Consider the following 115,343-nt stretch of genomic DNA (forward strand, 5'->3'; position numbering starts at 1 on the left):
CCCATGTAGTCACCTCTGAAACAGGGTCAAGCTAAATGCCCTTCTTTTCCTTACAAATAGGTAACCCAGATACGTCAAAGGCCCATTCTATCAACGAAAAAATCGCTTATAACTTATAAAGATAAATCAACACTATCCACCAAATCCCCCAACGTCACCATCAGCATCATCGGGTCAATTGGTGAAGACTCAAACCCTACACGCAGGTAAAATTCCCGCGCTTCATCATGTAAGCACACCCGTTTTAGTTCCACGCACTTTTTGAGATTTCCGGGTTTTCAGCCATCAGACGGTACTCTTCCGGCGTCAGGTTATTCAGGGATTCATGGGGCCGCTCACCGTTATATTCAGCCAGCCAGCGCTCTGTAATTTCCCGTGCTTCATTCAGTGTTCTGAACAGATAAAAATCCAGTATTTCGGTCCGGTACGTCCGGTTAAAGCGTTCGATAAATGCGTTTTGCGTCGGTTTACCCGGCTTGATAAAGTCCAGCATCACGCCATGCTCTTCGGCCCATTGAGCCAGCGCCAGCGATATAAGTTCTGGCCCATTATCCATCCTCATCTTCAGCGGATATCCACGGTTTGCCACGATCCTATCCAGTACCCGGACAACACGCTGGGCCGGGATATTCAGGTCAATTTCAATGGCCAGGGCTTCCCGGTTAAAATCATCCACCACATTGAAGGTTCTGAAGCGTCTGCCGCAGACCAGCGCGTCGTGCATAAAATCGATGGACCAGCTCTGGTTCAGCGCCTCTGGGGTCGCCAGTGGAGCCGGATTACGCACCGGCAGACGTTGCTTTCCTTTGCGACGAAAATTCAGTTTCAGAAGACAGTAAATTCGGTGAACACGCTTGTGATTCCAGGTATTCCCCTGCCTGCGCAATACCTGAAAAAGCTTCTTAAATCCGTATCGTGGATAGCGTTCAGCCATCACTAGCAGCCCCTGGATCACCGATTCATCACGCCGGGTATCTGGCTGGTATAAAAACACCGTCCTGCTCAACGATAACGTCCTGCATGCCTGACGTATGCTCATCGCAAACTGCGAGGTCAGATAACTGACGAGCTCACGTTTTATCGCTGGTTTTAAAGCTTTTTTTCAATAACATCTTTTAGCGCCCGGCATTCCAGACTGAGGTCGGCAAACATCTGTTTGAGCCGCCGGTTCTCGTCTTCCAGATCTTTGATCTTTTTAATATCAGCCGCTTCCATCCCGCCGTATTTTGCTTTCCAGTTGTAATAGCTGGCTTCGGATATAGCGGCTTCGCGGCAGACATCTTTGACGGTTCGTCCGGCTTCGACGGACTTCAGAACGGCGATGATCTGGTGTTCAGTGAATCGGATCTTGCGCATAGCGATCTCCTCAGGGGACATAGTTAGTATGTCGGAAGATCTCTAAAAGTGAATGGTCCGCTTTACAGGGATACTTACAATCAGACAGCGCATGAACCAACATCCCGCGAATGCCGATAGTATCCGCTACCTGAATCACCCGCAGCCCTGCATCACGCACCAGTGCCCGACCGACACCCTGACCATGCCATGATTTATCTACTGCCAGACGCCCCAGCACTACCACCGGAATCGGATCGGGCATATTGCGACGAAAGCGTCCGGGGGCGGCATTCGTTGCTACAGCACTGGAAGCCAATGAGTAATACGCCAACACTTTTGAGCCATCGCAACTGACGAAAGTTCGTGATGCTCCAGTGACCTGATTTTTCATCGCCCGCAGTTTTAGCCAGTTATCCATAGACTCCACACCGCAACAGAATGAGGAAAGTGCATGTTCGGCGTGGAGTGGCTCAGGAGCAGAGATCATTTTTTCTGTTCCCACGGTGCAGGTGTTTGCATGGTTTTACGTAGCGCGGCATTCGGGGAAGGAGCCTGATCCAAGCGAGCAAGGAATTCCTGATAAGCATCGGGATCTGCCATGATGATGCGCTGATCGATCAACGCTTCCTCTGCGGCGGCTCGCGCAGCTTCAAGGACAAAATCGGTGCGATTTTTTCCTCTGGCCTTCGCTGCACGATCAATCAGATCCCGTTCTGCGGGTTTGATGCGTAAATTTAGTGTTTCGCGTTTAACAGAAACGCTGTTCTCCGCAGGCATGATGTTATCCTCCGTCATACTCTCTGGATATTAATCATACAGCAAACGTAACGCTGATGTCATTACGATTTATTAGTACCATGGGGAATCGAACCAAAGGAACGAACCGGGCGTGTCTTTATCGCATGTGGCCCATCATTCTGATCTATCTATAAAAATACGGGTCAACCTACGGGTCTTGACAACAGCCTAGGTTAAAAATTATGCTGTATTTCAACTTAATAGAAAGCTGAATGATCCCGAGTCCGGCACCACTAATTCTTAACCCTCGCCTTTGGCGGGGGTTTTTCGTTTCTGGCGTGTGGACTCTCCATCAAACACAGTTCGATTATTCGCCACAAGCGACTCACCCTTTCAGGGTCAGCGCGACAAGCGCGCTGTTCAACGCCTACGGCGTTTGTGCAAGTCCGAGCACCACTAATTCAAAGAAACCAGCCTAGCTACTGAGCCTACATTTAACGGTATTTACACAGAAAATCGCTGCGCCCTCGTCTTAAATCTCAGCTTCTAAAAACGCAATAAATGCCCTTACCTTTGAATTCAGTGCCGAACGTTCATTGACACAGGCATAAATATTCATCGGTAAAGACTCGACGTGGTTACCGCTATTGCGGTCTGAGCAGAACAAAGGCGTGAGTTGGCCACTGTCTATCAACGGCTGGGCAACAAAGCTTGCCAGACGGGTAACGCCGCCTCCGTTTGCTGCTATTTTTGCAATAATATCAATATCATCACTGATGAATTTGGGGTTGAGCTTCACGTTAACAGGTTGCCCATTGACCATAAAAGTCCAGGGAAGAAAACGTCCATCTGTGGGATAGCGGAAAACCAGACAGGCGTGCTGGCTGAGTTCTTCGGGAGTCTGAGGGGTACCCGCGCGATCCAGATAGGCCTGGGCCGCGCAGAAGATAAATGGTAGCGATGCGATTTTTCTGGCAATCAGCTGATCGTTTAGCTGTGCCTCGATGCGGATACTGACGTCAACGCCTTCCAACCGATGGTTGACGTTACGATCGGTACTAATCAGTTCGATATCAATATCGGGGAAAGATTCTTTGAAAGCAGGCATCAGTGGAGCGATAACGTACCGACCAAACGCGGCAGTCGTCGCGATGCAAAGCGGACCTTGCAGTTTGGTCTCACTCGCCGCAGCCTGCGAGGCGAGCTCAATGTCATGTGGAATATGGCGTACTTTCTCGAAATAACGTTTACCGTTTTCGGTTAATGTCATGCTACGAGTGGTGCGCGATAACAGGCGCACGCCCAAATGTGTCTCAAGCCGTGAAAGGCTCTGGCTTACCGCCGCCGGACTCATACCTTTAGCTCGTGCCGCCGCGGCGATACTGCCGTTCTCCACCACGCGGATAAAATTGCTAATCAGCCCTAACACATCCATATTATCCCCAACGCTTGATTCGTTACTTTTATTTAATAATGATTAAAGCATAGCTGCTCTACTACCATTCTGGTTAGCTTGGTAGGTTAGCAACCGTTTCACTAACCGTTGCTAACCAGGATAACTTGATGACTAATGCTGTTGCTAAAAATACCCCGCGATTCCGCCTCCCGAAGCACACTTTACCCTACGTATTTGCTCTTTATATGGCGACCATCATGGCATTTCTGATGTGTCTGGTCATCATTCTGGCAGAATTTGGAATGGGGCCACATTACATGGAAAATGTGATGAATGCCTATCAGGTTGCCATGCCAGCCGCTTTTGTTTGCATACTGATTGTCCGTCCTATTGTTACCCGGTTGGTAGGGTTGACTGTTCACGGTCACTGAGTCATTCAATACGCCATTTCTTTCTCCCACATTAAGGCTTGCGAGTCCGCCTTTCGCTCCTCACCGACTATCAGGCTGAGTCATGCTCTAACATAGAACACTGCCATCATTATTGATGGCACATCTATGTTACCTGTTCGCCTTAAAACCGCTCGTCTACCCTACCTACAACCCCAACACCAGCCCGTCATACGCGGCATGAACGTTCTCAGGCAGCAGCGTTTGCGTTTGGAGCCAGCGATCCAGTTCGTGGCCGATGTGGGTCAGGTATAGCTGTTTGGGGTTTAACTGAGTGAAGATCTCCAGCGCGCGGGGGACGTCATTGTGGTTACGTGGGGGCGTTGTCTGGGGAGGGTGGCTGCAATCGACAACCGCATAATCGAGCGTGTGTGCTGAGAGAAACTGAGCAGTTTCAGGCGGTAGACCGATGGTGTCGGTCAAGTAGGCCAGCGTGTGCGTCGGCGTCTGGATGAGGTAGCCGTAGGTTAATTTGGAATGGATTAAGGGAACTGGCGTGATCGTTATGCCGTCCAGGTTGAAGGGCTGGAAAGGTATCAGCGGCGGTTGGAAATGCAGAATCCCTGGGTGCTTAAAAAGATCGTCGCAGCCCGCATCATCCGGGGGGCCAAAGACCGGTATGGGATCGCCGTAACCCCAGCGTAGGGGAAATAATCCCTGAACGTGATCCATATGATAGTGGGTCAGCAGAATATGCCGACGCGAATAAGGGAGCAGATACGGCGCGAGTTCGGGTAATCCGGCATCAATCAGGATGACCCGGTCTTGGGTTGTGATTGCCGCGCAGCAGGCGCGCCGCCGTTTCCTTTCATCTTGCAGTGCCTGCTGACAGACCTCGCATTCGCAGCCAAACGCGGGAACCTGCTGCGCGCTGCCGGTTCCCAAAAAGTGAAAAACGATCCGGTCACTGTTTGCTGCCCTATTTGCTGCCATCGGTTTTCTCCCGCTCTCTGGTTCGCTTGCCGCTCGGCCTATCTCTCGCTGCGCGCCGCACAAACGCTGTCGAACGGTAGCAGCGACTGAAAGGTGGATAACGTGCGTTGCAGGTCGCCATCGTTATTCAATAACACACAGTCGCTTTGTAAGCGGCTCTGTTCCTCTTCCGCCCGCTGCAATCGCGTGGCGATTTGCTGTTCGCTTTCCCGCCCTCTGGCGCATAGCCGCTCTCGCAGTGTCGATGTAGAAACGGTCAGGCATATCGGAAACAGCGTATTGCCGTAGCGCTCACGCGCCTGACTCAGGTAAGCCCGTGAGCCATTCACAATGACGTAGCTTCCTCGCTGGAGCCAACCATCAATCTCTATCCCGACGCCATAGTCGCATTGATGCGCCTGCCAGTTGAGCGCGAAAAGGCCAAGCCGCTGGCGGATAGCAAACTCCTCCGGCGTCAGCGCAATGTGGTTCTCTCCTTGTATTTCAGCGGGACGGGTAATGTACCGATGCGCCACCAGCAGTCGGGGCAGCGCCAGTTGGCGAATCGCACGCAGCAAGCTGTCTTTGCCTGCGCCGGAAGGCCCAATGAGGTAGATGAGTTTCGGCATGATCAGAATACCCGGACACCCTGACGCCACACGCGTATCAGTTTCATTTGCGGCGCGTGCCGCTTGACGAGCAGCAGGTCAGCTCGCCGTCCTTCTTCAATGCAGCCGCGATCGTCAAATTGCAGCGCCTGAGCGGGATTGTTGCTGACCAGCGCGATGGCGCGCGGCAAGTCGTAATCATTGCGTTCATCCTCTGCAATCATGAACGCCGCCTCCAGCAGGCTGGCCGGATAGTAGTCCGAAGACAAGATGTGAAGTACGCCCAGCGTCGCCAGATGATGTGCTGACACATTGCCCGAGTGCGAGCCGCCGCAGATGACATTCGGTGCCCCCATCAATACATTCATTCCGACGCCATGTGCCTGCTGCGCTGCGATCGCGGTAGTGGGAAATTCGGCAATGCTCACAAGATGCTGGTGGGCTTCGCTGATATGTTCCGGCGTCGCATCATCATGGCTGGCTAGCGTGATGCCTCTATCGTGACAGAGGCGGACAATCGCCTCGCGATTAGGCTGCGACCAGCGGCGTGAACCGGCCAGTTGCTCTTCCTCAAACGCGGCCATTTGCTCGTCATTCAGGTGATATTTGCCTTTGTAATACTGATGATATTTCTCCTGAGAGGAAAATTGCCGCTGCCCCGGAGAGTGATCCATTAATGACGCGAGCGCGACCAGTGGAATATCCGCCAACTGCTCAAAGAGGGGAAACGTATCTTGATGTGGCAGCTCACAGCGCAGGTGCAAATGATGATCCGCCCGATTGGCGCCGTGCTGCTGGCTGTACAGTACGGCATCCGTCATGCGTCGCAGATTCTCAAGCCGATGCCCCCCATCGCGCACATCTCCTACCGCGACAGCATCCAGAACGGTGGTGATTCCGCAGGAGATAATCAACGCATCGTGATTGCGCATCGCCGCTTCAGAAGGCCAATTAACGCCGGGGCGCGGGGTGAAGCACTTATCGAGATTATCCGTATGAAGTTCGACAAGCCCCGGCAGGAGCCAGGCCTGTTCACCATCCAGCGCACCGGGATGACGGCTGGGTCGATCGCTGATGTGGTGAATCACACCGTTGCGCACTTCCAGTGAGCCATGAATGATTTCCTGTGCGAGTACCATATTGACGTTATTAATGATCATTTGCGGTCTCCTGAGCGTTGGAAATTACCGGCATCGTGTGCAGCGACATCGTATACAGGCGATCGGCAACCTCCTGACGCACTTCGTCATCGTGAAAGATACCGACGATGGCACACCCTTTGTCTTTCGCATTGTTGATGAGCTGTGTGACAGCCAGTCGGTTTTTGGCATCCAGCGACGCCGTCGGTTCGTCTAACAGCAGAATCGGGTAATCGCCAATAAACCCACGGGCAATATTGATGCGCTGTTGCTCACCGCCGGAAAACGTGGCGGGCGCGAGTGACCACAGCCGCTCGGGGACGTTCAGATGCGTCAGCAATTCACCGGCAAGAATCTCGCTTTCCTGACGAGACATACCGCGTTCCAGTAACGGCTGGATGACCACGTTCAATGTACTAATACGCGGGATAACGCGCAGAAACTGGCTCACCCAGCCCACGGTTTCACGGCGGATTTCCAGCACATGGCGGGCATCCGCGTTGACGATATCGACCCAGCGCTCACGATGGCGCACCCAGATATGGCCGCCATCGGGCTGATAGTTACCGTACAGAGAACGCAGCAAGGTGGATTTTCCACTCCCGGAATGCCCATGCAGCGCCACGCATTCGCCGCCTTTCACGGACAGGCTGACATCGTGGAACACCGGCAATCGTGCGCCCTGCTGGTTATATAACACGAACGTTTTATCAACGTTCTCGATGCGTAATTGCGTATCCATCAAGCGTCCTTTTGTCTGGATTTACAGAATGGAAGAAACGAGCAACTGGGTGTAAGGATGGCTCGGATCGTCGAGCACCCTATCCGTTAATCCCTGTTCGACGACCCGCCCTCGCTGCATCACCAGCAGGCGATGCGACAGCAGACGGGCAACGCCGAGATCGTGGGTCACGATGACGACGGAAAGCTGCATCTCCACGACCAGCGTCCTGAGCAGATCGAGCAATCGCGCCTGTACCGATACGTCTAACCCGCCGGTGGGTTCATCCATAAAGATCAGCCGCGGTGCCGTCACCAGATTGCGCGCGATCTGGAGGCGCTGCTGCATCCCGCCGGAAAACGTAGTCGGCAGATCGTCCAGCCGGTTTTCAGGTAACTCGACGTTTGCCATCCACTGCGCGGCCTTGCTGCGGATATCGCCGTAGTGCCGGTTGCCGATAGCCATGAGCCGTTCGCCGATGTTGCCGCCCGCAGACACGGTCGGGCGTAACCCGGCCAGCGGGTGCTGCCAGACAATTCCCCACTCGGTGCGCACCAGCGCGCGCCGCTGCCGTTCGCTGATGTCATAGATTGAGAGCACCTGCTGTTCGGCGTTACGATAGATCACCTCGCCGTCCTGCGGTGCCAGCCGTGCGGAGATCGCATTCAGCAGCGTCGTCTTCCCTGAACCCGATTCGCCGACAATCCCTAAAACCTCCCCCGGCCACAGCTGAAACGACACGTCACGGAAGCCTTTTTCCGGCGCATACAGGTGCGTGAGGTGTCGCACATCCAACAGCGGGGTATCGGATACATGATGTTCCGTCGTCATGACGTTTCTCCTCCCTGGCTCTGGCGCTGTTGACAATAGTCGGTGTCGGAACAGACGAACATGCGTGTACCGTCATCATCCATCACCACTTCATCCAGAAAGCTGTCGCGTGCGCCACACAGCTCACACGGCTTGTCCCACTGCTGTATCGTGAAAGGGTGATCGTCGAAATCGAGGCTTTCCACCACGGTATACGGCGGAACGGCATAGACCCGCTTTTCACGCCCTGCGCCAAAGAGTTGCAGCGCGGGCATCATGTCCATCTTCGGGTTGTCGAATTTCGGGATGGGCGACGGATCCATGACATAGCGATGATTCACCTTCACCGGATAAGCGTAGGTCGTGGCGATGTGCCCGAAGCGGGCGATGTCTTCATAGAGCTTCACCTGCATCACACCATATTCTTCCAACGCATGCATTTTGCACGTCTCGGTTTCGCGCGGTTCAATAAAGCGCAGCGGCTCAGGAATCGGCACCTGAAAAACCAGAATCTGATCTTCCTTAAGCGGCGTTTCAGGAATGCGGTGCCGCGTTTGAATCAGCGTCGCGTCGCTGGTTTTTTCCGTAGTGGGTACGTTGGCCACCTTGCGGAAAAAGGTGCGGATCGATACCGCGTTGGTCGTATCGTCGGAGCCCTGATCGATCACTTTGAGCGTATCATCCGGCCCGATAATACTGGCGGTGATTTGAATGCCGCCGGTGCCCCAGCCGTAGGGCATCGGCATTTCCCGGCTGCCGAACGGCACCTGATGCCCAGGGATAGCGATCGCTTTCAGGATCGCGCGCCGTATCATGCCCTTCGTGCTTTCATCCAGATAAGCATAGTTATATTCCGTGTCGGAATCATCGTATGCCGTTTCTGGTCGGCTGCCTGTCTGGCGGGAGATCGTTGTCTGGCCCATCACGCGTTACTCCTTGGCACAGACGCGAGGTATTCCTCACGTAGTCGTTTTAATAGCTCCAGCTCTGACTGGAAATCGACGTAATGCGGGAGCTTCAGATGCGAAACAAACCCCGCCGCTTCCACATTGTCAGCATGAGAAAGCACAAACTCCTCATCCTGAGCCGGGCCGCGAATTTTCTCTTGATAATCGGCGGCCTGAAGCGCGCGATCGGCTAATGCCACCGTGATCGCCTTACGTTCCGAACGGCCAAATGCCAGCCCGTAACCACGGGTAAAATGCGGCGCGTCGTTGCTGGGTTTAACAAAGCCGTTCACGGTTTCACATTCGGTCAGTAAGATTTCACCGATATCAATGGCAAAACCCACCTCTTCGGCGACGATGCTGACAGTGATATATCCCGTACGGATCTCGCCGACAAAGGGGTGGTTGCGGCCATAGCCGCGCTGAGTGGAATACCCGAGCGAAAGAAGGAACCCCTCGTCGCCGCGAAACAACTGCTGGAGACGCGCCGCACGTGTACCGGGGTAACTCGGGGGGACCATCGTAATGTCTGGCGGATCGCTGTCGTCGCGGATATCCCGTTCAGGGACAAAGTGTTGTTGAGCAAGAAACTGAAACGCGTGAGCAACGTGCTCATCGGCTTCTTCATTCGCATCAGCAGCGTCAGGCCGCGGGGCGACCGGATCCTCGCCTGCGGCCAGCAGGGAGAAATCCAGCAAGCGATGGGTATAGTCATAGGTCGGGCCCAGTAGCTGCCCGCCCGGTAAATCTTTGAAAATGGCCGAAACACGGCGTTCAAGACGCATATCAGACGTATTAAGCGGCTGACTGATTCCCCAGCGTGGCAGCGTAGAACGGTAGGCTCGTAAGAGAAAGATACTCTCCACCAGATCGCCACTGGCCTGTTTGATAGCCAGCGCGGCGAGTTGGCGGTCGTAAATATTGCCTTCGGTCATGACGCGATCGACGGCTAAATTCAGCTGCTGTTCTATCTGTGAACAGTCTAATTCTGGAATATCCGTGCACCCGCGGCGGCGACAGGATTGTAGCTGGTGAGCGGCTTCAATGGCCTTTTCCCCACCTTTGACGGCAACGTACATTAGCATTCCTCCACGTGGGTACTTCTGGGGATCGCAAAGAGCTTTTTCCCAGAGGTAAAGAGAAAATCCAATCCTGTAGGGAAAGCATGAGGGCGGTTGCACAGGTAGTTCATGACACTACCGGGCAAGCGGGGAGAGATAATGCGATGTGTCTTGATACCCGGCCCGGTCAGTTTTAAACAAGGCCCGTCATGCATTCCGTCCACCTCGACAATAACGGTGGTTGATTTTTCTGGTTCGGCTTCGCTGCCACAGGAGAGCGCCATCAGATCGTAAGAAAAAGGGTTGCCGCTCAGCAGCACAAGGTAGGCCTCTTCCAGCGTCGTGGCGATCGGCACGTTCGTATGCAGGCAAAGCGTACGCAGCAGCAGCGGGTTACCAATGCGGGGATCGATAAACAGCGGCGTAGTGTGGCTGGTCAGCGTAAGCAGCGTAGCCGCCGTGGCAGACGATATCGATTCCAGACCGGAGACATTCGGCACCGTCACCAGAGAGCCCGGCTCGCTCATTGCCTTCACGATTTTGCGAAAGCAAAGCTGAGTGCCAAATACAGGGTGGGCGAAGCCCGTCATCGTTGTCATGACAAATCACTCCCCCCTGACCAAAGTAAAGAAATTTACCCGGCTGGCAGCCACTTCATGCTGTTGCTGCTCCCGATATGCACGCTGCTGGTCTGCTAATGGCGTGATGATGCGCTCCCAGATTTCATGGAAATAGGATCGGGTTTGCAGTAACGTATCGATCCAGGCGCAAAGCTCAGCATGCGGTTTATTTCTGCCCGCGATATAGCTGTAACCGCACGTTCCATCTTCCAACTGTACCGCCGCGCGGGTCACGGTCATATCGCCCACAATAAAGCGCGGGCCATCAACCTCCATTCTTCCCTGTAGCTGGATTAAACCAATCTGCGTCGGACGTAAGAGCTGGTAACCCGTAGGGAAATTCAACGCTCCCCAGTGTTCTTCCAGCTCGACAGGATCGCTGTGAGCAAGAATGGACATCCAGCGCTGTCGCTGTGTTAACTCTGACATCTACTCCCTCCCCGCTGGCAAGGTACGTGAGAGATAAGCAAAGCAGGCGGTTTGATCCTGAGGCACAGCCGAAAGATCCGCCGTGTTTTGATAGCACTGACGCGCCGTATCGAAGAATTCGCTTTGGATCTCGGCGCGTTGGAAAAGCGTATGGGCCAGATCGAGATCTTTCAGGCGTATGGATAAAGGGACAGACACGGTTTCACGCGGATTCAGATAGCGATCCAGCATAACTTCCATATAGGTCGAACGACCACGTCCCAGCGTTAATGCGTTTGCCAGCACATCGGGAGCGATGCCGTGGCCTTCCGCCACCAACAGCGCTTCTGCCGCCACCAGCAGATGCACAGCCTCACAATAGTTATTAATCACCTTCATGGTTTGTGCACTGTGGTTGTTCGCCATTAGCACATAGCGATCCGACAGGCTGGTCACGATATCGTTAACCGTGCGGGCAAAATCATCCACACACGGTCCCACCCAGGCGGCAAGCTTGCCCTGCCTCGCGCCTTCCGGCCCGCCAGACACCGGGCATTCCACATAATGCGCGCCGTGCTGATGAAAGAAAGACGCCATCCAGCGGCTCTCTTCTGGCCCTATCGTACTGATATTGAGAAATAAAGGACGATAGCGGGTCAGTTTTTGTGTGACCTCCTTCGACTGAAAAACGTCACGTATCGCCTCCGCATCCTTCAGGCAGATCAGCACAACTTGTTTTTCCTGCGTGAACAACTGGTGCAGTTCAGGGACGGATTGAGCGCCCTCGGCGGCAACCTCGCTCGCTTTACTGTGAGTCCGGTTGAACACACTGAGCGAAAACTGACGCTGCAATAGTCTGAGCGAAATCGCTTTTCCTAATACACCAACACCAACTAAAGAAACAGAATGGGTCATATCGGCATTCCTTGTCGCTAAGGGGATGGGCAATACTCCGGGTATTTCCGCTCATCAAGAGGCCTGAGGAGGTGTATTAAGAAACTGCATAAATGCATCGCGGTTTTGAGCGGGGGACGTCGCAGGCCGCCCCAGATCGCTGCGATGGCCGACACGGCATTTCACCTCAATGAACTGGCTGCTGTGTGCCCGCAGCGCCTGTTGCAACGCCGCCTGCAAGGCGTCTTCTGTCTCGGCGTAATACGTGTCGCCATAGCCGCTGGCAGCGGCTATGGGTGCCAGCGGTAAGCGGGACGCTGCCGTGGGCTGTCCCCCCACGGAGTCATGGGCGCCGTTGTTGATGACAATGTGTATCAGGTTGTTTGCCTGGGCAGTGTTCGTCAGCCCGCCCATGTGCATCAGCAGCGCTCCGTCCCCATCCAGACACACGACTTTCCGCTGCGGCTGCGCATCACATAGGCCCAGCGCGATCTGGCTGGCAAGGCCCATGCCGCCGACAGTGAGAAAATCTCGCTGATGCCCTTCGCTCCGCTGCTCACGTAGCTCATAGAGTTCGCGGGACAACATGCCCGTGGTACTCACGATAGGAAGATGAGAGGGCAGCACATTCAGGCAGGCGGCGACGATAGCTTCTCGCTGCATCAGCACCGGTTCCACCGTGGAATTGGCGGGTGCGGTTGACGAGGAAAAAGTATTTTTTCTCACCACCAGCGCCACGGGACGATGTTCATCATGCGCGCGTTGGAGCAGAGCCTGAATATCATCCCACCGAGGTGCACTATGGCTATCCAGAACGATATGCGGAATATCAAGGACATCGAGCTGAGCCAACGTGACTCGCCCCTGCATCACATGCTGTGGCTCATCGTGTTGTTGCTTGCCGCCGTCATCGACTTCGCCGCGCCAGCCAATAATGAGTAATAGCGGAATACCATAAACATCCGGCGTAGCCAGAGAACAGAGGGGGTTGATCGCATTGCCCAACCCCGAGTTTTGCATATAGGCCACGGGCAGCGTTCGCGTCGACAGATAATGGCCAATTGCCATCCCTATCGCACAACCTTCATTACTCGCGATACGGTGCGCAAGCCCACTATGATTACTTTCAACCGCCAGACAAAATGCTTTTAATAATGAATCAGGGACGCCGCTGAAAAAATGCACGCCGCGTTGAGCAAGAAATTCGATGAGCTTATTAGGGTCAATCACAATAAACCTCCCCTGCGTATCCCACTGTATTTAACAGCGATGATGACGTTTTGATTTTTAACTATGTGATAAAAACAATAAGGGGTAATATAATTATTTAACCAAAAACAGCCATTTACTTAAAAAGATAACTCAACTCATCAAATCGGCTTATTATAAAATAATAACAGCAAGCCTCTCTCGCCTAATAATCGCGTTATAAAATAATTATACTGACACCCCAAGATATTTCGCTACCGCGTACCGGGTATAAGATCCAGAATATCTTTTATCGACATGCATTTATCCTCAACTTCCAGTGTTCGGCCATGCTTGAGGATTTCCGGCAAAATTGACTTCATTGCAGGATAAGCCGCACGTAACATATGGTTTGCATAAATCACGATATTAAATCCGCCATCAATCAGCTGATCGAACGTAATATCGTTAAAACTGGTGGGCACGCAAACCAGAGGTAAATGTGGGTAATGCTCGCGGAATTGCCTGGCGAAAGCTAAAATTTCGGAAGGGTTCTTATGCCGACTGTGGATCATAATCCCGTCAGCACCCGCATCAGCATAACGCAGGGCACGGTTGATCGCATCTTCCATGCCGGCGTCCAGAATCAGGCTCTCAATACGGGCGATCAGCATGAACTCAGGCGTCAGTTGTGCTTTTTTGGCGGTCGTAATTTTTTCGCAAAAATCCTCTACGGAAGCCTGCGTTTGCTTTACATCATTACCAAATAAAGAGTTCTTCTTCAGACCCGTTTTATCTTCGATAATCATGGCGGAAATACCCAGATTTTCGGCAGCCCGAATACGGTGAGCCAAATGCTCCGCTTGCCCGCCAGTATCGCCGTCAAAAATTAATGGGCGAGTGGTAACATCAAATATTTCCGTAATCGCATGGAAACGGTGGCTGATATCGACCAACTCCGTATCGGGTTTTCCCCGTAAAGTAGAATCGGTGAGTGAACTAGACCAAAATGCATCAAATTGATAATGAATATCGCCATCTTCATAAGCGGCTTGTTCAATTAATAAAGCAGAAAGCGGACTGTGAGCCTCCATCACACGAATGCCTTTTTGCTGCTGTAATAATTCACGGAGTGCACTGCGGCGTGAACCCGGCGTGCACCCTTTATAGGAATCCGTCGGGGTATGATTAGATAAAATAACAGACATGGTTATCTCCTATGTACCATAGAGTTGGGGGTATACTTTCCCTAGTAAACCAAGCGCAAAAACAGCAAGACCACGCAACGTTATATTTATTTAAATTAAATATACCAACAGGGTGATTCTATTCTTTGGAAACAACACTTCAATAGGGGTAAAAATTTTTTGTTTATTTTTTAACTTCACCTACCATTATTGAAATGGAATCGATTTGAACGAAAATAAATTAATAAAGCAGGATATTAATTAGCACACATGAGTTTATTCATATTAAAAAACTAAAAAAACAGTCATTTTTAGTTTTTTGCTTCAACACAGGGTTTTATGAATGAGGTAGAGAGCGGAAATACTATTCTTATGAGTATTCACCGTTTAGTATATTATTCGCGGGTAAATAATGAGCATGAAAAGGCTGGGGAATACTTATAAATTCTCATACTTTGATGACAATTTGATTTCTGTTTCACGATAGCGGTAATGAAACGCTGTCGCCAGCGCAGTACCAGCGCGCACGCGAACTGATGTTCGGCGTACTGCATCGCCCCAATGTGGGGAGAACCGTGTGGACGCGTGCAGCAAGGGAATTGAGCACGCTGCTGCTGTTTAGCAACATTCCTGAAGATCAGGCACGCTGTGTGGATGTCGTCCTGCCCGAATTATGGAGCGACGAGGATGATGATAACCGCGACTATGCAGCAGGTTACTACGCGTATGCGTTCCGTAATGGCGCAGGCGTCACCCAGAATAGCTATCTGGCCAAAGTATGGATCGACCGGGCGCTGGAAATCAGCCCCGATAGCCAGTACAACCACGATCGTGCGAACGAAATCTATCAGCGGGGCGGTATGTTAGGCGGCGTTCGCGCGAAGATGGGTTTCAACCGCGATAAAGCGAAAATAGATGCGCGTGGACGTGCGATCACATTTGGTGATGACGCTCATCAGGAACACCAGTAAGCGATAACTCCACACACGTTTCTTCTTCTCCACGTGGTGGGGAATCACAGCATCGTATGATTGGGGCGGCAGCGCTGCCCCTGTTATTTTCAGGTGTGAATATCCCTCAGGCCTCACATCGCACAAACATGCGCTAAGCGACAAACTAAGGCCAGAACGGCACGCTATTGCAGTTGTCAATTCAGCGCATTTTGTACCATTATATTCCCCAAAATAAGCACCGCTAATAAGTGAAAATTCAGAAAGTCTCTTTCTCTTTTCTGACGTGGCACACACCTCAACAAACAAGGCAGGTCAGTGTGGATAGTTTCAGTAACGTAATATCTCGCCGCACTTTCCAATTGCTGGCACTTTGCTTATTCGCGTTTACGGCTCATGCGCAAACGAGCGACCCTCTCCTGGCAATCCCCGCTCATGACACGCCGTCTCTCACGCCGACGGACAATCAGGCTCGCGGCATTCTGATAGCGGTGGAACAAGCCACACTATCCAGCGAACTGGCTGGACGAATTGTGGAAATACCGTTTAGAGAAGGGGAATCCTTCAAGAAAGGCGATCTGTTGGTGCGGTTTGACTGTTCTATTTACCAGGCTCAATTAGCTGCGGCTTCTGCCGCCACACGCGCCGCAGAAGCAGAACTGAGCCAAAATCAGCAATTGGCACAGATGAAATCAGTGGGGAGACACGCGGTATCGTTATCAGCCGCGCACTTTGCACAAGCTCAGGCAGAAAGCCAGGTTTACCAAATTCAGGTCAATCGTTGTCGCATCACAGCCCCCTTCGACGGTCAGGTGGTGAAACGCCGTGCGCAGGCATTTGAGAGCGTGGCGCAAGGTGCCCCCCTGCTGGACGTGGTGAATAACCGCAATCTAGAGATCAACCTGCTAGTCCCATCACGACTTCTGTCGGTGCTCAAACCGGGATTAGCCTTTACCTTCACGCCGGATGAAACCGGAAAACCGTTACAAGCCAAAGTCACACGGCTTGGTGCACGTATTGATGAGAGCAGCCAAACTCTGGGACTCACCGGTACACTGGCTCACGCGGACAATACCTTAATGGCAGGTATGAGCGGAACGGCACAGTTTTCGGAGGCGCAGTGAGCACCACGCCAACCTCTGCCAGTACCGCCGCGTTTGCCCGCTTTCTTGACGTTGAACGACAAGCACGGGCGGCAAAGAGCACCGAAGAGCTGGCCTACTGCATCGTCAACGACAGCCAACCGCTGTTTGGTTTTCGCCATGCTGCACTGATCATCAATGGCCGGGTACGCGCGGTGACTGGCGTCACCCAACCCGCCCCCCATGCCCCTTTTGTTGCGTTTATCGAACGTGCCTGCACCCAGTTGTCGTCAGTCGATGAGAAGGCGTTAGCTAAATGCGCGGTGATTGAAGCCTCACAGCTTGATGAACAAAGCCGTAAAGATTGGCAGGCGCTCTCCGCTCCTGAAGTGCTATGGTCCCCCCTCAACGATCGTCAGGGGAAACCCTTCGGTGCTATTTGGTATGCACGAGAACAGCTATGGCAAAGTACCGATCAGGTGCTGGCAGAGCAACTCAGCGGGGCTTTTAGCCATGCCTGGCTGGCTCTTGAGCCACAAACGACCCGCTGGCGTCGCCGACAGACTCGGTGGAAAATCGCCGTCCCTGCGCTGCTACTGCTCGCTTGCCTGTTCATTCCGGTGCGCCAATCGGTGTTAGCACCCGCCGAGGTGATTCCTCATCAAGGCCGTGTCGTCGCCGCCCCGCTGGACGGCGTGATCCAATTCTTTACCGTGTTACCGAACCAGAGTGTACGTAAAGGGGAGGTGCTGGTTCGTTTTGACAGTACCACCCTGAAAGCTCAGGCAGATGTGGCCGAACGTGCATTGAACGTTGCCGAAGCGGAGCATCGTGCAAGTTCCCAACGTGCGTTTCAGGATGCGGACTCCAAAGCCCGGCTCGACTTTCTCGCCGCTCAGGTGGCACAAAAACGCGCGGAACGCGATTACGCCAATGCCTTGCTGAGCCGCGCAGAAATCCGCGCCGAACGGGATGGCATTGCGGTATTTGCCGACGCAACGCGCTGGATGGGGAAACCGGTACGCACCGGCGAACGTTTGATGGAGTTAGCGGACCCCGCCCTCACCGCGTTACGCATTGAGTTGGACGTGGGCGACGCCATCCGGCTGCCGCAAGAGGCGCCCATTACCCTGTTTCTGGACAGCGATCCACTGACGCCGCACGCTGCATTGTTAGAACGTATCGCCTATGAGTCGGAACAGACTCCAGCCGGCAATCTGGCCTACCGTCTTGATGCGCGGTTCACTGACACACCGCCACGTATCGGCCTGCGCGGCACGGCAAAAATTTCCGGCGACTATGTTCCCCTTGCTGTTTACTTGTTCCGTCGACCGCTGGCAGTGATCCGTCAGGCGATTGGGATATGAATCCGCATCTGCCACCCCTGCGTGCCGATCTGCAATTGGTAGAATCGGCTCCTGGCATCAACGGAGCCCCGCAGTGGGTGCTGTCCGATCCGATAACCGGACGTTATTTTACCCTAACCCCCTCAGCTATCCGCCTGTTGCGTCATTGGCCATTGCGCCAGCCGCAACAAATATTGGCCGCCGCCAACAGCGAGCCCGGACTGCCGCTGAGAGTGAAAGAGTTGGAGCAACTACTGCAGTTCCTGCGCCAGCACGATTTAATCGCGGCAAGTGATGTGGAGCAACGTCAGCGCTATCTGGGCAAAGCTCAGGCGATGCGCACCAGCTTATGGAAAAGCGTGCTGCACCAGTATCTGTTTTTCCGTATTCCTTTGTGGCGACCCGATCCGGTACTTAACCGCTGTTGGCCGTGGCTACAGCACTATGGCGCGCCCTTTCTGATGTGGGTATTTCCATGCATCCTGCTGCTGGGTTTATTTTTGGTCAGCCGAGACTGGGTACGTTACACCCATTCGTTTCCACACCTCTTCAGTCTGTCCGGCATGGCCGTGTTCGGTATTTCTCTGGTGTTCGCCAAATTTATCCATGAGCTAGGCCATGCCTTCATGGCGAAACGGGCGGGTTGCCGTGTGCAAAGCATGGGCGTTGCCTTTATCGTGTTATTTCCCTTGTTTTATACTGATACTACCGATGCCTGGAAACTGAAGGATCGTCAGGCACGCTTGCTGATCGGCGCGGGCGGTATTCTGGCCGAACTGATGTTGGCGGTTATTGCGCTCTTGGCCTGGGCATTACTGCCAGATGGCGCGGCACGAACGGCCGCCTTTATGCTTTCCAGCGCGACGTGGCTGACCACGTTGGTCGTAAACCTTAACCCTTTGATGCGCTTCGATGGCTACTTTTTACTGAGCGATTTCTGGCGCGTAGAAAACCTGCAAGAACGCGCCTATGCGCTCTGCCGCTGGCGGTTGCGGGAAAGTCTGTTCGGCCACGGTCACCCAGCACCGGAAAACCTCTCCCCATCCCTGCAACGCAAACTGCTGGTGTGGGGCTATGCCTCCTGGATATGGCGCTTTTTCCTGTTCTTTGGCATCGCGCTGGTGGTTTACCACTTTTTTATCAAGGTGATCGGCATTGGTTTAATGCTGGTTGAGATCGTCTGGTTTATCGCGCTACCGATAGCCAAAGAAACCTATGCCTGGTGGTCAATGCGCAAATCAATACATCCTATCGCTTTTTTGCGCAGCGCCCTGCTGTGCTCGGCCCTCTTGTTTATCTTGCTCTATCCATGGGGGGGCAGTATCCACATTCCTGCCGTCTTGGAAGCCGAGAAGGTCAGTACTCTTTACAGTCCAGTACCGGCGCAGGTTAACCAGCTACACGTTACAGATGGTCAGCGGGTGGATGCCGGAGACATTCTGCTGGAACTGACGTCAGTCGACTTGGATTATCGTCTCGATATTGAGCGTCAGCGTATCACCCAGTTACAACAGCAGCGACAGCGTGGAGCGGCACGACAGGAAACCGCGAGTGAAATTCAGGTCATGGATCGGCAGTTAGCTGAGGCGCTGGCACGCTATCGAGGGTTGGCAGCACAGCGTCAACGCTTAACGATCCGAGCACCGCAGGCAGGTGTGGTTCGCGATCTGGCGCGTGATATGACAGCAGGACGCTGGCTAACGGCGGATACGCCATTACTACGTGTGGTGGAACCCACGCAGGGACGGGTGGTTGGCTACATACCCGAAGAATCACTCATGCGTACTCAAGGAAGCATGCAGGGCGTTTTCCTTGCCGACGATCCCGCTTTCCCACGTCTTGACGTCACGCTTCATGACATCGCCCCCACGGGCAGCGCTTACCTGCAACAAGAAATGCTCGCGTCCGATCGCCACGGCCCGATTGCCGTGCGACGCGACCGCGACCACAATCCTCAACCAGTGCAGGCGCAGTACCGCGTTCATTTCATGGTACAGGAAGAGCCATTCCTGCCGCTGCAACAGCCTCTACGGGGCAGCGTCATTCTGGAAGGAGAAAAGGAATCTATTCTTGGCACGGTGTGGCGTCGGGTAGCAGCATTGGGTATCCGGGAAAGTGGTTTTTAGTGGGTTGGTTATCCTCAACATATACGCCTAGCTTAGCTGGTATCTGGAGCAGGAGATGCTCCAGATTCTGTAGAAAAGCGTTACACCTTTTCTGATTTCATCAGTTAATAAGATTACTTAACGTTTTCACGTGCGTATTGCGTCGAACATACACTACATCTTATTAACAAATAAATTTCTCTCTGGTTTTTTTATTACGCTGATAACATACACATATCGCAGCAATTTCAGCACATCCCTCCTTTGATAAGCCAAATCAAATCCAATAAATATTAAATAAAATCAAATACTTAAAAAAACAAATCTTTTTCTTATCGGCCTACGTAAAAGCCTATTGCTAGTTTCACTTTTTATATGTAATTTTGTTTTTATTGTTTACATAAAATTACATGTTACTTAGCAAGTGAAGTTAGGCATCACAAGACCAAGCATCAAAATCATCAGATATATTTCACCCAGCGTGGAACTGCCCCTATTCCAAGGAGAGATGTTTATGAAATGCATTCAGCGTCTGTTTGCCAAATCTGCGATCGCAACTGTGTTAGCTGTAGGCCTATCGCAACCAGCTACCGCATCTGCATGCAGTACTGAGCCTTATATTGGCTCTATTTGTTATATGGTCACCAGCTATTGCCCACAGGGCTATCTGCCTGCAAATGGACAAACGGTGACTATCAATCAATATCAGGCGCTTTATGCCTTGATCGGAAATATTTGGGGAGGCTCCCCACAGCAGGGTAACTTTGTGCTCCCCGACATGCGTGGGCGCGTACCGGTAGGGGCTGGGCAAGGGACAGGATTAGCGAATGTCACTCGTGGACAAGTATTTGGGGTAGAGAATGTCGCATTGACGACAAGCAACGTTGCCCCACACATACATCCAGCCACCGTTGCCTCTTCTGGAGGCGTTAGCGGTACAGCTTCTATCGCTATTCCTGTGGTAAACGGTGCGGCAACAACTAACGTACCAGACAACACGACATCATTGGCGACAACGTCTCCTTCGTTTGATTTAAGTTCCGTTGGTGGGGTTGACTCACCAGCTAAAATTTATAGTAATGCCGCGCCTACAACAACGCTGAAGCCGTTTTCCGCCCCGTTTAGTGTGACGAGCCTAACAGGTATAACCATTTCCCCTAATATTGGCGGCACACCTTTTAGTGTTCGTAACCCCAGTGTGGGTCTCACTGCGTGCATCGCTGCTATAGGCATTTATCCTACAAACCCAAACTAATATAACCACGCGCTCCCCTCATTTCCAGGGGAGCGTAATATCTGTAAGATATTGAAATTAAAAACGTAATATGTAATCTAATGATGGGCATAGGAGTGGTCTGTTGGTACTCACGATGGCAAGCGTACCGATAGTCCGTATTGAGTCATGACTTCCCGATATTAGCTTTAGAAAAATCATACGTACTAACACCACTCTGGAGTATGTCTTATGCTGTGGCGCCAATTATTCAGTAAGAAAAGTGACCATCCAACTGACCACATTGAGCAGGCTTATTCCGCTCCTCTTGGTTTTGTCCTTGAATCTCGCGTCTTATTTGACGGCGCAATAGCCGCAACGGCCACTCAGGCCGAAACCAGTAATTCAAGTGATGCCACGGCTTCTTCTAATCCTGCACAGACTGCCAATCATTCTGCTGAAGCCACATCGGAGAACAACACATCATCCGATCAGAATAGTGCTACGCATGACATCACGACTGACGTCGTTGTACAGGCTGTCGCAGGCGAAACAATACGTAAAGAAGCGGTATTTATTGATACGGCGCTGACGGATTACCAAACACTGGTCAACAGTGTCCCCGCTGGGGTTGATGTGTTTTTATTGGATAGCAGTAAAGACGGACTGACGCAGATGGCGGTATGGGCTGAAACCCATACGGGTTACGATGCGATCCATATATTGAGCCATGGCAACGAAGGGCAAGTTCGCCTTGGTAATCTGACGCTTGATAGCGCTACGGCGGAGGCACGTTCGGCCGACCTGGCTAAACTCGGCACAGCGTTAACACAGGATGGCGATCTGCTGCTCTATGGCTGTGATATTGCACAGGACACCGGAAAAAGCTTTGTCTCTTTACTATCACAGCTCACTCAGGCAGATATTGCAGCCTCGGATGATTTAACTGGCGCCATAGCCAAAGGTGGCAACTGGCAACTGGAAACAACGGTTGGCAGCATAGAAACGAACAATGCCGCATTGGGTGAAATAACCACAAATTACAATAATTTACTCGCGTCCCCAACTCTCGGCACTAACACATTCTCGCAATTTTCAGGCACGAATACATTTGTCAGCAGCCAGTCTGGTGTCCAATCTTATGATGATATCAACAACGGCTTTACCTACGTTGCTTACAGTACTGACAGAGTAACACTTCAAACTGTTGCTATAAGCGGTAACCAGGTCCTGAATACGATTGTTGCTCCTGGGGGAAATCTTAACTATTTTGCAATTAAATCGACGGATGGCAGCGAATTCAACCTATCGAATATTGATCTTAGAGGGCTGGGCAATTACGCATCAACGTTCACCATCACTGGGTATAAAGACGGTAGCGCGGTGGCGGGTGCAACGCAAACCATCACCCTCACGACCGCATTCCAGACGGCGACACTCTCCAGTGCCTTTCAAAATATTGACGAGGTGAGATTAACAACAGCGACACTCGGTAATGGTACTGTCCAATGGGATAATATCGTCACCGCACCTGTCGTCGCTTCCACCGATAACGTTCCCAGCATAGCGGGCTTAGCGACAAACCCTACCTATACAGAAAACGGCACCGACGTCGGCTTATTTACCAACGTAATCGCTAACACCAACGACAGTGGACAAACCTTTACTGGCGCCACCTTTACCGTAACCAACGTAGCAGACAGTACCGAATACCTGAATATTAACGGTGTCAAGGTGTCCTTGATCAATGGCAATAGCGTCACACTCGGCAGCGGTTACGGGTCGGCCAGTGTTTCCCTCAGCGCAGGCACAGCCACCATCAGCCTAAGCGGAGCAACGCTGAGCAATGCCGATATGGGCACCTTGCTATCTGGCATGACCTACGGCAACAGCAGTGAAAATCCCCATACCACCGCACGGGTCGTGACCCTGACTCAGGTCACCGATTCTGGTGCCAGCAACAACAGCTACAGCCCCGGCAATATCGCCAGCACCGTCACCGTGGTTGCCGTCAACGATGCGCCAACGGATCTGGCTCTCTCCAACACGACATTCGGTCAGTCTCTGGGCAGCAACGGTATCGTTGGGACGCTGTCGGCAACCGACGTAGACTCCACCACGTTTACCTACAGTCTGGTGAGTGGCGTCGGCAGTACTGATAATGCACTCTTTACCCTCAGCGGCAGCACGCTGAGAGCGGTTAATGCCGCCACCATGGCAGCCGGAACCTATTCCGTGCGTATCCAGGTCTCCGACGGACAAGCGACCTATGAGAAGGTCGTCACCCTGATGGTGGCCGACGATATCGCCCCCACCTTTGACGCCACTCCAACGATCACCGCACCGACCACCAGCGGTTTTACCCTTAACACTGATCTGAGCGAAGCCGGTACCGTCTATTACGTGGTGGTGTCGGATGGCGCCAGCGCACCGAGCGTCACTCAGGTCATTAGCGGGCAGAACGCCGCAGGTAGCGCGGCATTGGCTTCCGGCAGTCAGGTATCCAGCAGCGCGCCCTACAGTCAGGCCCTGACGCTGACCGGCCTGGCGGCAGCAACCGCCTATGACGTGTATGTGGTGGCCAGAGACGGCGCCGGGAATGCCACCGTCAGCGTGGTCAAACTCGATGTCACCACCGCCGCGAGCAGCACCGCGCCAACGCTGTCCGCCACAGGCAGCAATCCGGTATTTATTGGTGGGATGGCGGGATCTATCGATCTGTTCAGCGGCGTCAGCGCGGACACGCGGGACAGCGGGCAAACCTTTAACTCACTGACCCTGACCGTGTCCAACGTCAGCGACAGTGGTGAATTTATTAGCGTGGCAGGCAACACCATCAGTCTGGCGAGCAATGGCAGCGGCACGCTGACCGGCATCGGCAGTTATACGGTAACGCGCGTCGGCAACACCGTGACGCTACAACTGAGCGGGATGAGCGCCAGCAACACGCAATTTGCCGGTCTGGTAGATGGCTTACGCTACGGCAATAGCAACAGCAGCGTCACAGCGGCCACACGAGATGTGTCCTTAACCACCGTCAGAGATAGCGGTACCAACAACAACACCACAGCGTTAAGCCTAACGTCATCAGTGAATGTATTAGCCAGCAACAGCGCGCTGTATGTTACCTCTGGAGACGATACCGGCGACGATGCGTCTTTCGGCAATAGCTTACAAGACGATCTCAATGATGGCGGCGGGCTCAGTCTGCGCGAAGCATTGCATTGGGCCAACCTGACCCCCGGTATCGACCGTATTGTGTTCCAGACCAACGTCACGCTGGCTGAAGGCCTGCTGGTCCCGACCAGTTCCATGTTGATCGACGGGCAAAGTTTTACCCTGAACGGCGGCGGTTATTCCGGCTTTCAAATCAACACGTCGTCAATCACCCTCGCCATTCAGAACCTGACATTGACGAATTTCACCACCAGCACTAATCAGGTTACCGGTGGCGTATTGGGGATCCATTACGGCGCGACGGACATCAATTTCAGGCTGTATAACGTCGATATCTCCGGCAATACTGACGACACCTGGGGTACCGGTATGATTGACCTGTTTAATATTGCCCCAGGCAGGTATATCGTCGATTTGGATCAGGTCAATATTCATAATAACGTGCTGTTTGGCGGCTTGAATGAAGAAGGCGTTGTCCGACTGTTCGTAGCCGGTACTCAGCACACCGTCTCGCTGTCGATCACTAATTCCGCCATCTACAACAACGGCAGTTTCAACCCAACCAGTGGGAATATTGGCGTGGCCGGCATTTACGTAACGGCGAGCTTGAGCAACGCCACCAGCACGCACATCAGCTTGATGAACACCACCATCACCGGTCAGGATGCGGGCATGGTGTTTGGGTTCACCGGTGGCTCGACAAACTGGGTCGCCAACATACGCAACTCGATTATTTCCGGTAACACGGTCGATGTCACCACCTTCTATTCTGGTGGTACTGGTGGGACTTATACCCTGCTCGGCAACAACAACCTGATCGGCGGTACTGTCAACCTGATTTCGACGGCAGATCCGCGTCTGTCTGTGACTGCCACCAATGCGATTAATCAGGGCGATCGCTTCTCTGTCACCGGTGACGCAGATGCACGTGGTTTGGATCGTGTGCGGCAAGGGGCTGTCGATATCGGTGCTTACGAATCGCAGTTTGCCTCGGGTGTAAGTCCACAGGTGGACCTGAACGGCGCAAGCTCAGGCAATGACTATAGCGCCACCGTCTCCAGCGGCTTGAGCACGGGCGTGCCTATAACCGATATGCTGGCAACACTCTCGCAAACCGACGGCGACACACGCCTGTGGACGCTGACGCTCTCGCTGGCGGGCAACGCCAATGGCAGCAGCGAATATTTGACGTTATCGCAACAGGCATTACTGGCCGCCCATGCCGCGGGCATCAACGTGTCAGGAGATGGCAGCCAAACGGTGACCCTCACCGGTGGTGCCTCGCTGGACGCCTTCCAGACAGCGTTACGCGCCATCGTTTATGTTAATGTCGCCACCACGCCCACCGCAGGCAACCGAACCATTTCAGTTACCGCCAATGACGATGCCAGCAGCAGTGCGACCTCAACGTTGACGGTCGTGGTTGGCAACCCTCCCGTGGTCGCAACGCCTATACCCGCACAGAGCGTGGCGCAGGATGGAAGCCTGAGCTTCACCGTACCAGCAGGTACCTTCACGGATCCGGATGGCGATACGCTGACACTGAGCGCCACATTGGCCAACGGTTCACCGCTGCCGAGCTGGCTCACCTTTAATCCGGTCACCGGCACCTTCACTGGCACGCCGGGCAATGCAGATGTCGGCATCCTGAGCATCAAAGTTACCGCCACAGATACCACCAATGCCTCGGTCAGCACCACCTTTAGCCTGACCGTCACCAACGTCAACGACGCGCCAATCGTCGCAACGCCAATACCGGCACAGAGCGTGGCACAGGATGGCAGTCTGAGCTTCACCGTACCCGCAGGCACCTTCACGGATCCAGATGGCGATACTCTCTCTCTGAGTGCCACGCTGGCCAACGGTTCAGCGCTGCCAGGTTGGCTCACCTTTAATTCGGCCACCGGCACCTTCTCCGGCACGCCGGGCAATGCGGATGTCGGCACCCTAAGCATTAAAGTCATCGCCAACGATGGCAATGCCTCCGTCAGCACCACCTTTAGTCTGACTATCACCAATGTTAACGATGCACCGATGGTCTCCGCCACTATTCCGGCGCAAAGTGTGGCGCAGGATGGTAGCCTGAACTTCACCGTTCCGGCAGGTACCTTCACGGATCCGGATGGCGATACGCTGACACTAAGCGCCACATTGGCCAACGGTTCACCGATGCCGGGCTGGCTCACCTTTAATCCGGCCACTGGTACCTTCTCCGGCACGCCGGGCAATGCGGATGTCGGCAGCCTGTCAATCCGCGTCACTGCCACCGACAGCAGCAACGCCTCGGTACACACTGATTTCAGCCTGACCGTCACCAACGTTAACGACGCTCCGGTGGTCGCGACGCCGATACCGGCACAGAGCGTGGTACAAGATGGCAGCCTTAACTTCACCGTACCGGCAGGCACCTTCACGGACCCGGATGGCGATACCCTGACGTTGAGCGCCACGCTGGCCAACGGCTCACCGCTACCGAGCTGGATCACCTTTAATCCGGCCACTGGCACTTTCTCCGGTACGCCAGGCAATGGTGATATCGGCAATCTGAGCATTAAGGTCACCGCCAACGATGGCGATGCCTCGATCAGTACCACTTTCAGCCTGACAGTCACGCCATCGAACCAGGCTCCCGTGATATCCACGCCAATTCCGCCGCAAAGCGTGGCGCAGGACGGCGGCTTCAACTTTACCGTGCCTGCGGGCACCTTCAGCGATCCGGATGGTGATGCGCTGACGCTCAGCGCCACCCTCGCCGACGGCTCGCCGCTGCCGAGCTGGCTGCGCTTCGATCCTGCTATCGGCACCTTCTCCGGTACACCGGGCAATGGCGATGTGGGCACGCTGGTGATCCGGGTAACGGCCACCGACGGCAGCAATACCTCCGTCAGCACCAGCTTTGGCCTAACGGTGACCAACGTTAACGATGCGCCCGTGGTTGCCACGCCAATCCCGCCGCAAAGTGTGGCGCAGGACGGCGGCTTCAACTTTACCGTGCCTGCGGGCACCTTCAGCGATCCCGATGGCGATACCCTGACGCTCAGCGCCACCCTCGCCGACGGCTCACCACTGCCAGGCTGGCTGCGCTTCGATCCTGCTATCGGCACCTTCTCCGGTACGCCGGGCAATGGCGATGTCGGCACGCTGGTGATCCGGGTAACGGCCACCGACGGCAGCAATACCTCCGTCAGCACCAGCTTTGGCCTGACGGTGGCCAACGTTAACGATGCGCCCGTGGTTGCTACCCCGATCCCAGCACAAAGTGTGGCGCAGGATGGCGGCTTCAACTTTACCGTGCCTGCGGGCACATTTGTCGATCCCGATGGCGATACCCTGACGCTCAGCGCGACTCTCGCCGACGGCTCGCCGCTGCCGAGCTGGCTGCGTTTCGATCCTGCTATCGGCACTTTCTCCGGTACGCCGAGCAATGGCGATGTGGGCACGGTGGTGATCCGGGTAACCGCCACCGACGGCAGCAATACCTCCGTCAGCACCAGCTTCGGCCTAACGGTGACCAACGTTAACGATGCGCCTGTGGTTGCTACCCCTATCCCAGCGCAAAGTGTGGCACAGGATGGCGGCTTCAACTTTACCGTGCCTGCGGGCACCTTCAGCGACCCGGATGGCGATACCCTGACGCTCAGCGCCACCCTCGCCGACGGCTCGCCGCTGCCGAGCTGGCTGCGCTTCGATCCTGCTATCGGCACCTTCTCCGGTACGCCGGGCAATGGCGATGTGGGCACGGTGGTGATCCGGGTAACGGCCACCGACGGCAGCAATACCTCCGTCAGCACCAGCTTTGGCCTGACGGTGACCAATGTTAACGATGCGCCGGTGGTTGCTACCCCGATCCCAGCGCAAAGTGTGGCGCAGGATGGCAGCTTCAACTTTACCGTGCCTGCGGGCACATTTGTCGATCCCGATGGCGATACGCTGACGCTCAGCGCGACTCTCGCCGACGGCTCACCGCTGCCAGGCTGGCTGCGCTTCGATCCTGCTATCGGCACCTTCTCCGGTACGCCGGGCAATGGCAATGTGGGCACGCTGGTGATCCGAGTAACGGCCACCGACGGCAGCAATACCTCAATTAGCACCAGCTTTGGCTTGACGGTGACACGCAGCATTGTGGGCGGCGATCCCCAATTTAAAGCCAACGACGGTCTTGGCCGGACACCATCATTCAGCGATACGCGCCAGCAATCTACACAGGATATCGCGGCAGCAGAGCAGACGTTAGGTAGACTGATTGCCAATCCGTCACTCGGCAGCCTTACCCTGGGTAACGACGGTGCCCCGAGATCAGTGATGTCTGCCATCTTCGCCACCGGACGTCAGAACACAGAGACAAGCACCCTCCCAGTCAGTCAGGTGGCAGGTGCTTTCGGACATGGCGTAGCCAGCGGCATTGGCGTTAATTTCGACAGCACGTTAGGTTCCTTCCCGAGCTTTAGCAAAGATTCTGCACTCGGCGGTACCTCATCGCTGGCCAGTACGTTCTCGGGGATCTATCTGCCTTCGCTAACACCAATGGAGGTCTTCTCCGGCGGCAGTTGGAAAGACATTCCACTAGATGGGGCGAGTAACGCAATGAATAGCACGGATGACAACACTGGTCGCTCCGTGGCATTTACGCCCTCGCTCCACCGGCAATTACAACAGATAGGTGACTCGGAACTGCAACGCCTGGCCGCTATTGAGCAAGCGTTGCAGGAAAGTGGTCAGCAGCAAGGATAACCCTGCACAACAGTGCAGCAATCAGCGATATGCAAGGCGATCGCAATCACAGCCAGAACCATCACAAAAACAAAATTGGTAATAATGACAATGACGAGGAGCGGAATCGTGTTAAAGGGTCGGAAACTATTTAGCCTTAGCGCCATCGTGCTAGCCGCCAGCGGCTGTGCCGTGACCACCCAGCCGATCAGCAAGGTCGAAAGCGGGCAACGCAGCCAGCAGGACCGAGTCGCCATGTTCAGCCAGCAGGAGCCCGTCACGGCACCGATCACGCTGTATGATGCGATGGCACGCGCACTGAAATACAACCTCGAATCACGCTTAAAAGTGATGGAATATGCGCTGAGTCAGCAGCAACTGGAACTGGCACGTTACGATATGCTGCCCAAGATCGCGGCATCGGCAGGCTATGTGGGGCGTAATAATATGAGCGCTTCCAGCAGCCGCAGCGTGGAAACGGGACGAACCTCTCTGGAACCGTCCACCTCGCAGGATCGTGACCGCGATGTGGCCGATCTGACCATGGTATGGAACGTGCTCGACTTTGGGGTCAGCTACGTGACCGCCCAGCAAAAATCGGATCAGCGCTGGATTGCCGAAGAGCGTAAGCGCAAAGTCGTGCATACCATCCTGCAAGATGTGCGCTCCGCCTACTGGCGCGCCGTGGCTGCCGAACGCTTGTTGGGGCAGATTGATGGCCTGATCGCCCGCGTCAACACAGCGCGCGACGCGAGTGAGCACATGTCGTCACAGCAGATTGGCGATCCCATCGAAGCACTGAGCTATCAACGCGCGCTGATCGACGCCACACGCCAATTGGAAGAACAGCGTCGTGCACTGTCGCTCGCCAAGACTGAGCTGGCGACTTTGATGAACCTGCCATTGGATACGGCCTACAAGCTCGCATTGCCACAAAGTGGTGACGAAACCGTACCGCAGTTGAATGTCGATGTGAAGGTGCTGGAAGAAGCGGCGCTGGTCAGTCGCCCAGAACTGCGCGAGCAGGATTATCAGGTGCGAATTCATGCCGCAGAAACCCGCAAAGCGCTGCTGCGTATGCTGCCCGGCGTGGAAATCAGCGCAGGCGGCCACTATGACAGCAACTCCTTCCTGGTCAACAACAGCTGGGCTGATGTCGGCGTGAAAGCGACCTGGAACCTGTTCAATCTGTTGTCCGGCCCAGCCGCGCGTAAAGCCGCTCAGGCTAACGAATCCGTGTCGGAAATGCAGCGTCAGGCAATGTCATTGGCGATTATGGCGCAGTTGTACATCGCCCGAGCCAACTTCAATGAAGCGCAGCGACAATATAAAACCAGTTCAGAATTACGCAATCTTGACACTAAAATCGTCGAACAGCTGAGAAACCGCTATAAGGCTAACAGCATTGGCGAACTACAGTTGATTCAAGGCGAGCTGAACGCCCTCAATGCCAGTTTGCGCCAGGATCTGGCCTATGCAGAACTGCGTAATTCCTACGGCCAGATATTCTCGACAATCGGATTGGATTTGCTGCCGAAATCACTGCCATCCAATAGCCTTGCAGATATCAGCCAGTCGCTGCGTCAATCTGATATCAACTGGCAGCAGGGCAAAATCAGTACCTTACAATCATTCTGATCAGCGTGTGGCATCGCACATTGCGATACCTGAATGTCATTTTTACACGATAGATAAAGGGCAGCATCGCTGCCCTTTATCACTGTCAGACATCCGTCAGACGTTTACGATCGACTTTGCCGCTGCCGGTTTTGGGCAGCTTGTCGAGCACCACAATGCGCCCCGGCACCATGTAAGCCGGTAGGAACTGATGCAACTGTTTGCGCAGCGCCAGTTTGGTCATCTCTGAGCCAGGTTTATATTCCACGTAGCCGACCAGCACCGCCTCATCCCCTTCGCCCTGAAGTTTGACGGCCGCATCCTGCACCTGTTCGATCCGTTTCATCTGCGCTTCGATCTCCCCTAACTCGATGCGAAATCCCCGTAACTTCACCTGATCGTCAAAGCGGCCAAGGTACTGATAGCGATCGTCCGCCAGTAGCCGGACTTTATCACCAGTACGATACATCCGCTGCCCGGATTCCACCTGCTGAATAAAACGATCCTGCGTCAAATCGTCACGCTGCCAGTATCCGCTGCTCAGCGCCTCACCGAGAATGCACAGTTCGCCGACCATCCCTTCCGCCAGCGGATGGCGATCGTCATCGATCACCACATGCTGATAGCCCGCCAGCGTGTTCCCCAGCGCGACCGTGTGCTGGTTCTCCAGAGTTGCACCATCGATCTGCGCCATCTGCGACCAAATCGTCGCCTCGGTTGGCCCATAGCAATTCCACAGCGTCCTGCAGCGGCTGACCAGACGCTGCGCCAATCGCAGATCCAACGCCTCACCGCCGCACAGCGCCACCAGATCGGGTTTACCCTGCCAGCCCGCCTTGAACATCATGCGCCAAAACGCGGGCGTAGCCTGCAATACGTTGATTTCCGGCCGAGTCTGCAAATACGCCGCGACCGCCTGCGGATCTTTGTATTCCTCATGCGTGGTCAGGTGCAGCACGCCGCCAGCCCACAGCGGCCCAAACACTTCCAGCATGGAGATATCAAACGCCAGTGTGGTAATGAGCAGCCAGTTGGCTTTATCCGTTAAAACCAATCGTGCCACGCTGGCATGAATAAAGGTTTGCAGCGCTCGCTGACCAATCACGACACCTTTTGGTTTCCCCGTCGAACCGGAGGTAAACATCATATAGGCCGCCGTTTCCGGCCCACCAGCCTGTGCCAACTGTACGCTCGCGGTGGAATCACTGGCTGAATACGGTAAATCGCTGAGGTTCAGGATCGGGCAGCCAAACGCCAGCGAACCGCCGGTATAGCTGTCCTGCAAGACCGCCGCTAGCATCGCTTCTTGCTGAATCGCCTGTAGACGTTCCCCCGGAAAGTCCGGCTCCAGCGGCACAAACGCCACCTGAGAAAACACGCAGGCCAGCAGAGCCGCCACGGTGTCAGGCTGACGGCTCAGGTGCAGCCCTACCCGCTGGCCGGCAGTGATGCCCTGCGCAGTCAACATCTGCTGAATCAGCGCCACACGCTGTAGCAATTCCCGATAGCTGATTTCCCGCTCCTGAAAACGGATGGCCACGCGATCCCGACGCGCATCCTGAGCAAGGCGCGCCAGCAGTTCATCGTGCAGGGCGGGCGTCGCTGCCCTATGCGGTAGCGGCGCCACCAGCGGACTGAGGCGAATCTGTGTCAGCCGCTCCCAGCGCTGTGCCAGCAGCCCATCGAGCAACTGCGTGAGATGGCGGGAAATACTCTGTAATTGCCGATTATCGAACTGTCCGTCAGGCGCCGTCAGAATTAACCGATCGTTCTGCACCTGTACGATCAGCGCCACGGTTTGCGCCACTTTTTGTACTACCACAGATAACGATGCCATATCTCCAACGATCAGCAGGCTGCTAAACAGCGCATGCTGGGGGGCTGCCGCCGAAACCTCTGGTACAGGCAGCGGATCGCACGCCGATCTCACCGCCGCGATCCAGTCGCTGACCAGACGATCGCGCTGGTGAAAATGTGCGATCAGCGGCCTTACGTGGTCAGGGAGATCGGACGCGACGAACGCGGCACACACCTGCTCTTCACCGCTGTATTTGTATAGCAGCCAGTTCCACGCCGCGCTCACCAGCGGCGTGGGATACTCTCGGGGCAGCTCACTGCTGTGGCGCTGTTCACCGTATGCGGCTCCCACCCGCTGTCCAAAGGCCGTGGGCTGCTGAATCTCTGCCAGTGGGTTCACCACGGCTTCATTGCTCCCTGTCATGACAGCGTTTCCTCATTGGCGGTCACTCTCGACTGTGCCAGATATCCGTTCAGCGCCTGCGGGGATGGATAGCGCTGTAAAAGCGCTACACTCACCGGCTGCGCTAACGCACGGCTCAGTGCCTGCGCCAACGCAATACGCTGGAGCGAATCAATACCGCATTCACACAGCGTCTGTGACCAGAGACCGGATTCAGCGAGATGTAGCGTCTGCGCCCACACGCGCAACAGCGACTGGGCTGACGGCGTATCCGGCTGGCTAATACCGCTATCTGCCACCGTTTTCTGCGCAACTACTGAGCCTGTTGCTTTCTCATGCCCGATAATCTCGGCTGGCTGCTGCGGTGCGCTATTGATCAGCGCGACCACCTCGTCATGCCAGCGCATCAGTACCCGACGCGCCTGCGTACTGTCCAACACATCGGCATCAAACTCGAAGCGCAGCAGCATGCAACCCGCCTGCTCACGCACCACCAGATTCAGCGGCATCTCGACTTTTTCATAGGCGGCTGAAAACTCTGGAGATAACCGATACGGATCGTCAGCGCGTTGGCCCGGTTCTGCTTTCGCACCGGGATAGTTTTCATAAATAAACAGGCTGTTGAACAGACGCGGGCGTCCAGCCGTCAGGGCAATCAGCGACTGTGTGGCATGCTGATTCATCGCCATCAGCTCATTCTGCAACTGCACCAAATGCTGTTGCAGCGACATCGGCTGCTGCCAGCTTAGCGCCAGCGGCAGGCTGTTGATGTACAGACCCACGCTGCTCGCCACGTCGTCCACCGGGCTTTCCCTCCCCGACAGCACGTTCCCGACAATACTGACCGCATCGCCAGTCGACCGTGCTAGCAGCCGATGCCAGGCATATTGCGCGATAATGCTGTGAGTGACACCCACTTCGCGGGCAAAAGCGGTTAACGTCGCCTGATCCTGTTCGTTCAGGCTCACGCTGGTAACCTGTGGTTCAATCTGTGTCAGATGCTGGTTGAGATCGGCGCGTTTGCCTGCCGCCGCAAACAGCACGGCCACATCGTTTGTCTGCACTAGCAGTGGCTGACGCTGCTGCCAGAAAGCCTCAACGGCGGGCTGCTGCGCCACGGCGTGCAGCGCATAATCCACATAGGCGCTATCGACCTGAATCGTGGGTGTTTCACCGCGCATTAGCAGCAAATAATCACGGTGCACCGCGCCCAGCAACTGTGGTCCGCTCCAGCCGTCAATCACGCTGTGATGGCAGCTTAGAAGCACGCGATAGTCCTGCTCGCCCAAACGGAAACAGGCAATGCGCAACAGCGGCGGCTGTGACAAATCAAATCCGGTGCGTAAATCCTGCTGGCGATAGCGTTCAATGACCGCCTGTGGATCGGCCTCCTGCGCGATATCCTGATAGTAGAAAGGCAGGTCTGCCTGCTTCACAATCACCTGTACGCTGGTCTGTTCACTTTCCAGCGCGGCACGCAGCGCCGGGAACCGCTGAATCTGACGCTGCCATGCCTGACGATAGCCTTCCACGTCCAGCGCCTGCGCATAGCGAACCGGCGTTTGCAGATGATAGGCATCGTCCTGCGGACAGCGCAGGCGGTGATACAGCATCGACTGCTGGAGCGATGACAGCGGCAACAGCGTGTCGATGTCATAACGCTGCGACAGGCTATCGAGCTGCGTCTGGCTGAGCGTCACCGCCGGGAAGTCGCTGGGGGTAAAGACAGTGCCGTGATGTAGCTGAGCCAGACATGCTGCCGTCAGCGCACGCAGATTCTCAGTCAGCCGTACCATCAGACGTTCACTGTCACGCTGGTTTAAGCAACCGACCTGACGCAGCGTCAGTTGTCCGCCCGCAATACCGCCGTGGAGACTGATAATCTCTGCCGGTTTATTCTCCAGCGCGACACAGACTCCCGGCGCGACGTCCACCGGACGCCATGTACCAGCGGTATGAACCGACAGCCCAAGATAGTTAAACACAATCGGCGAGAGCGTCAGCGAATTGCCCTGCGGGTGATGGTAACGCAGCGGGTTAAACCCAACGCCTTTATCCGGCACCTGACGCAGCTGTTCCTTGCAGGATTGAATCAGAGAAGCCCAGTCGGATCGATCTTGCAGACACACCGGATAAGTACTGGTAAACCACCCCGCCGTGCGGCTGACATCTAGCGTCGGATCAATCGCTTCACGGCCGTGCCCTTCCAGCATGATGCGCGCTTTATCGCCCCAATCGAGATCGTTTAGCGTGCGGGTCAGCGCCGCCAGCAGCAAATCGCTGACGTCGGTATTGAAAGCCCGATTGGCCTCGCTCACCAGTTGGCCCGTGGTTTCTGCATCCAGCGTCAGCATCGCGGCACTGGCCTGACCCTGTGGATCCTTCGCTGCCAGTAGCGCCGTCTGATCCACGCCGTCTTCCTGCGCCTGCCAGTACGTCAGTTGTTCCGCATGCTGCGTCGCGTAGTGGTGCAGCGCCGTGCCCCATTGGCGATAGCTCGACGTTTTCGGCGGCAGCGGTTCACCGAGGTACAGCCGCTCCAGATCGTCAACCAGAATGCGCCAGGAAACGGCATCGATCACCAAATGGTGGAAAGCGAGGAACACAGCCGTGTCCGCCTGCGGATGGTGACGCACCAGCGCGCAGGCCATCGTTCTTCCCTGCGCGGGATCGAATTCACTCTGCAACGCGGTAAACGCCTGCTGCAGGCCGTCATCACCAAGCTGACGATAATCCAGCGTCGACACCGCTGGGCAAGGTACATCCGTCAGATAGCGTTGCCCTTCGGCATTACAGGCCAGACGCAACGCGTCATGTTGCGCCATCAGCGCCTGCAACATCGTGGTAAGGCGGCCAGCATCCACTTCCGGCAACTGGATCATCGCCGCCTGATTCCAGTGCTCAGGGCGTGCCAAGAGTTGTTCCATAAACCAGCGCTGAATCGGCAGCAGCGCGAATTCGCCTTCCAGCGTCCCCTGCTCTGCCACAATGCCGGTGTCACGGTTGTTCTGCGCCAACACGCGGCACAGACGCCGCACGCTTTTCGCTTCGAAAACATCCTTCACCGTGCAGGCATAGCCTGCGCTGCGCAGGCGCGTCGTCAGTTGAATACTGAGGATCGAATCGCCGCCTAAGCGGAAAAAGTCATCCTCAACGCCCAGCGGCGTATTCAGCACGCTGCGCCAGATCGCCAGCACGTCTGCTTCCTGCGGGTTGTCAACTTTGCCATCGCCGTCGCTCGCTTCCAGCACCGGCGGCAGCTGTTTCGTATTGAGCTTGCCGTTCGGTGTCAGCGGCATGTCTTCCAGCAGAATCAGTCGGAACGGCACCATGTATTCCGGCAGGTGCTTCGCCACATCAATCAGCACAGCGGCAGGTTCCGGTGTGCCGCCGCCTGCTTTCACCGTGGCATAAGCGACTAGCGCCGGACGGCTTCCCACCTGCGCCACGATAACTTTAACCTGCTTCAGCGACGGGCAGACCGCCGCCAACTGCGCCTCGATCTCACCCGGTTCGATGCGATAGCCACGCAGCTTGATCTGCTCATCAATACGGCCACAGTATTCATAGTCACCGTTGTTCAGCAATCTGGCCTTGTCACCCGTGCGATAAATACGCAACGTCGCCGTGCCCTGTCCGGTATGGTTCACGTCATTCAGCGTGATGTGTTCAAAGCGGCTGGCAGTCATCTGCGGCTGGTTGAGGTAGCCGCGCGCCAGTCCAAGCCCAGCAAGACACAGTTCGCCCGGCACGCCGACCGGGCACAGCTGTCCGGCAGCGTCCAGAATCAGCGCCTGAATATGAGCAATAGGTTTACCGATGGTGACAGGCTGACCTTTACGCAGGCGCGTACTCAACGCAGTGACGGTACACTCCGTCGGCCCGTACATGTTATACAGCGCGACCTTATCGGCCCAATTTTCCACCACGGCGTTCGGGCAGGCTTCACCGCCCATGCCAATAGCCTGAATGCCGTTAACCTGTTTGGGATCGAGAATCGACATCAGCGCCGTCGGCAGGATCAGGTGCGTCGCGCCCGCCTGTTCGGCCTGCACAATCGCCCGATCGTTGGGTTCGCCAAACGCCAGTGTGCCACCACAGCTTAGCGGCAGCAGCATCGTCATATTACCGGCATCAAAGGAGAGCGACATGCAGTTGAACATGGTGCTTTGCGGCGTGAAATCGATGCGATCGCGATGATCGCCCAACAGGTTGATCAACGAGCCGTGTTCGATCATCACGCCTTTCGGCAGACCGGTCGATCCCGAGGTGTAGATCACCTGTGCCAGCTGTTGTGCATGGCGTGGAATAGCAGGAGGCTCATCACCCGGTAGATCGTGCCACTGTGCGACAACGGCCGGATCGGCCAGATCGATACGTTGTTCGGCTGACCACTGTGCCAACTGTTCCCCATCGCCACCGAGAATAACAGCAAGATTGGCATCGGTAATGATGTGGCGCAGCCGCTCTGGCGGATAGTCAGGGTCCAGCGGCACATAGGCGGCGCCCGCTTTCCAGACGGCCAGCAAGGCAATAACAAAATAACGATCGCGTTTCGCCAGCACGCCAACCAACGACTGCTCGCCCAGTCCCTGACGGTGCAGCCAGTGTGCCAACTGATTGGCCTGCCTGTTCAGTTCGCCATACGTCAGCGTATCGGTGCGCTGTTCACCGTCAAAAGCAATCGCCAACTGCTGAGGATCGCGTTGTGCCACGGCTTCAATCACGTCGGTTACGGTTAACAGCGGCTGCGGGTAGCTACGTGGCAACTGCTGGCTTTCCGCCAGCACGACGGCAAAGCGATCCGCCTCCATCAGCGGCAGATGCCAGACATCGGTTTCCGGCGCCTCAACCACGGCTTCGATCAGCCGGATAAAGCGGTCAGCGTAATACTGGATCGTCTGGCGCTCAAACAGCGCGGTGGCAAACAGCCAGTCCAGCCGCACCTCACCCATCAGCTCCGTCACTTTGACCGAAATATCGGTCTTGGCAGGCAGCACGGGCGAGGTCTCTTCCTCTGCATCACAGCCAGGGATCAGATCGTTGAAATCCACTTTGGCCTGATACACCAGCATAACCTGGAAGATCGGGTTGATCGCGGTAGTGCGATCGGAACCGATCGCCTCGCTCAGCGCTTCAAAACGATAGAGTTGATGATCGAACGCCGACAGATCCTGCTCGCGGCAGTATTGCAGGTAATCGACAAAGCTCTGTTGATCCTGCAACTGGGTGCGCAGCACGATGGTGTTAACGAAGAAGCCGACGACATCTTCGATATCAGGCCGTTCGCGGTAGGCCAGCGGCGAACCAATGACAATGTCTTTCTCGCCGCTGATGCGCGCCAGCATCAGGGAAAACACGGCATGCAGGCCGATAAAGTTAGACGTATTGTAGCGCTGGCACAGACGCTTGAATTTATCCCACAGTTCGTTGTTGATCGCGGAGAAAATCACTTCGCCGCCGCTGTTCTGGTGTGCCGGGCGCGGTTTATCCAACGGCAAGCTGTGTACTTCAGGAATCCCGGTCAGCCGCTCAACCCAGAACGGTTTGAACTCGTTGTGGTAATCCAGAAATGAGTCGGAATTGAACCAGTGTGCGTAGTCGATATAGTTAAGCTGAGTAGGCTCGACGGGGTAAGGCTGGCGGTTTTGACAGGCCAAAAAGGCTGGTTTGAAGTCCGCAAACATATTCTTCACCGACCAGCCATCGGAAATAATATGGTGCTGGGTGATCATCAGAATGTGCACCCGTTCGCTCATTTTCACCAACCGCACGCGGGTGAGATCGCCCGCCGTGAGATCGAACGGACGGCTGATTTCCGCTTTCACCTGCTGCTGCAAGCGCGCTTCTCGCTCCGCTTCCGGCAACGATGAGAAATCATCATGCTGTATTACAAACGGTTGATAGGCATCGATACGCTGTTCGCCCTTACCCTGTTCATTGACCACAAAACGGGTACGCAGGCTGGCGTGGCGCTGCGCCAGCGCGTCAAAGGCAAACTCCAGTGCAGCCACATCCAGCGTGCCGGTCAGGCGAAAGTAGACCGGCATGTTATAGAGGTGTGATTGTTCTTCGTACTGTTCGATAAACCACAGCCCGCTTTGCGATGACGACAGCGGGCCAAACGTCGCATTCTGCGGCGTAATAGGACGTTCAAACGCCTGCTGCGCCGTCAGGCAGCGCACGATAGCGTCTTTGTTTTCCTTAATCGTGCGCCCGATGTCTGCCGTGATCGCATCTTTGCTGGACTGCGAAATCAACTGCCCCTGCGCATTTAACGCCAGACGGACACCCTGCCGCTCCAACTGCTTTAACAGCGTTACGATATCTTTCATGACTTGTCACTCTCTCAGCAAATCAGGCCGTCAGCGTTGCCCCGCCATCCACCACCACGTCCTGCATGGTGATGTGGCTGGCCAGATCGGAAGCCAGAAAAACCACGGTATTGGCGATCTCTTCCGGCTGAGCAATCTTGCCCAGTGGAATACCCAGTTTGTACTGGTCAGGAAAGCCCGCGATAGTGCGCTGCTCGGCATCAGCGCTGTGCCACATGCCGCGCTGCATCGGCGTATCCGTCGATCCCGGCGACACCAGATTGCAGCGCACGCCGTAAGGTGCCAGCTCCAGACCGGCACAGTGAGACAGGCTGGTGAGCGCCGCTTTCGAGGCGCAGTACGCCGCCATCTGCATACGGGGAACATGCGCGGCATTAGAGCCGACGCAAACAATCGCGCCACGGCGCTGCTGCTTGAAATGTGGAACCAGTGCATTCAGCAGATAAAACGCGCCCGAGGCGTTGACGTTGATGCACTGGTGCCAATCGTCCACGCTCAGCGCGTCGATGTCGCCCAGACGCAGAATACCGGCGGCATTGACCAGCACGTCGAGTCCCGTTTCTGCCAGCTGCTGGCGACAGACCGCCGCCACGCTGTCCGGCTCGCTGATATCCAGCGTCACACAGGTAAACGGGCGATCCTGATGTCGGAATGCGCGATCAAATCCGATCACGTTCGCACCCAACCCGACAAACTGGCGGGCAATGCTTTCGCCAATGCCGCTCGCCGCACCGGTTACCCAGACGGTCTGCCCGCTGAAATCAAACTGAAGAGGTTGTGCCTTGTTCATCATTTTCCCTACCACACCATTTCCACGCTGTTTTCATCCTGTGACAGCCTGTCGTCCAGATAGCGGCAGAAGTCGCTGAGTTGGGGATGGTCGAACACATCAGACACCTTGATGCTGACGGAAAATTCTGCGGCCAGACGGTTAACGATCTGGATGGTCTGCAATGACTGTCCGCCCAGCTCGAAGAAGTTATCCCGCGATTGGATCCCCGAGACGCCGAGGATCTGCTGCCAGATGGCGCTAACCCGGTTTTCGGTTTCGCTGGCTAACGCCTGCGCAGGTGCTTCGTCGTGGTATTCCGCCAGCAGACGTTTGCGATCGACCTTGTTGGAGCCGGTTTTCGGCAACTGGCGGAAGGCGCGATAATCGGTAGGGATCATCGCCGGCGGCAATACGCTGCCCAGACGCTGTTTCAGCGCACGCGCATCGATCTCACCAGCTTTCGTGGCAACAAACGCCACCAGACGCCGCACGCCGTTGGGGTAAACAATGCCCTGAACACAGGCTTCATCAACATCCGGCTGTGCCAGCAGATGGGCTTCGACTTCCCCTGGCTGAATCCGGTAGCCGCTGATTTTAAACTCGTTATCCATGCGTCCGAGGTACAGCAGTTGTCCTTTTTCCAGCCGTACTCTGTCGCCCGTGCGGTAAGCCGGAAGCTCACGGTCACCCACCGCCAACTGCGTAAATGCCGTGTGTTCTGTACCGATGTAACCCGCCGCCAGCGTTGGCCCCAGCAGCACCAGTTCCCCTTCTGCCGCAGGGCGGTCGCCCGCCGCCAAAATCAGCGCGTTGACGCCTGCCAACGGCAGACCGATAGGAAGCTGTGCCACATCGGCAGGCTGCGTTTGCAGATCGCAACTGGTCGCCACCACCGTGGTTTCCGTTGGGCCATAGGTGTTAATTAAGCGCAGCGTATCCGGCGCATGGCGTTGCCACTGCACCAGTTGTTCGGGGTACACCGCTTCCCCCCCGATGATGATGGCGCGCAGTGCGGAAGGCATGGTCAGTGCGCCAGTTTTCAGCCCGACCACCCATTCATTCCAGAATGCAGTCGGCAGATCGAGCAGCGTAATCGCCAGTTCTTCGACCTGTTCGACAAAGGTCGGTATCGATTCCAGCATCTCATCGGTGCGCAGTACCAGCGTCGCACCGCTGGTCAGCGTGGCAAAGATCTCTTCGATGCTGGCATCAAAGTTAAACGGGGCAAATTGCAGCACGCGATCCGCCGCACGCAGGCCATAGCGCTGGCGTGCCGCCGCGATGAAGTGATCCAGCGCGCTGACGCCGATCTCCACACCCTTCGGCAATCCGGTCGATCCCGAGGTGAACATGACATAGGCAATCTGACTATCTCTCGCTTCCGCAGGTGGCAGGGCGGCATGCTGCGCGTTGGATGACAGAAGATGCCCTGCCAGAACGATCTCGCCGGAAAAGACCGACGCCAGCCGATGCTGGTAATCCGCCTGCGTCACAATCGTACGCAGCCCGGCAATCTGGATAATGTGCTGCTGACGTTCATGCGGCTGTTCAGGATCGAGCGGTACATACACCGCGCCACACTGCATCACAGCCAGCAGGCAAATGATGGTTTCAGGGCTGCGGTTCAGCATAATGCCGATGCGCTCACCGGGCTGCACACCACGTTCGTGAAGCGCAGCGGCAGCCTGACCGCTCAGATCCAGCAACTGCTGGTAGCTGTACTGTCGATCGCGCTGCGTCAGCGCCGTATGATTCGGGTTTTTACGCGCCTGTTTGGCGATTGCCGTCAGAACGGGTTCAACGAACGGTTCAGGCTCGCGGCTGGTGATCAAGGCAAGCTCACGTTCTTCACGCAGCCAGCGCCCCAGAAGCTCACCGCTGGTTTGTCGCGGCTGCGCCAGCCAGCGCTGAAGCAGTGTAAACAGGGTTTCTTGCAGATTGGCCAGTGCTTCCGCACTGTAACAGGCTGGGTTGGCATCAAAATCCAGCACCGGTGTGCCATCGGGTTTGAAATGGATCTCGATGGTCAGATCTTCTACCGGTCCGGCGCTGAGATTCAGCGTGCTGGACGACAGCGATCCGTAGCTGAGCGGATGATCAAACGGCATGATATTGATCAGCGGACCGAAAAGCCGCTGTTCGCCGCCCACACGATTCAGATCGCGACGTAAGTGCTCATAGCGATAATGCTGATGCCGACGCAGCGTGCGCTTGGTGCGGGCAACCTGCTGCGCCAGCGCCACAAAATCCGCCTGCTCATCCACCTGAATACAGAGCGGCACAATATTCATCTGCATGCTCGGCACCGTCAGCGAGGCGGAACCGATACGGTTCATCACCATCATGCCGAACGTCAGTCGGTCGCTGCCGGACACCAGTTTGAGGTGTGTCGCCAGCATCGCCAAAAACAGATCCGGCCAGCTGATTTTATTGCCTTCGCACAGCGCCGTTAGCGGTTGCCAGAGCTCTTCAGGCATATCACAGCTTTGACGCAAAAAACGCGCCGCGATAGGTGCTTTCTTCTCGCTGAAGCTGGCGGGTTCCGGCATCGCATTCAGCGTCTCCAACCAGAAATCCCGTGCCTGCGCCGTCTGCCCGCTGGCATCACGCTGTTGTTCCTCTTCCAACACATCGCTAAATGGACCAAACTCGGCCATCGGCACGGGCTCTCCCGCCGTCAGCGCGGTGTAAATCTGGGCGATACGCTGAAACAGCATGGTGGTGCCAAAGCCGTCCAGCGCAATGTGATGCACGCAACTATAGAGAAAATCACGTTTTTCACCGCATAGCAGCGCAAAGCGGCAGGGTAATCCGTTCAGCAAATCCAGCGGCTGGGAGATTTCCTCACGCGCCCACTGGCGTATCGTCTGCGCTTCATCCGTTCTCGGTGCGGGCAGCAACTCTACAATCGGCAGCACGCCGATCGGCACTGGCAGTTGTGAAGCCACAAAGCCAATCTCAGGCTGGTCGGCCTGTTCAGCCGCAACCTCAACAAACTGGCAGTACAGGCATTCACACGCCATGACAGCCTGACGGATCGCGCTCAGCATGGCTTCAATGTCGACTTTGCCATCAAACGCGATGCACTCCGCCGTGTTGAACGTCGCCTTATCATCGTTCAGGGCATGGCCTAACCACAGCCCACGCTGCGCAACGCTCAATGGCTTCATGATGCGGCTCCCTGCTGTTTTTCGATCAGTGCCCACCACGCATTTAGACTGGGGTTACGCGCCAGATCGACAAAGCTCAGCGTGACGCCCTGATTGCGCCATTCGGTCAGCAGCGCCATCATGCGTACCGAGTCCAGACCGTAGTCGATCAGGTTTTCATCTTCATCGAACTGATCTTCTTCTTCGTCGATCAAGGTCAGCAGGTGTGCTCTCAGTCCTTGCTTCGTCAGTGTCTGTGCCATTTTTGCTCCTGTGAGTTCTGCCGTGCTAACCACCCGTCCGGCGCGCGTCGCCACATATTTCAGCGCCATCTGGTGTTCCTGAAGTGAGAAATCCGCCACCGCATCGCCGACCATGAACGGCTTGATGTCGCGCATGAAAGCATCCGTCGCGGTAATCATGCAGCCGATATGCCCGTAAACGCCGCAGATAATCAGCTGATCTTTACCCATCTCTTTCATCATCGGTTCCAGCGGCGAACGGTGGAATGCGCTGTAGCGCCACTTCACCAGCACGGTGTCGTGCTCATCCGGCGCCAGCGCACTCACGACACGCTGCTTGTCAGGGTGATTATTCAACCCGGCTCCCCACATGTCGTTCAGCAGCGCCCGGTCGGCCGCGCTTTGTGCATTCGGCTGCGCGGTATACACCACCGGAATCCCCTGTGCTTTGCAGTAGGTTCGCAACGCCGCAATGTTCTCAATCAACTGCTGCGCCAGCGGGCTGTCTGCACCATAGAAATTCACGAAATAGTCCTGCATGTCGTGAATCAGCAGCACCGCACGCTCAGGCTCAAACGCCCAGGAAACTTTGTTGTCCGGGAAATCCTGTGCGCGCGGCAGGGGATAAGAAGCAATAGAAGGGATTGCCATCACAAAATCCTTATTTATTTTGAAGCTCAGTGGGGTTTTGAGTACTCAGTTGGGTCTGGATGCGCTGACGGAGTGATTTCTTATCAATCTTGCCGACCGGCGTAACGGGCAAGGTGTCGATCATCTCGAAGCGATCCGGCAGTTTGAATTCAGCAATACCCTGATTGCGAAGATATTTTCTTAACGTAATGGCTTTCAGCGCGGGATCGCTGACCACCAGAAAAGCGCAGCTCTTTTCGCCCATAACCGGGTCAGGCATCGACACCAGCGCGGCATGGAGAATGCCGTCATGCTTGAGCAACAGGTTTTCGATCTCTTCCGCGGCAATCTTTTCACCGCCACGGTTAATCTGATCTTTCTCCCGCCCGACCACGCGCAAATAGCCATCCTCGGTCATCTGCACCACATCACCCGAGTGGTAAAAACCTTCGCTGTCGAAGGCGCGGGCGTTGTGTTCCGGGCTGCGGTAATAGCCGCGGAAGGTATACGGGCCGCGCGTCGCCAGCAGCCCTGCCTCGCCTCTCGGTACCGGATTGCCGTCGATGTCCAACACCTTCACTTCATCGTCCGGGCTCATCGGGCAGCCCTGCGTAGTGAAGATATGCTCATCACTGTCGTCCAGTCGGGTGTAGTTCACCAGCCCTTCGGCCATCCCGAGCACCTGCTGTAGCTGGCAACCCAACACCGCCGGAATACGACGGGCGACGGTCTCACTCAGCTTCGCACCGCCCACTTGCAAGATCTTCAGGCTACGTAGCGCCCCACCAAACTGTTCGGCCGCCTGGATCCACAGCGCGGCTGCGGGCGGCACCAGCGAGGTAATATCGATCTGATGACGTTCGATCAGCGGGAAGCAGGTCATCGCCCCCGGATCGGGCGCTAGCACGACGCGTCCACCAGCGTAAAAGACGCCGAGCGAGCCGGGCGAGCTTAGCGGGAAGTTATGCGGTGCCGGCAACGCGCACAGGTAGCGGGTTTGCGGCGTCAGCTCGCAGATTTCCACACTGCGGCGCACGCTGTAGTAGTAATCGTCATGAGTACGGGGAATCAGCTTTGGTGTACCGGTACTGCCGCCAGAAAGCTGGAAGAAGGCAACCTGCCCCGATGCGGAAGGCTGATACTGGCTGGTTGAAGCGCGCGGTTGCAGCCAGTCCGACAGACTGTGCCCCAGCGAGCTGTCGCCAAGCATCACCACCGTTTGCAGGCGGGGAACCTGCGTCTGTAGCCGATCCAGAAACGCACCGTCGCCAAACAGCGGGTGTTCGGCCGAGGCGATCAATAATCGCGGTTCGATCTGTGTGGCGTATGACAGCAGTTCCAGCTTGTTGTGGCTAAACAACGCGTTAACCGGCGCGACGCCCATTTTCAGCAACGCAAAAAAGGTCAGGTAAAACTCGGCCACGTTCGGCAACTGCACCAGTGCGGTGTCGCCACAGCGCAGGCCGCTTTCCGTCAGGCGCGATGCCAACGCGGAAGATTGCCGATCTAGCTCGCGATAGCTCCACTGACGCTCTCCGCACACGACGGCAACCGCATCCGGCTGTGTCGTCAGATGGCGTTCCCAGGCATCCGTTAACGGCAGACCGACCCAGTATCCCTTGTCGCGGTAGCGCTGCGCCAGTTCCTCTGGCCAGGGCGTAAATTCAATGCTCATAGTCCGTCCACACCTGAGTTAAGGCCAAACGCATTCAGCATCGTGTTTAATTTGGCGGCGGTTTCAGCCCATTCATCCTCGGGGACTGACGCCTCAACAATGCCCGCACCGGCAAACAGGCGGACGTTATTGTTTTTGATAGTCCCGCAGCGAATCGCTATCGCCCATTCGCCATCACCGTTGGCGTCACACCAGCCGACAATACCGCTGAATACGCCACGATCGTGCGGCTCCAGTTCAGCGATCAGTTGGCGCGCTTCTTGCGTGGGGAAACCGCACAGCGCGGGGGTGGGATGTAGCTGACAGGCAACCTGAAGCGCCGTCATCTCTGGGTGAGCCAGTTCGCCGCTGATGGCGGTAGACAAGTGCCACATGGAGGCAGTGCTCATAAGCGAAGGAGCCGATGGAATCGTTAACGACGAGCACAGCGGCATTAGACGTTGGCGGATATCGTCCACCACCAGCTTATGCTCGTGCTTGTCTTTGCTGGAATTCAGCAAGCGCTGGCTGTTCAGGTAATCCAGATGTTCATCGTTCATCCGCCGCGCCGATCCCGCCAGTGGATTGGAGACAATGACGTTGCCCTGCTTACGCAGCAGCAGTTCCGGGCTGGCACCCAGTAAGATGGAACCATCCGGCAGCGGCAGCGAAAAGTGATAGCCACCCGCATTCTGCACCATCAGGTTGTTAAGGATCGTTTGCGCCTTAACGGGCCCCGCCAACTCAATATCCAAAATGCGCGACAGTACCGCTTTGCTCAGTTCACCGCGGCGGAAGCGCTCAACGGCCTCTGCCACGATGGACTTGAACTGACATTCATCCGGGACGCTGTTTAACGTTAACGCAGCAGGTGCCGCCGCCGTGTGCTTACGAGCCCGGCTGACGAGTTCAGATTTCGTCGTAACGGTATAGCTATCAGGGATATAGAGACAAGAGGGTTGCATGGTATCAAAAGGAATCGCCCCAACCACAATAGGCAGTGACTGCCCTGCCTGACGCGCTCGTTGGAACGCCTGCGCGATTGCAGAGCTAAGCCTGTCATCGTGCGAATCTGGAGCACAAACAGGGGACGAAATACGTTCAAATAAGCCGGAAGTAGAAAGGCTACGGTGTTCCGATGCATATAAAAAAGCGGTCTGTTCCGAATAAGTTAGCCCGCTAAATGTTTCAGCTTCTGTAATCAGTGTATCCACAAGGCAGCTCCTGCGCTCGCAAATTAAATACCAATGATTATTAAAATCATTATCATTTATATCAAGCGCAGTTAAATTACACTGAAGTAACGTGTTCGGTCAATCCTTCCACAAAATGCTTATTCACGCCCACTAATTAGGGGTTATATTGATGTTAATCAATTTTTTTGTGCATCTTTCATAACGGTTAATGGTTAGCAACAGGAATGTATTGATTATAAAACCCACATCACAGATGATAATGAAAATACTTATCATTCATTGTCAGGAAAATTAAGCTGCGCTAGACTGCGCGAATATTTTACTAACTGTGTCTAAATGTGAGCCCGTCATGGATGAAAGCATGTACCGCCAGCACACCCGACCTGTTGTGCATTTGGCGCTGCTCATCAACATGCTTTCTCTCGGCAGCCTGATGATGGTGATGCCGTTAGGCCCCGATTTCATCAGCGCGCTTTCCATGGATGCCAAGAACATCGGCTACATTAGCGGTGGCGCAACGTTTGCCTCGGCCATCGTCGGCTTCCTCGCCGCTCCCTATCTGGACAGATTTAACCGCAAACATGCTCTGCTCGTTCTGCTGACGCTGCGCTTTGGCCTGACGGCGGCCTGCATGTTTGCCACCAGCCAAACCCATCTTTTAGTGCTGTTTATTCTGGCGGGCTGCGTGGCCGGGCCGGCCTCTGGCGTGTTGATGGCGGCGGTTGTCGATATTGTGCCAGCCAACGAGCGCGGAAAGCAGTTGGCCTACGTCGGTATGAGTTTTTCGCTCGCGGCCATTATCATCATGCCGCTGTCGCTGGAGTTAGCTCACCGTATTAACTGGCAAGCGCCGTTTTATATTTTCGGCCTCGGCGGCCTGCTGCTGGCGCTGTTAGTGTTGTGGCTCTTTCCTTCCATGCCGCCGACGCATCGGGCCAAGCAAAGCGCCTCTCCCAGCACATCCCCCACTTCCGTATTACACGACCTGCTGGCCTCCCCTCTTTTCCTGTTGGGGCTGACAGTGGTTTCGCTACAGATGTTCGGCCATTTCCTGCTGATTCCCCATTTTTCCAACTACTTTCAGTTCAATCTGGCTTTCCCACGGGATGATATTTCTCTGCTTTATCTTTGCGGCGGGCTGGGAAGCATGGTGACCATGCAGCTGTGCGGCAACCTGCTGGATCGAGGCTATGCCAGCCGGACGATCGTGGTGACGACGCTGCTGCTAGCTGTTGTCATCCTCTGCGGTTTCGTTTTGCCCTTTTCGCTTTCCCTGTATCTGGTGTTCACCCTGTTCATGGCGCTCAGCGCAGCGCGCTCCAGCAGCACACTGGCGATTACCGCAGGTATTCCGCTGCCACATCAGCGCGCCGCGTTTATGTCCTATCAGGGAACCGCAGCCAATGTGGCATCGGGGCTCGCCAGCGTGGCCTCTGCCGCTTATCTGAGCACCTCGGTTGAGGGAAGAATTGACGGGTTCTCACAGCTTGCCGTCGCCAGCACCATCTTTGCGCTGGCCGCCATGCTGCTGACCCTGCGCCTGATTCCACTGCTGGCTGAACGCAGCCGGAAGATGGCAGCACGCCAACCTGTGCAAGCGACGGGGCAATAAACCGCTCGATTTACTCAATGGGTGCGGCAATACACGTAACACAGCACGCAATTTATTTACGGGGATGTTTTTTCCACTCTTTGATGAGGCCTTTGACATGCAGCTAAAATCGGAAAATCGTTTTTCACATCATCATTTCCCACACAGCAAGGTGTATCGTGCACTGCTGGTGACCGGATTACTGGCACTGCCTGCACTTGCGCAGGCAGAAAACGCGGCAGATGAAAAAATCGTCGTGACGGCAACGCAGACGAAACACACTACGCTAAGCGCTCCGGCCAGCGTCTCTGTCATCACCCGCGCCGAGTTGGAAAAGATGTCGGTGAATAACGTTTCCGATGCGGTGAAAAAGCTGCCGGGGATTAACATCAACCCGTCGACTACCTATGGCCGTAATGAAATTAAAATCCGTGGTATGCGGGCGGACTACACGCTACTGCTGGTAAATGGCCGTCGTATCAACTCCCAAGAATCACTCGCGACCGATATGGGGAATGATTTCGATCTGAGTTCCATTCCAATGTCGGCGATTGAACGTATCGAAGTGATTCGCGGCCCGATGTCTTCGCTGTACGGTGCCGATGCGCTGGGCGGTGTAGTCAACGTGATTCTTCGCCAGCCAGGGGAAAACGTTGCTGGTGAGATCGGCTATAACTTTCAGGCACCGACAGAAGGCTCCGGCGGCGACCATAACCGTCTGAATGGCTACGTCAGCGGGCCATTAATAGAAAATACGTTGCTGGGTAGTTTGATTGTTGATGGTGGCAAGCGCGATGCGTGGCGTACCGAACAATCTAAGAATCGCAACTCAGATGCGCTGGAAAAACGTGATAACTATAGCGTGCTGGGTAACCTGACGTGGTTGATCGATTCACAACAGAGTCTGGATTTTGATGCAACGTATACCAAAGATGACCGCTTCGTTGACTGGAATAACTCAGGAACCACTGCTCATAATACACAAAAAATCGATCGCCTCGGCCTGGGATTCACACATAACGGTAGCTGGGACAATGTTGATACGCGGCTACGTTATTACTACGAAAACATCGATTTAATGGATAATTCTGAGCTGAATAAAGGCATAGCCGACATTACCCAGAATAATCAGACAGTTGACGGGCAGATCTCTGGTTATCTGGGCGATCATCTGCTGACCGGCGGCGGCGAATACCGCATAACATCCTTAGAACACAGCATGAACCTGAAAGGCGGCAAAATAGACGTCAACCAGAGCGCACTCTTCCTACAAGATGAATTCAAGATCGCGGATTTAGCCCTCACCTTTGGTGGTCGCGTCGATCATCATGAAGTTTATGGCACCGAGTTCAGCCCACGCGCCTACGCCACTTATAGTTTGACTGACAACTGGGTGATCAAAGGCGGTGTCAATAAGGCATTTAAAGCCCCAACCCTCGCTCAATTTACCCCCGGCTATATGAAATCAGCATGCCGCGGATTTTGCTATCTCGTCGGTAATCCTAATCTCAAAGCAGAAACCTCTATCAGCTATGAAATAGGTACCGCCTATGAGGCTGAACGCTTCGGCGGAGGTGTCACTCTATTTAATAATGATATCAAGGACATGATCCAATCTGAGGCTTGGAATTATGACAGAACTAAGATAGTCAATCTTCCTTATTACAACGTGAGTAAAGCACGAATTCAGGGGATTGAAACTTCATTCTGGATCGATCTGACAGAGGATTTGAACTGGACCACCAACTGGACTATTGTGGATGCTGAAGACCGCACCACCAGAAAGCGTCTGAAACAAACGCCGAAAAATACGCTTAACACGCAGTTGAATTGGCAAGCATTGGATAACCTTTCTGCCTACGTGTCCTATCAGTACACGGGCAACCAATATTTGCGCGATAAAGAAGGCTTTAGAACCAGAGGCTTTAACACCGTGGATATCGGTGCGACCTATACACCGGTTAAAAACGTGGATCTGAAACTGGGCGTCACTAACCTGACTAACGAAAAACGGGACTACGTTGCCACCGACAACGACTACTTCCTATCTGGACGTACGGTGTACGGCGGCGTGAGCTATAAATTCTGATGCCAATACGTTCTGATGAATAGATCCAAGCCCGCTCACGCGGGCTTTTTTAGCAGCAGATAAAGGTAGTGACGTCATACTCTCTTAGCAGATACGCCCCTTTAAAACGGCGTCCAGCGTAAAACGTCGGTGTCAGATCGGTCAGCAGTTCCAGCTCAAACTCGCGTTTGGTGATATCCAGCGCCACCAGTCTGGCATCCAGAAAATCAAAGTAGTGCCGAACCTGCGGATAAAGCGCCTTAAACAGACTCTCTTTCGCTGAGAAGCTTACCGTCAGCAAGCAACAGAACGACTCCTCACGCTCCTGAAACCACTGGAATTCCTCGTCACCAATGATGCCAGGCCACAGCGATTGCGCACGCTCATCGGACATGAATCCTTCAATATCAACACCCACACACGATAGCGCATCGCTACGCAAATGCGCAGCACAGAGCACGCTATCTTTGTTATGACTGAGCGAACCGGCGACATTTTCCGGCCACTGTGGCGAACGATCTTCCGCACTGCACAGAACAAAATCAGGATGATCCAATTTATTCAACACGTGTCTGGCAAGATAACGCCCGGCCAAGAATTCGGCACGCCGTTTCGGTACCGCACGCGCTAACGCATCAGGGAAAGGGATGTTCAACGCAGCAAACAGCGCGTCGTCATAAGCAGATACATGAAAATGGCAGCGAGCAGTAATACCTGGGTAGGCGGCACCGTCCGTTGCCCGTGGAAAAGTAATCCATTCAACATCATCAATAAAAGCAGAAAGCATGTCGCTCCACTCAGGCAAGCATATCGCACCTGCATTCGGTAAACACTGCGTAGGCTACGTTTAAACCCTGATTAGTGTAGGGTCTTAAACGAACAATGGGCGACTTTCGCCGCCCATCATCTCGCTACTGCAAGAATGCCTGGTTACATTTACAGAGCCAAAAAGAACCCTGCGATGCAGGCGCTCATCAGGTTAGAAAGCGTACCTGCCGCGACCGCCTTCAAACCAAAACGGGCAATATCCTGACGCCGACTCGGTGCCATACTGCCCAAACCTCCAATAAGGATAGCAATAGACGAAAGGTTAGCAAAGCCGCACAGCGCGAACGAAATCACAGCTTTGGTATGATCCGACAGAACCTGTAAGCCCGCAGCAGCAACCACATCATCCGCTTTCAGGTACTCGCTGAAGTTCATGTAAGCGACGAACTCGTTAACGATCAGCTTTTGCCCAATAAACGAACCCGCTACCGTTGCTTCATGCCACGGTACGCCGATTAAGAAAGCAACCGGTGAGAACACCCATCCCAGAATCAGTTGCAGCGACAGTTGCGGATAATCAAACCAGCCACCGATACCGCCCAGAATGCCGTTAAGAAGAGCAATCAACGCGACAAAAGCCAGCAGCATCGCTCCCACATTCAGCGCCAGTTGCATACCGGACGCCGCGCCGCTTGCCGCTGCATCGATGACGTTAGCCGGGCGATCGTCTTCATCGACAAAGCCAACCATCTCATCATGGTCGTGCGTTTTTTCTGTTTCCGGCACCATCAGTTTGGCAAATAGCAATCCACCCGGCGCAGCCATGAAGGATGCTGCAATCAGGTAGTCCAGCGGCACGCCCATCTGGGCATAACCCGCCATCACCGATCCCGCAATGGAAGCTAATCCACCACACATCACCGCAAACAGTTCAGAGCGCGTCATGTTGGCAATATACGGGCGTACCACCAAGGGTGCTTCTGTTTGGCCGACAAAAATATTAGCCGTGGCAGAGAGCGACTCAGTACGGGACGTTCCCAACAGTTTCTGCAACCCACCGCCTAATAAACGGATGACCCACTGCATCACCCCCATGTAATACAGTACCGCTACAAGGGAAGAGAAAAAGACGATGATCGGTAATACACGGAATGCGAAAACAAACCCGCCACCACCAAAGATTTCGAACATTTTGTCGGAAACCAGACCGCCAAAAATGAATGAAACTCCTTGGTTTCCGTAGGCGATAACGTTTGCTACACCGCCCGTCAATCCCTCCAGAATTTTGCGTCCTACTGGCACATACAGCACCAACGCACCGATACCAATCTGAATAACGAAAGCACCAACTACGGTGCGCAATCTGATCGCTTTACGATTACTGGACAAAATAACCGCGAAAAAAATCAGAACAAGCATGCCGATGAGACTCATAACGAGTTGCATGTGCAGTTCCCTATAACGCGTGAAAAAAGTGAAAGCATAATAAAAATCATTTCGCCAGATCAGTAAGCACGTGCTGGCGAGCCGATTATAAAGAGTGGCCCGAAAAGGTCGCTAATTTATGTCACAAATACATACAACATCGAACAGTCCAAAACACCAAAAAGTGATCTGTATCACAATTTAATGGTTGGTATATGAAATCAAGATGACTGTTCTGTCTGTTGTTGCACAGAAATAAGAGAAAAACGGAAGCAAACAGAAGCTTCCGCTTTAGGGGAATAGTGTCGGCATAACGGTAGCGATGTTATGTCGGAGTGAGCCGTCCAAATAGCCTGAACGAATTTTGCCAGAGCGCCTCGGCAATCTCCTCAGTCGGTTCTGCACGTAGCTCACACAGCGTTTGAAACGCACACGAAATGCGCTCGGGTCGGTTTGGCTGCCCTTGATAGCCACTCATCGGCATATCGGGTGCATCCGTTTCCAGCAGCAGCCGATCTAACGGCAGCTGCGCAATCGCCTGACGCGTTTTATTCGCCCTGTCATAGGTAATGGTTCCCCCGACGCCGATGTAATAACCCAGTCGGATAAAGGCCTGCGCCTGCGCCAGACTGCCCGCAAACCCGTGAACCACACCGGTACGCGGCACGTCGATACGACGGAGCAATTGCGCCAGCCTGTCGTGGCTGCGCCGCGAGTGCAGGATCGTCGGGAGATCGTATTTTTTCGCCAGCCGAAGCTGAGCTTCAAGGAAGGTAAGCTGTCGCTCGAACTGTGGTTCCGGCATGTAGAGATCCAACCCAATCTCACCGACCGCGACCAGTCTGGCAGGCTGTTGCCGCAGTTCGTCTTCCAGACGAATCAGGTCATCTTCCTGATGCTCAGCGATATAAAGCGGATGGAGGCCTAGCGCAGCATAAAGCGATGGGTAAGAACGAGCGAGCATCAACACGCGTTCGAAATGCTGAGAAGCCACGGCGGGAATAATGATGCGCTCAACCCCTGCGTCTTGTGCCAGACGTAAGCTTTCCGGTGCATCATCGTAAAAGAGGGGAAAATCGAAATGACAGTGGGTGTCGATAAAATGGTATCGTTCAGAAGGCACGTCGCTTCTCTCCGTCAAAATTAAGTCCACCAAGATGAGGCAACCTAATCGACGGCCAAGTAATATCCTGCCAAAACATCATGGCAGAATAGGACTTGTCGTTGCGGTAACGCCTCAGTGTAGCGTGGTTTTCTCTGAGGATACCTCTTCGTGCGCCTTTCCGTAACCCTCTTGCAATACGCCGGACAAGTAATCGTTACTCCCTTCCAGCCAGGCGCAGTCGCTGTCAAACCAATCGGCCCACAGCGCCAGAAAATTCCCTTTCCACTGTTTCCATTTGCCAACAACGATATCGCTATTCATCATAAACCTCCTGATAAACTGTCGAAATGCAGCAAATACGCGAACAGTGTGCCGGTAAAATGTGACAGCCGCGTGGCGCGGCTGTGTGCTCTGTATGACATTTATTCTATAAAGAATGCGCTGTGCTATGGCCGTTTTCGACCAGTGAACAAGCTAAGCAGAAACAGAATAATACCGACCACAAAGACGATTTTCGCCGCGCCAGCTGCTGTACCGGCTAATCCGCCGAAACCCAGTGCTGCCGCGATAAGTGCGATAACTAAAAATATAATGCCCCAACGAAACATACGCTCTCCTTACCAGACAAAATTAAAAATCATGGTGGTCATCCTGACGCACTTCTTGCGTCCTGACTGCGTATCCACAGATGGTGTTTTATTATGCGGATTAGGTAGGGTTATCCGCTATGACGGATAACCCCGTTTGAAATGACGATTATTTAACGGTCAGGTCGTTTTTAACGCTTTTCACGCCGTCAACGGCCTTCGCAATACTTTCTGCACGATCGGACTGCGCTTTGTTGTCGACTTCACCGCTCAACAGCACAACACCTTCCTGCGTTTCGACTTTCACTTTACGAGACGGAACAATGTCATCCGCCAGCAGTTTCGCCTTAATCGTGCTGGTCACCACCGCATCATCGGCATAAGCGCCAACCGACTGTGATTGATTATCTTTAACCTGCAGTTTGTCGCTGACGGATTGGACGCCCTCAACCTGAGTGGCAATTTCCACCGCCCGAGTGCTCAGTGCCTGACTACCGACAAAGCCGCTGAGTGTGACGACACCCTTTGACGTTTCAACGGAAATGTCGCTGCTGGTAATGGATTTATCTTCCAGCAACGCACTCTTCACTTTTGCTGTGATAGCGCTGTCACTCATGTAGCCAGAGGCTTTATTGGCGGAGCTATCGATTTTTGCACCAGTTGTATCCGCGATACGTTCTACTTTCTGCCCTAATGTTTCTTCCGCCATGGCACCGCCAGCCAGAATCGAACTCAGAGCAACTACGATCAGCGATTTTGTCAATGTGGTCTTTTTCATCGATGTCTTCCTTCTTATGCTTTTCTCTAAACCCGAAACAATCTATTCGAGTCACATTAACGCCTGCACCGTCATCATCGAATCAAGGTGATAGTGACGTAACCAATACTCCGATAATTCCCTCTTCTTGCATAAAAAAATCAGAGCATTGAATTGCAAAAGCGAAACAAATCAAAACAATGAACCAACTTGCATTGTGTTAATAGTTGAACAAGCTAACTCAGTTAACACGTTGTTAACTATAGCCCACAGAATGGAAAATCACAGGGGAACAAAGGAATATGTACAGCAATTCAGATTTGTCTGTTGCACCGAGGCAGGAGATCGCGCAGGGAAAAATTAAAATATAAGATATTGATTTTTATGTTTTTTAAAAATAAAAACACCCGGCATTATTGGCCTAAAACCAAATATAACCGGGTGATGATTATTTTAACAATGTGGTCACGATGTAAACACCACAGCCACGTTTATTGTCGTGAAACCGTGGCGTATCGATCAACATTAATGTTCACGCGTTTGGTGGAACGTCACTTCTGGATAGCGTTCCCGCGTCAGGTTCAGGTTCACCATCGTCGGTGCCACATAAGCCAGGTTATCCCCGCCATCCAGCGCCAGATGCAGCTCGTTCTTACGCTTAAATTCTTCGAATTTCTTCACATCGCTGCATTCAACCCAACGCGCGGTAGAAACGTTTACCGACTCGTAAATCGCCTCAACGTTATATTCGGTTTTCAAACGGGCAACCACCACATCAAACTGTAGTACGCCGACCGCCCCCACGATAAGATCGTTGTTGGTCAATGGACGGAATACCTGTACCGCGCCTTCCTCAGACAGCTGTACCAACCCTTTCAGCAGTTGTTTCTGCTTGAGTGGATCGCGCAGGCGGATACGACGGAACAGTTCCGGCGCAAAGTTAGGGATGCCGGTGAATTTCATGTCTTCACCCTGCGTAAACGTATCGCCAATCTGAATGGTGCCGTGGTTGTGTAACCCAATGATATCGCCCGGATAGGCTTCTTCAATGTGGGAACGGTCACCCGCCATAAAGGTCAACGCATCTGAAATCACCACGTCTTTGCCCGTACGAACCTGACGCAACTTCATGCTCTTTTCATATCTCCCGGATACCACGCGCATAAACGCCACGCGGTCACGGTGTTTCGGGTCCATGTTGGCCTGAATCTTGAACACAAAGCCGGTGAATTTCTCTTCCGCTGCCGTCACTTCGCGGGTATCTGTTTTACGCGGCATCGGCGCAGGCGCCCAGGCAACTAACCCGTCCAGCATATGGTCAACGCCAAAGTTACCCAACGCCGTACCAAAGAAGACCGGTGTCAGTTCGCCTGCCAGAAACGCGTCCAGCTCAAATTCGTGCGATGCCCCTTTCACCAGCTCCAGCTCTTCACGCAGCTGTGCAGCCAGCTCTTCGCCAACAGAGGTATCCAGATCCGGGTTATCCAGCCCTTTAACGATGCGCACTTCCTGAATCGTATGGCCTTTACCAGTCTGATACAGATAGGTTTCATCTTTATAAAGGTGGTACACGCCTTTGAACAATTTACCGCAGCCAATCGGCCAGGTAATCGGCGCACAGGCAATCTTCAGCTCGCTCTCGACTTCATCCAGCACTTCCATCGGATCGCGGATGTCACGGTCAAGTTTGTTCATAAACGTCAGAATCGGCGTGTCACGCAGACGCGTGACTTCCATCAGCTTACGCGTACGATCTTCGACCCCTTTTGCAGCGTCGATCACCATCAGGCAGCAGTCCACTGCCGTCAGCGTACGGTAGGTATCTTCGGAGAAGTCTTCGTGCCCCGGGGTATCCAGCAGGTTAACCAGACATTCACGATAGGGAAACTGCATCACGGACGTGGTGATGGAGATACCACGCTGCTTTTCCATCTCCATCCAGTCGGATTTTGCATGCTGGTTTGAACCACGCCCTTTTACCGTACCGGCAGTCTGAATCGCCTGTCCGAACAGCAGGACCTTTTCGGTAATCGTGGTTTTACCGGCATCGGGGTGAGAAATGATAGCGAACGTTCTTCTTTTAGAGACTTCGCGGGCGTATTCACTTGGAGACATGATTTTCAGGTTTCTTTTGTTAGCCACCCGGCGTCAGCATCAAGTCAACAACACTCCGATGTCAGATCGTCAGGCAAAGCGGAAATAAACTATAGCCGGGCATTTTCCCTGATTTAACGTGCAGACACAATCGGTGATGACATAAACAGCAGGTGCAGCACGATGGCCTGGACTCCCTTCCATTTATCCAGTTCCGAATAGTAACAATAACATATTGAAACATTTGTAAAGAATCGGGTTACCGCTGCCGATAATATTCGGGTCAATATTTAACCACTTGATCGCACTTAAGGAGAGAGTATGAGCTTGTCTGTAAATAATACGGGTTATAGCAATTCTCAGGCCCAAAGCACCGCGACATCTTCGACTACAGCACAGTCAACGACAACAACAAGCAGTGATAGCATACAAATCACCGATCCGATTACCGGAAAGACGGTCACCTTCCCCAACAATATAAAAATTTCTGCGGAAGCGCTGGCGCGTTTGAAAGAGACAGCAGCCAAGGCTCCACCATCAGACCCCAAAAAAGACGAACCATCGAAAATACCGAGAGACATCTATGCAGACCGTGACTTACTAAGGCAGACAGATACCAGTAAGCCGTATGTCAGCAATGAGTTTATGACGGTCTATATTGATGAAATTGGCACGAACGAAATGGCTATAGAAAATTGGTCTGGTCATCTCAAAGCCGACAGTGGCATCAGTAAAGAAGCGTTTCTCGGGCTCGTTAAAAAGGCGTTATCTTCGCCACCCGAAGTCAGTCTGTGGAGCTACACCACCGATAGTATGGAAATCGCGATAACCGCCAATAAGTTAGAAACATTGAAAAATCGCTACGTTGACAGCGATTACCAGAAGAGAGCAGATCTGGATATTCAGGACTTTATAGAATATAAATCTAATGCCCTGAGTAATCTGGAAAAAAATATTCTGCAAGATGAATATCAGCGCAGCGTCGACGCGGGAGATACCGATAAGGCGAATGCTACGTTTCTGGAACTACAAAAAAACGCGGAAGGCACGTCAACAACCCAACTTCAGCGCCAGCAAATCTTCTCGCGTGCAGCCTCAACCGATGTTTCTGCCTGGTTCGGTAGCTTTCGCGACTATATTGCTGCCTCTGACTTCGATCGCTATACCAAGAGCGAATACAATTCTATCGTCAGTGAATTCTATAATCACTGGTTAGGCTTTCAACTCGCGTTGAAATAGCCACGCCGCCCTCCGTACAAACACGGCGTTTGTACGGGGTGGCCGTCAGGCACATCAGAGGTTTTTTTCTTCTTCGTCCTTTTTCACTGTCGCGCTATCGCTCGTCCGCGTGTCGCTCCCTGCCTCATTTTCTTCTTTCACGGGTGTACTCGCAGTGAGGAGATAAGGCGATTGTTGCCAACGGGTGCGACGATTCTGCAACAGCGTTCGGGTCAGAATGATGCCGATAGCCAACGACAGCAAAATCATCAGGCGCAGAATATTGGTGGTGTTGTCTACCTGTCTGGCTTCGGTCGCCAGCACATGGGTGTCTAAGGTGATACGCAGGAAGCCGATAGGACCTTCTTTCCCTTCAATCGGCTGCACCAGTTGATGGTTAAAGTAGCTACCGACCCGATTGCCGTCCAGCGCCAGCCGGTCTCGCAGTGGCACCTGCTCACCGACATGCGCCACCAGCGAACCGTCCTGCTGGTACACGCCAGCATCCAGAATACGGCTGTGATCGGTAAGCTGTTTGAGGATGGTATTAATCTTTTGACTATTATCATCCACGCTGCCCATCAGCGGAGAAAGGCTGTAAGCCACCTGTCTGGACAGCGTGCGCGCCAGATCTTCAACCTGTTCAGATCGTGCCATCTGGTGACTCAAACTGAAATAGGACGCCCCTTGCATTAATACCACTAACAGAGCGAGGCAAATCAGCACAATTGCCGTGCGGTGTAGACGAAATTTCACCCGGGCGCGAACCATGATAATCCTTACACGATTTGGATACTTTCATGTTGCCAGAAGCGCCGACGATAGGATAGCTTGTTGCCCAGTTTTTGGAGGGATATGTTTGGTCGACGCCACATCCCTCTTTATCGCACGACTTTATCGCACTACTGCCAGCAGAGGATGTTCTCCATGTCGAATAGTCTGACCTATCGTGATCTCCCTGATGAGATCAACTGTTGGCCGGGACTGCCATTATCACTGAGCGGTGACGAAGTGATGCCGCTTGACTACCGCGCTGGCGATACCGGCTGGCTTATTTATAGCGACGTCCTCGATAAGAACCTGATTTCTCGCTACCAGCGTAAACTGGGCAGCGCGATGGTTATCGTGAGCGCCTGGAACGTGGGCGATTATCAGGTCGTGCGTTTAGCAGGCACGCTGACGCCACGCGCCACCAAGCTGGCTCATGAACTGGGCATTGATGTCGCGCCCATGCGTAACGCGCCAACGCTGCGTTCACCGGGATTACTGGTAATGGACATGGATTCCACCGCGATTCAGATCGAATGCATTGATGAGATCGCCAAGCTGGCGGGCACCGGCGAGCTGGTTGCAGAAGTCACTGAACGTGCGATGCGCGGTGAGTTGGATTTTGCCGCTAGCCTGCGTCAGCGCGTGGGAACATTAAAAGGTGCCGACGCTACTATTTTAAAAACGGTACGTAAAACGCTGCCGCTGATGCCGGGCCTGCGTAATATGGTTAGCCAGCTTCAGGAAGCAGGCTGGCACGTAGCCATTGCATCAGGCGGGTTTACCTACTTCGCCGATTATTTGCGTGATGAGCTAGGTCTGGTCGCCGCCGTTGCCAACGAATTAGGCATGCAAGACGGCAAACTGACCGGCGAAGTTATAGGTCAGATTGTCGATGCGAAATATAAAGCGACCACGCTGCAACAGCTGGCGGAAAAACTGGAAATTCCGATGCATCAGACCGTTGCCATCGGCGACGGCGCGAACGATCTGCCGATGATCAAGGCTGCCAGCTTAGGCATTGCCTATCACGCCAAACCGAAGGTCAATGAACAATCTGCGGTGACCATTCGCCATGCCGACCTGACAGGCGTGCTGTGCATTCTCAGTGGTAGTATGAGACACGAAAAGCGTTAATCAGTTGGAGGTGATACGTGGCAAAAGCCGTCAAACGGGCGTTTGTATGTAATGAATGCGGGGCTGATTACCCGCGCTGGCAAGGGCAGTGCAGCGCCTGCCATGCCTGGAACACCATTACCGAAGTGCGTCTGGCATCGGCGTCAGTATCACGTTTCGACCGCCTCACCGGCTATGCGGGTGAGAGTGCTGGCGTCAGCCGGGTACAAAAGCTTTCAGAAATCAGCCTTGAAGCCCTGCCCCGTTTTTCTACCGGTTTTCAGGAGTTTGACCGCGTTTTGGGCGGCGGCGTCGTTCCCGGCAGCGCGATTCTGATCGGCGGTAACCCCGGTGCGGGTAAAAGTACCCTGCTGCTGCAAACGCTCTGCAAGCTGTCAGAGAATATGAAAACCCTGTACGTCACCGGGGAAGAATCCTTGCAGCAGGTGGCGATGCGGGCACACCGCCTCAATTTACCGACACAGAATCTCAATATGCTGTCGGAAACCAGCATCGAACAGATTTGCCTGATTGCCGAGCAGGAACAGCCGAAGTTGATGGTGATCGACTCCATTCAGGTCATGCATCTCGCCGATATTCAATCGTCCCCCGGCAGCGTAGCGCAGGTGCGCGAAACCGCAGCCTACCTGACGCGCTTCGCCAAAACGCGCGGCGTCGCCATCGTCATGGTCGGCCACGTCACCAAAGATGGCTCGCTCGCCGGACCGAAAGTATTAGAACACTGCATCGACTGCTCCGTGTTGCTGGATGGCGATGCCGATTCGCGCTTCCGCACCCTGCGCAGCCATAAAAACCGTTTTGGTGCCGTTAACGAGCTGGGTGTATTCGCGATGACGGAGCAAGGACTACGCGAAGTCAGCAATCCATCGGCGATTTTCCTTAGCCGCGGGGACGAAGTGACGTCCGGCAGTTCCGTTATGGTGGTGTGGGAAGGCACGCGCCCGCTGCTGGTCGAGATTCAGGCGCTGGTGGATCAATCGATGATGTCGAACCCGCGCCGCGTGGCGGTCGGGCTGGAGCAAAATCGGTTAGCCATACTGCTAGCGGTGCTGCATCGCCACGGCGGCTTGCAGATGTCAGATCAGGATGTGTTCGTGAATGTCGTCGGCGGTGTCAAAGTCACCGAAACCAGCGCCGACCTCGCGTTGCTATTATCACTGGTTTCCAGCTTCCGCGACCGCCCGCTACCACAGGATCTCGTCATCTTCGGTGAGGTCGGTCTGGCAGGCGAAATCCGCCCGGTTCCCAGCGGACAAGAGCGGATTACCGAAGCCGCCAAGCACGGCTTCAAACGCGCCATCGTTCCTCATGCCAATATGCCGAAGAAAACGCCTGCCAGTATGCAGGTATTCGGCGTGAAAAAGCTGGCCGACGCGCTGGCGATCTTAGACGATCTCTAAACGAACCACAGAAAGCCATCTGCCGCTCTTCCCCCCTGTTCACCCTGAGCTAAACAGCGGTGTGAAAGAGTAGCGGATGTTGCCGTATTCTGTGGTATTTTGTTTAGTAAGCTAAACAAGAGTGCTGCATCATGTCATCATTTGATTACCTGAAATCCGCCATTCGGCAGAAGGGTTGCACCCTACAGCAGGTTGCCGACGCGACCGATATGACCAAAGGCTATCTCAGTCAATTACTTAATGCCAAAATCAAAAGCCCTAGCGCGCAGAAGCTGGAAGCGCTACATCGCTTTCTTGAACTGGAATTCCCACGCTACGAAAAGAGTATTGGCGTCGTCTTCGGCAAGTTCTATCCGCTACACACCGGCCACATTTATCTGATTCAGCGCGCCTGCAGCCAGGTCGATGAACTGCATGTGATTTTAGGTTACGACGAACCGCGTGACCGACTGCTGTTTGAAAACAGCTCGATGTCGCAGCAGCCCACCGTCAGCGACCGCCTGCGCTGGCTATTGCAGACCTTTAAGTATCAGAAAAATATTCATATTCATGCTTTTAATGAGCAAGGGATGGAGCCTTACCCGCACGGCTGGGATGTGTGGAGTAAAGGGATTCAGGCGTTCATGCAGGAAAAAAGCATCACGCCCAATTTCGTCTACACCAGCGAAGAACAGGATGCCCCTCAATACCGTGAGCATTTGGGTATTGAGGCGGTTCTGATCGACCCGCAGCGCTCATTCATGAACATCAGCGGTTCACAGATTCGTCACGATCCTTTCCGTTACTGGGACTATATCCCGACCGAGGTGAAGCCGTTCTTTGTGCGTACCGTGGCTATTCTTGGCGGCGAATCCAGCGGTAAATCCACGCTGGTGAATAAATTGGCCAATATCTTCAATACCACCAGTGCCTGGGAATATGGCCGCGATTACGTGTTCTCTCATCTGGGCGGCGACGAGATGGCGCTGCAATATTCCGACTACGACAAGATCGCGCTGGGTCAGGCACAGTACATTGATTTTGCAGTCAAATACGCCAATAAAGTGGCCTTTATCGACACCGATTTCGTCACCACGCAGGCATTCTGCAAAAAATATGAAGGTCGTGAACACCCGTTCGTTCAGGCGCTGATCGACGAATACCGTTTCGATCTGGTGATTTTGCTGGAAAATAACACGCCGTGGGTGGCCGACGGGCTACGCAGTTTAGGCAGTACTACCGCCCGTTCAGAGTTCCAGAACCTGCTGAAAACGATGCTGGCTGACAATAATATCCAGTACGTTTACATCAAAGAGTCAGACTACGATTCGCGCTTCCTGCACTGTGTAGAACTGGTACAGCAGATGCTGGGCCACGATCGCTCGCCCGAACAGAGCAAAAGCTAGCGCGTGCTCCACTGCCAGTGGCGAGAGGGGGTAATAATTTCCGGCAGCGGAATATCCCAGCTTTCCACTGGCAGCGCGCCAACCTGCTGACAATCGTGGGCCAAGCCAATCGGGTAAGGCCCGCGAGACATCTGGTTGCGGTACTGCAACGTACGATCGTAAAAACCACCGCCCATTCCAAGCCGCTGTCCTTGATGATCAAACGCCACCAGCGGCGTCAGCAGGATATCCAGTTGCGGTAACGGCAGCACCTGACGCACGTCCAGACGCGGTTCCATAATTTTCAGACGATTGCGTACCAACTCGGTGTCCGGCGCATAGCGCAGGAACAGTAGATGCCCGGCACGAAACGGATGCAGAACCGGCAAATAAACACGCTTTCCCTGTTGCCACAGCTGTTGAATCAGCGGGGAGGTATCCAGCTCGCCATCAAAGGACAGGAATACCGCGACGCTCTCTGCCCGTATGATTTTCGGGTGTGCCATGACGCGCTCACACGCCTGTTGTGCAAATAACGCCTGCTGCTCTGGCGTTAGTAAACGCCGATGTTGCCGCACAGCCTGACGAATCTGCTGACGTGACGCTGTCGTAGAAGAGAGTGATGTATCGGGAGATGTTGATGAATCAGAAGATGACATGGGCTGCATTCGCCACGGGTCAAGAATAATAAAGAAAGGGAATCTCCGAGATGCCGCCGCAGGCTGTAACCCTTGAACCCTTGGTTCAAGGTGAACATAACGTCGCAGTCTTAAGGCTTCTCGGACGAACCGAGCGTGCTCACCAACCGCAGAGCATTACATTCTGTTGGTATGAAATATCGGCTCAGGGGACTGGCCCGCTGACAAACATCTCAGAGAAATTTTATTCGTTACTCGCGATAAACCTTAGCACGTCTTATCGCGTAAAAACACCGTACTTTTGTCAAAATACGACGTTATTCAAATTGCGCACCCTGGCGTTCTGTGATTCGCCCTTGTTCCAGCAAGGCCTGTTCGATGGTCTGCTGTAACATACGAATGCGCTGTTCCATATTTGACGCATAATCACGAGTTTTACCCCGCTCCTGCGCCAGTTCATGGCACACATTCAGCGCGGCAATAAACACCAGTTGCTCAGTGTTCGTGACTCTAGTGCGAACCTTAAGATCTTGCAACCGCTGGTTAAGATCCTCTGCAGCCTGATTCAACGCATCCTGTTGTTCTGGCGGACAATTCACTCTTAACGAACGGCCAAAAATTTGAATATCTACTGGTTGTGCAGACATACCACCTTCCTGCCTTTTGTCGTTCTTGCGCCCGCGTGCCGCATAGCACGAGCATTACCCGTTATACCGGGTTCGTTAAAGCGGGCGCCACTATACATAGCCGAGATCTAAGATACAAGCCCTTTCTGGTATCGAAAGGGAGCTTGGTGGTAGCATAGCACGAACCAATCCAGCCAACGATGACGAATCCGCATGTCTATAGAGAATACGTTTCCCGCCTATGAAGGCCTTGACCAACTGCTTCACCAACAGCAAGTCGCGCTGACCGCGGCAGAAATGCACGGTTTGATCAGTGGGATGCTGTGTGGTGGAAACCATGACGACAGTTGGAGAACGCTGGTTTTTGAACTGACAAATGAAGGCATGGCGTTTACCCAAACGCTGTCGCAACCGCTTCTGGACCTGTATCAGGCCACACGTGAAGCGCTGGAAAATGATGGCTTTCTGTTCCAGCTTTTCCTGCCTGACGACTCACAAGATGAAGTGAGCGTCTTCGATCGCGCCGACGCGCTGGCAGGCTGGGTCAACCACTTCCTGCTTGGGCTGGGCGTGGTTCAGCCACAGTTGAACAAAGCCAAAGGCGAACTGAAAGAAGCCATCGAAGATTTACGCAACATCGCCCAGCTTGGCTACGACGAAGATGAAGATCAGGAAGAGCTGGAGCAATCGCTGGAAGAAGTGATTGAGTATGTTCGTGTTTCTGCCATTTTGTGCCATAACGAATTTACCAGCCAACGCGTCGCGACTGCACCCGAACAACAAAAACCGACGCTGCATTGATGGCTTATGCCAGGCAACCTTAATGCAGAACATGCCTTATTAAGAGCGGAAGGGAAAGGTAACCGCACGGACTACTTTCAGGAGCAGGTGATGAATCCACAAGAATTTCTTCGTCGTCGTCAGGGTCTGTTGGAAAAAATGGCACCGGGCAGCGCGGCGATTATTTTTGCTGCGCCGGAAGCGCAGCGCAATGCCGACAGCGACTATCCTTATCGTCAAAATAGCGATTTTTGGTATTTCACCGGTTTCAATGAACCAGAAGCTGTTCTGCTGCTGGTAAAAAGCGATGCCAAACATCATCACAGCGTAATCTTCAACCGCGTACGCGATCTGACGGCCGAAATCTGGTTTGGTCGCCGTCTCGGTCAGGAAGCGGCGCCAGCCAAACTCGGCGTTGATCGCGCCCTGCCGTTTGACGAAATCAGCACGCAGTTGCATCTATTATTGAACGGTCTGGACGTGGTGTATCACGCGCAGGGGCAATACGATTATGCCGACAAGCTGGTCTTTGCCGCGCTGGATACCTTGCGCAATGGTACCCGTCAGGGGTTTGCCGCCCCCGCCACGCTGACCGACTGGCGTCCGTGGGTACATGAAATGCGCCTGTTTAAATCGCCTGAAGAAATCAGCGTAATGCGCCGCGCCTGTGAAATTACGGCACTGGCCCACACACGCGCCATGCAAAAATGCCGTCCCGGCATGTATGAATATCAGCTTGAAGGCGAAATTCACCACGAATTTACCCGCCACGGTGCCCGCTATCCTTCTTACAACACGATCGTCGGCAGCGGCGAGAACGCCTGCATCCTGCATTACACCGAAAACGAGACGCAAATGCGTGACGGCGATTTGGTGCTGATTGATGCGGGCTGTGAATACAAAAGTTATGCTGGCGATATCACCCGTACCTTCCCCGTCAACGGCAAATTTACCGCACCGCAGCGTGCCATTTACGACATCGTGCTGCGTTCGCAGCTGCGCGCACTGGAGCTGTTTGGCCCAGGTCGCAGCATCCGCGAAGTGAACGAAGAAGTGGTGCGCATGATGGTCAGCGGCCTCATCAAACTCGGCGTGATGAAAGGCGAAGTGGAAGAGCTGATTGCCGAACAGGCACATCGCCAGTTCTTCATGCATGGCCTCAGCCACTGGCTGGGTCTGGACGTGCATGACGTGGGGGATTACGGCACAACCGATCGGGGTCGCCCGCTTGAGCCGGGTATGGTACTGACCATTGAGCCCGGTCTCTACATTGCGCCTGATGCCAAAGTGCCGCAGCAGTACCGGGGAATTGGCGTACGTATCGAAGATAACATCGTGATCACCGAAAACGGCAACGAAAACCTGACGGCTGGTGTAGTCAAAGATGCCGATGACATTGAAGCGCTGATGGCGCAATGGCATGACAAGCAACACTAAGCCGCATTTTCAAAGGGCAACGACATTATTGCAAAGGACAACAACATGGCGGTCATGATTGTTGGTGGCGGGATGGCGGGCGCGACGCTGGCGCTGGCGATCTCGCGGCTTTCACAGGGCACAATTCCGGTTGACCTTATCGAGGCGCATTCGCCGCTCGACAAGGAACATCCGGGTTTTGACGCACGCGCCCTCGCACTGTCTGACGGTACACGCCAGCAGCTCGCGGCGCTGGGGATCTGGCAAGCGCTATCGGGCAATGCCACGGCGATAACCGACATTCACGTCAGCGAACGCGGGCACGCCAGCGTGGTGAACCTGAAAGCCTCGGACTATCACGTTAAGGCATTAGGCCATGTGGTTGAATTGCACGATGTCGGACAGCGTCTGTTCTCTCTGCTGCAACAAGCGCCGGGCGTACGCCTGCACTGCCCAGCTAAAGTCGTTTCCGTTACGCGGACGCAGGATAATGCGACGCTCACGTTGGATGACGGTACAGCGCTAACCGGTCAATTGCTGGTCGCCGCCGACGGCTCTCGCTCCGTGCTGTCGCAATCCTGTGGGATTCAATGGCAACAGCATGATTATGATCAGGTCGCAGTGATCGCCAATGTGACAACGGCTGAACCCCATCGTGGCCGCGCGTTTGAACGGTTTACCCCGCACGGCCCGCTGGCGCTTCTGCCGATGAGTAATGGCCGCTGCTCACTCGTCTGGTGCCATGATAAACACCGTCAACATGAGGTCGATGGATGGAGCGAGGCCGAGTTTTGCCGTCAGCTACAGCAAGCTTTTGGCTGGCGTCTGGGGCGCTTCACTCACATCGGCGAACGCCACAGCTACCCGCTGCGCTTGCTCACTGCCAGCCAGCATATCAGCCACCGACTCGCGCTGGTGGGTAACGCGGCACAAACACTGCACCCGATTGCCGGACAAGGCTTTAATCTGGGGATTCGCGATGTGATGTCGCTGGCGGAAACCCTCGTCGAGGCAGCAAAAAACCAGCAGGATATCGGCCAGTACCGTGTGCTCAGCCGCTATCAACAACGCCGCGAACCCGATCAACACACCACAGTTGCGATCACCGACGGGCTGGTCAGGCTGTTCGCTAACCGCTATGCCGCGCTGGCCGTCAGCCGCAATCTGGGCCTCATCGCCATGAATAACCTGCCGCTGATGCGCGACGCCTTTGCTCGTCGCACGCTGGGCTGGGTAGAACGTTAATTAAGCTCGCCAACAGGAAAATACGGAAATGCAATCATTCGACGTGGTTATTGCCGGTGGCGGTATGGTCGGTCTGACGCTGGCCTGCGGCTTACAGGGTAGCGGCCTGCGTATCGCCGTGCTGGAGAAACAGGCGGCCGAACCTCAGCCGCTCGGGAAAAACCATGCCCTGCGCGTCTCCGCCATCAACGCCGCCAGTGAATGTCTCCTGCGCCACATCGGCGTCTGGGAAAATCTCGTGGCACAGCGCGTCAGCCCTTACAACGATATGCAGGTCTGGGATAAAGACAGCTTCGGTAAAATCAGCTTTAGCGGCGAAGAATTCGGCTTTTCCCATCTTGGGCACATCATTGAAAACCCGGTGATTCAGCAGGTACTGTGGCAACGCGCCTCTCAGTTAAGCGACATCACCCTGCTCTCTCCCACGTCGTTAAAACAGGTCGCCTGGGGCGAGAACGAAGCCTTTATTACGTTACAGGATGACAGCATGCTGACCGCCCGGCTGGTGGTTGGTGCGGACGGCGCACATTCATGGCTGCGTCAGCATGCGGATATTCCACTGACCTTTTGGGACTACGGCCATCACGCGCTGGTCGCCAACATTCGTACCGAACAACCTCACCAATCCGTCGCGCGTCAGGCATTTCACGGCGACGGTATTCTGGCGTTCCTGCCGCTGGACGATCCACACCTCTGTTCGATCGTCTGGTCGCTTTCACCGGAGCAGGCTCAGGCAATGCAGAAGCTGCCTGTAGAGGAATTCAATCGTCAGGTCGCCATGGCGTTTGATATGCGTCTGGGGCTGTGTGAGCTGGAAAGCGAGCGTCAGACTTTCCCGCTAACCGGACGCTACGCTCGCAGTTTCGCAGCACACCGGCTGGTGCTGGTCGGCGACGCGGCGCACACTATTCATCCGCTGGCAGGACAAGGCGTCAACCTGGGCTTCATGGATGTCGCTGAACTGATTGCGGAACTGAAGCGCTTACAGACGCAGGGCAAAGATATCGGCCAACACCTTTACCTACGACGCTATGAGCGCCGCCGCAAACACAGTGCCGCCGTAATGCTCGCCAGCATGCAGGGATTCCGTGAACTGTTTGACGGCGACAATCCGGCGAAAAAACTGCTGCGTGATGTCGGTCTGGTACTGGCGGATAAACTCCCCGGCATCAAACCGACGCTGGTCCGTCAGGCCATGGGATTACACGATCTGCCAGACTGGCTTAGCCAGGAGCAATAAGAAAACTGAAATGGATGATATCTCTCGCCGCGTAAGCGGCGAGTTATCAATAACACCTTTTCTTTAATTAAACGCGTAACTTATTTAACCGCGCAGTTTTATTTAACCCATATTTCCAGGTTAATCATTTCATTCCAATAATATAATTATCATAATAATTAAATACAATGAATTTAGCATTTTCCATATAAAACAAATAATTATAATAAATATTACAAAAATTACTTTCTGCCAGGGGTCATGTTTCTTATTGAACATTCTATTTCTTCTTTTATTCAATAAAGATTTACGCTATAACGCTCTCAACAAGGAGTTTTTAACAGGGAGTTATACGAATGGCTAATTCTATTTTTATGAAGATAACGGGACTGGACATCGTACGGTAGATCGATGCTAAATCATCGTGAAAAAGTCACAAAACTACTCTATAACAGTACGACTGTTATCCAAAGACCGTAGGATAAACATGAAGCTAGGAGCAATATCAATGTCACGAGCAAAAGAATCCATCTATCATGTTTATTTTTATGCTTATTCCGCTTTATGCTTTTTTTTGATCAATACATTTTCCACAATCGGATATGATGGCTCAATTGCACGGTTCTGCGAAACACCGAGAGGCGAAGCTGATGGTTTCCTTATTTTTATTATCGTTCCCTTATCCATTCCTTTCCTTTTGGTTAAACGAAGCATCCCCAAGATGATTACCTATCTCATCATTCTCATATATCATTCAGACAGCTTTTATACGAGGATCAGCATGTGCCCGATTATGTAAAGAAAACAATTTATTTCTCATTTACTAAACAGTGAGTTTTATTTATTTGCTATCAAGATTAAAAAAGGAATTTTAAAGCATGTTTCAAAAAAACTATATCTATAACGTCTATTTTTATGCTTATTCTGCCTTATGCCTTTTTTTAATCAACGCTTTCTCTACCATCGAATATGAATGGATGCTGGATGACGGTTCGCTTGACAGCTTCTGTGAAGTGCCAAGAGCAGATGCCGATGGTTTTCTCATTTTTATCATTGTTCCTTTATCTATCCCTTTTCTTCTGGTGAAACGGACGCCTCCCAGAATTGTCACCTATCTTGCTATCCTTATATATCATTCATACCGTTTCTATACGCGAGTTAGCCTCTGCCCGCACAGATAAAACACGATGAGAAACGTAAATACATTACTCTTTAGCCTCTGTTTTTATATTTATTCAATTCTCTGCGCACTGATCATTCTGATCACATCAATCAGAGATTATGAAGGGATGGTTGATGGGGTAGAAATAAGAAACCTCTGTGAGATACCTGAAGGTGATTCCGATGGATTCTTTGCGTTTATTATTATCCCGTTATCTATCCCTTTCTTTTTTGTAAAAAAAAGCATGGATAGGATAATCACTTACATCATCATGTTATTTTATTATCTATGGAGTTTTTACATCCGCTTTAACTTCTGCCAATAATTTAAAAAGCACTCACTAACAAACCGGACTCATATCCCCTCATAAGCCCGGTTGGTCATCGTTAACTTACGGCATATTTTCCTGCGGCGACGGGATGCGTACGCGGCTGGCGGACAGGTAGCCCATGATGGCGATGCCAAACACGCCCCAGGGCAACAGCGAAACGATCTGGGATGATGAGCCGCTCAGAACATCTACGTTTCTAACGACCATAATTAATGCCGAGAGCATCGCTACCGTCGAGATAATCGGTGCCCACAGACGGCTCCATGCTGAAACTGGATGCTGGGTTTCACGCTGGAAGAAACGAATAACCGCCAGCGATACACCGACCTGAAGCAGCAGAATCGCCATCGTCGCGATCGCCGATCCCAACGCGAAGATCTGCATCATCGGATCGAGATCCGCTACCACCATCGCGCACAGCACGACCAACACAACGATCGTTTGAACGATACTCGCCACGTAAGGCGTCCCTTTATTTTCACTCACCTGCGCCAGTTTGGTCGACAACACGCCGTCACGCCCGATGCTAAACAGATAGCGAGAGATGTTATTGTGAAACGCCTGAGCCGCAGCAAACAGACTCGTGATCAACAGCAGCGATATCATCTGTTCAGACCATTTCCCAACCAGTGCGGTCGATACGTTTAAGATAAAGCGTCCGGGATCGTTGATCGCCTGCTGCTGTACCTGACCCACCCCATAGGCTTGCACCATCATCCAACTGGTGAAGGCAAAGAACAGCATAATCAAGATAACTGCGGCCAGCGTCGCACGAGGAATCGTTTTCTCAGGATTGCGGCACTCTTCACCGTAGATCGCCGTGGATTCAAATCCGATAAACGCAGCGATACTGAAAATCAGCGCAATGCCAATGCTACCTTGATTAATCACACTGGGCGAAAACGCCTCTAGCGTGAGCGGTGGCGTATCATGCGACAGCAGTACCGCAATATCGACCACCAGCATGATGCCCACTTCCATCAGCATCAGTACGCCGAGTACGCGTCCGCCGACCTCCACACTCTCAATGCCCAACAGACACATCAGCAACAGCATCGCTACGCTGTAGCCCCACCACGGCAGTTCAATACCAAGATGTTCTTGTAAATACATGCTGCTGAAGAAGCCAAACATCGCAACCACCGCGATCTGAATGGCAAAATAGGCCAGCAGCGCGACGGATAAGGCGCTAAAGCCCGCGCGGCGCCCCAATCCCAGCGTGATGTAGCTATAAAATGCGCCGGCGTTAGTCACATAGCGGCTCATGGCGATATAGCCAAAAGAGAAAATCAGCAGTATACCGCCAGCCATCAGGTACACCGCTGGGATTCCCGCCCCGTTGCCAGCGGAGATCGCAACGGGCAGACCGCCTACCACACCGGTCAACGGCGAGGCAGCAGCCACAACAAAGAAGACCAACGACCACAGCCCCAGGCTGTTCTTTTTCAATTGATGAGTATTCATCTTGCCCCCGGATACACAAAACGAACCAGATAGCGTGATGTCGCGCAATCGGGTCGATGGTAAATCCCTTGCTGCCACAGCACCTTACAGGCAGGTGCGATACAGCGCTTCGATGTCCTGCCGTGATGCCCAGCGCGGATTCTGTTCCAGGCTCACCCCCATCGTCTGCACGCAGTTGTCCGCCAGCCAGGGAATGTCCTGCTCACGCACACCCAGATCGCGCAGCGTAAACGTCAATCCGATGTTTTCCAGAAAACGCTGTACCAGATAGACGCTGTGGCTAGCGCGTTCAGATTCATCAAGATGCGTCACGCTATCGCTCATTGCGCACGTCACCGCAGCAAAGCCGGCGATATTTTCCACACAGGAAAAACGCATCAAGGTGGGATACAGCGCCGCCAGCCCCTCACCGTGTGTGATGTTGTATAACCCACTCAACGGATGTTCCATCGCATGCGGCAAGCCACAGGCCGACATCCCAATCGCCATTCCGCCAAGCGTATTCGCCCAACACACCTGATCCCAGGCGTCCAGATCGGTCACATCCCGACAAACTCGCGGTAGATACGTGGTCAACAGTCGAATCGCGCGTTCAGCCATGATTTCCGTCATCGGATTACAGAACTTGCCAACCCGCGCTTCGATGTTATGGCTGAGCGCGTCGAAACCCGTCGCCGCCACCATACGGGATGATTGCGTGACCATCAGCGTCGGATCGACAATCGCTGTTCGGGCGTACAGCGCCGGTGAGAAAAAGGCGGGTTTGTCATGGGTTTCAGGATTGGTGAAGACGGCGACACAGTTGCCTTCACTCCCCGTCCCCGCCGTCGTCGTCACCAACACCAGCGGCAACGTCGCAGCAGGTGCCGGAGGTTGCGACAGGCAGTCCAGCAGTTTCCCCGAATGGCATGCCATAAAGGCGATGCCTTTGGCGGCGTCCATTACGCTGCCGCCCCCCACGCCAAGCACCACATCACACTGCTGCTCGCGCGCCAGGGCCGCACCGTCATCCACCGTCGTGGTAAGGGGGTTTGCTTCAATACTGTCGAATAACACCCAGCGCACGCCTCTCTGCGTCAGCAGGTCAGTCAGACGCGTCAGTAACCCAGTTTGGCGACAGCTGGTTTTTCCCGTCACCAGCAGCACGCGGCTCCCCAACATCGCCACTTCTTCGCCCACTCGGGCAACTTCCCCTCTGCCGATACAAAGTTTTACCGGCTGCGAATAGATAAATGTCATCGCTGCCTCCTCACGCCGTCATGACTGACGTATTGGCCTGCTCAACCTGTTCAACCACGCTGTTCAGGGCAGATTCAAACGCGTTCAGTGCATAATCGAGCTCTTCTTCGCTAATCGTCAGCGGAGGCAGGAAGCGGAATACCGCCAGATTATTGATGGTGAAATTCACCTGAATACGCCATTTCTCTACCAGCAGACCGGCGATCGCCGCCGAATAGTATTCCCCCATGCTGGCATGCAGCGTCTCCGGCAAACGACCAAACTCAATGCCAATCATCAGCCCTTTGCCGCGCACTTCTTTGATCACCTGTGGATGACGAGCCTGAATGTCATAGAGTCGCTGCATCATTAACGCGCCTTTACGTTCCGCCATGCCACACAGATCGTGTTCGATGATGAACTGCAAGGAACCCAGCGCCGCTGCTGCACTCAGGGTATTTTCCTGATAGGTGGCCGTGTGGTGATAGCAGGTTTCGATGGTGCCATATGCCGCTTCATACAAGCTTTCCGTACACAGATAACCGCCAAACGGCACCAGCCCGCCGGATAAACCTTTGGCGAATACAATGCAATCCGGCACTACGTCATCATGTTCACAACACCAGAACTTACCGGTACGCGCCGCGCCACACTGAATCTCGTCCAGCACCAGCAGCGTGTCATAACGATCGCACAGCTCGCGAGCCGTTTTCAGGTAACCCGCCGGAGGCACGATAATGCCGCCTTCCCCCTGAATCGGTTCCACCACGAACGCCTTGTATTTTCCTGTCGCCAGCGCATTTTCCAGCTCCGTGACCGAGCCGTAGGCAACATGATCGATATTGCCTAATGTCGGCTGCTGCCCCGCCCGCCACTTATCCTTGCCGCCAAGCGACACCGCGCCAGACGTCTTACCGTGAAAGGCACCAAGCGTCGCCAGCAGGTGGGTCTTATGTGTTTTATGTCGGGTACCAAGCTTGACCAGTTTGATCATCCCTTCGATCGCCTCCGCGCCTCCGGTCGCCGTCCCCATCTTGGTCAATTTTCCCTGTGGCGAGAGCAGCGCCATGTTGTGCGCCAGCGCCGCCGCCACGTTGTGATAGGAAATCGCGCCCATCATGAAGAGGCGGTTATCGAAACATTTCTGCAAACAGGACCACACAAACTCATTGTTATTACCGACCGTCACCACCCCGACAGCGCCAATCATATCCAGATGCTTTTCACCTTTGTCATCGATGAAGGTGCTGCCTTCCGCCCGAACAAAATATTTGGCATGACCATCCAAAGAGCGCATGCGGTTCAGGTGGGTTAATTGCAGCGCGCGAGTCGTTTCGCCATCCAGTGCGATCGCGTCATCAATGGTGTAAAAACCCGGTACGATGTCTTTTGCCTGTGCCATAAAAAACCTCACAATCTTCACTAGATAAATGTGCGATAACGCACGGTGTGAAGCGTTTATAGCAAGGGGCAATGCGGGGAAAATAGAATAAATCGGCACACGCCACAGTGCAGCGATAGCGTCTTTTTGGTGCAGTCTGCCCCAAAAAAAGCGGCACGGGGTGAACTGTGCCACCGTGTGAATCTCACCAGCGATGGGTTCAGCATTGGCGAATACGATATTGGTAGCGCACAGCCTGTAGTCGAGCCAGATAGTGCTGCGGCGAGCAGGAGGAAAATGCTTTGAATTCACGAAAAAAATGTGACTGATCGGCATATTCAAGGTGCTGCGCCAGCATGGTCAGACTGTCGATATTGCCCTGATTGAGTAGCGCGAGCGCCCGCTGGAAACGAATCGTACGGCAGAATGTTTTGGGCGACATTCCGCAATTATCATGAAATAGACGATGAATATAACGCGCGGAATAGAGCGTCTTCCGCTCCAGCTCATCCACCCTGATTTTACCGTCGTGCGCCATAATCAGGTCGATGATTTGCAGTAAAAGCGTCGGTGCCGAGCGGGTCGTCCAGTAGGAAAAATAGTGCAGAAACAGGCTGACCTGTTCGTTAAAGTCATGAGTGTTCACCAAGCGTCTCAGCAGACGCGGCGTATCGGGCGCGACCTCATCAAAAGGGATCTCCTGCCCCGCCAATTCCCCCGGCGACAGGTCGAGAAAAGCCGGCATGATCCCCGGCATAAAGCGCACGCCAAAATAGCGCTCTCCCGGCATCAGCCGGGTAATCTGCGCCGATGCGGTACTGCCGCAAACGCGCCCGCTGGGTGCCTCAGGACAGCAATGCAGCAAGAGATCGACACTGCCGTCCGGCACGGCAAGCGTCATCGGTTCGGCGCGATCGACCGTAAAACTGTAAAAATGGGCAATCGGTGACTGACTGACGCTTTTCTTCAGGTAATCTTCCGCCGCGTTGATGACAAACCACGGCTGCAATGGCCGTACGCGAAACGACGCAGAATCAGGATGCATTGACCTTCTCCCCCGCAACGATGACGCAGGGGATCAGGCAATTTTTACGCCAACTCGCTCTTCGCCAACGCGATTGCGCGTCTGTCGTTACGCATCCGGCCCGATTCTGACCACTAATTTGCCAAAGTTACGACCGTGCAGCAGGCCAATGAAGGCGTCGGGGGCGTTTTCCAATCCGTCGACAATCTCTTCACGATATTTGATCTTACCTTCTGCCACCCACGGCGACACATCCTTCCAGAACTCCTCGAAGCGATGCCCGTAATCATCAAAAATGATGAATCCCTGCATGCGGATACGCTTTTTCAGGATCGTCCCCGCCAGCAGAGGTAAGCGGTCCGGGCCATCAGGCAGCCCAGTGGCATTGTAGCCAGAGACTAATCCACACACCGGAATACGCGCTGAGGTATTCAACAACGGCAGCACGGCGTCAAAGACTTTCCCACCGACGTTTTCAAAGTAGATGTCGATGCCCTGCGGGCAGGCCTGCTTCAACTGTTCGGCAAAATCATCCGCCCGGTGGTCAAGGCAAACATCAAACCCCAGTACCTCAACCGCGTAGCGACATTTCTCCGCCCCGCCGGCTACGCCAACAACGCGGCAGCCTTTCAATTTCCCGATCTGACCAACCGTCGCGCCGACCGGACCAGTCGCGGCGGCTACCACCAGGGTTTCACCCGCTTTCGGCTGGCCGATATCCGTCAGCCCCATATACGCGGTGAAGCCCGGCATCCCCAGCACGCCCAGTGCGTAGGAAGGATTGGTCGGCGACTGCCCCAGATTGGTTAATCCTTTACCGTCAGAAACCGCATAATCCTGCCAGCCGCTGTAGGACAACACCCAGTCACCTGCCTGATAATCGGGGTGTTTTGACTCCACCACGCGGCTGATGGTTCCACCGACCATCACGTCATTCAGTTCGACAGGTTTAGCATAAGAAGGGGCGTCGCTCATGCGGCCACGCATATAAGGATCGAGGGAAAGAAACACGGAGCGCAACAGCACTTGCCCCGCATCTACGGATGGGACTGCCTGCTGTTCCAGACGAAAATTCTCTTGTGTCGGCGCGCCGTGCGGGCGTTGAGCCAAAACCACACGGCGGTTAATGCGATCGGTTTGCGGCATAATATCCTCCATTAGACAAAGCGCGTTGATGAAATCACTTCGTTAACAATAGGATCTGTTCTTTCTTCTGGCTACGCAAACCGTGCGGCACATCGTGTTGATACAGTTCGATAAAAACATCCTGTATCCGATCGATAAAAACCAGCTCAAAAGGATTGGCAACGATAATGACTTTCGAGCTGGTTAAAAATGAATACCTTATGTGGGAATCGGGGCGTCCCTAGAAATCAACTTCTGCTCACGTAACTCATCCCAGAATGCCTGCGGGATACCCACTTTCATTGATTGAATATTCGCTTTCACCTGTGCGGGAGCACGGGCACCAGGAATAATGGCAGAAACAATAGAAGGCGCGGCGGCAAACTGAAGTGCAGCGGTTCTGATATCCACACCATGCCGATCAGCAATTTTTGCCAAATGCGCGCGCTTCTCAACGACACCTGGCGGCAATTGTGTACTGAAATGATAACGATTCCGTCCGCCCAGGAATCCATCATTGAGTGGTGTTCCAACCGTAACGGTAATCCCTTTTTTAGCCAAAATCGGGAACGTTTTCATCAGTGTATCTTCATGGTCAATGATACTGTACTGACAGGCTAACAGTACAATATCGGGTGTCGGCCCCTCTAAAGCCGCCGCCATCGTAGCTGCATCGGGACGATTAATGCCAAAACCCCAGGCCTTTATCACCCCTTCCTTACGGAGTTTCTCCAATTCGGCCATTGCACCGAGGCGAGCGGTGTCGAAGGAGGTTGTCCAGGGCTGGGAGAGTTCTGTGTTCTCTGGACCGAGATCGTGAATGTAGACGATATCAATACTAGAGAGCCCCAAACGTTGGAGACTATCTTCAATAGAGCGTCTTGTTCCTGCCGCGGTGTAATCATACTCATAGGAAAAGTTGAGTTTGTCCGCCCACAACGATGCTGGCAATGCTTCCCGACTGGGATGGAATACCCGCCCGACTTTAGTCGAGATAAGGTACTGATCGCGCGGTTTATCGCGCAGAAATGCACCGAGTCTATGTTCTGAAAGGCCATGCCCATAGAAAGGCGACGTATCGTAGTAACGAACCCCGCCATCCCAGGCAGCCTGCAACGTCGCCTGAGCTTGCGCATCGCTGATCGGCGCAAAAATATTACCAATCTGTGTCCCCCCCATGCCGAAACGAACTGGCGTTCGGTAACGAACACTTTGGTCAGCAGCATTGAGGGGTAACGATGTTTTGGTGATTTTACCCCGAGTAGGGAGTACGCTTCCTTGTATGGTTTCAGGCTTAAAGCTCGCTACGTCACCCAGTGCTTGACCCGATTGTGCTAATACTGAACCCGTGGCAACAAGGGCAGCCCCACCAGCCGCTAATCTCAGAAACTCTCTGCGCTCCATCTCCGATACCTCTCATGTTGTGTTAGCCGCGAAATATTCCCATCATTTAGCCTTTCTTAACGTAAATCGGGTGCCTCATTGAGTAATGCAGGATCCCAGTGCTCAACCGCCTTGCCATCCCGGATCCGCCATGTGTCGTACCAAGTGGTCTTATAGGAACCGCCCGGCGCGTTAGGATCGCTAACCGTCCGAGGATAAAGCACCGTTACTAAATCCCCTTCGGCAAGTACTGCAATGACTTTCATATTAAGCCGCTCGGGGAGCGGGCGAGGTTTGACCTTGAGGACTTTGGTAAAATAATCAACGACAGCAGCACGACCACTCTGCGCATTTGGGTTGTGTTGCAAATACGCCTCAGAGAGGAGCTCATCCGCCTTGTCCCAATGCCCCGCCTCCAACAAATCCCGAAGAATCCTATAAACGACTTGCTTATTCGCATTCAATACAGGATCAGGGCTAGTGAATAGCCTTTCCGAGTTACTGGCAACATGCTGTGGAGTCTGTGCTTGTACACCCGCAGACATCAGGCCCGTCGCCAGTGCCACGGTCAATAACGCCATTTTTATCATTCATTTATCCTGTGATTGATGGGTAATCGTTATAACCTCGGGCATCACCACCATAAAAGGTAGCGACATCGGGAGTATTGAGTTCAGCACCTTGCTTGATACGGGCAGGCAAATCAGGATTCGCTAAGAAAGCCTTACCGAACGCCACGGCATCCACCAAACCACTGCTGACAGAATCGGCAGCCTCCTGAACGGAGTACCCCATATTCGCCACGAGAACTCCGTCATAGGCCTCTCTCATCGGGGTCATGACATCTCCGGTTTGCTCACCGCGAAAGTCGCCACGCATCATATGCAGGTATCCCAGTTTATAAGCGCTCAGTTGCTTACCCAACCAACGGCTGAGGCCGACAGGGTCTTCATCACGCATATCATTGACACCGTTTAGCAGTGACAATCGCAGCCCAACACGTTGGCTCCCCAAAACCGCGCTTACCGCATCGATCACTTCAAATAGTAAGCGAGCACGCTTTTCGCGGTTACCGCCGTAATTCCCCTGGCGTTGGTTACTGCCACTACGCAAAAACTGGTCAAGTAGAAAACCATTCGCACCATGAATTTCGACGCCATCAAAACCGGCTTGTTTTGCATGATGGGCCGCCTGTACAAATGCACTAACCACCGCAGGTATTTCACTATCCGCCAATTCGCGTGGAACAACATAAGGCAGCTTGCCTTCCGGCGTATGCACTTCTCCCTGTATCGCAATCGCGCTCGGCCCGATGGGCGGGTTACCCTCATTTAGCGCAGGGTGCGTAGCTCTTCCCCCATGCCAAATTTGCAGAAAAATGCGCCCCCCATGTTGATGCACTGCGTCCGTGACAGAACGCCAGCCCGCGATTTGCGCTTCGGAATAGATGCCCGGTTCGTGCCAAAACGCGGAATGCCCGGCACTGATCATCGTAGCCTCTGCGATCAGCAGGCCTGCACTGGCTCGTTGAGCATAATGCTGGGCCATCAATACCCCAGGTACGTGGTCTGGTTCAGTACGGCAACGGGTTAATGGTGCCATAAAAATTCGGTTATCTGCCGTAAAGGCCCCCATGGGCAATGGCGTGAAAAGATCGGTCATCAGCGTTTACCTGTTCGTAAAGTGTGTCGAGTAAAAAAGATCGTTTTCCTTTTCGTGCAATAAATAGTGGCGTCCTTGTAGGTATTCCGTAAATTGATATATTTGGATTTCATTATTCCAAATTAAGGAATAATGTTGATGATGAAAGAGGCATAAATATGAACCGTCTGGAAGTACTGCGCATTTTTACTGCCGCAGCCGCGAGCCATAATTTTCGTGATGCGGCAAAAAAACTCGGCGTCTCTGCACAAGTGGTTACACGGGGTATTCAATGTCTGGAAGACGAGCTTGGAGAAGTGCTCTTCCACCGCAATACCCGAGGTGTGCAATTAACAAACTTTGGCGAAAGATTCGTTATCCCGGCTCAGCAGGCGATATCAAACGTAGAGGGTCTATTTCAGCATCCTAATCGTCGGCAGTTATCTGAATATGTCGGTGTAGTAAAAATCACGGCTCCCCCTTTTCTTATTCGTGACGTTGTGATGTCCACATTGAGCCAACGATTAGCGGACTTTCCAGGTTTATTCCTTGATTTTCGCCTATCGGAGGAATGGGCTGATACCGTCAATCAACAAATTGACATCGGCATACGTCTGGGCCCGCTGCGTGATAATCGCTGGATCGCTAAAGCCGTAAAAAAAGTACCTTTTTATGTGGCGGCGACGCCTGCGTTACTTGCCCGCATAGGAACACCAAAGCATATTGATGAGCTGGAAAAGCTACCGACTACCGCGTTACTTGATCGTCGTACCGGGCGCACATGGCCCTGGTTATTCAGCCAAGATCGCCTTCTGTCGCCATCGCGCCCCGTCATCGTCGTTGACGATCTGGAAGCGGAGTGTGCAGCAGTCTTGTCAGGTATGGGTATAGGGCAATTATCAGGGATCATCGCGACCCCCTATCTACGTAGTGGTCGTCTTGTTGCAATGCTTAGTGACGATATGCCAAATCCCTGGCCTCTCCATGTTTATCGCCCACAAGCAGGCCCGGTTCCTGCCAGAGTGCGGCTAGTATTTGATACTCTGGTAGAAATATTAGGCAACATCGACCTGACTCTTCCCTGAAAATGCTCGTCGCTATGCCTCCGCATTCGGCACCAACCGCGCATTGACGAACGTTACGGCCATTACTGCAGGCCAAGACAGGCTTCGGGGCATCGGCAACCGATGGCAGTGGGAGTCAGCAACACATCGACACAGTGGAATACGCACGGGAGATTCGCCCCTATCAACACGACGTTAAAGGCGCTCCCGTCGAGTTTTTCACCGGTAATTATGCTGTTTTACTTTTTTCGTAACGTGACATGCGATCCAGATAGCCCATGACGAGCGCAGACAGCACAAACGTCAAATGGATAATCACATACCACATCAGCTTGTTATCTGGGATATTACGGGCATCCATGAACACACGCAGCAGATGGATCGACGAGATCGCGACAATCGAGGCAGCCACTTTATTTTTCAGCGAGCCGGAGTCCATCTTACCGAGCCAGTTCAATTTTTCTCTGCCATCGGTGATATCTAATGCCGACACAAAATTTTCATAGCCGGACAACATCACCATCACCAGCAGTCCGCCAACCAGCGTCATATCGATCAGTGACAACAACACCAATACCAAATCCGCTTCCGCTATATCAAAGATATTAGGCAGAACGTGGAACACCTCCTGGAAAAACTTGATCGCCAGCGCCAGTAAGCCCAGCGATAGCCCGAGATAAACAGGGGCAAGCAGCCAGCGCGAGGTATACATCAGATTCTCAATAAAACGTTCCATAACTCACTATATGCAGGTGGAAAAAGAGGGGAATAATAGCGAAAAGTTCTGCTGCGGTGTTAATCAATTCTTGAACAGAATGCGGTATTTACAGAATGCTCTGCCTTATCACGCCTTCAGAGATCAATTCCACATTTTGTGATCTTGCCTGTATCAACCTTCAAACCGATGCCGCCCCTCTTCCCCTCGTGGCACGCATCGGAAGGTGCGCATTTTTTCACCTTCCTACACTGTTTAGCGCCAGCAGGTCTGGCAACACTCATACACCGCACTCTACATTCAGAGCCGACTACAGGCTTACTACAAAGTAAAAAAAAGGGGTTACGCATGAGCAATCCTATTCTTCTTGGTATTTTCTGGCACTTCATCGGCGCGGCCAGCGCGGCATGTTTTTATGCGCCGTTTAAGCAGGTCAAAAACTGGTCGTGGGAAACCATGTGGTCACTCGGCGGATTTTTCTCGTGGATTATCCTGCCATGGTGCATCAGCTGGTGGCTACTTCCTGATTTTTGGCGCTATTACGGTTCGTTCGATATGGCGACCCTACTCCCCATCTTTCTCTTCGGCGCCATGTGGGGCATCGGCAATATCAACTATGGCCTGACGATGCGTTACCTTGGCATGTCGATGGGCATCGGGATCGCCATCGGCGTAACGCTGATTATCGGCACGCTGATGACGCCCGTCCTGCAAGGTAAGTTCTCGGTTCTGTTTGGCTCGGCAGGCGGCCGCATGACGCTACTGGGCGTGCTGGTCGCGGTCATAGGCATTGCGATTGTTAGCTACGCGGGTTTACTGAAAGAGCGTGCACTCGGCATTCGTGCCGAGGAATTCAACCTGAAAAAAGGGCTGATTCTGGCTGTGATGTGCGGCATTTTCTCCGCAGGCATGTCCTTTGCGATGGACGCCGCAAAACCCATGCACGCCGCCGCACAGGCGCAGGGGATCAATGCACTGTATGTCGCCCTCCCAAGCTACGTGGTGATTATGGGCGGCGGTGCCGTCGTGAATCTGGGCTTCTGTTTCACCCGTTTGGCTACCTGCAAAGGCATTTCATTAAAAGCCGATCTGGCACAGGCCAAACCGTTACTGATTGCCAATGCGCTCTTCGCCATTCTGGGCGGCGTCATGTGGTATTTACAGTTCTTCTTCTATGCCTGGGGGCACGCCAACATTCCGGCCGATTACACCTATATCAGTTGGATGCTGCACATGAGCTTCTACGTGCTGTGCGGTGGCATCGTCGGCTTACTGTTTAAAGAATGGAAAGCCGTGGGTCAGAAGCCCGTGCGCATGCTGGTATTGGGCTGCGTGGTGATTATTCTGGCGGCGAATATTGTCGGGTTAGGCATGGCCGCATAAGCGCCTTAGCATCGCGTTCGGTGCTCACTGAGCGATTACCGAATGCGATGCTAAATAGCCTTGCTCATACCGAGGCGTTTTATGGTCAGAGAAATGAAAACGCCCTGAGAGAACCTCAAGGCGTTGGATAGATTTCAATGTTTACGGCTAATTTATTTCACCGCTAACGTATTTTCCGATAATTAATAGCGCAACACTAAAATAATAAGCATCGCAATATTTCACATTATCTAAAATAAAATCACAGACTATCGTGAAGCACTCAGAGGAATCTCTGGATCAGGCTCGTGAGTCATACGATTACGCAAATCACGACGAATAATCTCAATAGACCAGAACCAAATTAGGTGACCCACGATTTCTGATACATGTTCATACCAAGGGAGAACAAACAGAGATGGCGTCAGCCCCATCAATGGGAATGAAATCATATGGACGAATAATTGCGCCAGCGCACCCGCCAACAGACCTTGCCATAATTTTATTTTAGGAAATACTTCTGCAACAACGCAGTAACCTACAGCAAAAACAATAGAGAAAATAATATGCGTCACACCAACCCAATTGAATACATGGCCGGCAAAGGTATAAACAGCCGCATTAGGGTCAACAACGCCAAGCCAGTCGCGTAAAAAAATGTAGGGAGGGTTAAGAAAATTACGAGAGCAATCAATGTGCTCGGCAGCTCTAATCAGTGATTCAGGTGCACAAGCACCAGTAAACATATCCGTAGGGCTACGTGGCGGAAGCGGATTTTCTGCGCCCCATTTGACGAAAGATGAAACAATACCTGCAATCAAACCAATAAAAGCAGCCAATCCATAGCGTCTCCGGGATGGAGGTGTTTGTTCAAAAAAGTTCATTTTTTTACCAATCTAACCATTAAAGGTTATATTCTTACATAGGTATTACGCACTTATAAAGCGGTTAATTGGTCTATCGGATAATCTCTCTAGTATATTTTGTTATTAGGAACACGGTTTTAAATTTTGTAAAAATGAAAAGAAGAAATCATGCGTTTCTTTTTTGTGAAACTTTTATTCAATAATTGAAAACCCAGATTCTCTAACGTAGACGAAATGTATATCCCCCGAGAGAGAAACGAATAATAACGCATCAATAAAGCGTCGATAATAAATAGCCTGGTTATTTATTTGTAAAATAATAACAGTTCAGTAACTCATACTCTCATCTTGTATCCCTTTCACTCAGAATATTTCCTCACATCAGCAAAAGTTGATATTCAGTTGCGACAGATCGGAAAATGAAAAATCCCGCACACCTTATTCTCGCTTATTTATTAATCAACGCGGAACCAAGCTGGGCGCTGATGTTCCTCACGCCCGTGTAGCTATAGGTAATCCCCCTGTCGCTGAGGCGTAGCAACAGGTACTTCAATCAATAGTAGTAATAAAGCAGGCATCACCACTGAGTTTCAGGCAGAAGTCTCACTCATCAGCGAACGTAACCGCTTTTCGCATATATATTTTTATGGAATTGAAAATCCACTTTTATTCTTTTACATGCATAAGGCTGCCCTCTAGAGTAGCGAAAAGACCGCCGTGTATGGCCTCATGTCATTGGTAAAGGACACAGGGAATGGAAAAAACACATCCGCAAGTTACGACTCTCGCTGCAGGGTTACTCTCGTTACTTTTCGCACTCAATCCCGGCGCTTATGCTGCACAAAGCAATGAAAAACCGGTGGCTGGCGGTATTCTGAATGTTGGTCTGGGCAGCGATACGCCGATTATCGACCCGCATATTACGGCCTACGGCGTAACGGCACTGATTGCACGTAACGTGGTGGATTCACTGGTAGGACAGGCGGAAGATAATCGCTTTACGCCCTGGCTGGCGGAAAGTTGGAAAATAAACGACGACAACACCGAGTACACCTTCCATCTGCGTAAGGACGTCACGTTCAGCGACGGCACCAAGTTGGATGCAGCTGCGGTGAAATACAATATCGAGCGTATTCTCGATCCGAAAACCACCTCCAGCTACGCAAAATCGCTGTTAGGCCCAATCGACAAGATCTCGACGCCGGATGACTATACGATTGTGCTCCACTACAGCTCACCGTTTGCGGCGCTGCTACAGGGGCTGAGCCTGCCTTATCTGGGCATTCAATCCCCGACGTACCTGAAGAACACGCCAAACACCAGTAACACCGTGGTAGGTTCCGGGCCGTTTATTCTCGACTCCTTTGTGAAAGGCAGCGGCAGTAAGCTGACAAAACGCCCTGATTACAACTGGGGACCGGGTTATGCCAAGCATACTGGCCCAGCCTATCTGGACGGTCTGGTGTTCAAATATCTGCCGGAAGCGTCGGTTCGCCTGGGCGCACTGAGCAGCGGTCAGATTCAGGCAATTGACGCCGTACCGCCCGCCAATTTCCCAACGGTGAAGCGCAATCCGAAGCTGGAAGTGATTACCTATGAGAACCCGGGCGTTAACCGCGTGCTCTATCTCAATACCACCAAAGGTCCTTTCCAGGATGTCGCGGTGCGTAAGGCATTCCAGAGCGCCGTAGATACCAACGCGGCGGTGAAAGTCGCTTTCTTCGGTACGCTGAAAGCCGCCGATAACGTTCTCGGCCCGGCCACGCTGTACTACGATCCGAGCGTTGCATCCCGCTGGGGCTTTGATGTGAAAAAAGCCAACGAGCTGCTGGATAACGCAGGCTGGAAACAGAAAGACAGCGAAGGCTTCCGCACTAAAGATGGCAATCGTCTGAGCGTCAAATTCGTTTACGCCTCAACCAACGTTGAAGCAGCGGATGTCGCGCTGTTCCAGGCGGTGCAATATCAGGTGAAACAGGCAGGCTTCGATGTTCAACTGACGCCGGTTGATGCGGGTGAGTTCACCACGCGCACCAATGCCAATGAGTACGATATTGCCTCCAACTTCTTCGTACGTGCAGAACCGGATATTCTGCGTACCGTCTTTGATTCGGCCTATGCGCCACCGAACGGCAACAACTTTACGCGCATCAGCGTGCTGAATGACAAGCTGAGAAAGGCTATCGGCGCGGGCGAAGCGGAACGTAAACAGCTCTATAGCGAAATACAGCGTGAGGTCATCGATCAGGCGTATGTGGTTCCACTGTACATTCCCGCCTACCAACTCGGCCTGTCCAAACAGGTACAGGGCATAAGCTGGGCTACCAACGCAAAACCGAACTTCTATGATGTCTGGATTAAACGTTAATCTGTACGCGTTAGGTAAACGTCTTTTCACCATTCTGGCTGTGCTCTGGGGCGCAGCCACATTGACGTTTATTGCCGTCAAACTGATCCCCGGCGATCCGGTCGCCATTCTTAGCGGCGGCGATAATGTGGTGGATGAAGCCTATCGCGCCGTACTCATCAAACAATTTGGGCTCGACCAACCGCTGTGGGTGCAATATCTGCGCTACTGCGGACAGGCGCTACAGGGTGATTTTGGCGTCAGCTATCTCTATCGCCTGCCGGTTGGTAGCGTGATTAGCGATGCGATGCATGAAACTCTGCCGCTGGCGCTCGGCGGCCTGATTCTGGCGCTATTCCTCGCGATTACCAGCGCGCTGCTGACCGCAGGCCGTTATGGTGCGCTGCGTACCACCGTGTCGTGGCTGGAACTGACGCTGCTTAGCACGCCGGTTTACTGGATTGGGATCGTCCTGCTGAGCCTGTTCAGCTTTCGCCTGCAATGGTTTCCGGTTACTGGCAACGACGGGGTGATGTCGCTGGTGTTGCCGGTTATCACGCTAAGCCTGCCGATTGCCGCGATTCTGAGTCAGGTACTGCGTGACGGTCTGGAAGAGGCACTCTCCCAGCCGTTTTCATTAACCGTACGCACACGCGGCGTCAGTGAAATCCGGCTGCGCTTTCGCCACGGTTTACGCCACGCGGCGCTGGCAGCCTCAACGCTGACCGGTACGCTGCTGGCAAGCGTACTCGGCGGCTCCGTGCTAACTGAAACCGTCTTTGGCCGCGCCGGGATCGGGCAGGTCACGCTGAGCGCCATTGAAAACCGTGACATGCCGCTAGTGCTGGGCGTCGTGATGCTGTCCGCGTTCCTGTTCGTCGTCATCAACCTGCTGGTGGATGCGCTGTATCTCATCATCGATCCCCGCTTACGCAAGAAGGCGAGCGCCCATGAGTAGTGAACCGATGCCCTTTACACAGACGCCATCCAGAAAAACCTACCGCAGCCCGTGGTTAAGCACGGCGACGCTGCTGCCTGCCGCGATCGTTTTCCTGCTGGCGCTGGCGGTCTTTTTCCCTTCACTGTTTACCAGCCGCACTGCCGATGAAATGGATATGGGAGCGGTATTCCAGTCGCCGAATAGCACCTACTGGTTCGGCACCGATCAACTGGGGCGCGATATTTTTTCCCGTATCGTTCACGGCACCTCGCTGTCGCTGGGTATCGGCGTCGGCGCGATGCTGATCGCCTGCTTCGGCGGCGTGCTGTTTGGCACCTTGTCGGTCCTCGCGCCGCTACGCATCCGTCAGGTTTTGGTGCGTCTGCTGGACATCATGCTGGCGTTTCCCGATCTGCTGTTGGCGCTGCTGGTGATCGCGGTACTGGGACGCGGTCCGGAAAACACCATGCTAGCCGTTGGGCTGGCGGGGATTGCTGGCTATGCCCGTTTGATCCGCTCTCAGGTGCTGCAAGTCAGGCTATCCGGCTATGTTGAGCATGCGATTGCACTGGGCGAACACCCGCTGTATATCGTTTTCCGCCATATCATTCCCAATACGCTGCGCCCGTTGCTGATTGTCGCCACCATTGGCGTTGGTCACGCGGTACTGTCCGCCTCGGCGCTGAGCTTTTTGGGGCTGGGCGTCGTTCCACCGACCGCCGAGTGGGGAGCGCTACTGGCTGACGGACGTAACTTCCTTGATATCGCCCCCTGGGTTAGCCTGCTGCCCGCCAGCGTCGTTGCGCTGTCGGTGATTTCTATTACGTTGCTGGGACGTCGTTTACAGGCCATTTTGGCCAAAGGAGAGGCACGATGAGCCTGAATCCACTTCCTCACCCCTCTCATACCGCTTCAGACACATCCGCGAAGACGCCGCTGCTGCGCGTAGACGGCCTGAGCGTCACGTTTCCCAGCCCTTTCGGCCCCATTCGTTCGGTTAAGAACCTCTCTTTTCAGGTAAATGCTGGTGAAATTCTGGCGCTGGTCGGCGAGTCGGGTTCAGGAAAATCTGTCACCGCTCGCACACTGGTGGGTCTGGCCGGTGAAAACGTTGACGTACAGGCCAACGCCATTGAACTCACGCGCCATGACGGCAGCCTGTGTGATTTACGCTATCTAACCGATCGCGACTGGCGAGCGATTCGCGGCCGTGAAATCGGCTTTGTTTTGCAGGATGCGCTGGTGTCTCTCGACCCGCTGCGCAAGATCGGGCAGGAAGTCGCCGAACCGATTCTGACCCACCGCCTGTTGCCTCGTCAGCAGGTTCCTGCACGCGTAGCCGAACTCCTGACGAAAGCAGGTATTCCCGATCCAGAGCATCGCGCGGCGCAGTATCCGCACGAGCTGTCTGGCGGACTGCGTCAGCGTGCGCTTATTGCTTCTGCATTAGCAGCAGGCCCACAGTTGCTGATTGCCGATGAGCCAACTACCGCGCTGGATGCCACAGTGCAAAAGCAGGTGCTGAAGGTGTTCACCGCCTTAGCGCAGGCAGGGCACGGCGTTTTACTGATCACCCACGATCTTGCCGTTGTCGCAGAAGTGGCGGATCGCGTCATCGTCATGCAGCAAGGATCGCTGGTCGAAGGCGGTGAGGCAAAACAGATCCTGTCAGCACCAACACATCCCTACACGCGTAAATTATTGGCGGCGATCCCCACCGCTTCCACACGGGGAAAATGGCTGGCCGGTGCTGACCCGTTACAGAACGGTATTGCCCCGTCGCCGACTTCGCTGGCAGCGAATCACGCCAGCACCGATGACGCCATTGCTCTGACAGCGGCTCGGATCGCAGTGTCGTTCAAGCGTCCGGACGGCAGCCGGATGCAGGCCGTCAATCAGGTTTCTCTCCAGATCAAGCGCGGTGAAACGCTGGGCATCGTCGGCGAATCCGGTTCAGGTAAAACCACGCTGGGCAAAGTCATTCTGGCGCTGCAAAAGCCGGACAGCGGCGAAGTTCGACTCGCGGACAATGCCTGGAGCACATTAACAGAGCGTGAACGTCGACCTCTGCGTGCACGCATTCAGACGATCACACAAGATCCGCTCAGTTCGTTCGATCCGCAATTTACCGTCGCACAGATTCTGAACCAGCCACTGCGTTCGCGCCGCGATCTCAGCGACGATGAGAAACAGCGGCGCATTCTGACGCTGCTGGAGTATGTCGGTTTGACGCCCGACCTGCTGAGCCGTCGTCCCAGAGCGCTGTCAGGCGGGCAGCGACAACGCGTTTCCATTGCACAGGCCTTGGCTTCGGAACCCGAGATTCTGATCTGCGACGAACCGGTATCAGCGCTGGATGTCACCACACAGGCGCAAGTGCTGGATTTGCTGGTCGCGCTGCAACGCCAGTTAGGGCTAACGATGCTGTTCATCTCCCACGATCTGGGCGTAGTGCAGCACATGAGCCACCGCATCGCGGTCATGAAAGACGGGGATATCGTAGAAACAGGGCCGGTCGAGCAGATCTTCAATCAGCCGCAACACCCTTACACGCGCCTGCTGCTTTCAACGGTGGCGGAGTAGTGCGGTTGACGAAGGATTGAGTGGTTAAAAACGCAACGTCATTGTACAATGATAAGTACATATCAGGAGGTACAAATGCGTACAATTAGCTACAGTGAAGCCCGACAAAATCTATCGGCGACCATGATGAAAACGGTCGAAGACCGTGCTCCCATTCTTATCACTCGACAGAATGGTGAAGCCTGCGTGCTCATGTCTTTGGAAGAATATAACTCTCTAGAGGAGACCGCGTATTTACTGCGTTCACCAGCAAATGCAAAAAGACTGATGAACTCAATCGAGAGCCTTAAAGCTGGCAATGGCGAAGAAAGAGATATCATTGAGTGAAGCTAATCTGGTCAGAAGAAGCATGGGAAGACTACCTGTACTGGCAGGACATCGATAAGCGGATGGTCAAAAAGATCAATGAATTAATAAAAGAAACGCGTAGAACACCTTTTGAGGGAAAAGGAAAACCGGAGCCACTTAAACATAACCTCGCTGGTTTCTGGTCGCGCCGTATAACCGAAGAGCATCGTCTGGTCTATGCCATCACCGATGACGCCATGATGATCGCTGCCTGCCGCTACCACTATTAACCCTTCATTGATTCATCACCCCCATAGCTAAAAAGAGTATGCGGGACAAAAAAGCAGTTTCACTCCACATTCAGGAAGCGCTGGCGGTAGGCGCTGGGCGAGATGCCGAACGCCTGATGGAACACCACAGAGAAGTAGTTGCTGTCTTCAAACCCGCACAGCGCAGCAATGTCGCCGATGGTTTGCAGATCATAACGCAGCAGTTCCATCGCTTTGCATAGCCGCAACTGGCGCAGGTAGTGCGGCACGCTCATGCCCGTTTGTTCTTTAAAGCGCGCACGTAAACTGCGCGCGCTGAAGTGGTGCTGTTCACAGAAGGCTTCAAAGCGGAACGGTGCCGCAATACTGGCACGCAGCGCATTCATCAACATATCTAGCTGGTGCGCATCGGCGAGCTGTGGATTATCCGGCGTGTGACGATAGCGCGCCGCCAGCAGCGCAATCTGCAACAGCAGCGCTTCACTCAGTTGCAGCGACAGCGCATCGGATTTCATACACTCCTGCCTCAGCGCATCCACCTTCTCACGAAGGGTATCCATACCTTCGGAGCCTAGACACCAGTGCCGCTGGCTTTGTGGATGCTCCCCGCCCGGCAGCAACCTCTGCCAGTCAGCCGAGAGCGTCAGGCGGTTGCGAATATAGAGGATATTGTCCAGTTCTAGCCCGTGGACAGATTCATAGCTGTGACGATCGTTAGCAGAAACATAAAACATATCACCACGGGTAATGCGGTAAGGCACATCGTTCCAGAGGTGCAGGCCATTCCCGCGCCAGACAATCACCAGTTCGTCAAAATCATGATGATGCAGCGGAAACACCGGCTGCGGGTGGCGTTCGGCAACCATCACGGCATTCTTGTCGGTGAGGAAATAGTCTTCAGTCTGTAATTTTAAACCCCGTACTGCTGTCGCCATTTCCTCACCCGCAGTTGCTGTTAGCTACTCTTCACGAGAAAACGCCTGATGGCGTAGTGACTTAGGCGCCTGCGAGAATGCCTTGCGGAATTGCGTCGAGAAGTGATTGCTGTCGCTAAATCCACAGGCGTGCGCAATGGTGGTGATGGAATCATCACTCTGCTGCAACCGCCGACGTGCCTCCAGTAATCTTAACCGATTCAGATAGCGTTGTGGCGTCATACCGGTGTGTTGTTTGAGCTGACGATGCAGCGTGCGCAGCGGCAGCGAGAACCGATCGGCCAGACTGCCCCAGTTCACCTCTTCGCTGTAGTTGTTTTGCAACCAACCCAGCAGCGCCTGTACTCCCTGACGCTCGGAACCACTGCTCTGCGTCTGGAAGCACTGTTGACGCAACTGCACCAGAATGTGCAGAAATAGGCTTTCACTGGCGGCAATCGCTTCCGGTGCATCGCTCTGCGCCAGCTCTGCCAGACTGTTCAGTGACTGTTTCAACTGCTGCATCCCCACTGTATTGACCTGCCACTGCCCCTGCCACTCGCCGTTCGGGCCATACGGCAAGAATGCGGCGATATCGGAAAGGAAGCGGAACCCGCGCGGCGAGCGATACAGCATGTTAGTCAGACACAGCCCTTCCACGTCTTCAAACAGATGCCGATCGTTATCACGAACAAAGAACACCGAACCGCTGCATAGCGCATAAGGCTGATCGTTAAACACATGGACGCCTGCGCCCTGCTCCACCAGCACAATTTCCCAGAAATCATGGTAGTGCTCAGGAAAAGCCGTTTGCGGAGTACGCGGTTCTACCGCCACCGTTACGGCACGCGAAGTAAAAAAATCATCACCACGAAGTAACGTCATTTCAGTTCTCCATTCGGCCTCTGGCAAAAATGCGGCCTTTGAAAAAGGGTAGCCAGAAGCCACAGAACCGACCTTAAATTACCGTCACCTGCATGCCGTCTGGCTGCTCTTTTTTTAAGATCGCACCGCCCAATTGGTTGAAGTGTGGTAAGGATCACACCGCATTTTCCCTGATTTTCTCGTGGTTATTTCCCGAATAATTTCCCAGATTGTGAGCCCTTTCACGGTCAGCTTTGTCATTTTGCCAGCCGCCTGTTGTTGATGGCACTCATAGGAAGGTGGCTGCCGTTACCGCTCTTTACACTGCAACACATCCAACAATAAGGAGTGCGGCTATGGCGGTGAAGAATATCGTGGCGGTGGATTTAGGTGCATCCAGTGGTCGAGTCATGCTGGCAACCTTGCACACCGCAACGCAGCATCTGACGCTGAAAGAAATTCACCGTTTCAGCAATACGCTGGTGTTTCAGGACAATCATCACCAGTGGGATCTCGCCGCGCTGGAACGCGATATCCTCACTGGGTTACACCAAATCGATGCCATGGGTATCGTTCCCGATAGCATCGGGATCGACAGTTGGGGCGTCGATTACGTGCTACTCGATAAAGACGGACAGCGTATCGGCCTGCCGTATTCCTATCGCGACCACCGCACCGATGGCGTGATGGCTACCGTCACCACCGAACTGGGGCGTGAAGCTATCTATCAGCGTACCGGCATTCAATTCCTGCCATTTAATACGCTGTACCAGCTTAAAGCGCTGTGCGATGCGCCATCTGACGATCTGCATCAGGTGGCACACCTGCTGATGATTCCCGACTATTTTCACTATCGCCTCACGGGAAGTCTGGTCTGCGAATACACCAACGCCAGCACGACCCAACTGCTTAACCTCGAAAAGAAAACCTGGGACAGCGAGCTACTGGACTATCTGGGTGTACCACGTCGCTGGTTGAGCGATCCGGTACAGCCGGGGCACGCTGTAGGGAATTGGGCTGCGCCGAGCGGACGGCAGATTCCCGTCACCGCCGTCGCCACGCACGATACCGCCAGCGCAGTGGTTGGCGCGCCGTTACAGAGCCGCGACAGCGCCTATCTCAGCTCCGGCACCTGGTCGCTGATGGGTATCGAGAGCGACACACCATTTAACAGCCCGCAAGCGATGGCTGCCAATATCACCAACGAAGGCGGCGTAGACGGCACCTATCGGGTGCTGAAAAACATCATGGGATTGTGGCTGCTACAGCGGGTTTGTCAGGAGCGTGACATCAAGGACTTAGGCGCGCTGATTGAGGCCGCTGCCGCCCTGCCCGCTTTCACCAGCCTGATTAACCCTAATGACGATCGCTTTATCAATCCGCCGTCCATGCATCAGGCGATCCGCGACTATTGCCGTGAGCACGGTCAGCCGATCCCCCACAGCGATGCCGAGCTGGCACGCTGCATCTTTGACAGCCTCGCGCTGCTCTATAGACAGGTAGTTCTGGAACTGGGCGAACTGCGCCACGCACCGATCCACCAGTTGCACATTGTCGGCGGTGGCAGCCAGAACGCCTTCCTGAACCAGCTGTGCGCCGATGTGTGCCAAATTCCAGTTCTAGCCGGGCCGGTCGAAGCTTCGACGCTTGGCAATATCGGCTGCCAGTTGATGGCGCTGGGCGCCGTCGCCGACCTTGCCGCATTCCGGCACATGCTGACTCATAACTTCCCTTTGCATCGCTATACCCCGCGTGCGGAGAGTGATTTTGCCGGGCACTGGCGTCGTTTTCAGGCGCTCAGCCAGCCAGAAACCGCCCCGAAGGGCAAAAAGGAGACCACGCAATGAGCACACCAATTGAAACCGCCTGGCAGTTGGCAAAAGCGCGTTACGCCAGCCTGAATATTGACGTAGAGGCCGCGCTGGAACAGCTCGATCAGATTCCGGTGTCAATGCACTGCTGGCAGGGTGACGATGTGGCCGGATTTGAGAACACCGACGGACCACTGACCGGCGGCATTCAGGCTACCGGCAACTACCCCGGCAAAGCGAGCACACCAGATGAACTGCGTGCCGATCTGGAACAGGCCTTTGCGCTCATTCCCGGCCCCAAACGGCTGAACCTGCACGCCATCTATCTGGAATCCGCACAGCCCGTCGCCCGTAATGAAATTGCTCCCGAGCACTTCCGCACCTGGGTTGAGTGGGCCAAACGCCACCAGCTCGGGCTGGATTTTAACCCGACCTGCTTCTCTCACCCACTGAGCGCGGACGGCTTCACCCTGTCGCACCCGGACGAAAAAGTACGCCGCTTCTGGATTGAGCACTGTCAGGCCAGCCGCCGGATTTCCGCCTACTTCGGTCGCGAACTCGGCACGCCATCCGTGATGAACATCTGGGTGCCGGACGGCATGAAAGACTTGACCATCGATCGTCTGGCATTCCGTCAGCGGCTGCTCAGCGCGCTGGATGAGATCATCGCCGAGCCGCTCGATCAGGCGCACCATATCGACGCCGTAGAAAGTAAGCTGTTCGGAATCGGCGCGGAAAGTTTTACCGTCGGCTCCAACGAATTCTACCTCGGCTATGCAGCCAGCCGCGGCACCGCGCTCTGCCTGGATGCCGGACACTTCCACCCCACCGAAGTCATTTCCGACAAAATCTCCAGTGCCATTCTGTACGTCCCGCGCCTGCTGCTGCACGTCAGCCGTCCGGTACGCTGGGACAGCGACCATGTGGTGCTGCTGGATGACGAAACGCAAGCCATCGCACACGAAATCGTACGCCATAAGCTGCTTAATCGCGTGCATATCGGGCTCGACTTCTTTGATGCCTCGATCAACCGCATTGCCGCCTGGGTTATTGGCACGCGCAATATGAAGAAAGCTCTGCTGCGCGCGCTGCTGGAACCCACAGAAACGTTGCGCAAGCTGGAACAAAACGGCGATTACACCGCGCGTCTAGCTCTGCTGGAAGAGCAAAAATCGCTACCGTGGCAGGCCGTGTGGGAGCACTACTGCCAGCGTCATGACGTCATCCCAGGCAGCGAATGGCTGCAACAGGTGCGTCAGTATGAAGAAACCATCCTCACTCAACGTCAAGGGTAAGACTATGCAAGCAATTCTCTCTTCCTGGTTTGTACAGGGAATGATTAAAGCCACCAGCGACATGTGGCTCAAAGGCTGGGACGAACGTAACGGCGGTAACGTCAGCCTGCGCCTGACGGCTGAGGATGTGACGCCTTATGAAAGCGATTTCTATCCGCAGCCGCGCCATGAGGCGCTATCACAGCCGATGCCGGCACTGGCAGACTGCTGGTTTATCGTCACCGGCTCCGGCAAATTTTTCCGCAACGTTCAGTTGGATCCAGCCGATTCGCTGGTGGTGTTGCAGGTTGATAGCGATGGCAAAGGCTATCGTATTTTCTGGGGCCTCACCAACGGCGGTCTGCCAACGTCTGAACTCGCCTCGCATTTCCAGTCGCACATTGTGCGTATGGGTGTGACCCACGGGCACGATCGCGTCATCATGCATTGCCACGCGACCAATCTGATCGCCCTGAGCTATGTGCTGGAGCTGGATACCGCTAAATTCACCCGTGAACTGTGGGAAGGCAGCACAGAGTGTCTGGTGGTCTTCCCGGACGGCGTGGGAATTGTGCCGTGGATGGTGCCGGGTACCGACGCCATTGGCGATGCCACCTCCGAACAAATGCAGCGTCATTCGCTGGTGCTGTGGCCCTTCCACGGTATCTTCGGCACCGGTCCGACGCTGGACGACGCCTTCGGCCTGATCGATACCGCGGAAAAATCCGCCGAAGTGATGGTGAAAGTGAGATCGATGGGCGGTAAGAAGCAGACGATCTCGACCGAAGAGCTGATCGCACTGGGTAAACGTTTCGGCGTCACCCCTATGGAAGCCGCACTACGCGTGTAGTTCGTCTAACGTATCGCTTTCCTTCAGCCTCAACCCGCCACGGCATCCGCGCCGTGGCGGGCAGCCAACGATTACGGGGGATTCATCCATGTTGCGTAAGGCTTTTGTGATGTCGGTTTTTCCTGGCTGCCACGACGACTACCAGCGTCGCCACAATCCTATCTGGCCGGAACTGGCCGAAGTGCTGAAAAATCACGGCGCGCACCACTACAGTATCTTTCTGGATAAACAGCGCAATCTGCTATTCGGCTATGTGGAAGTCGAATCAGAAGCGCGCTGGGAAGCGATTGCGCAAACGGAAGTCTGCCAGCGCTGGTGGAAACACATGAGTGACGTGATGCCTTCCAATCCCGATAACAGCCCGGTCAGTGAAGCGCTGGAACCCGTGTTCTATCTGGACTAACGCATACTAGACATCATCGTGCAGCGGTAACGACCTTACCGCTGTGTCATTATGGTTGAAGAAATAAAAAGAAATAATTTGTCATTTAACTAATGAATCCTGTTACTTATTATCATTATTTTTAAATCACATACCCTAAATAATTCGAGTTTCAGGAAGGCGGCAAGCGAAGGAATCCCGATGAGCTTACTTGAGTAAGTGATTCGGGTGACTGAACGCAGCCAACGCACATACAACTTGAAGTATGACGGGTATAAATAATTATCGATTATTGATGGCTATCACATTTTATTTTTCCTATTTGTGAATTATCCAACCTTCACATTAAAAATAAAAACATTTATTAAAACAATGTTTAACAACCACCCTTTCCATCTAAAACAAATCCACAAAAAAACAAAAATAATCGAAATTTAGTATCGCCAAAATGCATACAGTTATTATTAAATTCCGTTTACATCCTCTACTCTCTTTATCGAATTACACATTATAAAGATCTTATTTTATTTGCCGTTATCACTATTACCTTCTCTCTAATAATCAATAAGAACCGCGATGAAATTCTCTCAACTCACAGTGTTCTCCAAGTTATTACTCGGATTTTCCGTCCTGATAGCCATGATGTTGCTATTAGGAGTGGTTTCACTACTCCAGCTTAGCGTTAATAATAGTCGTATTGATGAATTAAGCAGCAGCAGTCTGCCCGGCGTGCGATATAGTCTGGAAATGCGCGGCGTATTGTCTGAAACACGTTTGCAGCAAATACAGTATATCGACTCCAAAACCCCCGAGGAGCGCGAAGGCCACCGCAAAGAATTATTGCAAAACGCCGATGCTTTCCTTGCCGCGTTTAAGAATTACCAAACCGTTGCCAACAGCGAGGATAAAAAAGCGCTAATTAAGGTGATTGGCGAAAATTTCTCTGGCTTTAACTCCGTCAATGCCACGCTGATTGATACCGTCAACCGAGGCGATCTGGCTGAAGCGAGTAGAATCAGTGGCGCAAATTCCTCCAAATATCGTAGCCAGCTAATGAAAGATCTGGCGAAGCTGGTCGAAATGGAAGTGGCGACGGCAAAAAATATCGTCGACGGCGCCAATTCGACGTATCGGACGTCACAATACTATGTCTGGGGACTGCTGCTACTTGCTCTGCTGACGACAGCCGTTATCGCCACCATTATCTCACGTAATATCTCACTCCAGCTCGGCGGCGACCCGCATTACGCTCAGGAAATCATGACCGAGATTGCTTCCGGTAATCTCACAACAGAGATCAAGCTACGTCAGGGGGATAACAGCAGCCTGCTGGCGTCCATCAACCACATGAATCGGCAGTTGGTGAACACCGTACACACCATCATGAACGGCAGCGAATCTATCACGCTGGCGTCCAGTGAGATTGCTCAGGGCAACAGCGACCTGTCGCAGCGTACCGAAGAGCAGGCAGCTTCGCTGATTCAGGCATCGGCCAATATGCAGCAACTGACGCACACCGTACGCCAGAATGCGGATAACGCCAAAGAAGCCAGCCAACTGGCACAGCAAACCTCGGAAACGGCTTCTCAGGGTGGGCTTATCGTGGACGACATGCTCAAGCGGATGCATGAGATTTCCGATAGCTCGCAGAAGATCGTCGACATTATCGCCGTGATCGAAGGGATTGCCTTCCAGACCAATATCCTTGCACTGAACGCGGCAGTAGAAGCGGCCAGAGCGGGTAGCGAAGGGAAAGGCTTTGCCGTCGTGGCGGGCGAAGTACGGACGCTGGCACAGAAGAGCGCCAACGCCGCCAAGGAGATCAAAACGCTGATCGAAGGCACCGTTGAGAAGATTACCGACGGCTCCGCGCGGGCAGACAAAGCCAGCCAGGCGATGTCGGAAATTGTGCAATCGGTGAAAAAGGTCACCGATATCGTGGCGGAAATTTCTCAAGCTTCCAACGAGCAGCACATCGGCATCAAAGAGATTAGCGTGGCAGTAGAACAAATGGATCGGGTTACCCAGCAGAACGCAGCGCTGGTTGAAGAATCCGCCACGGCAGCCCATGCGATGACGGAACAGGGGGAGCAACTGCGCGATGCGGTTCGTTTCTTCAAAGTCAATCAGGACCACTTACTGAGAATTCATTAATGCTCATCTGCCCCGTTGGCTACCCAGCGGGGCAGTACATTCTTCCGATCGCTACGGCTTCTGATCCCATCCCTTCCGAGCGCCTCACCCACGGCAGTGCTATACGCCGTAGCAGCGCCTGCTGACAGGCGACAAGCACATTCGCTCTGACTCATGAACAAACGTTGACGTGCGGTTTAGGCAAACGAGGTTATTGTTGCACCACTACACTATGAGTTCTGTTTCTAATACTCAATTCTACGACCCTGTTTCGTCAGCCGACGATGCGGTCTATTTAATATCTCGCCGCACGGCGATAAGGAGACAACATGGACGAGCACCCTAGATGGCCCGGTAAACCGCATCCGTTAGAATAAGGACCGTCTTCTTCCCCGACCTCTCTGTTCTCTCTGCCTGCGCCGTTTACCTCCCTTAATACCTTTATTTTTTTCCGCTTTACGTCCCTTTATCCGGGATGCGCGCCCGTGCGTGGCGGACAGGCTACATTAAGAGAGCAGTATCATGACCGATATGATCACGCAAACGGGGTATCGCCGCGCCCGTAAAACCCCCACGGCCACCTTTGCGATTGCCCGCGAGGCACAAAACAGCCTCGACCAAACGCTGGCTAACCTGAATACCCATCTGCATGGTTTAAGCCATGATGACGTCATTGAACGTCAGCAGACCTATGGCGAAAACCGCGTCGCCCATGAGAAAGCGCCGCACGCGCTGGTGCAGTTGGCAGCCGCCTTTAATAACCCGTTTATTTACGTACTGACAGCGCTGGCCGCTATCAGCTTTTTCACCGATTACTGGCTACCGCTGCGCCATAACGAAGAGACGTCACTCACCGGTGTGATCATCATTCTGGTAATGGTGAGCCTGAGCGGCCTGCTGCGCTTCTGGCAGGAGTTTCGCACCAATAAAGCCGCAGAAGCGCTGAAATCCATGGTGCGGACAACGGCCACCGTACTGCGTCGCCCTCACGCCAGCGCCACGGCCGTCATGCAGGAAATTCCGCTTCAGCAGTTGGTACCCGGCGATATGCTGTTCCTCTCCGCTGGCGATATGGTGCCTGCGGATGTCCGGCTGGTGGAATCACGCGATCTGTTCGTCAGTCAGGCGGTACTGACCGGTGAATCGCTGCCGATCGAAAAATACGACGTGTTCAGCGATATCAGCGCCAAAGGCTCTCAGCCTACTGGCTGCGTCGGCGAAAGCGATCTGCTGGCGTTATCCAATATCTGCCTGATGGGAACCAACATTTCCAGCGGTACGGCGACAGCTATCGTCGTAGCGACGGGTAGCCATACCTACTTTGGCTCGCTGGCAAAATCTATCGTCGGTACCCGTTCCCAAACCGCCTTCGATCGCGGCGTGAACAGCGTAAGCTGGCTGTTGATCCGCTTTATGATCGTGATGGTGCCCATCGTATTACTGATTAACGGTTTCACCAAAGGCGACTGGATGGAGGCCAGCCTGTTTGCGCTGGCGATCGCGGTTGGCCTGACGCCGGAAATGCTGCCGATGATTGTCTCTTCCAATCTGGCAAAAGGCGCGATTGCCATGGCACGGCGTAAAGTGGTGGTTAAACGACTGAACGCCATTCAGAACTTTGGCGCGATGGATGTGCTATGCACCGATAAAACCGGCACGTTAACGCAGGATCGCATCATCCTCGAGCATCACCTGAATACGCAGGGCCAGGTCGATGAGAGCGTGCTGCAACTCGCCTGGCTCAACAGCGCGCACCAGAGCGGCATGAAAAACCTGATGGATCAGGCCATCATGCAGTTTGGTCGCCATAACCCTGCCATTGCCGCGCTGGGCCGCTACCGCAAAATCGATGAGCTGCCGTTTGATTTTATTCGCCGTCGCCTGTCCATCATCGTTGCGGATGAGCACGACCAGCAACGCCTGATTTGCAAAGGCGCAGTAGAAGAAATGCTGTCTGTCGCCACACACGTAAATGAAAACGGGCAGCGCTATGAACTGGACGATGAACGCCGCAACACGCTGAAAATGCTGGCAGGAAACTACAATCAGCAAGGGTTCCGCGTGCTGATGATCGGCACCCGTGAACTGAGTCCGGTAGGCAGCACGCTGCCGCTCAGCGCTGAGGATGAACGTGACCTGACCATCTGCGGCCTGCTGACGTTTCTCGATCCGCCGAAAGAAAGTGCCTCTGCCGCCATTCGTGCCCTGCATGAAAATGGTGTGACCGTTAAAGTCCTGACAGGCGATAACGCGATTATTACCAGCAAGATCTGTCGTGATGTCGGGCTGGAACCGGGTGAGGTACTGGAAGGGAATGCTATTGATGCGCTCAGCGATGAACAGCTCAGCGTACTGGTGGAACAGCGCACCATTTTTGCCCGGCTGACACCGCTACAAAAATCTCGTGTTCTGAAAGCCCTGCAAGGCAATGATCATACGGTCGGCTTTTTAGGCGACGGTATCAATGATGCCCCCGCCCTGCGTGATGCCGACATCGGGATTTCTGTCGATACCGGCACGGATATCGCCAAAGAGTCGGCCGATATCATTCTGCTGGAAAAGAACCTGATGGTGCTAGAAGAAGGCGTCATCAAAGGGCGAGAAACGTTCGGTAATATCATCAAATACCTGAACATGACCGCCAGTTCCAACTTTGGCAACGTGTTTTCAGTGCTGGTCGCCAGCGCCTTTATTCCGTTCTTACCGATGCTGGCGATCCATCTGCTGATTCAGAACCTGATGTATGACATTTCCCAGCTGTCGCTGCCGTGGGACAAAATGGATAAGGAATTCCTGCGTAAACCACGTAAATGGGATGCCAAAAATATCGGTCGCTTCATGCTGTGTATCGGGCCAACATCATCGATTTTTGACATCACCACCTACGCGCTGATGTGGTTCGTGTTTGCCGCTAACAGCGTGGAGCATCAGGCGTTATTCCAGTCAGGCTGGTTCGTTGAGGGATTGCTGTCACAAACGCTGGTCGTACACATGCTGCGTACCCAAAAAATCCCGTTTATTCAGAGCACTGCGGCGCTGCCGGTGATGTTGATGACTGGGCTGGTGATGGCGATGGGCATCTACCTGCCGTTCTCTCCACTAGGGCCGCTGGTCGGGTTGCAGCCGCTGCCGTGGGAATATTTCCCCTGGCTGGCCGCCACGCTGATTGGCTACTGCACCGTCGCACAACTGGTCAAACGCGCCTATATCCGCCGCTTCGGCCAATGGTTCTGATCCCTTCTTTACCTCTTCACGGCGGGTGCACAGTCACCCGCCTAATAGAATCACAAAAATGCTGATGAGAAAGCACGAATTACATACAAAAGTCATCGTTTAATTCAGCAAACAATCACGGCACGATAGGTCAGTATTTAAGCTGTCACAAAAATTTGATACTTCACATATGGACGATGGTAATCGGGAAAAGGAGTTACACGATGATACCAGCACGACTAAGGAAAGCCTTACTGCTCACTCTGGCGTTGGCCTCAGCGACCGCCTTCAACGCAGTAAGCACCATAGCAAACTCAGCCTCAGCAGCAAGTGTAGAGGCGACAGGCCTCGTTGATAGCATTACCTTTGGCGATAAAACGTCAGAAAGCGGCCACGACCTCAATGCAAACAACAGCCAGACTATTGCGGGAGCACTGGGCGAATCGTCACGTAAATTACTGCCGTTTCAGCAACCCGGTGTCGATGGCGGTAGCCTGACATTTACCATGCAGATCGATCCGCTGCGTCGCAATTATGTTTCCGTCAAACTGTGGGGGGAAGACGACGGCAACATAGATACCGGGCGTCTCTACCTTTATATGATCAAAGATGGCGTTGAATACCAAATAGGTTATCGCCACGAAGGTGATTACGCCCCACTCAGCGTCGCTCACTGGAATAAGCCGCTACCGGGACGCTTTTTCTACTCCACCACACTGCTACCTTATTCCATGACCAAAGGCAGCACATCCGTCACCTTGAAAATCGTTTCAACGGGACGACTCTATCCATTCGGATCAGGAGGCCCGGAATCAACCAAGCCTTATCAGTATGCGATGAACCAGCCAAGCCGGGGCATTTATCGTGCCTACACGCATGTCGATCCCTTCCTCAATGTTGCGGGAGAAAAACAGGGCAGTGAGCCCGTCGCAACGACCCGCCCTTCGCCGGGTGATGAAATCCTTGGCACAAACGGTCGGTTTCGCACTGCGGTGAATAATCGCATCCAAACGCTTATTAACAAACCCTCGACAACCGATGCGTTGTCTGGCGGGGATTTACGCTATCTGGCACGCGCCTGGTCCGTTCCCGAATTAGTCAGCTATCAAAACTCAGGTCTGGTGGATAAGGTCGTTGCAACGCTTGATGCTTACGCGGCGCAGTACTACGCCGATACCAACATTGCGACAAAGAACTGGGGCGGCAATTTTGGCTCTCAGGGTCAGGCTATCTATTACCTTCGGAATGCGTTGACGGCCTCACGCCTTGATGAGTCAGTAAACTATGGCAACGCGGGAGTTAAAAAACGCCGTGTGGCCTGGGCTGATATGCTGTTTGCCAGCCGCGAATTTGGCCGCCAGAAAAATCGTCTGGTCTTGAGTAACCAATCACTCATCGCTAATACCAATATTTATTTCACTAACAAAGGGTTGCTGGTGCTGAGCGATTCACGCGCCTTCCCTGAAACCACGGCTCAGCGTTATATCAAAGAAGCCGTCGGCCTGTTGCCCTGGACGGGGGATGATCGTAACGGACCGGGAGACGGTGGCTGGGCGCCGTTCGGCGATCGTTATTATCAGGTTACCGACAAAGGTCAGACTCGCGAATGGGGCTATCTCGGGGCAGGCTACGGTGAAGTACAGTCCTACCTCGCCGAATATTATCGCGTGACGGGCAATGAGGATTTTCGCAAGCAGATGATAAAAATGGCCAAAGCGCGTGCGCCATTCCGTCGTCCCGCGATCGAAATCAGTAATGGTGCCAACTACCGTGCAATGGAAGCGATTGGCCTGTTAGCCTGGCGTGGTGCGCACGAAAGCGACGGTAATTTCGCGGGTTTCCTTGCTTACGTCGATGCGGTAAATACCAATGAACGCGCCAAAGGACTTCGCGTCGCCGCGGCCAGTAAGGATGCCACGCTGATTGGCTATGCCAAACAGATGCTTGAGGACAATCAGTTCTTTGCCAACCTCGACGGCGCAGAGTCTGCATTTGAAGCGCTGGATGTTTTTGCCGATTACCAGACGATCAAAACCGCAAGCGACAGCGGCGCACGACTGCCGATGAGCGCAGACCAGCCGGATTTTGCCTGGGCGGATGAAGAAAACGCTATCGTGGCGGTCAAAAAGGGCAATGAGCGTCTGTGGCTGAGCACTTATTGGCAGGCCAAAGCAGGAACGGGTATCAACGGTCTGGCGCGTTTCCATTTCAGCACGCCGAGCTATGATCAGTACGGTGTACTGGAAACGACCCCAATTTTCCGTTCAACGACGAGCTATACACGGCCTAACCGCATCGACATGCCGGAGAAAACACCGTATACGCCACCGAACCCACCGACTAATGCCTATGCGGGGGAAGTGCTGCCACTGGGTATTAAACCGGAGGATGCATCCAACGATGAACCTTTCCGGGGTAAGGCCGATTTCTATGCTACGCGATTCGGTCACTATCTGATCGGTATCAATGCCAACGCCAGCAATCGCTACGTGTTGAAAACGCCGGTAGGCTTTAAGAACGCGGAAGATCTGGTATCACAGCGCACACTCTCAGGTAACATCACCGTCGATCCACGTTCTACCGCCGTGCTCTACCTGAATGACACCCGTGACACCAAAGCGGTGCCCAACGCGCCATTGCATCTGGGATCGCAAAATAGCAATGGTATAAACACGCTATTCTGGACACAGTCATCCGGTAGCGAGCACTATAAAGTCATGCGCTCTACCAGTGAAAACGGTACTTATCAGGCTATCGCAACCGTAACGGAAAATAGCTACAGCGATCGTACTGGCACGGCATCTGGTCGTTACTACTACCGGATCGTGGCCACTAACGGTAACGGAGAAAGCTACCCTTCAATGACAAGTCACCCCTGATAGACTCTCTTCAACATTCACGTGGCCCTGATGTTCTGGGGCCACGCTGCATTAACATCCACCATCTGTTCATCTATTTTTCTTATGTATCTCTTCTATTATTTTGCAGTGCATGAATGTCCTTTATTCAAATACCTACATTGGGTTATTAAAAAGTGAGATAACGAGGTAGTACCATATCCTAATAGTGAAATCTTCTTATGAAAGAAGTCCAACCAGAGTAGACGCACTTTTTTTATGGATGACGCATCATCAATGCTAAATCATTGCTTCATATCGCCGAAACTAAAATAAACCCTGTCTACTTTTGCAAACTGCACATGTCAGGAACGGACTACTTGCAGGCTATGGAGCACACCTATGAAATCCCTTCATCACATCTCGATCCGTAGTAAGTTCATTCTGGCCCTTCTCCCTCCTATTCTTGCTCTATTGTGGTTCAGTTTTTCCGGCGTCATGGAGCGCCGTGGCACAGAAAATGAAATGATCCGTATGGCGAAACTCATCACGCTGGCACGTGATGCAGGCGAGTTCGCTCACCAGCTACAGCGCGAGCGGGGTATGAGTGCGGGTTATTTTGGCAGTCAGGGGAAAAAGTTTGGCTCAGAACTCACCACACAACGGCAGGACACCGATCGGGCACAGCAACAGTTTCAGCAAACAGCGGCGAATCTCAGCGACAGTGAACTCGGTAACGACGTGAGCGGTGAGATCGGTAAAATTGCACAGAGAATGCAACAGATTGGCGAGTATCGTCGCAACATCGATAGCCTGTCTATCTCTGTCACTCAGGCGCTCGGCTACTATTCCGATTCCGTCAGTTATCTGTTGAACATTGTCGGAGATATGACCCATCTGGTCAGCGACGGCAGTATTGCCCAACGGCTGGCAGCCTATTACAGCCTGCTGAACGTTAAAGAGCAGGCCGGGCTTGAGCGCGCCGTGCTCTCTAACACCTTCTCCGCCAATAGCTTTGCTGCCGGTATGTTTGAGCGCCTGAACCAGATGGTCGGCAAAGGAGAGGCGTATACCACGGCCTATAACATGTTCGCCAATACCGACCTGCGCAAGGCTTTTGAACAGGCCCTCAACAATCCGTCTGCACAAAACGCACTTCAGATGCGCAATAAAGCCATTGCTTCTCCTGGCGGTAACTTTGGCATTGATGCCAGCCAGTGGTTTAACCAGCAAACGGCGAAAATCGATGAGTTGAAAAAGGTTGAACAGCTTGCTGCCAACGATCTGGCGACACAGGTGAATACCTTAGCCGCCGAGGCTCGCCAGTCCTGGATTAGTTATCTGGCCGGCGCACTGATTTCTCTGCTCATGGCGCTCGGTCTTGCTTCAATGATTATGCGCAGCATCAACGAGCAGCTTCAGCAAACCCTGACGACCATTCGTGAAATGGGCGGGGATCTGACACGCCGCCTGCGCGTGCCGGGAACCGACGAGCTTTCGCAGCTGAATCAGGCGTATAACGCCTCGCTGGAAAACATCGCCGATATGGTGGTGAGTATTAAGCACAGTTCACAAACCATCGGACGTGCCAGCAGCGAGATCGCTAACGGCAATCAGGATCTGGCGCAGCGTACCGAAGAGCAGTCCGCTTCGCTGGTGCAAACCGCCAGCAGCATGGAAGAGATTACCGTCACGGTAAAACAAACCGCTGACTTTGCCGGACAGGCGCGCCAGCTGACGACGGAAGTGGACGATCAGGCGCAACGCGTCGGCACCATTACCGAATCAGCCAGCGGCGCAATGGAAAGAATTCAGGACGCCAGCCAGCGCGTAAACGCTGTGGTGACAGCCATTGATGCCATTGCCTTTCAGACTAACCTGCTGGCGCTAAACGCAGCGGTCGAAGCCGCGCGAGCGGGGCAGCATGGCCGTGGGTTCTCGGTTGTTGCGGCGGAAGTTCGTCAGTTATCACAACGTAGTGCTGATGAAGCGGGCAAAATCCGCGCGCTCATTGCCGACAGTATTGCCAGCGTCAGTGAAGGAACAAAGCTGGTGAACCAATCGAACCGTGGGATTAGCGATATCGTCTCTGGCACGCGTAAAGTTCGCGATCTGGTGAATGAAATCGCGGTCGCCGCCGATGAACAGTCACTGGGTATCGCGCAAATTAACGAAGCGCTCAGCCAACTGGAGATGGTCACACAGCAGAATGCGACGCTGGTTTCTCAAGCTTCCGTTGCCAGCCAGCTACTGGATGAGCAGGCGATAGAAATGGAATCGCTGGTCAGCCGCTTCAAGGTTGACGACAGCGCCCCACAGCAGACGTTACAACCGTCTTTACCGCAAGCGCGGTTACCAAGGTAGATCATAAAGAAACGCGACAAACGTCTTATGCTCTCTCTTAGCCGGGCGATACCGCCCGGCTCCACGTCATTATTAAGAACAGATATTCGTATTATCCTCATCCCCCTCTCTATCCCTCTATTATTTCCACACTTTATATTGGGCTATTTCGAGTAAAATATATTTTATATTTCCAAACATAATTATAATTGGTACCTCAGTCACTTTAATTAACTAATTAAAGTGGATGTCGATAACGCATTACTTTATATAAAAAAGACGTAACAATAAGGATATAAGCTGCAATATCAATGCAACATTAAATACCGCACCTCAATACAGTTCAAGTAAAATAGCTTTTTCTTATCATGAAAAATAAAAAATAATTTATTGTTTTTAAAGGAGTTAAATAAAAATAGATTATATGAACAACAAATAACAATATAAGAAAAGTCTCAATACTTATCACAATTTAGAAAACACCAGAACTAAATTAAATTATGCCGAACTTAATTAAGTGGAGGCTAAGAATTAATGGTTCCCTCTTCCCTCTCAATTGAGAAGGAAATATCCCTGTGTTTTCTAAAAAGAGAGAGTTTAATTTGACGACATTAAAACCGCTATTAGCCAAAAACCGCAGTTGGGCTACGCTGCGCCGCCAACGCCATCCCCACTATTTCAGAAAGCACACGCAGGGCCAGACGCCTCATTCACTCTGGATCGGTTGTTCAGACAGCCGAGTGCCTGCCGAAGTGCTAACGGGCTCTGCGCCCGGCGAGCTTTTTGTTCACCGCAACATCGCAAATATGGTCGTCACTGAAGACGATAACTTCATGAGCGTGCTGCAATATGCCCTCGAATACCTGCATGTATCCCGCATCGTGCTCTGCGGCCACTACGGCTGTGGCGGCGTTCAGGCGGCCGTAAACCTGCCTGACATGGGGCTCGCTCAGGAGAATTCCGCGCTTTCCCGCCGCATCACGGCGCTACGTCAGGCACTTTCACCGCACATTGCCGCCTCGCAAGAGGGCGATGCCGATGACAGCACGCGCCAGAATCAACTGGTAGAAGCCAACGTGCTGGCACAGTTCGCCCACCTGATCGCCTGTGAACCCGTACAGAAAGCCTGGCGACATGGCGTCGAACTTGATGTTTTCGGCTGCGTCTACGACTTGCATAGCGGTCATCTGAAAGAACTCATCCACCGTCACGCCAAGGAACAGGAGGCATCCCCATGAACCTAAGTACACTCCGACATGATATCCCTGCGGGGCTCGTCGTCTTCCTTGTTGCCCTGCCGCTGAGCCTCGGTATCGCGCAGGCCAGTGGTCTTCCTCCTTTTGTCGGTCTGTTGACCGGCGTCGTCGGCGGTATCGTCGTCACCCTATTCAGTCCGTCTCGTTATGCCGTCAGCGGCCCAGCCGCAGGTTTGGTCACTATCGTCTCCGGATCTATCGCCAGCCTGGGATCGTTTTCAGCATTGCTATTAGCGATCATGCTCGCAGGGGTGCTGCAATGCATTCTGGGCCTGTTACGCGCCGGACGCTTTATTACGCTCATCCCCGGCACCGTGATTAAAGGCATGCTGTCTGCAATCGGCATCCTGCTGATTATTCAGCAAATCCCGCTCGCCTTCGGCTCGGACGGCGAGGACGATTTAACATCGCTCTTCGACACTTCCGAACCTGGATTCTCCGCCAGCGCGCTGACTGTCTGTCTGATCGGGCTGGCGATTCTCTGGCTCTGGACCACCAAGCCGGTGCAGAAAATCAGCGCATTGAGCTGGCTTCCCGGCCCGCTGGTCGCCGTGCTTTTTGGCGGACTCTTTACCGTCTACGGTGAGCGCTTGTCCTCCGAAATGGTCGATAACCTGCCGCGTATTGTCCTGCCGGAATTTGGCAGTCTGGAACGGTTGATGGGGGAGATGACGCGTCCTGACTGGCAGGCATGGAAGAACCCGGCGGTTTATGTCGTCGCGGTCACGCTGGCGCTGGTGGCTAGCCTGGAAACGTTGTTAAGTCAGGAAGCGCTGAAGAAAATTCGTCCGCAGCATCCTGCGCCTTCACCGGATAAAGAGATGCGCGCGCAAGGTATCGGGAACCTGCTCAGTGGTTTTCTGGGCGGATTGCCGATTACTGCCGTGATCGTGCGTAGCTCCGTCAACGTCAACGCTGGCGCGCGTACCAAATTTTCCATCCTGCTGCACGGCGTGCTGCTGCTGCTTTGCGGCCTGTTTATGACCGACTTGCTCAACGTCATTCCACTTGCCAGTCTGGCAGCCGTGTTGCTGTATACCGGCTATAAGCTGGCTTCTCCGCAACAGTTCCTGCTGCTGTGGCGTCAGGGTTTACAACAGTTCGTGCCTTTCGCCGCGACCGTTATTGGGATCATCGTGTTTGGGATGCTGGCAGGCATCGGGATTGGCATCGTGACCCAGTTGGCTTTCAGCATTTACAAAAGCCACCGCAACGCGATGCAGCTCACACGCTACGGCGATCACTTTGTCCTGAGCTTTCAGCAGAACCTGACGTTTGTACACAACCCGCATCTGCAAAGCTTGCTCAACAAGATCCCCGCCAACAGCGTCGTGATTGTGGAACACGACAACGCCGACTACATCGACCCCGATGTCCGCACGATGCTGGAAGATTTTCGCGAAAATGCGCAAGAACGCGGCATCAAACTCAACCAGTGGCCGGTTTAACACACGACTCACCGTAATAACGGCAACGCCCTCGGTAGAGGGTGTTTGCCTATTTAGCTCTCGCTAAACACCGCTGGCGTCGCTCATCAACCCGTTGGGCAAACCATGCGGTGGTAAGTTTGCGCGTGATCTTCGGACTTTCCAGCGTGATCCCCGGTAGGATGGCGCGCGGCGCTTTCGTGCCCGATTTATCTGCCAGCGCAAAGACGCGTTCATACAGGCTGGTGTCTTCAAAATCGAGGCTATTGCCCTTCTCCAGCGCACGACGAATCGCGCTGTCGCTCATGTCCAGACGTTTCCCTAATGCACGCACCGCTAGCTCCGTGGCGCTGGCTTTATCCGAACTGTAGTTGATTAAATCCCCATCCAGCGCCAGCTTAACACCTGTCAGACGACTCACAGCACGCTGGAACGCCGCATTTCGGCTGGCGTACCGTCCTGCGTTAAAATCCGCGAACCGATAAATGGACTGCGGATAATTTGCGGGATAGTCCAGCAGATGTTTGATGCCAAAATACATCCCGCCACGGCGGCTGAATACTTCGCGACGAAGCGATCCATCCACGGTATACGGATAACCCTTTGCGTTAGCTTCAGCAAAGGCGATGCTCACCTGCATTGGCCCACCGGTATGTACCGGGTTTAGTCGACCAAACAGCGTCTGCCCCATCGGCACCATGTCGATGAAATCATCAAAGATCGCGCTGAGTTCCTTTTCCGTGCGTACTTTATCGAGCCGCTCGCTGTAGCTTTTTCCATTAGGGGATTTGATGAGCAGCGCGGTACGCACCAGAAACGCCGGTACATGAACTTTCTCTGCGCGGCGGTCAATCTCCTGCCAGGCGATTTTCGACAAATTCGGCACTTGTGGATCGGCGCTAAACGTCGATTCCTGCTCAGTTACGGCCAGTACCGAACACAAATTTTCATTACTGGGATCGAGCCCCTGCGCAGTAAATGCCATAGCGATATCCGTCGCCCAACCCTGACGATCTTTCACGTTGTCCGGCAGCAGTTTGAGTACCTGAGCACGAACATCAGCAGGCCGCGATTCCGGCGTCGTCGCGGTCTTGCTGGCACAGCCCGCCAGCACCAGCAGAGCCAATGCGCACAGGGGACGAAACAAGGGAATAGAAGAACGGGGCATTAGTCTCTCGGCGTCATAATAGGAAGGCTGTCAGAACGTTAGCGCAGCCAGCACCAATTATCCAGCCGGAGGCAAACGGATGCATTTTACGAATTGGCCTGGCATAGTTAGCGCTATCACTAATCGAATGCGCTAACGAACGGACGAAACACGCATGGCTGCCACCAACCATTGGACGCGAGATCAGTTACTGATCGCCTTCACCCTGTACAGTCAGCTACCGTTTGGCAGACTACATTCGCGTAATCCCGATATCATTCGCTACGCTAAGTTGATCAACCGTACGCCTTCCGCATTGGCGATGAAGCTGGTCAATCTCGCCAGTCTCGATCCGTTTATTATTGATTCCGGTCGCACCGGTTTGCGCGGCGCGTCCAACGCCGACCGGGCGCTGTGGCAAGAGATGGACAGCAATCCTGAGTTATTTGAACAGCAGTGCCAACAGGCGATGGTATCACTCGAGGCCAGAGCGGCGGAAGCGACAGCAGCCCCCTCTCCGTACCAAACCAACGATAGCGAAATCCCTGATTATCACGGCGGAGAACGCCTCGCTCAGGTGAAAACACGCATTGGGCAGCAGCTATTCCGCAAACGCGTGCTCAGCAACTACGGCGAACGCTGCTGCGTGACCGGATTGGAAGAGCCTGCGCTGCTGGTCGCCAGCCACATTCGCCCGTGGAAAACGGCCGCGGAACACCGCCTCAACCCCAGCAACGGCCTTTGCCTGTCCAACCTGCATGACAAGGCCTTTGATATGGGGCTCATCAGCTTCAACGACTCGCTGGAAATGCTACTTTCTCCACGCATCAAAAAGCTGAAAAGCACCATCAGCGACGTCAATTTCGCCCAGTACGAAGGCAAACAAATCCACGTGCCAGACACCTACCCGCCCGATCTGGCGCAGATGGCATACCATCGTGGGCATATTTTTTTGGCGCGGGGGTAAAGAGGTTATCGGTAAGATGCCGATAGCTTGCGGGAGGTATGTAATATACGCAGGATATGCACTTCGTTTATCTTTCGCTTGAGTGCATAAATAATGATGAAGGGGAATCGCGTCAGGACCAATTTCCGCCGTTCCCCCGATTTTCCGATATCAAGACCGGCTTCTGGCGTGGCTTCGAGCAACGATACCGATGAGATAAACTTTTCATCCGCCGCATTCGCAACATCCAACCCCACCTCTTTATACAGATAGCGGTATATTCCTTCACGATCTGCCAGTGCCTGCTTCTCCCATCGGACCTTAAATATCACAGCTCACCCCGCGCCGCCCGCGCTTTCAATGCATCCATTCTCTGGCTGACGTCTTCATTACTGACGAACTCACCTTCACCCGCATCATAACGAGAAAACGCGTCCTGAATCTGCGCTTCCAGCCATTCATCACCCGCGTTGCGCTGATACTGACGTTCTTCTTCTGCCAATTCCTCTGCTCGTTGTCGCATCAACTCCGTCAGGCTCACTTGATGACGATCAGCAGCCTGCATCGCCAGTTGCTTGGTTTCTTCATCGATTCTGAAATGGATGGTACTCATTTCCGCCTCCGTGGTGTCAATTGTGTTGTCACTCTACGCGATCCTCTCCACTTTTTCCTGTTCTTTTTTCATACGAAAATTAGCTATACAAAAACAGGGCGATATAGGGGCTGTCGCGCGAGATGACGTGCGGGTTTTCATCAAGCAGCGTCCGTAAATGTGCCTGCTGTCGGGTATTTGGTAACATACCCGAACGGTTGAACCGCTGTACCCAGTACGCCACGCCAGCCTGCGTTAGTGCAGTATTCTCTGACTTAGCATTATCCAGCAGGAACACCAGCCAATCCCATTTATTCAGCTTGTGCGCTAGAAAGTAGTACACCTCAACGTGTTCTCTGGAAGACGCGCTGTCCAGACAACATTGAAGCTCAGACAGCGACAGATAAATTTTCTGCTGGTAAAACAGCTTCCGTGCCACCTTCGTAATAGCAATCGAAGGATTGCGCAGAGAATCCAGCAGCCGCTCACGTGCATCGTCACCCGTACGCAGAATAAGAATGCGCAACGCACTGTAGTAAAGGCTGGGATAACGTTCGTCCAGATTGCGCTCCGCCAGCGCCACAATGCCGTCATAGCGATGCTCATCCAGCCCCCAGAGCGTGGTTTTGCGCACGGTAACGGTACTCGCCCGATCCAGTGCCGCAAGATAATGCGCAACCGGATCGTCGTTTCGTTCGCGCAGTAACGCTGAGGCTCGCTGACGCACCAATGCATTCTTATCAAACAGTAAAGCAATCAGTTGAGACTCAGACACGGGGAACGCATTGTCTATCACATACTGCAACGCCACCTGCTTGATGGGGGCGAACGAGTCTTTCAACAGAATGGTCAACACGTCGTGATCGACGTCCTTGTCCGCACTTAGCAGATACCGCGCCGCGTTCACCCTGACTAACGGATCGTGATGCAACATCGCCTGCCCAAAGATCTGCTTCAACGGGAAGCACTCACGCTCAGCGAGAATATCCAGTGATAATCGGGCGACGGTTTTGTCTTCCGAGCACAACCCCGCGAATAGCGACGGCGCGTGTGCCTCCTCAGACAAAAAGCTCACGATCTCATCCACCAGCGGCTGATGATCTTCTCGCTGGCACTGCAACAGCCAGAAAATGGCAGGAAAATTGGCGACGAAATGCGCGGTGTTATCCGGCGTTAACAGTAGCCGCACGCTCTGTTTAGCCGCACGGCGTACCGGCTCAGCCCAATCATTCACCCGCTCAATCAGTGCCGGCAGTGCCGAAACCTCATCCATAGAACCCAGACACAGCACCGCACGTTGCCGAATATGCCCGTTATAGTGACGCGTGAGCGTTATCAGGTGTGACGCTGAACCCAGAGCATCAGCCTGCGCGGGCCGATAATAGTTATCTGGTGAGGCCACCAGCTTTTCTAACTGGTGCAGGAGTAAATCGTACGATGCCATATTCCCTGCCCTCTTCTTATCCTTTCACACAAACCACCTGACGCAGCGTGTGCACAATTTCCACCAGCGATGACTGTGCCGCCATCACTTTATCGATATCTTTGTACGCCATCGGGATTTCATCGATAACGTCGCTGTCTTTTCTGCACTCGACGTGTGCGGTCGCACGAATCTGATCTTCCACGGTGAAACGTTTTTTCGCGGCAGTACGGCTCATGGTTCTTCCCGCACCGTGGCTACAGGAACAGAAGCTCTCTTCGTTCCCCAATCCACGTACGATAAAGCTCTTCGCCCCCATTGACCCCGGAATGATCCCCATCTGACCTTTCTGCGCCGACACCGCCCCTTTACGGGTGATCAGCACCGATTCACCAAAGTGCGTTTCGCGCTGCACGTAGTTATGGTGGCAGTTCACGCCTTCCTGCTGAGTGGTAAACGGCTTCGTCACAATACGAGACAGCGCCGCCAGCGTATGCGACATCATCACTTCACGGTTATGACGAGCAAAATCCTGCGCCCACTCCACCGCTTCGATGTAATCGTCAAAGTGCAGGCTTCCTTCCTCGAAATACGCCAGATTACGGTCCGGTAGATTCGCAATGTGCTGCTGCATATCTTCCTGCGCCAGCTTGATGAACAGCGACCCAATCGCATTCCCCACACCACGCGACCCGCTGTGCAACATCACCCACACGCGATCGACCTCATCCAGACAGATTTCAATAAAGTGGTTACCCGTTCCTAGCGTTCCCAAATGCTGGTAGTTGTTGGTTTTCAGCAACTGCGGGTATTTATCCGTCAAACGTTTAAAACGCGGCTCCAGCAGCGACCAGTGCGCATCCACCGTTTGCGGCGGGTTCTGCCAGGAACCAACATCACGCTTGGAGCGCGTTACGCTACGTCCGTGCGGCACCGCCTGTTCAATCGCGCTACGCAGCCCCATCAGATTATCCGGCAGGTCGCTGGCAACCAGTGACGTACGCACCGCAATCATCCCGCAACCGATATCCACACCAACTGCCGCCGGGATAATCGCGCCACGCGTGGGAATCACGCTACCAATCGTCGATCCTTTTCCCAGATGCACATCCGGCATCACCGCCAGATGTTTAAAAATGAACGGCATTTTGGCTGTGTTCAGCAGTTGGTCGCGAGCTTCCGGTTCCACAGGCACGCCCTGCGTCCACATTTTTACCGGTGCGCTATTCACGGGTGACATCATGTCGTAATCCTGCGTTTTCATCTCTTCCATTTTCATTCTCTTTGTTTGTCATTATTCGCTATAGGTATTGCCAAAGGCGTGCCAGTTTTCTGAAATAGACAAAATAAAAATATAACCAATTGATAGTTAATAGATAAAAAACAAAACACGCAAACTGGCAACGAAACAAAAGAACAGGTAAATTTATCCCATAGGATAATAATTTATAACAAGGTATAGCATGAAGCGTCACGTCGTCATTGGTGTGCTGGGCACCACGTTGGACAAACGAGGTAAACGGGAGAATCGCTGGACAAAATGGCGGCCTACCGTCGGCCTATGCCAGCAGCCGGATTTTCCGGTCGATCGACTGGAGCTGCTGCATCAGTCACGCAACGAGGGGATGGCGCAGCAGGTGGCGGAGGATATCGCCGTGGTGTCACCCGCTACGCAGGTCACGCTTCAGACCGTTGAGTTACGCGATCCGTGGAATCTGGAAGAGGTCTACAGCGCCTTTCTGGACTTTGCGAGCCGCTACCCGTTCGA

At 53.7% G+C, this 115,343-nt stretch carries 91 protein-coding genes, 1 other RNA gene and 1 pseudogene (1 of these 93 only partly in view); 41 read left to right on the forward strand and 52 right to left on the reverse strand.

From position 1 onward, the window contains the following. Positions 1 to 113: 113 nt before the first annotated feature. The 5 genes and pseudogenes from I2D83_RS22430 to I2D83_RS19305 all read right to left on the reverse strand — a co-directional run. A pseudogene (locus tag I2D83_RS22430) lies at positions 114 to 233 on the reverse strand (GNAT family N-acetyltransferase); the annotation flags it as partial. Between the two features lie 11 nt (positions 234 to 244). Beyond that, positions 245 to 1,356 (reverse strand): IS3 family transposase gene (locus I2D83_RS19290; RefSeq protein ID WP_205946711.1). Its coding sequence is split into 2 segments (ribosomal slippage): positions 245 to 1,095 and positions 1,095 to 1,356, totalling 1,113 coding nucleotides; the frame shifts between segments, so codons are not numbered across the junction. A 10-nt stretch (positions 1,357 to 1,366) separates the two neighbouring features. Next, complete coding sequence (locus tag I2D83_RS19295) at positions 1,367 to 1,825, reverse strand: GNAT family N-acetyltransferase (protein WP_318784741.1); 459 nt, start codon at positions 1,823 to 1,825, stop codon at positions 1,367 to 1,369. Further along, positions 1,822 to 2,115: a type II toxin-antitoxin system TacA family antitoxin gene (locus I2D83_RS19300; protein ID WP_205947130.1), complete on the reverse strand. Its 294-nt coding sequence runs from the start codon at positions 2,113 to 2,115 to the stop codon at positions 1,822 to 1,824. Before I2D83_RS19300 ends, I2D83_RS19295 begins: the two co-directional genes overlap by 4 nt. Before the next feature lie 493 nt (positions 2,116 to 2,608). After that, on the reverse strand, positions 2,609 to 3,511 hold the full coding sequence (locus I2D83_RS19305) for a LysR family transcriptional regulator (protein WP_205947131.1): 903 nt from the start codon (positions 3,509 to 3,511) through the stop codon (positions 2,609 to 2,611). Between the two features lie 128 nt (positions 3,512 to 3,639). Between I2D83_RS19305 and I2D83_RS19310 the strand changes: the two genes are divergently transcribed. After that, complete coding sequence (locus tag I2D83_RS19310; protein ID WP_012773200.1) at positions 3,640 to 3,903, forward strand: DUF2798 domain-containing protein; 264 nt, start codon at positions 3,640 to 3,642, stop codon at positions 3,901 to 3,903. Positions 3,904 to 4,068: 165 nt separating this feature from the next. Here I2D83_RS19310 and phnP read toward each other — a convergent pair whose 3' ends face one another. The 12 genes from phnP to aepX all read right to left on the reverse strand — a co-directional run bounded on the left by phnP (position 4,069) and on the right by aepX (position 14,437). Continuing rightward, the gene (gene phnP, locus I2D83_RS19315) at positions 4,069 to 4,821 is read right to left on the reverse strand and encodes a phosphonate metabolism protein PhnP (protein ID WP_413232280.1); all 753 of its coding nucleotides are present in this window, start codon (positions 4,819 to 4,821) and stop codon (positions 4,069 to 4,071) included. A gap of 71 nt (positions 4,822 to 4,892) precedes the next feature. Continuing rightward, complete coding sequence (phnN, locus tag I2D83_RS19320) at positions 4,893 to 5,462, reverse strand: ribose 1,5-bisphosphokinase (protein WP_205947133.1); 570 nt, start codon at positions 5,460 to 5,462, stop codon at positions 4,893 to 4,895. 2 nt (positions 5,463 to 5,464) lie between these two features. Beyond that, on the reverse strand, positions 5,465 to 6,601 hold the full coding sequence (phnM, locus tag I2D83_RS19325; protein ID WP_205947134.1) for an alpha-D-ribose 1-methylphosphonate 5-triphosphate diphosphatase: 1,137 nt from the start codon (positions 6,599 to 6,601) through the stop codon (positions 5,465 to 5,467). Further along, positions 6,591 to 7,322 (reverse strand): phosphonate C-P lyase system protein PhnL, encoded by a 732-nt coding sequence (gene phnL / locus I2D83_RS19330; protein WP_012773194.1) that lies wholly within the window; start codon positions 7,320 to 7,322, stop codon positions 6,591 to 6,593. The genes phnM and phnL overlap by 11 nt, the downstream gene beginning before the upstream one ends. 21 nt (positions 7,323 to 7,343) lie before the next feature. Beyond that, on the reverse strand, positions 7,344 to 8,132 hold the full coding sequence (gene phnK / locus I2D83_RS19335; protein WP_180777412.1) for a phosphonate C-P lyase system protein PhnK: 789 nt from the start codon (positions 8,130 to 8,132) through the stop codon (positions 7,344 to 7,346). Beyond that, entirely contained in the window at positions 8,129 to 8,926 is a 798-nt protein-coding gene (locus I2D83_RS19340; RefSeq protein WP_230458250.1) for an alpha-D-ribose 1-methylphosphonate 5-phosphate C-P-lyase PhnJ, read from the reverse strand. Before I2D83_RS19340 ends, phnK begins: the two co-directional genes overlap by 4 nt. Positions 8,927 to 9,033: 107 nt before the next feature. Then, positions 9,034 to 10,137 (reverse strand): carbon-phosphorus lyase complex subunit, encoded by a 1,104-nt coding sequence (locus I2D83_RS19345; protein ID WP_205947135.1) that lies wholly within the window; start codon positions 10,135 to 10,137, stop codon positions 9,034 to 9,036. Beyond that, positions 10,137 to 10,718 carry a phosphonate C-P lyase system protein PhnH gene (phnH, locus tag I2D83_RS19350; protein ID WP_205947136.1) on the reverse strand — a complete coding sequence of 194 codons (582 nt, stop codon included), beginning with the start codon at positions 10,716 to 10,718 and terminating at the stop codon, positions 10,137 to 10,139. Before phnH ends, I2D83_RS19345 begins: the two co-directional genes overlap by 1 nt. A gap of 6 nt (positions 10,719 to 10,724) precedes the next feature. Next, entirely contained in the window at positions 10,725 to 11,168 is a 444-nt protein-coding gene (gene phnG / locus I2D83_RS19355; protein WP_205947137.1) for a phosphonate C-P lyase system protein PhnG, read from the reverse strand. Then, a complete protein-coding gene (locus tag I2D83_RS19360) occupies positions 11,169 to 12,062 on the reverse strand; it encodes an NAD(P)-dependent oxidoreductase (RefSeq protein ID WP_180777408.1) in 894 nt (297 codons plus the stop codon). Between the two features lie 54 nt (positions 12,063 to 12,116). Next, complete coding sequence (gene aepY, locus I2D83_RS19365) at positions 12,117 to 13,271, reverse strand: phosphonopyruvate decarboxylase (RefSeq protein ID WP_205947138.1); 1,155 nt, start codon at positions 13,269 to 13,271, stop codon at positions 12,117 to 12,119. 233 nt (positions 13,272 to 13,504) lie between these two features. Further along, positions 13,505 to 14,437: a phosphoenolpyruvate mutase gene (gene aepX, locus I2D83_RS19370; RefSeq protein WP_205947139.1), complete on the reverse strand. Its 933-nt coding sequence runs from the start codon at positions 14,435 to 14,437 to the stop codon at positions 13,505 to 13,507. Positions 14,438 to 14,952: 515 nt separating this feature from the next. On the opposite strand from aepX, the gene I2D83_RS19375 reads away from it, so the two are divergent. From I2D83_RS19375 to I2D83_RS19405, 7 genes are all read left to right on the forward strand, one after another. After that, a complete protein-coding gene (locus I2D83_RS19375; RefSeq protein WP_225181535.1) occupies positions 14,953 to 15,387 on the forward strand; it encodes a hypothetical protein in 435 nt (144 codons plus the stop codon). Between the two features lie 299 nt (positions 15,388 to 15,686). After that, a complete protein-coding gene (locus I2D83_RS19380; RefSeq protein ID WP_205947140.1) occupies positions 15,687 to 16,490 on the forward strand; it encodes an efflux RND transporter periplasmic adaptor subunit in 804 nt (267 codons plus the stop codon). Further along, entirely contained in the window at positions 16,487 to 17,815 is a 1,329-nt protein-coding gene (locus tag I2D83_RS19385) for an HlyD family efflux transporter periplasmic adaptor subunit (protein ID WP_205947141.1), read from the forward strand. Before I2D83_RS19380 ends, I2D83_RS19385 begins: the two co-directional genes overlap by 4 nt. Further along, a complete protein-coding gene (locus tag I2D83_RS19390; RefSeq protein WP_205947142.1) occupies positions 17,812 to 19,920 on the forward strand; it encodes a site-2 protease family protein in 2,109 nt (702 codons plus the stop codon). Before I2D83_RS19385 ends, I2D83_RS19390 begins: the two co-directional genes overlap by 4 nt. A gap of 493 nt (positions 19,921 to 20,413) precedes the next feature. Beyond that, positions 20,414 to 21,154 (forward strand): phage tail protein, encoded by a 741-nt coding sequence (locus tag I2D83_RS19395; protein WP_012773181.1) that lies wholly within the window; start codon positions 20,414 to 20,416, stop codon positions 21,152 to 21,154. A 210-nt stretch (positions 21,155 to 21,364) separates the two neighbouring features. Next, positions 21,365 to 29,020, forward strand: coding sequence for a putative Ig domain-containing protein (locus I2D83_RS19400; protein ID WP_205947143.1), 7,656 nt, complete (start codon positions 21,365 to 21,367; stop codon positions 29,018 to 29,020). 108 nt (positions 29,021 to 29,128) lie between these two features. After that, positions 29,129 to 30,637: a TolC family protein gene (locus I2D83_RS19405; RefSeq protein WP_012773179.1), complete on the forward strand. Its 1,509-nt coding sequence runs from the start codon at positions 29,129 to 29,131 to the stop codon at positions 30,635 to 30,637. 85 nt (positions 30,638 to 30,722) lie between these two features. Here the strand turns inward: I2D83_RS19405 and I2D83_RS19410 are convergent, their stop codons facing one another. From I2D83_RS19410 to I2D83_RS19440, 7 genes are read right to left on the reverse strand one after another with little or no spacing between them, the layout of a single operon-like run. Further along, positions 30,723 to 32,837 (reverse strand): amino acid adenylation domain-containing protein, encoded by a 2,115-nt coding sequence (locus I2D83_RS19410; protein ID WP_205947144.1) that lies wholly within the window; start codon positions 32,835 to 32,837, stop codon positions 30,723 to 30,725. Next, entirely contained in the window at positions 32,834 to 39,151 is a 6,318-nt protein-coding gene (locus I2D83_RS19415; protein WP_205947145.1) for a non-ribosomal peptide synthetase, read from the reverse strand. The genes I2D83_RS19410 and I2D83_RS19415 overlap by 4 nt, the downstream gene beginning before the upstream one ends. Positions 39,152 to 39,173: 22 nt before the next feature. Continuing rightward, entirely contained in the window at positions 39,174 to 39,944 is a 771-nt protein-coding gene (gene dhbA, locus I2D83_RS19420; protein ID WP_180778871.1) for a 2,3-dihydro-2,3-dihydroxybenzoate dehydrogenase, read from the reverse strand. A 5-nt stretch (positions 39,945 to 39,949) separates the two neighbouring features. Then, on the reverse strand, positions 39,950 to 43,093 hold the full coding sequence (locus tag I2D83_RS19425; RefSeq protein WP_205947146.1) for a non-ribosomal peptide synthetase: 3,144 nt from the start codon (positions 43,091 to 43,093) through the stop codon (positions 39,950 to 39,952). Continuing rightward, a complete protein-coding gene (locus I2D83_RS19430) occupies positions 43,090 to 43,965 on the reverse strand; it encodes an isochorismatase (protein WP_181845078.1) in 876 nt (291 codons plus the stop codon). The genes I2D83_RS19425 and I2D83_RS19430 overlap by 4 nt, the downstream gene beginning before the upstream one ends. A 10-nt stretch (positions 43,966 to 43,975) precedes the next feature. Next, positions 43,976 to 45,619 carry a (2,3-dihydroxybenzoyl)adenylate synthase gene (locus I2D83_RS19435; protein ID WP_181829739.1) on the reverse strand — a complete coding sequence of 548 codons (1,644 nt, stop codon included), beginning with the start codon at positions 45,617 to 45,619 and terminating at the stop codon, positions 43,976 to 43,978. Then, on the reverse strand, positions 45,616 to 46,812 hold the full coding sequence (locus tag I2D83_RS19440; RefSeq protein ID WP_205947147.1) for an isochorismate synthase: 1,197 nt from the start codon (positions 46,810 to 46,812) through the stop codon (positions 45,616 to 45,618). Before I2D83_RS19440 ends, I2D83_RS19435 begins: the two co-directional genes overlap by 4 nt. Positions 46,813 to 47,143: 331 nt before the next feature. Here I2D83_RS19440 and I2D83_RS19445 point away from each other — a divergent pair, with 331 nt between their 5' ends. Together I2D83_RS19445 and I2D83_RS19450 are read left to right on the forward strand one after the other, a co-directional pair. Then, a complete protein-coding gene (locus I2D83_RS19445; RefSeq protein ID WP_241007246.1) occupies positions 47,144 to 48,406 on the forward strand; it encodes an MFS transporter in 1,263 nt (420 codons plus the stop codon). Between the two features lie 97 nt (positions 48,407 to 48,503). Beyond that, positions 48,504 to 50,474, forward strand: a complete 1,971-nt coding sequence (locus I2D83_RS19450) for a TonB-dependent receptor domain-containing protein (protein WP_205947148.1) — start codon at positions 48,504 to 48,506, stop codon at positions 50,472 to 50,474. A gap of 49 nt (positions 50,475 to 50,523) precedes the next feature. Here I2D83_RS19450 and I2D83_RS19455 read toward each other — a convergent pair whose 3' ends face one another. The 7 genes from I2D83_RS19455 to prfC all read right to left on the reverse strand — a co-directional run bounded on the left by I2D83_RS19455 (position 50,524) and on the right by prfC (position 57,210). Then, entirely contained in the window at positions 50,524 to 51,240 is a 717-nt protein-coding gene (locus tag I2D83_RS19455; protein ID WP_181829741.1) for a 4'-phosphopantetheinyl transferase family protein, read from the reverse strand. A gap of 149 nt (positions 51,241 to 51,389) precedes the next feature. Further along, positions 51,390 to 52,667 (reverse strand): NupC/NupG family nucleoside CNT transporter, encoded by a 1,278-nt coding sequence (locus I2D83_RS19460; RefSeq protein ID WP_205947149.1) that lies wholly within the window; start codon positions 52,665 to 52,667, stop codon positions 51,390 to 51,392. A 304-nt stretch (positions 52,668 to 52,971) separates the two neighbouring features. Next, positions 52,972 to 53,769 carry a TatD family hydrolase gene (locus I2D83_RS19465; RefSeq protein ID WP_205947150.1) on the reverse strand — a complete coding sequence of 266 codons (798 nt, stop codon included), beginning with the start codon at positions 53,767 to 53,769 and terminating at the stop codon, positions 52,972 to 52,974. Positions 53,770 to 53,883: 114 nt separating this feature from the next. Next, a complete protein-coding gene (locus I2D83_RS19470) occupies positions 53,884 to 54,072 on the reverse strand; it encodes a CsbD family protein (RefSeq protein WP_010284712.1) in 189 nt (62 codons plus the stop codon). Positions 54,073 to 54,197: 125 nt separating this feature from the next. After that, the gene (locus I2D83_RS19475; RefSeq protein ID WP_012773166.1) at positions 54,198 to 54,359 is read right to left on the reverse strand and encodes a DUF1328 domain-containing protein; all 162 of its coding nucleotides are present in this window, start codon (positions 54,357 to 54,359) and stop codon (positions 54,198 to 54,200) included. A gap of 148 nt (positions 54,360 to 54,507) precedes the next feature. Then, on the reverse strand, positions 54,508 to 55,116 hold the full coding sequence (gene osmY / locus I2D83_RS19480) for a molecular chaperone OsmY (RefSeq protein ID WP_012773165.1): 609 nt from the start codon (positions 55,114 to 55,116) through the stop codon (positions 54,508 to 54,510). A 504-nt stretch (positions 55,117 to 55,620) separates the two neighbouring features. Continuing rightward, positions 55,621 to 57,210, reverse strand: a complete 1,590-nt coding sequence (gene prfC / locus I2D83_RS19485; protein WP_205947151.1) for a peptide chain release factor 3 — start codon at positions 57,208 to 57,210, stop codon at positions 55,621 to 55,623. 300 nt (positions 57,211 to 57,510) lie between these two features. Between prfC and I2D83_RS19490 the strand changes: the two genes are divergently transcribed. Further along, a complete protein-coding gene (locus tag I2D83_RS19490) occupies positions 57,511 to 58,428 on the forward strand; it encodes a hypothetical protein (protein WP_181845071.1) in 918 nt (305 codons plus the stop codon). Between the two features lie 54 nt (positions 58,429 to 58,482). Here the strand turns inward: I2D83_RS19490 and I2D83_RS19495 are convergent, their stop codons facing one another. After that, on the reverse strand, positions 58,483 to 59,178 hold the full coding sequence (locus I2D83_RS19495; RefSeq protein WP_205947152.1) for a YtjB family periplasmic protein: 696 nt from the start codon (positions 59,176 to 59,178) through the stop codon (positions 58,483 to 58,485). Positions 59,179 to 59,334: 156 nt separating this feature from the next. On the opposite strand from I2D83_RS19495, the gene serB reads away from it, so the two are divergent. The 3 genes from serB (at position 59,335) to nadR (ending at position 63,097) form a co-directional block, all read left to right on the forward strand. After that, positions 59,335 to 60,312: a phosphoserine phosphatase gene (gene serB, locus I2D83_RS19500; RefSeq protein WP_012773161.1), complete on the forward strand. Its 978-nt coding sequence runs from the start codon at positions 59,335 to 59,337 to the stop codon at positions 60,310 to 60,312. Between the two features lie 17 nt (positions 60,313 to 60,329). After that, a complete protein-coding gene (gene radA / locus I2D83_RS19505; RefSeq protein WP_205947153.1) occupies positions 60,330 to 61,712 on the forward strand; it encodes a DNA repair protein RadA in 1,383 nt (460 codons plus the stop codon). A 131-nt stretch (positions 61,713 to 61,843) separates the two neighbouring features. Then, on the forward strand, positions 61,844 to 63,097 hold the full coding sequence (gene nadR / locus I2D83_RS19510; protein ID WP_012773159.1) for a multifunctional transcriptional regulator/nicotinamide-nucleotide adenylyltransferase/ribosylnicotinamide kinase NadR: 1,254 nt from the start codon (positions 61,844 to 61,846) through the stop codon (positions 63,095 to 63,097). Here the strand turns inward: nadR and I2D83_RS19515 are convergent. From I2D83_RS19515 to zapA, 3 genes are all read right to left on the reverse strand, one after another. Next, positions 63,094 to 63,735, reverse strand: a complete 642-nt coding sequence (locus tag I2D83_RS19515; protein ID WP_194431528.1) for a 5-formyltetrahydrofolate cyclo-ligase — start codon at positions 63,733 to 63,735, stop codon at positions 63,094 to 63,096. The two genes, nadR and I2D83_RS19515, sit on opposite strands and share 4 nt — an antisense overlap. 38 nt (positions 63,736 to 63,773) lie before the next feature. Beyond that, a non-coding RNA gene (gene ssrS / locus I2D83_RS19520) (6S RNA) lies at positions 63,774 to 63,957 on the reverse strand. Between the two features lie 74 nt (positions 63,958 to 64,031). Further along, a complete protein-coding gene (gene zapA, locus I2D83_RS19525) occupies positions 64,032 to 64,361 on the reverse strand; it encodes a cell division protein ZapA (protein ID WP_012773157.1) in 330 nt (109 codons plus the stop codon). 192 nt (positions 64,362 to 64,553) lie between these two features. On the opposite strand from zapA, the gene I2D83_RS19530 reads away from it, so the two are divergent. The 7 genes from I2D83_RS19530 to I2D83_RS19560 all read left to right on the forward strand — a co-directional run bounded on the left by I2D83_RS19530 (position 64,554) and on the right by I2D83_RS19560 (position 70,487). Beyond that, positions 64,554 to 65,141 carry a YecA/YgfB family protein gene (locus tag I2D83_RS19530; RefSeq protein WP_194431527.1) on the forward strand — a complete coding sequence of 196 codons (588 nt, stop codon included), beginning with the start codon at positions 64,554 to 64,556 and terminating at the stop codon, positions 65,139 to 65,141. A gap of 90 nt (positions 65,142 to 65,231) precedes the next feature. After that, positions 65,232 to 66,557, forward strand: coding sequence for a Xaa-Pro aminopeptidase (pepP, locus tag I2D83_RS19535; RefSeq protein ID WP_180778946.1), 1,326 nt, complete (start codon positions 65,232 to 65,234; stop codon positions 66,555 to 66,557). 45 nt (positions 66,558 to 66,602) lie between these two features. Further along, a complete protein-coding gene (gene ubiH, locus I2D83_RS19540; RefSeq protein ID WP_205947154.1) occupies positions 66,603 to 67,781 on the forward strand; it encodes a 2-octaprenyl-6-methoxyphenyl hydroxylase in 1,179 nt (392 codons plus the stop codon). 28 nt (positions 67,782 to 67,809) lie between these two features. Next, positions 67,810 to 69,021 carry an FAD-dependent 2-octaprenylphenol hydroxylase gene (gene ubiI, locus I2D83_RS19545; protein WP_205947155.1) on the forward strand — a complete coding sequence of 404 codons (1,212 nt, stop codon included), beginning with the start codon at positions 67,810 to 67,812 and terminating at the stop codon, positions 69,019 to 69,021. 487 nt (positions 69,022 to 69,508) lie between these two features. Further along, positions 69,509 to 69,799 carry a DUF2645 family protein gene (locus I2D83_RS19550; RefSeq protein WP_181845199.1) on the forward strand — a complete coding sequence of 97 codons (291 nt, stop codon included), beginning with the start codon at positions 69,509 to 69,511 and terminating at the stop codon, positions 69,797 to 69,799. A gap of 79 nt (positions 69,800 to 69,878) precedes the next feature. After that, positions 69,879 to 70,181 (forward strand): DUF2645 family protein, encoded by a 303-nt coding sequence (locus tag I2D83_RS19555; RefSeq protein ID WP_012773149.1) that lies wholly within the window; start codon positions 69,879 to 69,881, stop codon positions 70,179 to 70,181. Positions 70,182 to 70,187: 6 nt separating this feature from the next. After that, the gene (locus I2D83_RS19560; RefSeq protein WP_180778885.1) at positions 70,188 to 70,487 is read left to right on the forward strand and encodes a DUF2645 family protein; all 300 of its coding nucleotides are present in this window, start codon (positions 70,188 to 70,190) and stop codon (positions 70,485 to 70,487) included. Positions 70,488 to 70,553: 66 nt separating this feature from the next. Here I2D83_RS19560 and I2D83_RS19565 read toward each other — a convergent pair whose 3' ends face one another. The 8 genes from I2D83_RS19565 to I2D83_RS19600 form a co-directional block, all read right to left on the reverse strand. Next, positions 70,554 to 71,957: an APC family permease gene (locus I2D83_RS19565; RefSeq protein WP_205947156.1), complete on the reverse strand. Its 1,404-nt coding sequence runs from the start codon at positions 71,955 to 71,957 to the stop codon at positions 70,554 to 70,556. 84 nt (positions 71,958 to 72,041) lie between these two features. Continuing rightward, a complete protein-coding gene (locus I2D83_RS19570; RefSeq protein ID WP_205947157.1) occupies positions 72,042 to 73,196 on the reverse strand; it encodes an iron-containing alcohol dehydrogenase in 1,155 nt (384 codons plus the stop codon). Positions 73,197 to 73,206: 10 nt separating this feature from the next. Beyond that, the gene (locus tag I2D83_RS19575) at positions 73,207 to 74,577 is read right to left on the reverse strand and encodes an aspartate aminotransferase family protein (protein ID WP_180778887.1); all 1,371 of its coding nucleotides are present in this window, start codon (positions 74,575 to 74,577) and stop codon (positions 73,207 to 73,209) included. Positions 74,578 to 74,776: 199 nt separating this feature from the next. Further along, on the reverse strand, positions 74,777 to 75,601 hold the full coding sequence (locus tag I2D83_RS19580; RefSeq protein WP_205947158.1) for a helix-turn-helix domain-containing protein: 825 nt from the start codon (positions 75,599 to 75,601) through the stop codon (positions 74,777 to 74,779). An 87-nt stretch (positions 75,602 to 75,688) separates the two neighbouring features. Further along, entirely contained in the window at positions 75,689 to 76,726 is a 1,038-nt protein-coding gene (locus I2D83_RS19585; protein WP_194431521.1) for an NADP-dependent oxidoreductase, read from the reverse strand. A gap of 198 nt (positions 76,727 to 76,924) precedes the next feature. Beyond that, positions 76,925 to 78,109, reverse strand: coding sequence for an aldo/keto reductase (locus I2D83_RS19590; RefSeq protein ID WP_205947159.1), 1,185 nt, complete (start codon positions 78,107 to 78,109; stop codon positions 76,925 to 76,927). A gap of 56 nt (positions 78,110 to 78,165) precedes the next feature. After that, positions 78,166 to 78,678: a nuclear transport factor 2 family protein gene (locus I2D83_RS19595; RefSeq protein ID WP_181845061.1), complete on the reverse strand. Its 513-nt coding sequence runs from the start codon at positions 78,676 to 78,678 to the stop codon at positions 78,166 to 78,168. Between the two features lie 4 nt (positions 78,679 to 78,682). Beyond that, complete coding sequence (locus I2D83_RS19600) at positions 78,683 to 79,750, reverse strand: alkene reductase (RefSeq protein WP_181845060.1); 1,068 nt, start codon at positions 79,748 to 79,750, stop codon at positions 78,683 to 78,685. Between the two features lie 158 nt (positions 79,751 to 79,908). On the opposite strand from I2D83_RS19600, the gene I2D83_RS19605 reads away from it, so the two are divergent. After that, the gene (locus I2D83_RS19605) at positions 79,909 to 80,814 is read left to right on the forward strand and encodes a LysR family transcriptional regulator (RefSeq protein ID WP_181845059.1); all 906 of its coding nucleotides are present in this window, start codon (positions 79,909 to 79,911) and stop codon (positions 80,812 to 80,814) included. Positions 80,815 to 81,022: 208 nt separating this feature from the next. Here the strand turns inward: I2D83_RS19605 and I2D83_RS19610 are convergent, their stop codons facing one another. Continuing rightward, on the reverse strand, positions 81,023 to 81,529 hold the full coding sequence (locus I2D83_RS19610; RefSeq protein ID WP_181845058.1) for a TIGR00645 family protein: 507 nt from the start codon (positions 81,527 to 81,529) through the stop codon (positions 81,023 to 81,025). 327 nt (positions 81,530 to 81,856) lie between these two features. Between I2D83_RS19610 and rhaT the strand changes: the two genes are divergently transcribed. Next, positions 81,857 to 82,891 carry an L-rhamnose/proton symporter RhaT gene (rhaT, locus tag I2D83_RS19615; RefSeq protein ID WP_205947160.1) on the forward strand — a complete coding sequence of 345 codons (1,035 nt, stop codon included), beginning with the start codon at positions 81,857 to 81,859 and terminating at the stop codon, positions 82,889 to 82,891. Between the two features lie 248 nt (positions 82,892 to 83,139). Here rhaT and I2D83_RS19620 read toward each other — a convergent pair whose 3' ends face one another. After that, positions 83,140 to 83,754, reverse strand: coding sequence for a YagU family protein (locus tag I2D83_RS19620; RefSeq protein WP_205947161.1), 615 nt, complete (start codon positions 83,752 to 83,754; stop codon positions 83,140 to 83,142). Positions 83,755 to 84,490: 736 nt separating this feature from the next. On the opposite strand from I2D83_RS19620, the gene I2D83_RS19625 reads away from it, so the two are divergent. From I2D83_RS19625 to I2D83_RS19650, 6 genes are all read left to right on the forward strand, one after another. Then, positions 84,491 to 86,104 carry an ABC transporter substrate-binding protein gene (locus I2D83_RS19625; protein WP_181829897.1) on the forward strand — a complete coding sequence of 538 codons (1,614 nt, stop codon included), beginning with the start codon at positions 84,491 to 84,493 and terminating at the stop codon, positions 86,102 to 86,104. Further along, positions 86,082 to 87,041 (forward strand): ABC transporter permease, encoded by a 960-nt coding sequence (locus I2D83_RS19630; protein WP_012773138.1) that lies wholly within the window; start codon positions 86,082 to 86,084, stop codon positions 87,039 to 87,041. The genes I2D83_RS19625 and I2D83_RS19630 overlap by 23 nt, the downstream gene beginning before the upstream one ends. Continuing rightward, entirely contained in the window at positions 87,034 to 87,900 is an 867-nt protein-coding gene (locus I2D83_RS19635) for an ABC transporter permease (protein WP_010285293.1), read from the forward strand. The genes I2D83_RS19630 and I2D83_RS19635 overlap by 8 nt, the downstream gene beginning before the upstream one ends. Beyond that, the gene (locus I2D83_RS19640; protein WP_205947162.1) at positions 87,897 to 89,606 is read left to right on the forward strand and encodes a dipeptide ABC transporter ATP-binding protein; all 1,710 of its coding nucleotides are present in this window, start codon (positions 87,897 to 87,899) and stop codon (positions 89,604 to 89,606) included. Before I2D83_RS19635 ends, I2D83_RS19640 begins: the two co-directional genes overlap by 4 nt. Positions 89,607 to 89,681: 75 nt before the next feature. Next, the gene (gene yefM, locus I2D83_RS19645) at positions 89,682 to 89,933 is read left to right on the forward strand and encodes a YoeB-YefM toxin-antitoxin system antitoxin YefM (RefSeq protein WP_039324900.1); all 252 of its coding nucleotides are present in this window, start codon (positions 89,682 to 89,684) and stop codon (positions 89,931 to 89,933) included. After that, positions 89,930 to 90,184 (forward strand): Txe/YoeB family addiction module toxin, encoded by a 255-nt coding sequence (locus tag I2D83_RS19650; protein ID WP_039282578.1) that lies wholly within the window; start codon positions 89,930 to 89,932, stop codon positions 90,182 to 90,184. Before yefM ends, I2D83_RS19650 begins: the two co-directional genes overlap by 4 nt. A gap of 59 nt (positions 90,185 to 90,243) precedes the next feature. Here the strand turns inward: I2D83_RS19650 and I2D83_RS19655 are convergent, their stop codons facing one another. Together I2D83_RS19655 and rhaS are read right to left on the reverse strand one after the other, a co-directional pair. Continuing rightward, positions 90,244 to 91,098, reverse strand: a complete 855-nt coding sequence (locus I2D83_RS19655; protein ID WP_205947163.1) for a helix-turn-helix domain-containing protein — start codon at positions 91,096 to 91,098, stop codon at positions 90,244 to 90,246. A 24-nt stretch (positions 91,099 to 91,122) separates the two neighbouring features. Continuing rightward, positions 91,123 to 91,962 (reverse strand): HTH-type transcriptional activator RhaS, encoded by an 840-nt coding sequence (gene rhaS, locus I2D83_RS19660; RefSeq protein WP_205947164.1) that lies wholly within the window; start codon positions 91,960 to 91,962, stop codon positions 91,123 to 91,125. Between the two features lie 335 nt (positions 91,963 to 92,297). Between rhaS and rhaB the strand changes: the two genes are divergently transcribed. The 10 genes from rhaB (at position 92,298) to I2D83_RS19710 (ending at position 109,488) form a co-directional block, all read left to right on the forward strand. Further along, positions 92,298 to 93,788, forward strand: a complete 1,491-nt coding sequence (gene rhaB / locus I2D83_RS19665) for a rhamnulokinase (protein ID WP_205947165.1) — start codon at positions 92,298 to 92,300, stop codon at positions 93,786 to 93,788. Beyond that, complete coding sequence (locus I2D83_RS19670; protein WP_205947166.1) at positions 93,785 to 95,047, forward strand: L-rhamnose isomerase; 1,263 nt, start codon at positions 93,785 to 93,787, stop codon at positions 95,045 to 95,047. Before rhaB ends, I2D83_RS19670 begins: the two co-directional genes overlap by 4 nt. A gap of 4 nt (positions 95,048 to 95,051) precedes the next feature. Continuing rightward, positions 95,052 to 95,876, forward strand: coding sequence for a rhamnulose-1-phosphate aldolase (gene rhaD, locus I2D83_RS19675; protein ID WP_181830003.1), 825 nt, complete (start codon positions 95,052 to 95,054; stop codon positions 95,874 to 95,876). Positions 95,877 to 95,964: 88 nt separating this feature from the next. Continuing rightward, positions 95,965 to 96,279, forward strand: a complete 315-nt coding sequence (rhaM, locus tag I2D83_RS19680) for an L-rhamnose mutarotase (protein ID WP_205947167.1) — start codon at positions 95,965 to 95,967, stop codon at positions 96,277 to 96,279. 555 nt (positions 96,280 to 96,834) lie between these two features. Further along, on the forward strand, positions 96,835 to 98,412 hold the full coding sequence (locus I2D83_RS19685) for a methyl-accepting chemotaxis protein (RefSeq protein ID WP_205947168.1): 1,578 nt from the start codon (positions 96,835 to 96,837) through the stop codon (positions 98,410 to 98,412). A gap of 501 nt (positions 98,413 to 98,913) precedes the next feature. Further along, positions 98,914 to 101,625, forward strand: a complete 2,712-nt coding sequence (gene mgtA / locus I2D83_RS19690; protein ID WP_194431512.1) for a magnesium-translocating P-type ATPase — start codon at positions 98,914 to 98,916, stop codon at positions 101,623 to 101,625. A 203-nt stretch (positions 101,626 to 101,828) separates the two neighbouring features. After that, on the forward strand, positions 101,829 to 104,483 hold the full coding sequence (locus I2D83_RS19695) for a fibronectin type III domain-containing protein (RefSeq protein ID WP_205947169.1): 2,655 nt from the start codon (positions 101,829 to 101,831) through the stop codon (positions 104,481 to 104,483). A gap of 360 nt (positions 104,484 to 104,843) precedes the next feature. Continuing rightward, the gene (locus I2D83_RS19700; RefSeq protein WP_205947170.1) at positions 104,844 to 106,805 is read left to right on the forward strand and encodes a methyl-accepting chemotaxis protein; all 1,962 of its coding nucleotides are present in this window, start codon (positions 104,844 to 104,846) and stop codon (positions 106,803 to 106,805) included. Between the two features lie 581 nt (positions 106,806 to 107,386). After that, positions 107,387 to 108,022, forward strand: a complete 636-nt coding sequence (locus I2D83_RS19705) for a carbonic anhydrase (protein WP_182100414.1) — start codon at positions 107,387 to 107,389, stop codon at positions 108,020 to 108,022. Next, entirely contained in the window at positions 108,019 to 109,488 is a 1,470-nt protein-coding gene (locus I2D83_RS19710) for a SulP family inorganic anion transporter (protein ID WP_205947171.1), read from the forward strand. Before I2D83_RS19705 ends, I2D83_RS19710 begins: the two co-directional genes overlap by 4 nt. Before the next feature lie 49 nt (positions 109,489 to 109,537). Here I2D83_RS19710 and I2D83_RS19715 read toward each other — a convergent pair whose 3' ends face one another. Beyond that, the gene (locus I2D83_RS19715) at positions 109,538 to 110,635 is read right to left on the reverse strand and encodes a DUF1615 domain-containing protein (RefSeq protein WP_205947172.1); all 1,098 of its coding nucleotides are present in this window, start codon (positions 110,633 to 110,635) and stop codon (positions 109,538 to 109,540) included. A gap of 154 nt (positions 110,636 to 110,789) precedes the next feature. Between I2D83_RS19715 and I2D83_RS19720 the strand changes: the two genes are divergently transcribed. Beyond that, positions 110,790 to 111,581: an HNH endonuclease gene (locus tag I2D83_RS19720; RefSeq protein WP_205947173.1), complete on the forward strand. Its 792-nt coding sequence runs from the start codon at positions 110,790 to 110,792 to the stop codon at positions 111,579 to 111,581. 5 nt (positions 111,582 to 111,586) lie between these two features. On the opposite strand, the gene I2D83_RS19725 is transcribed toward I2D83_RS19720, so the two are convergent. From I2D83_RS19725 to I2D83_RS19740, 4 genes are all read right to left on the reverse strand, one after another. Then, positions 111,587 to 111,892 (reverse strand): type II toxin-antitoxin system RelE/ParE family toxin, encoded by a 306-nt coding sequence (locus I2D83_RS19725; RefSeq protein ID WP_205592211.1) that lies wholly within the window; start codon positions 111,890 to 111,892, stop codon positions 111,587 to 111,589. After that, positions 111,889 to 112,173, reverse strand: coding sequence for a damage-inducible protein J (locus I2D83_RS19730; protein ID WP_039522416.1), 285 nt, complete (start codon positions 112,171 to 112,173; stop codon positions 111,889 to 111,891). The genes I2D83_RS19725 and I2D83_RS19730 overlap by 4 nt, the downstream gene beginning before the upstream one ends. A 79-nt stretch (positions 112,174 to 112,252) precedes the next feature. Next, positions 112,253 to 113,596: a HEAT repeat domain-containing protein gene (locus I2D83_RS19735; protein ID WP_205947174.1), complete on the reverse strand. Its 1,344-nt coding sequence runs from the start codon at positions 113,594 to 113,596 to the stop codon at positions 112,253 to 112,255. A 16-nt stretch (positions 113,597 to 113,612) separates the two neighbouring features. Next, positions 113,613 to 114,848: an RtcB family protein gene (locus tag I2D83_RS19740; RefSeq protein ID WP_161502920.1), complete on the reverse strand. Its 1,236-nt coding sequence runs from the start codon at positions 114,846 to 114,848 to the stop codon at positions 113,613 to 113,615. Between the two features lie 190 nt (positions 114,849 to 115,038). On the opposite strand from I2D83_RS19740, the gene rtcR reads away from it, so the two are divergent. Continuing rightward, positions 115,039 to 115,343 carry the beginning of an RNA repair transcriptional activator RtcR gene (rtcR, locus tag I2D83_RS19745; RefSeq protein ID WP_205947175.1) on the forward strand. 1,273 nt of this gene lie beyond the right edge of the window, so the window shows 305 of its 1,578 coding nt (coding positions 1-305); the start codon lies at positions 115,039 to 115,041; its stop codon lies off the right edge, out of view.

Source organism: Pectobacterium aroidearum (assembly GCF_015689195.1).
GTDB lineage: Bacteria > Pseudomonadota > Gammaproteobacteria > Enterobacterales > Enterobacteriaceae > Pectobacterium > Pectobacterium aroidearum.

What these genes read in the sequence shown, in the direction of transcription:
- phnN (WP_205947133.1), bottom strand. Translation starts at nt 5,462, where the DNA reads ATGCCGAAACTCATCTACCTCATTGGGCCTTCCGGCGCAGGCAAAGAC.
- phnL (WP_012773194.1), bottom strand. Translation starts at nt 7,322, where the DNA reads ATGGATACGCAATTACGCATCGAGAACGTTGATAAAACGTTCGTGTTA.
- I2D83_RS19450 (WP_205947148.1), top strand. Translation starts at nt 48,504, where the DNA reads ATGCAGCTAAAATCGGAAAATCGTTTTTCACATCATCATTTCCCACAC.
- I2D83_RS19340 (WP_230458250.1), bottom strand. Translation starts at nt 8,926, where the DNA reads ATGATACGGCGCGCGATCCTGAAAGCGATCGCTATCCCTGGGCATCAG.
- prfC (WP_205947151.1), bottom strand. Translation starts at nt 57,210, where the DNA reads ATGTCTCCAAGTGAATACGCCCGCGAAGTCTCTAAAAGAAGAACGTTC.
- I2D83_RS19620 (WP_205947161.1), bottom strand. Translation starts at nt 83,754, where the DNA reads ATGAACTTTTTTGAACAAACACCTCCATCCCGGAGACGCTATGGATTG.
- ubiH (WP_205947154.1), top strand. Translation starts at nt 66,603, where the DNA reads ATGGCGGTCATGATTGTTGGTGGCGGGATGGCGGGCGCGACGCTGGCG.
- I2D83_RS19580 (WP_205947158.1), bottom strand. Translation starts at nt 75,601, where the DNA reads ATGCATCCTGATTCTGCGTCGTTTCGCGTACGGCCATTGCAGCCGTGG.
- I2D83_RS19695 (WP_205947169.1), top strand. Translation starts at nt 101,829, where the DNA reads ATGATACCAGCACGACTAAGGAAAGCCTTACTGCTCACTCTGGCGTTG.
- I2D83_RS19635 (WP_010285293.1), top strand. Translation starts at nt 87,034, where the DNA reads ATGAGTAGTGAACCGATGCCCTTTACACAGACGCCATCCAGAAAAACC.
- phnM (WP_205947134.1), bottom strand. Translation starts at nt 6,601, where the DNA reads ATGATCATTAATAACGTCAATATGGTACTCGCACAGGAAATCATTCAT.
- ubiI (WP_205947155.1), top strand. Translation starts at nt 67,810, where the DNA reads ATGCAATCATTCGACGTGGTTATTGCCGGTGGCGGTATGGTCGGTCTG.
- dhbA (WP_180778871.1), bottom strand. Translation starts at nt 39,944, where the DNA reads ATGATGAACAAGGCACAACCTCTTCAGTTTGATTTCAGCGGGCAGACC.
- yefM (WP_039324900.1), top strand. Translation starts at nt 89,682, where the DNA reads ATGCGTACAATTAGCTACAGTGAAGCCCGACAAAATCTATCGGCGACC.
- I2D83_RS19395 (WP_012773181.1), top strand. Translation starts at nt 20,414, where the DNA reads ATGAAATGCATTCAGCGTCTGTTTGCCAAATCTGCGATCGCAACTGTG.
- I2D83_RS19625 (WP_181829897.1), top strand. Translation starts at nt 84,491, where the DNA reads ATGGAAAAAACACATCCGCAAGTTACGACTCTCGCTGCAGGGTTACTC.
- phnH (WP_205947136.1), bottom strand. Translation starts at nt 10,718, where the DNA reads ATGACAACGATGACGGGCTTCGCCCACCCTGTATTTGGCACTCAGCTT.
- I2D83_RS19460 (WP_205947149.1), bottom strand. Translation starts at nt 52,667, where the DNA reads ATGCAACTCGTTATGAGTCTCATCGGCATGCTTGTTCTGATTTTTTTC.
- I2D83_RS19610 (WP_181845058.1), bottom strand. Translation starts at nt 81,529, where the DNA reads ATGGAACGTTTTATTGAGAATCTGATGTATACCTCGCGCTGGCTGCTT.
- I2D83_RS19435 (WP_181829739.1), bottom strand. Translation starts at nt 45,619, where the DNA reads ATGAGCATTGAATTTACGCCCTGGCCAGAGGAACTGGCGCAGCGCTAC.
- I2D83_RS19715 (WP_205947172.1), bottom strand. Translation starts at nt 110,635, where the DNA reads ATGCCCCGTTCTTCTATTCCCTTGTTTCGTCCCCTGTGCGCATTGGCT.
- I2D83_RS19710 (WP_205947171.1), top strand. Translation starts at nt 108,019, where the DNA reads ATGAACCTAAGTACACTCCGACATGATATCCCTGCGGGGCTCGTCGTC.
- I2D83_RS19655 (WP_205947163.1), bottom strand. Translation starts at nt 91,098, where the DNA reads ATGGCGACAGCAGTACGGGGTTTAAAATTACAGACTGAAGACTATTTC.
- I2D83_RS19735 (WP_205947174.1), bottom strand. Translation starts at nt 113,596, where the DNA reads ATGGCATCGTACGATTTACTCCTGCACCAGTTAGAAAAGCTGGTGGCC.
- I2D83_RS19445 (WP_241007246.1), top strand. Translation starts at nt 47,144, where the DNA reads ATGGATGAAAGCATGTACCGCCAGCACACCCGACCTGTTGTGCATTTG.
- I2D83_RS19595 (WP_181845061.1), bottom strand. Translation starts at nt 78,678, where the DNA reads ATGATAAAAATGGCGTTATTGACCGTGGCACTGGCGACGGGCCTGATG.
- I2D83_RS19555 (WP_012773149.1), top strand. Translation starts at nt 69,879, where the DNA reads ATGTTTCAAAAAAACTATATCTATAACGTCTATTTTTATGCTTATTCT.
- I2D83_RS19310 (WP_012773200.1), top strand. Translation starts at nt 3,640, where the DNA reads ATGACTAATGCTGTTGCTAAAAATACCCCGCGATTCCGCCTCCCGAAG.
- I2D83_RS19415 (WP_205947145.1), bottom strand. Translation starts at nt 39,151, where the DNA reads ATGAAAGATATCGTAACGCTGTTAAAGCAGTTGGAGCGGCAGGGTGTC.
- I2D83_RS19585 (WP_194431521.1), bottom strand. Translation starts at nt 76,726, where the DNA reads ATGCCGCAAACCGATCGCATTAACCGCCGTGTGGTTTTGGCTCAACGC.
- I2D83_RS19455 (WP_181829741.1), bottom strand. Translation starts at nt 51,240, where the DNA reads ATGCTTTCTGCTTTTATTGATGATGTTGAATGGATTACTTTTCCACGG.
- I2D83_RS19475 (WP_012773166.1), bottom strand. Translation starts at nt 54,359, where the DNA reads ATGTTTCGTTGGGGCATTATATTTTTAGTTATCGCACTTATCGCGGCA.
- I2D83_RS19495 (WP_205947152.1), bottom strand. Translation starts at nt 59,178, where the DNA reads ATGGTTCGCGCCCGGGTGAAATTTCGTCTACACCGCACGGCAATTGTG.
- I2D83_RS19400 (WP_205947143.1), top strand. Translation starts at nt 21,365, where the DNA reads ATGCTGTGGCGCCAATTATTCAGTAAGAAAAGTGACCATCCAACTGAC.
- I2D83_RS19670 (WP_205947166.1), top strand. Translation starts at nt 93,785, where the DNA reads ATGAGCACACCAATTGAAACCGCCTGGCAGTTGGCAAAAGCGCGTTAC.
- I2D83_RS19720 (WP_205947173.1), top strand. Translation starts at nt 110,790, where the DNA reads ATGGCTGCCACCAACCATTGGACGCGAGATCAGTTACTGATCGCCTTC.
- I2D83_RS19490 (WP_181845071.1), top strand. Translation starts at nt 57,511, where the DNA reads ATGAGCTTGTCTGTAAATAATACGGGTTATAGCAATTCTCAGGCCCAA.
- rhaT (WP_205947160.1), top strand. Translation starts at nt 81,857, where the DNA reads ATGAGCAATCCTATTCTTCTTGGTATTTTCTGGCACTTCATCGGCGCG.
- I2D83_RS19515 (WP_194431528.1), bottom strand. Translation starts at nt 63,735, where the DNA reads ATGTCATCTTCTGATTCATCAACATCTCCCGATACATCACTCTCTTCT.
- I2D83_RS19630 (WP_012773138.1), top strand. Translation starts at nt 86,082, where the DNA reads ATGATGTCTGGATTAAACGTTAATCTGTACGCGTTAGGTAAACGTCTT.
- I2D83_RS19560 (WP_180778885.1), top strand. Translation starts at nt 70,188, where the DNA reads ATGAGAAACGTAAATACATTACTCTTTAGCCTCTGTTTTTATATTTAT.
- osmY (WP_012773165.1), bottom strand. Translation starts at nt 55,116, where the DNA reads ATGAAAAAGACCACATTGACAAAATCGCTGATCGTAGTTGCTCTGAGT.
- rhaS (WP_205947164.1), bottom strand. Translation starts at nt 91,962, where the DNA reads ATGACGTTACTTCGTGGTGATGATTTTTTTACTTCGCGTGCCGTAACG.
- I2D83_RS19410 (WP_205947144.1), bottom strand. Translation starts at nt 32,837, where the DNA reads ATGACAGGGAGCAATGAAGCCGTGGTGAACCCACTGGCAGAGATTCAG.
- I2D83_RS19590 (WP_205947159.1), bottom strand. Translation starts at nt 78,109, where the DNA reads ATGGAGCGCAGAGAGTTTCTGAGATTAGCGGCTGGTGGGGCTGCCCTT.
- I2D83_RS19700 (WP_205947170.1), top strand. Translation starts at nt 104,844, where the DNA reads ATGAAATCCCTTCATCACATCTCGATCCGTAGTAAGTTCATTCTGGCC.
- I2D83_RS19605 (WP_181845059.1), top strand. Translation starts at nt 79,909, where the DNA reads ATGAACCGTCTGGAAGTACTGCGCATTTTTACTGCCGCAGCCGCGAGC.
- I2D83_RS19300 (WP_205947130.1), bottom strand. Translation starts at nt 2,115, where the DNA reads ATGCCTGCGGAGAACAGCGTTTCTGTTAAACGCGAAACACTAAATTTA.
- phnG (WP_205947137.1), bottom strand. Translation starts at nt 11,168, where the DNA reads ATGTCAGAGTTAACACAGCGACAGCGCTGGATGTCCATTCTTGCTCAC.
- I2D83_RS19375 (WP_225181535.1), top strand. Translation starts at nt 14,953, where the DNA reads ATGTTCGGCGTACTGCATCGCCCCAATGTGGGGAGAACCGTGTGGACG.
- I2D83_RS19570 (WP_205947157.1), bottom strand. Translation starts at nt 73,196, where the DNA reads ATGACATTTATCTATTCGCAGCCGGTAAAACTTTGTATCGGCAGAGGG.
- rhaD (WP_181830003.1), top strand. Translation starts at nt 95,052, where the DNA reads ATGCAAGCAATTCTCTCTTCCTGGTTTGTACAGGGAATGATTAAAGCC.
- I2D83_RS19360 (WP_180777408.1), bottom strand. Translation starts at nt 12,062, where the DNA reads ATGACCCATTCTGTTTCTTTAGTTGGTGTTGGTGTATTAGGAAAAGCG.
- phnK (WP_180777412.1), bottom strand. Translation starts at nt 8,132, where the DNA reads ATGACGACGGAACATCATGTATCCGATACCCCGCTGTTGGATGTGCGA.
- I2D83_RS19730 (WP_039522416.1), bottom strand. Translation starts at nt 112,173, where the DNA reads ATGAGTACCATCCATTTCAGAATCGATGAAGAAACCAAGCAACTGGCG.
- serB (WP_012773161.1), top strand. Translation starts at nt 59,335, where the DNA reads ATGTCGAATAGTCTGACCTATCGTGATCTCCCTGATGAGATCAACTGT.
- I2D83_RS19565 (WP_205947156.1), bottom strand. Translation starts at nt 71,957, where the DNA reads ATGAATACTCATCAATTGAAAAAGAACAGCCTGGGGCTGTGGTCGTTG.
- I2D83_RS19550 (WP_181845199.1), top strand. Translation starts at nt 69,509, where the DNA reads ATGTCACGAGCAAAAGAATCCATCTATCATGTTTATTTTTATGCTTAT.
- I2D83_RS19685 (WP_205947168.1), top strand. Translation starts at nt 96,835, where the DNA reads ATGAAATTCTCTCAACTCACAGTGTTCTCCAAGTTATTACTCGGATTT.
- I2D83_RS19305 (WP_205947131.1), bottom strand. Translation starts at nt 3,511, where the DNA reads ATGGATGTGTTAGGGCTGATTAGCAATTTTATCCGCGTGGTGGAGAAC.
- aepX (WP_205947139.1), bottom strand. Translation starts at nt 14,437, where the DNA reads ATGTCTGTTATTTTATCTAATCATACCCCGACGGATTCCTATAAAGGG.
- mgtA (WP_194431512.1), top strand. Translation starts at nt 98,914, where the DNA reads ATGACCGATATGATCACGCAAACGGGGTATCGCCGCGCCCGTAAAACC.
- zapA (WP_012773157.1), bottom strand. Translation starts at nt 64,361, where the DNA reads ATGTCTGCACAACCAGTAGATATTCAAATTTTTGGCCGTTCGTTAAGA.
- I2D83_RS19295 (WP_318784741.1), bottom strand. Translation starts at nt 1,825, where the DNA reads ATGATCTCTGCTCCTGAGCCACTCCACGCCGAACATGCACTTTCCTCA.
- I2D83_RS19600 (WP_181845060.1), bottom strand. Translation starts at nt 79,750, where the DNA reads ATGACCGATCTTTTCACGCCATTGCCCATGGGGGCCTTTACGGCAGAT.
- I2D83_RS19530 (WP_194431527.1), top strand. Translation starts at nt 64,554, where the DNA reads ATGTCTATAGAGAATACGTTTCCCGCCTATGAAGGCCTTGACCAACTG.
- nadR (WP_012773159.1), top strand. Translation starts at nt 61,844, where the DNA reads ATGTCATCATTTGATTACCTGAAATCCGCCATTCGGCAGAAGGGTTGC.
- I2D83_RS19575 (WP_180778887.1), bottom strand. Translation starts at nt 74,577, where the DNA reads ATGGCACAGGCAAAAGACATCGTACCGGGTTTTTACACCATTGATGAC.
- I2D83_RS19390 (WP_205947142.1), top strand. Translation starts at nt 17,812, where the DNA reads ATGAATCCGCATCTGCCACCCCTGCGTGCCGATCTGCAATTGGTAGAA.
- rhaM (WP_205947167.1), top strand. Translation starts at nt 95,965, where the DNA reads ATGTTGCGTAAGGCTTTTGTGATGTCGGTTTTTCCTGGCTGCCACGAC.
- I2D83_RS19345 (WP_205947135.1), bottom strand. Translation starts at nt 10,137, where the DNA reads ATGTACGTTGCCGTCAAAGGTGGGGAAAAGGCCATTGAAGCCGCTCAC.
- I2D83_RS19430 (WP_181845078.1), bottom strand. Translation starts at nt 43,965, where the DNA reads ATGGCAATCCCTTCTATTGCTTCTTATCCCCTGCCGCGCGCACAGGAT.
- I2D83_RS19470 (WP_010284712.1), bottom strand. Translation starts at nt 54,072, where the DNA reads ATGAATAGCGATATCGTTGTTGGCAAATGGAAACAGTGGAAAGGGAAT.
- I2D83_RS19640 (WP_205947162.1), top strand. Translation starts at nt 87,897, where the DNA reads ATGAGCCTGAATCCACTTCCTCACCCCTCTCATACCGCTTCAGACACA.
- rhaB (WP_205947165.1), top strand. Translation starts at nt 92,298, where the DNA reads ATGGCGGTGAAGAATATCGTGGCGGTGGATTTAGGTGCATCCAGTGGT.
- I2D83_RS19425 (WP_205947146.1), bottom strand. Translation starts at nt 43,093, where the DNA reads ATGAAGCCATTGAGCGTTGCGCAGCGTGGGCTGTGGTTAGGCCATGCC.
- I2D83_RS19740 (WP_161502920.1), bottom strand. Translation starts at nt 114,848, where the DNA reads ATGGAAGAGATGAAAACGCAGGATTACGACATGATGTCACCCGTGAAT.
- pepP (WP_180778946.1), top strand. Translation starts at nt 65,232, where the DNA reads ATGAATCCACAAGAATTTCTTCGTCGTCGTCAGGGTCTGTTGGAAAAA.